At 60.3% G+C, this 115,343-nt stretch carries 98 protein-coding genes (2 of these 98 cut by a window edge); 54 read left to right on the top strand and 44 right to left on the bottom strand.

Annotation, left to right across the window (positions count from 1 at the left end; genetic code table 11):
- Together V6F78_RS12165 and V6F78_RS12160 are read right to left on the bottom strand one after the other, a co-directional pair.
- Window positions 1-1,312, bottom strand: partial view of a PAS domain-containing sensor histidine kinase gene (locus tag V6F78_RS12165; protein WP_169858710.1) — the 5' end (the start) only. Its footprint begins 1,439 nt before the window's first position; the window shows 1,312 of its 2,751 coding nt (coding positions 1-1,312); the start codon lies at window positions 1,310-1,312; the stop codon falls past the left edge of the window.
- Window positions 1,309-1,749, bottom strand: coding sequence for a TadE/TadG family type IV pilus assembly protein (locus tag V6F78_RS12160; RefSeq protein WP_047291928.1), 441 nt, complete (start codon window positions 1,747-1,749; stop codon window positions 1,309-1,311). The genes V6F78_RS12165 and V6F78_RS12160 overlap by 4 nt, the downstream gene beginning before the upstream one ends.
- Window positions 1,750-1,820: 71 nt before the next feature.
- Between V6F78_RS12160 and V6F78_RS12155 the strand changes: the two genes are divergently transcribed.
- Together V6F78_RS12155 and V6F78_RS12150 are read left to right on the top strand one after the other, a co-directional pair.
- Complete coding sequence (locus tag V6F78_RS12155; RefSeq protein ID WP_094990130.1) at window positions 1,821-2,294, top strand: prepilin peptidase; 474 nt, start codon at window positions 1,821-1,823, stop codon at window positions 2,292-2,294.
- 119 nt (window positions 2,295-2,413) lie between these two features.
- Window positions 2,414-3,190, top strand: a complete 777-nt coding sequence (locus V6F78_RS12150; protein ID WP_047291997.1) for a response regulator transcription factor — start codon at window positions 2,414-2,416, stop codon at window positions 3,188-3,190.
- Between the two features lie 54 nt (window positions 3,191-3,244).
- Here V6F78_RS12150 and V6F78_RS12145 read toward each other — a convergent pair whose 3' ends face one another.
- Genes V6F78_RS12145 through cpaB form a run of 8 tightly spaced genes read right to left on the bottom strand, consistent with a single transcriptional unit; the run spans window position 3,245 to window position 10,653 of the window.
- Window positions 3,245-3,514 carry a DUF3613 domain-containing protein gene (locus V6F78_RS12145; RefSeq protein WP_047273238.1) on the bottom strand — a complete coding sequence of 90 codons (270 nt, stop codon included), beginning with the start codon at window positions 3,512-3,514 and terminating at the stop codon, window positions 3,245-3,247.
- Window positions 3,515-3,527: 13 nt separating this feature from the next.
- Window positions 3,528-4,211, bottom strand: a complete 684-nt coding sequence (locus tag V6F78_RS12140; protein WP_047291926.1) for a tetratricopeptide repeat protein — start codon at window positions 4,209-4,211, stop codon at window positions 3,528-3,530.
- A gap of 14 nt (window positions 4,212-4,225) precedes the next feature.
- Complete coding sequence (locus V6F78_RS12135) at window positions 4,226-5,110, bottom strand: type II secretion system F family protein (RefSeq protein WP_047273236.1); 885 nt, start codon at window positions 5,108-5,110, stop codon at window positions 4,226-4,228.
- Window position 5,111: 1 nt separating this feature from the next.
- Window positions 5,112-5,996, bottom strand: coding sequence for a type II secretion system F family protein (locus tag V6F78_RS12130; RefSeq protein WP_047291924.1), 885 nt, complete (start codon window positions 5,994-5,996; stop codon window positions 5,112-5,114).
- Window positions 5,997-6,006: 10 nt separating this feature from the next.
- Entirely contained in the window at window positions 6,007-7,284 is a 1,278-nt protein-coding gene (locus tag V6F78_RS12125; RefSeq protein WP_047291922.1) for a CpaF family protein, read from the bottom strand.
- Complete coding sequence (locus V6F78_RS12120; protein WP_047273233.1) at window positions 7,281-8,471, bottom strand: pilus assembly protein; 1,191 nt, start codon at window positions 8,469-8,471, stop codon at window positions 7,281-7,283. The genes V6F78_RS12125 and V6F78_RS12120 overlap by 4 nt, the downstream gene beginning before the upstream one ends.
- Window positions 8,468-9,694, bottom strand: coding sequence for a type II and III secretion system protein family protein (locus tag V6F78_RS12115; RefSeq protein ID WP_314398826.1), 1,227 nt, complete (start codon window positions 9,692-9,694; stop codon window positions 8,468-8,470). Before V6F78_RS12115 ends, V6F78_RS12120 begins: the two co-directional genes overlap by 4 nt.
- 29 nt (window positions 9,695-9,723) lie before the next feature.
- Complete coding sequence (gene cpaB, locus V6F78_RS12110) at window positions 9,724-10,653, bottom strand: Flp pilus assembly protein CpaB (protein WP_332727328.1); 930 nt, start codon at window positions 10,651-10,653, stop codon at window positions 9,724-9,726.
- Window positions 10,654-10,995: 342 nt separating this feature from the next.
- On the opposite strand from cpaB, the gene V6F78_RS12105 reads away from it, so the two are divergent.
- Window positions 10,996-11,223, top strand: coding sequence for a Flp family type IVb pilin (locus V6F78_RS12105; RefSeq protein WP_047291916.1), 228 nt, complete (start codon window positions 10,996-10,998; stop codon window positions 11,221-11,223).
- 52 nt (window positions 11,224-11,275) lie between these two features.
- Window positions 11,276-11,686, top strand: coding sequence for a response regulator (locus V6F78_RS12100; RefSeq protein ID WP_047273229.1), 411 nt, complete (start codon window positions 11,276-11,278; stop codon window positions 11,684-11,686).
- A 51-nt stretch (window positions 11,687-11,737) separates the two neighbouring features.
- Here V6F78_RS12100 and V6F78_RS12095 read toward each other — a convergent pair whose 3' ends face one another.
- The 3 genes from V6F78_RS12095 to pbpC all read right to left on the bottom strand — a co-directional run bounded on the left by V6F78_RS12095 (window position 11,738) and on the right by pbpC (window position 18,133).
- On the bottom strand, window positions 11,738-13,420 hold the full coding sequence (locus V6F78_RS12095; protein ID WP_314398819.1) for a ShlB/FhaC/HecB family hemolysin secretion/activation protein: 1,683 nt from the start codon (window positions 13,418-13,420) through the stop codon (window positions 11,738-11,740).
- 182 nt (window positions 13,421-13,602) lie between these two features.
- Window positions 13,603-15,477: a collagen-like triple helix repeat-containing protein gene (locus V6F78_RS12090; RefSeq protein ID WP_052959362.1), complete on the bottom strand. Its 1,875-nt coding sequence runs from the start codon at window positions 15,475-15,477 to the stop codon at window positions 13,603-13,605.
- Window positions 15,478-15,796: 319 nt separating this feature from the next.
- Window positions 15,797-18,133, bottom strand: coding sequence for a peptidoglycan glycosyltransferase PbpC (gene pbpC, locus V6F78_RS12085; RefSeq protein WP_169839978.1), 2,337 nt, complete (start codon window positions 18,131-18,133; stop codon window positions 15,797-15,799).
- Window positions 18,134-18,225: 92 nt separating this feature from the next.
- On the opposite strand from pbpC, the gene V6F78_RS12080 reads away from it, so the two are divergent.
- A complete protein-coding gene (locus V6F78_RS12080; RefSeq protein ID WP_047273226.1) occupies window positions 18,226-18,519 on the top strand; it encodes a hypothetical protein in 294 nt (97 codons plus the stop codon).
- Between the two features lie 57 nt (window positions 18,520-18,576).
- On the opposite strand, the gene V6F78_RS12075 is transcribed toward V6F78_RS12080, so the two are convergent.
- Window positions 18,577-23,469 (bottom strand): alpha-2-macroglobulin family protein, encoded by a 4,893-nt coding sequence (locus V6F78_RS12075; RefSeq protein WP_332727324.1) that lies wholly within the window; start codon window positions 23,467-23,469, stop codon window positions 18,577-18,579.
- Window positions 23,470-23,607: 138 nt separating this feature from the next.
- Here V6F78_RS12075 and V6F78_RS12070 point away from each other — a divergent pair, with 138 nt between their 5' ends.
- Complete coding sequence (locus V6F78_RS12070; protein ID WP_332727323.1) at window positions 23,608-24,957, top strand: MATE family efflux transporter; 1,350 nt, start codon at window positions 23,608-23,610, stop codon at window positions 24,955-24,957.
- Window positions 24,958-25,025: 68 nt separating this feature from the next.
- On the opposite strand, the gene speA is transcribed toward V6F78_RS12070, so the two are convergent.
- From speA to V6F78_RS12050, 4 genes are all read right to left on the bottom strand, one after another.
- Window positions 25,026-26,942, bottom strand: coding sequence for an arginine decarboxylase (gene speA, locus V6F78_RS12065; protein ID WP_047291907.1), 1,917 nt, complete (start codon window positions 26,940-26,942; stop codon window positions 25,026-25,028).
- A 217-nt stretch (window positions 26,943-27,159) separates the two neighbouring features.
- Entirely contained in the window at window positions 27,160-27,531 is a 372-nt protein-coding gene (locus tag V6F78_RS12060) for a translation initiation factor Sui1 (RefSeq protein WP_047273222.1), read from the bottom strand.
- A 231-nt stretch (window positions 27,532-27,762) separates the two neighbouring features.
- The gene (locus V6F78_RS12055) at window positions 27,763-28,296 is read right to left on the bottom strand and encodes an NUDIX hydrolase (RefSeq protein WP_047291905.1); all 534 of its coding nucleotides are present in this window, start codon (window positions 28,294-28,296) and stop codon (window positions 27,763-27,765) included.
- A 3-nt stretch (window positions 28,297-28,299) separates the two neighbouring features.
- A complete protein-coding gene (locus tag V6F78_RS12050) occupies window positions 28,300-29,367 on the bottom strand; it encodes a DUF2333 family protein (RefSeq protein ID WP_047273220.1) in 1,068 nt (355 codons plus the stop codon).
- A 285-nt stretch (window positions 29,368-29,652) separates the two neighbouring features.
- Between V6F78_RS12050 and V6F78_RS12045 the strand changes: the two genes are divergently transcribed.
- From V6F78_RS12045 to accC, 6 genes are all read left to right on the top strand, one after another.
- Window positions 29,653-31,323, top strand: a complete 1,671-nt coding sequence (locus tag V6F78_RS12045) for a GGDEF domain-containing response regulator (protein WP_169858760.1) — start codon at window positions 29,653-29,655, stop codon at window positions 31,321-31,323.
- Window positions 31,324-31,376: 53 nt separating this feature from the next.
- Window positions 31,377-33,338: a methyl-accepting chemotaxis protein gene (locus V6F78_RS12040; RefSeq protein ID WP_314398808.1), complete on the top strand. Its 1,962-nt coding sequence runs from the start codon at window positions 31,377-31,379 to the stop codon at window positions 33,336-33,338.
- A gap of 114 nt (window positions 33,339-33,452) precedes the next feature.
- Entirely contained in the window at window positions 33,453-35,225 is a 1,773-nt protein-coding gene (locus V6F78_RS12035) for a protein-disulfide reductase DsbD (protein ID WP_332727318.1), read from the top strand.
- 118 nt (window positions 35,226-35,343) lie between these two features.
- The gene (aroQ, locus tag V6F78_RS12030) at window positions 35,344-35,799 is read left to right on the top strand and encodes a type II 3-dehydroquinate dehydratase (protein ID WP_019408789.1); all 456 of its coding nucleotides are present in this window, start codon (window positions 35,344-35,346) and stop codon (window positions 35,797-35,799) included.
- Window positions 35,800-35,824: 25 nt separating this feature from the next.
- Window positions 35,825-36,286: an acetyl-CoA carboxylase biotin carboxyl carrier protein gene (accB, locus tag V6F78_RS12025; RefSeq protein WP_047273216.1), complete on the top strand. Its 462-nt coding sequence runs from the start codon at window positions 35,825-35,827 to the stop codon at window positions 36,284-36,286.
- Window positions 36,287-36,303: 17 nt separating this feature from the next.
- Window positions 36,304-37,662, top strand: a complete 1,359-nt coding sequence (accC, locus tag V6F78_RS12020) for an acetyl-CoA carboxylase biotin carboxylase subunit (RefSeq protein WP_047273215.1) — start codon at window positions 36,304-36,306, stop codon at window positions 37,660-37,662.
- A 125-nt stretch (window positions 37,663-37,787) separates the two neighbouring features.
- Here the strand turns inward: accC and V6F78_RS12015 are convergent, their stop codons facing one another.
- From V6F78_RS12015 to V6F78_RS12000, 4 genes are read right to left on the bottom strand one after another with little or no spacing between them, the layout of a single operon-like run.
- Window positions 37,788-38,231, bottom strand: coding sequence for a hypothetical protein (locus tag V6F78_RS12015; protein ID WP_094990119.1), 444 nt, complete (start codon window positions 38,229-38,231; stop codon window positions 37,788-37,790).
- On the bottom strand, window positions 38,228-38,671 hold the full coding sequence (locus V6F78_RS12010; RefSeq protein WP_094990142.1) for a hypothetical protein: 444 nt from the start codon (window positions 38,669-38,671) through the stop codon (window positions 38,228-38,230). The genes V6F78_RS12015 and V6F78_RS12010 overlap by 4 nt, the downstream gene beginning before the upstream one ends.
- Window positions 38,668-39,594 carry a DUF6402 family protein gene (locus V6F78_RS12005; RefSeq protein WP_094990118.1) on the bottom strand — a complete coding sequence of 309 codons (927 nt, stop codon included), beginning with the start codon at window positions 39,592-39,594 and terminating at the stop codon, window positions 38,668-38,670. The genes V6F78_RS12010 and V6F78_RS12005 overlap by 4 nt, the downstream gene beginning before the upstream one ends.
- A gap of 5 nt (window positions 39,595-39,599) precedes the next feature.
- Window positions 39,600-40,139, bottom strand: a complete 540-nt coding sequence (locus V6F78_RS12000) for a PAAR domain-containing protein (protein ID WP_094990117.1) — start codon at window positions 40,137-40,139, stop codon at window positions 39,600-39,602.
- A 294-nt stretch (window positions 40,140-40,433) separates the two neighbouring features.
- On the opposite strand from V6F78_RS12000, the gene prmA reads away from it, so the two are divergent.
- The 8 genes from prmA (at window position 40,434) to V6F78_RS11960 (ending at window position 50,841) form a co-directional block, all read left to right on the top strand.
- Window positions 40,434-41,312: a 50S ribosomal protein L11 methyltransferase gene (prmA, locus tag V6F78_RS11995; protein ID WP_047273210.1), complete on the top strand. Its 879-nt coding sequence runs from the start codon at window positions 40,434-40,436 to the stop codon at window positions 41,310-41,312.
- Window positions 41,313-41,342: 30 nt separating this feature from the next.
- Window positions 41,343-42,578 carry a DUF3426 domain-containing protein gene (locus tag V6F78_RS11990; RefSeq protein WP_169839985.1) on the top strand — a complete coding sequence of 412 codons (1,236 nt, stop codon included), beginning with the start codon at window positions 41,343-41,345 and terminating at the stop codon, window positions 42,576-42,578.
- 196 nt (window positions 42,579-42,774) lie between these two features.
- The gene (gene dusB / locus V6F78_RS11985) at window positions 42,775-43,788 is read left to right on the top strand and encodes a tRNA dihydrouridine synthase DusB (protein ID WP_047273208.1); all 1,014 of its coding nucleotides are present in this window, start codon (window positions 42,775-42,777) and stop codon (window positions 43,786-43,788) included.
- Entirely contained in the window at window positions 43,785-44,105 is a 321-nt protein-coding gene (gene fis, locus V6F78_RS11980; protein ID WP_019408796.1) for a DNA-binding transcriptional regulator Fis, read from the top strand. The genes dusB and fis overlap by 4 nt, the downstream gene beginning before the upstream one ends.
- A gap of 81 nt (window positions 44,106-44,186) precedes the next feature.
- A complete protein-coding gene (gene purH, locus V6F78_RS11975; RefSeq protein WP_047273207.1) occupies window positions 44,187-45,794 on the top strand; it encodes a bifunctional phosphoribosylaminoimidazolecarboxamide formyltransferase/IMP cyclohydrolase in 1,608 nt (535 codons plus the stop codon).
- Window positions 45,795-45,983: 189 nt separating this feature from the next.
- Window positions 45,984-47,282: a phosphoribosylamine--glycine ligase gene (gene purD / locus V6F78_RS11970; protein WP_070414938.1), complete on the top strand. Its 1,299-nt coding sequence runs from the start codon at window positions 45,984-45,986 to the stop codon at window positions 47,280-47,282.
- 100 nt (window positions 47,283-47,382) lie between these two features.
- Window positions 47,383-50,172, top strand: a complete 2,790-nt coding sequence (locus V6F78_RS11965; protein WP_047291889.1) for a hybrid sensor histidine kinase/response regulator — start codon at window positions 47,383-47,385, stop codon at window positions 50,170-50,172.
- Between the two features lie 72 nt (window positions 50,173-50,244).
- Entirely contained in the window at window positions 50,245-50,841 is a 597-nt protein-coding gene (locus V6F78_RS11960) for a MarC family protein (protein ID WP_047291888.1), read from the top strand.
- 37 nt (window positions 50,842-50,878) lie between these two features.
- On the opposite strand, the gene V6F78_RS11955 is transcribed toward V6F78_RS11960, so the two are convergent.
- The 8 genes from V6F78_RS11955 to V6F78_RS11920 all read right to left on the bottom strand — a co-directional run bounded on the left by V6F78_RS11955 (window position 50,879) and on the right by V6F78_RS11920 (window position 63,233).
- Entirely contained in the window at window positions 50,879-51,529 is a 651-nt protein-coding gene (locus V6F78_RS11955) for a hypothetical protein (RefSeq protein WP_139048375.1), read from the bottom strand.
- Window positions 51,530-51,683: 154 nt separating this feature from the next.
- The gene (locus V6F78_RS11950; RefSeq protein WP_094990115.1) at window positions 51,684-52,373 is read right to left on the bottom strand and encodes a hypothetical protein; all 690 of its coding nucleotides are present in this window, start codon (window positions 52,371-52,373) and stop codon (window positions 51,684-51,686) included.
- 73 nt (window positions 52,374-52,446) lie between these two features.
- Window positions 52,447-53,226 carry a hypothetical protein gene (locus tag V6F78_RS11945; RefSeq protein ID WP_094990114.1) on the bottom strand — a complete coding sequence of 260 codons (780 nt, stop codon included), beginning with the start codon at window positions 53,224-53,226 and terminating at the stop codon, window positions 52,447-52,449.
- Window positions 53,227-53,496: 270 nt separating this feature from the next.
- Complete coding sequence (cobJ, locus tag V6F78_RS11940; RefSeq protein WP_047291881.1) at window positions 53,497-55,173, bottom strand: precorrin-3B C(17)-methyltransferase; 1,677 nt, start codon at window positions 55,171-55,173, stop codon at window positions 53,497-53,499.
- Window positions 55,170-55,901, bottom strand: a complete 732-nt coding sequence (locus V6F78_RS11935) for a precorrin-2 C(20)-methyltransferase (RefSeq protein WP_047273199.1) — start codon at window positions 55,899-55,901, stop codon at window positions 55,170-55,172. The genes cobJ and V6F78_RS11935 overlap by 4 nt, the downstream gene beginning before the upstream one ends.
- Window positions 55,901-56,527 carry a precorrin-8X methylmutase gene (locus tag V6F78_RS11930; RefSeq protein WP_332727312.1) on the bottom strand — a complete coding sequence of 209 codons (627 nt, stop codon included), beginning with the start codon at window positions 56,525-56,527 and terminating at the stop codon, window positions 55,901-55,903. Before V6F78_RS11930 ends, V6F78_RS11935 begins: the two co-directional genes overlap by 1 nt.
- Window positions 56,520-57,851, bottom strand: a complete 1,332-nt coding sequence (gene cobG, locus V6F78_RS11925) for a precorrin-3B synthase (RefSeq protein WP_332727311.1) — start codon at window positions 57,849-57,851, stop codon at window positions 56,520-56,522. The genes V6F78_RS11930 and cobG overlap by 8 nt, the downstream gene beginning before the upstream one ends.
- 120 nt (window positions 57,852-57,971) lie before the next feature.
- Window positions 57,972-63,233 carry a dermonecrotic toxin domain-containing protein gene (locus V6F78_RS11920; protein ID WP_332727309.1) on the bottom strand — a complete coding sequence of 1,754 codons (5,262 nt, stop codon included), beginning with the start codon at window positions 63,231-63,233 and terminating at the stop codon, window positions 57,972-57,974.
- A 207-nt stretch (window positions 63,234-63,440) separates the two neighbouring features.
- Between V6F78_RS11920 and V6F78_RS11915 the strand changes: the two genes are divergently transcribed.
- From V6F78_RS11915 to V6F78_RS11850, 14 genes are all read left to right on the top strand, one after another.
- Window positions 63,441-64,652: a bifunctional cobalt-precorrin-7 (C(5))-methyltransferase/cobalt-precorrin-6B (C(15))-methyltransferase gene (locus tag V6F78_RS11915; protein WP_047291876.1), complete on the top strand. Its 1,212-nt coding sequence runs from the start codon at window positions 63,441-63,443 to the stop codon at window positions 64,650-64,652.
- Window positions 64,645-65,742, top strand: a complete 1,098-nt coding sequence (locus V6F78_RS11910) for a cobalt-precorrin-5B (C(1))-methyltransferase (RefSeq protein WP_095007754.1) — start codon at window positions 64,645-64,647, stop codon at window positions 65,740-65,742. Before V6F78_RS11915 ends, V6F78_RS11910 begins: the two co-directional genes overlap by 8 nt.
- Complete coding sequence (locus tag V6F78_RS11905; protein WP_332727307.1) at window positions 65,739-66,467, top strand: cobalt-precorrin-6A reductase; 729 nt, start codon at window positions 65,739-65,741, stop codon at window positions 66,465-66,467. Before V6F78_RS11910 ends, V6F78_RS11905 begins: the two co-directional genes overlap by 4 nt.
- Window positions 66,468-66,515: 48 nt before the next feature.
- Window positions 66,516-66,818 carry a type II toxin-antitoxin system RelE/ParE family toxin gene (locus tag V6F78_RS11900; RefSeq protein ID WP_094990110.1) on the top strand — a complete coding sequence of 101 codons (303 nt, stop codon included), beginning with the start codon at window positions 66,516-66,518 and terminating at the stop codon, window positions 66,816-66,818.
- A 3-nt stretch (window positions 66,819-66,821) separates the two neighbouring features.
- Window positions 66,822-67,112 (top strand): addiction module antidote protein, encoded by a 291-nt coding sequence (locus V6F78_RS11895; RefSeq protein WP_047275159.1) that lies wholly within the window; start codon window positions 66,822-66,824, stop codon window positions 67,110-67,112.
- Between the two features lie 107 nt (window positions 67,113-67,219).
- The gene (locus V6F78_RS11890; RefSeq protein WP_047279973.1) at window positions 67,220-67,618 is read left to right on the top strand and encodes a DUF2946 domain-containing protein; all 399 of its coding nucleotides are present in this window, start codon (window positions 67,220-67,222) and stop codon (window positions 67,616-67,618) included.
- A gap of 48 nt (window positions 67,619-67,666) precedes the next feature.
- Complete coding sequence (locus V6F78_RS11885; RefSeq protein ID WP_193076423.1) at window positions 67,667-68,161, top strand: copper chaperone PCu(A)C; 495 nt, start codon at window positions 67,667-67,669, stop codon at window positions 68,159-68,161.
- 48 nt (window positions 68,162-68,209) lie between these two features.
- The gene (locus tag V6F78_RS11880) at window positions 68,210-68,578 is read left to right on the top strand and encodes a DUF2946 domain-containing protein (protein WP_332727305.1); all 369 of its coding nucleotides are present in this window, start codon (window positions 68,210-68,212) and stop codon (window positions 68,576-68,578) included.
- Between the two features lie 93 nt (window positions 68,579-68,671).
- A complete protein-coding gene (locus V6F78_RS11875) occupies window positions 68,672-70,762 on the top strand; it encodes a TonB-dependent copper receptor (protein WP_332727303.1) in 2,091 nt (696 codons plus the stop codon).
- Window positions 70,763-70,853: 91 nt separating this feature from the next.
- Complete coding sequence (locus V6F78_RS11870) at window positions 70,854-72,230, top strand: PepSY-associated TM helix domain-containing protein (protein WP_332727301.1); 1,377 nt, start codon at window positions 70,854-70,856, stop codon at window positions 72,228-72,230.
- 163 nt (window positions 72,231-72,393) lie between these two features.
- On the top strand, window positions 72,394-74,520 hold the full coding sequence (locus V6F78_RS11865; protein ID WP_332727299.1) for a TonB-dependent receptor: 2,127 nt from the start codon (window positions 72,394-72,396) through the stop codon (window positions 74,518-74,520).
- An 18-nt stretch (window positions 74,521-74,538) separates the two neighbouring features.
- Complete coding sequence (locus V6F78_RS11860; RefSeq protein ID WP_047291864.1) at window positions 74,539-75,327, top strand: ABC transporter ATP-binding protein; 789 nt, start codon at window positions 74,539-74,541, stop codon at window positions 75,325-75,327.
- Window positions 75,324-76,274 carry an ABC transporter substrate-binding protein gene (locus V6F78_RS11855; RefSeq protein WP_169840160.1) on the top strand — a complete coding sequence of 317 codons (951 nt, stop codon included), beginning with the start codon at window positions 75,324-75,326 and terminating at the stop codon, window positions 76,272-76,274. The genes V6F78_RS11860 and V6F78_RS11855 overlap by 4 nt, the downstream gene beginning before the upstream one ends.
- On the top strand, window positions 76,271-77,281 hold the full coding sequence (locus tag V6F78_RS11850; protein WP_332727297.1) for a FecCD family ABC transporter permease: 1,011 nt from the start codon (window positions 76,271-76,273) through the stop codon (window positions 77,279-77,281). Before V6F78_RS11855 ends, V6F78_RS11850 begins: the two co-directional genes overlap by 4 nt.
- Here V6F78_RS11850 and V6F78_RS11845 read toward each other — a convergent pair.
- Window positions 77,278-80,655, bottom strand: a complete 3,378-nt coding sequence (locus V6F78_RS11845) for a DUF4329 domain-containing protein (RefSeq protein ID WP_332727368.1) — start codon at window positions 80,653-80,655, stop codon at window positions 77,278-77,280. The genes V6F78_RS11850 and V6F78_RS11845 overlap by 4 nt on opposite strands.
- 464 nt (window positions 80,656-81,119) lie before the next feature.
- Here V6F78_RS11845 and urtA point away from each other — a divergent pair, with 464 nt between their 5' ends.
- From urtA to ureC, 11 genes are all read left to right on the top strand, one after another.
- On the top strand, window positions 81,120-82,385 hold the full coding sequence (gene urtA, locus V6F78_RS11840; RefSeq protein WP_047291858.1) for an urea ABC transporter substrate-binding protein: 1,266 nt from the start codon (window positions 81,120-81,122) through the stop codon (window positions 82,383-82,385).
- A 72-nt stretch (window positions 82,386-82,457) separates the two neighbouring features.
- A complete protein-coding gene (gene urtB, locus V6F78_RS11835) occupies window positions 82,458-83,960 on the top strand; it encodes an urea ABC transporter permease subunit UrtB (protein ID WP_169840158.1) in 1,503 nt (500 codons plus the stop codon).
- Complete coding sequence (urtC, locus tag V6F78_RS11830; RefSeq protein ID WP_332727295.1) at window positions 83,960-85,039, top strand: urea ABC transporter permease subunit UrtC; 1,080 nt, start codon at window positions 83,960-83,962, stop codon at window positions 85,037-85,039. The genes urtB and urtC overlap by 1 nt, the downstream gene beginning before the upstream one ends.
- Window positions 85,036-85,881 (top strand): urea ABC transporter ATP-binding protein UrtD, encoded by an 846-nt coding sequence (gene urtD, locus V6F78_RS11825; protein WP_332727293.1) that lies wholly within the window; start codon window positions 85,036-85,038, stop codon window positions 85,879-85,881. The genes urtC and urtD overlap by 4 nt, the downstream gene beginning before the upstream one ends.
- Before the next feature lie 40 nt (window positions 85,882-85,921).
- The gene (urtE, locus tag V6F78_RS11820; protein ID WP_047279963.1) at window positions 85,922-86,620 is read left to right on the top strand and encodes an urea ABC transporter ATP-binding subunit UrtE; all 699 of its coding nucleotides are present in this window, start codon (window positions 85,922-85,924) and stop codon (window positions 86,618-86,620) included.
- Window positions 86,621-86,652: 32 nt separating this feature from the next.
- A complete protein-coding gene (locus tag V6F78_RS11815) occupies window positions 86,653-87,492 on the top strand; it encodes an urease accessory protein UreD (protein ID WP_314398763.1) in 840 nt (279 codons plus the stop codon).
- A gap of 71 nt (window positions 87,493-87,563) precedes the next feature.
- Entirely contained in the window at window positions 87,564-87,866 is a 303-nt protein-coding gene (locus V6F78_RS11810; protein WP_047273174.1) for an urease subunit gamma, read from the top strand.
- Between the two features lie 9 nt (window positions 87,867-87,875).
- Entirely contained in the window at window positions 87,876-88,409 is a 534-nt protein-coding gene (locus tag V6F78_RS11805) for a GNAT family N-acetyltransferase (protein ID WP_070414958.1), read from the top strand.
- On the top strand, window positions 88,406-88,939 hold the full coding sequence (locus V6F78_RS11800; protein WP_314398759.1) for a GNAT family N-acetyltransferase: 534 nt from the start codon (window positions 88,406-88,408) through the stop codon (window positions 88,937-88,939). The genes V6F78_RS11805 and V6F78_RS11800 overlap by 4 nt, the downstream gene beginning before the upstream one ends.
- Complete coding sequence (locus V6F78_RS11795; protein ID WP_070414959.1) at window positions 88,936-89,244, top strand: urease subunit beta; 309 nt, start codon at window positions 88,936-88,938, stop codon at window positions 89,242-89,244. Before V6F78_RS11800 ends, V6F78_RS11795 begins: the two co-directional genes overlap by 4 nt.
- Before the next feature lie 77 nt (window positions 89,245-89,321).
- Window positions 89,322-91,022 carry an urease subunit alpha gene (gene ureC / locus V6F78_RS11790; protein WP_070414960.1) on the top strand — a complete coding sequence of 567 codons (1,701 nt, stop codon included), beginning with the start codon at window positions 89,322-89,324 and terminating at the stop codon, window positions 91,020-91,022.
- Window positions 91,023-91,066: 44 nt separating this feature from the next.
- Here the strand turns inward: ureC and V6F78_RS11785 are convergent, their stop codons facing one another.
- Window positions 91,067-95,902 carry an NEL-type E3 ubiquitin ligase domain-containing protein gene (locus V6F78_RS11785; RefSeq protein WP_332727290.1) on the bottom strand — a complete coding sequence of 1,612 codons (4,836 nt, stop codon included), beginning with the start codon at window positions 95,900-95,902 and terminating at the stop codon, window positions 91,067-91,069.
- A gap of 346 nt (window positions 95,903-96,248) precedes the next feature.
- On the opposite strand from V6F78_RS11785, the gene V6F78_RS11780 reads away from it, so the two are divergent.
- Window positions 96,249-97,382 (top strand): sensor histidine kinase, encoded by a 1,134-nt coding sequence (locus V6F78_RS11780; RefSeq protein ID WP_169840183.1) that lies wholly within the window; start codon window positions 96,249-96,251, stop codon window positions 97,380-97,382.
- A gap of 80 nt (window positions 97,383-97,462) precedes the next feature.
- Here the strand turns inward: V6F78_RS11780 and V6F78_RS11775 are convergent, their stop codons facing one another.
- Both V6F78_RS11775 and cbpA read right to left on the bottom strand, forming a co-directional pair.
- Complete coding sequence (locus tag V6F78_RS11775) at window positions 97,463-97,780, bottom strand: chaperone modulator CbpM (RefSeq protein ID WP_047282012.1); 318 nt, start codon at window positions 97,778-97,780, stop codon at window positions 97,463-97,465.
- Window positions 97,781-97,782: 2 nt separating this feature from the next.
- Window positions 97,783-98,694 (bottom strand): curved DNA-binding protein, encoded by a 912-nt coding sequence (gene cbpA / locus V6F78_RS11770; protein ID WP_047273166.1) that lies wholly within the window; start codon window positions 98,692-98,694, stop codon window positions 97,783-97,785.
- 301 nt (window positions 98,695-98,995) lie between these two features.
- Between cbpA and V6F78_RS11765 the strand changes: the two genes are divergently transcribed.
- Complete coding sequence (locus V6F78_RS11765) at window positions 98,996-100,261, top strand: Hsp70 family protein (protein ID WP_047291694.1); 1,266 nt, start codon at window positions 98,996-98,998, stop codon at window positions 100,259-100,261.
- Window positions 100,262-100,315: 54 nt separating this feature from the next.
- On the opposite strand, the gene V6F78_RS11760 is transcribed toward V6F78_RS11765, so the two are convergent.
- The 3 genes from V6F78_RS11760 to V6F78_RS11750 all read right to left on the bottom strand — a co-directional run bounded on the left by V6F78_RS11760 (window position 100,316) and on the right by V6F78_RS11750 (window position 102,697).
- Window positions 100,316-101,326 (bottom strand): AI-2E family transporter, encoded by a 1,011-nt coding sequence (locus V6F78_RS11760; protein WP_047273164.1) that lies wholly within the window; start codon window positions 101,324-101,326, stop codon window positions 100,316-100,318.
- A gap of 207 nt (window positions 101,327-101,533) precedes the next feature.
- Window positions 101,534-101,824, bottom strand: coding sequence for a PsiF family protein (locus V6F78_RS11755; protein ID WP_047291692.1), 291 nt, complete (start codon window positions 101,822-101,824; stop codon window positions 101,534-101,536).
- An 84-nt stretch (window positions 101,825-101,908) separates the two neighbouring features.
- On the bottom strand, window positions 101,909-102,697 hold the full coding sequence (locus V6F78_RS11750; protein ID WP_332727286.1) for an AraC family transcriptional regulator: 789 nt from the start codon (window positions 102,695-102,697) through the stop codon (window positions 101,909-101,911).
- Window positions 102,698-102,794: 97 nt separating this feature from the next.
- Here V6F78_RS11750 and V6F78_RS11745 point away from each other — a divergent pair, with 97 nt between their 5' ends.
- Together V6F78_RS11745 and V6F78_RS11740 are read left to right on the top strand one after the other, a co-directional pair.
- Window positions 102,795-103,673: a DMT family transporter gene (locus V6F78_RS11745; RefSeq protein ID WP_047273161.1), complete on the top strand. Its 879-nt coding sequence runs from the start codon at window positions 102,795-102,797 to the stop codon at window positions 103,671-103,673.
- Between the two features lie 86 nt (window positions 103,674-103,759).
- Window positions 103,760-104,290, top strand: coding sequence for a ferritin-like domain-containing protein (locus V6F78_RS11740; protein WP_047273160.1), 531 nt, complete (start codon window positions 103,760-103,762; stop codon window positions 104,288-104,290).
- 131 nt (window positions 104,291-104,421) lie between these two features.
- Here V6F78_RS11740 and V6F78_RS11735 read toward each other — a convergent pair whose 3' ends face one another.
- Window positions 104,422-106,497, bottom strand: coding sequence for an AsmA family protein (locus V6F78_RS11735; protein ID WP_047291689.1), 2,076 nt, complete (start codon window positions 106,495-106,497; stop codon window positions 104,422-104,424).
- Between the two features lie 275 nt (window positions 106,498-106,772).
- Between V6F78_RS11735 and V6F78_RS11730 the strand changes: the two genes are divergently transcribed.
- The 5 genes from V6F78_RS11730 to ureG all read left to right on the top strand — a co-directional run bounded on the left by V6F78_RS11730 (window position 106,773) and on the right by ureG (window position 109,826).
- The gene (locus tag V6F78_RS11730; protein WP_047273158.1) at window positions 106,773-107,051 is read left to right on the top strand and encodes a hypothetical protein; all 279 of its coding nucleotides are present in this window, start codon (window positions 106,773-106,775) and stop codon (window positions 107,049-107,051) included.
- Window positions 107,052-107,224: 173 nt separating this feature from the next.
- A complete protein-coding gene (locus V6F78_RS11725) occupies window positions 107,225-107,857 on the top strand; it encodes a TetR family transcriptional regulator (RefSeq protein ID WP_332727284.1) in 633 nt (210 codons plus the stop codon).
- Window positions 107,858-108,030: 173 nt separating this feature from the next.
- Entirely contained in the window at window positions 108,031-108,531 is a 501-nt protein-coding gene (ureE, locus tag V6F78_RS11720; RefSeq protein WP_047275125.1) for an urease accessory protein UreE, read from the top strand.
- A complete protein-coding gene (locus V6F78_RS11715; RefSeq protein ID WP_047291687.1) occupies window positions 108,528-109,202 on the top strand; it encodes an urease accessory protein UreF in 675 nt (224 codons plus the stop codon). The genes ureE and V6F78_RS11715 overlap by 4 nt, the downstream gene beginning before the upstream one ends.
- 9 nt (window positions 109,203-109,211) lie before the next feature.
- Window positions 109,212-109,826, top strand: a complete 615-nt coding sequence (gene ureG, locus V6F78_RS11710) for an urease accessory protein UreG (protein ID WP_169840185.1) — start codon at window positions 109,212-109,214, stop codon at window positions 109,824-109,826.
- 72 nt (window positions 109,827-109,898) lie between these two features.
- Here ureG and V6F78_RS11705 read toward each other — a convergent pair whose 3' ends face one another.
- From V6F78_RS11705 to V6F78_RS11680, 6 genes are all read right to left on the bottom strand, one after another.
- Window positions 109,899-110,804 carry a cation diffusion facilitator family transporter gene (locus V6F78_RS11705; protein WP_047291682.1) on the bottom strand — a complete coding sequence of 302 codons (906 nt, stop codon included), beginning with the start codon at window positions 110,802-110,804 and terminating at the stop codon, window positions 109,899-109,901.
- A 69-nt stretch (window positions 110,805-110,873) separates the two neighbouring features.
- Complete coding sequence (locus tag V6F78_RS11700) at window positions 110,874-111,641, bottom strand: SDR family oxidoreductase (protein WP_332727281.1); 768 nt, start codon at window positions 111,639-111,641, stop codon at window positions 110,874-110,876.
- 722 nt (window positions 111,642-112,363) lie between these two features.
- Window positions 112,364-113,080: an ABC transporter ATP-binding protein gene (locus tag V6F78_RS11695; protein ID WP_047273151.1), complete on the bottom strand. Its 717-nt coding sequence runs from the start codon at window positions 113,078-113,080 to the stop codon at window positions 112,364-112,366.
- Complete coding sequence (locus tag V6F78_RS11690; protein ID WP_047273274.1) at window positions 113,077-113,952, bottom strand: ABC transporter ATP-binding protein; 876 nt, start codon at window positions 113,950-113,952, stop codon at window positions 113,077-113,079. The genes V6F78_RS11695 and V6F78_RS11690 overlap by 4 nt, the downstream gene beginning before the upstream one ends.
- Before the next feature lie 11 nt (window positions 113,953-113,963).
- Complete coding sequence (gene livM / locus V6F78_RS11685; protein ID WP_169858734.1) at window positions 113,964-115,247, bottom strand: high-affinity branched-chain amino acid ABC transporter permease LivM; 1,284 nt, start codon at window positions 115,245-115,247, stop codon at window positions 113,964-113,966.
- A 2-nt stretch (window positions 115,248-115,249) separates the two neighbouring features.
- Window positions 115,250-115,343, bottom strand: partial view of an ABC transporter permease subunit gene (locus V6F78_RS11680; protein WP_047273149.1) — the 3' end only. The gene runs 821 nt beyond the window's last position; the window shows 94 of its 915 coding nt (coding positions 822-915); its start codon lies beyond the right edge, outside the window — the gene reads right to left on this strand; its stop codon occupies window positions 115,250-115,252.

Here is a 115,343-nt window from a genome sequence, read left to right as displayed (position 1 = left end):
CCGGGGAGCTGGCGATCAGGTTGTCGAGTCGCGCATGGGCCGCCGCCGCTTGCTGTTGCTGATTTTGCATGTCACTGACATCCAGCATGAACCCCACAACACGCGGCCCGCCTTCCCCGCCCAGCACCTGGCCCTGAATGCGGTACCAGATCACCGGCCGCGTACTGTCGGGTTGGTGCAAGCGCACGCACAGCAACAGAGGCGTGTCGTGGGACAGCAGGTCATTGAAGCGGCTGGCAAGCTCTTCGCGGTCCGCCGGGTGAAACAGCCCCAACCACGCCTCACGGGGCACATGCGCAGGCTGACCGGGCAGTAGGCTGGCGGCCAGGGGCGGGGCAAGCAGAAGTTGCCGGGTGCTCGCCGACCACTCCCACCAGCCGCTGCCCAGCAGGCCCTGCAATGCCTCCATGCGCTCCATCTGCTGCACATGTTGCAGCTCACGCAAGCGACTGAGCAGCGGCCCGGCCAATGCCGCGCACACCTGGAGCCAATCCATGTCGCCCATGGCCGGGGCGTGACGACTCGCCGGGTACTGGCCGAACAACAGCCATGCGCTCACCCCTTGATGATCGTTGTACGGCACCAGCAAGCCATCGGTGTTGCCAAACAGCCCGCTCAGCCGGGGCTTGTCGTTGAGGCCATATAGCGCTTCAAACCGCTGGGGCGCGTGGCCATTGAAGCTGTCGAGGGTGCTGCCCAGAGCTTGATCGACCTCCCACAGCGCGGAGGCATCATGCTGGCGGTAAACACTGTAAATGCGCCATTCGGCCTGCGTGGTGTCGGGCAACGCCAGGGCTACACACGGGATATGCCAATGGTGCGCCACCTGCTGCAGCAGATCGGTCACCACCGCGGGCAGCCGCGCATGGCCGCAATGACGCAATTGCTCACCCATGTGGGTGGTGAGCAGGTGGGTGAGCTCCCGGCTGCGCGCCCGCTGTTGACCCATTAACACATCGCTGATGTCCAGCAATTGCAGTAACCAGTCGTCACCGTGCGGCTGGACCCAGCCGCGGGCGTAGACAACAGGGCCGCCGCCGACTTGAAACATGAGGTCCAGGCTTTGCCCCTGCCAATCCCGGGGCGTGCCTTCCAGTGCCAGCGTGCTGCCCGGCACCAGATAATCGATCAACAGGCGCGGCGGACCACTGCCCATCGCCATGGCCAGCCCATGCAGCTCCAACACATGGCCGTGCTGATCGAGCCGCAATTGAATGCCCGCGTGCACACGCAGGGCAGGCGTATCCGCCAACGCAACGGGCTCGTCTGCCCGCCCCAGCAGCCGCCCCAACAAGCGCTCGCCGCTGATCAAAACTGCAGACTCGACTGGGCCGTTAACGTGGCCGGCAAACTGGGCACTGTGATGTCTCCCGGCAGCACCAGCACCGGCATGATGGCGCTTAACGCCGAGGCTGGCAGGCTGACGGTGACCGTCAGCACCCCGCCGCTATAGACCGCCTGCTGATTGAGGCTGCCTTTCAAGGCGCTCGGCACCCACGCGAGTTGGTCACTCAACACACTCAGGGCGCGATTTTGCACATCCTGGGTGTAGGTCGCGGGGGAGACGGTCGGGTCCAGCGCCACGCTGCGGCGCACCGCCTCGGCCGTGGAATGGTTGAACGACTGCATCAGCAAGAGCGGCAGGCTGTAACTCACGACGCCGTAAAACACAGCGAAAAACACCACAAACACCAGCGCAAATTCGATGGCCGCTGCGCCTTTTTCTTTTCTGGGGAGGCCTGGTTTCATGACTGCGTCTACCCTGAAAACCACACGTCATATCAGCATAGAATCATTCGCCAAAAAGGGACGCCGATTACGTGACGCAATTACTCATCCTGTTCCTCTGGTTGGCCGCGTGCGCACTTCAGGATCTGTACCAACGCCAGATCGCCAACACCCTGACCCTCGGCGGCATGGCCCTGGCAGTGCTGTACCTGCTCTGGAGCGGCCACACCTGGCTCGGCGCCCCCCCCAGCGAAGCCCTGGTGGCGCTGCCGATTGCGCTGGTGCTGACCCTGCCCGGTTATGCGCTCAATAAGTTCGGCGCGGGGGATGTCAAGCTGCTGGTAACCCTGGCATTGGCCACCGATCGTCTGACGGTGCTGGGCACCTTTATCGGCGCTGGCCTGTGTGCCGCGCTATGGCTGCTGATCGCGTCAAAAATCCTGCCGCTTGTGTATCAACGGGTTACAACACCTGCACCCGGCGACCCCGGCCCGCTGTCAAAAAAAGTCCCCTTCGCGCCCTTTTTGCTGGCGGGTTTTGCGTTGGCTACGCTGTGCATGCCCTAGTGCAGACGTAGGATTTATTCCATGTACAGCACGTGAAACTGGGTCTACTTTTAAACCAGCCTGCTCACGATGAGTGGCGCAGTTTGCCTTGAACAGGCTTGCCAGGCATGGAGTACCGCGTGAACCAGCTCAGCCCTCTCATAAAAATACTGGTGGTCGACGACCAACCCTTGATCGTCGAAGAACTCTGCGAGTTTCTGGAAAGCAGTGGCTACCGGTGCGTGCCCTGTGAGTCGAGCCGTGAAGCCATTGAGTGCTTCAATGCAGACCCTGAAATCGGTCTGGTGCTGTGTGACTTGCACATGCCGGACATGAATGGCATCGAACTCACCCAACACCTGCAAAAGCACGCCGGTAAACAACGCCTGTTCGAAAGCATCCTGCTGACCGGCCGCGCCGACAAACAGGATGTGATCAAAGCCTTACGCATCGGCATCGCGGATTACTACCAAAAACCGGTCGACCTCAATGAACTGCTTGAAGGCATCCAGCGTCAGGAAGAGCAACTGCGCGAACGGATGAAAAGCGTCCAGCTCGGCCACTTGAACCGCAAGCTTCAGTTTTTGGCGGACTCCATTGACGACCTGTATCAGGACATGGAATCCGTGCGCCAACCGCCATTGACCGCAGGCGTTGACGGCGTTGCTGAAGAGGATCCGCATGCCATGCCGGCCATTTTTCAGCAACTGTCACCGCGCCAGCTCGACGTGGCCCGACTGGTGGGCAAAGGCCAGACCAACTACCAGATCGCCTGCGACCTGGGCATCACGGAAAACACGGTCAAACTCTACGTGTCACAAGTGTTGCGCCTGACCCACATGAACAACCGCACTCAACTGGCCCTGGCGCTGTCACCCAATGCCAGCGCCAAACAGCACCGGCTGACGGCCCACTGAAGCCCGCACGCCTATGCTCGCGGTGTTCAGCGCGCACAGGCGGTAGCGCGCGCGTTAATTGGACGTCCCGCCCCCGCCGCCCGATTCCTGTTTGTAGTACTCCGGGATTTCGTGATCGTAACTTTTCAGCAAACGTTGCAGGCTTTGTTCGCGCTCTTGCGGGGTAAGCGTCTGCGGCACCGTTGAACCCTCTTTGCCGCTGACCTGAACCTGCAACCAGTTTTCGGTTTCCTGCTGGTAGCGGGACGACGGCCCCGGCTCGATGGCCAGCGCGCTCAAGGGCATCCACACCAGTAACACGCCGACACGTACAGTCATCGCCATCGCACACCTCCCATTATTTAAGCACCGCCACCTGATCGCTGGCCGGGGATTTGAGTGCTTGCGCACGGGCCTGGGCATCGGTCACTTGCTCGGGTGTCAGTCCGGCGCGGGTGACCAGTTCTGCCGCTTGCTTCCAGTTGTCCTGATAGATCAACAACGTCACCAGATTCAACGCCGCCAACGTGTCGTCCTCTTTGCTGAGTTCCAGCGCGGTCAAAAACTCAAAGCGTGCGTCGTCCAGGCGCAACAGGTTGAGGTACACCACCCCCAAGTCATTGCGGATCTTGTCATCGGTGGGGGCCAGGCTGGCGGCCTTTTGCAGGTAGGCCAGGGCCTGGGCGTTGTCTCCTCGGGCTGCCGCCAGTTGCCCCAGGCCATGCTCGCCCTCGGCTGCCAGACAGGTGCCCTGCAAACTTCGATACAGAGGCTCGGCCTCGCTGCGGCCCAACTGACGGTAGAGGCGCGCCTTGCGCAACTGCACCTGCCCGTAGCGCTCGGGCAGGCTTTGCAAATTGGCCAGACTGGCGTGCAGCTTGCCTTCTTTGGCCATGTCGTCGGCCAGGTTCATCGACAACTCCTGATCGCCACTCAACTTGGCGCAACTGCTGTTCAGGGCCAGCCACGGCGGGTTACTCGCGCCCCCGCTCGCACAACCGCCCAGCATCAGCAGCCCGCACGCGACGATCACAGCTTTCATGTTCACACTCCCGGTCAAGACCCGAAGGCCCGTGAAATAGCGATAAAACTGGGGCCAGCCAACACAATCAGCAGCGCCGGAAACAGGAACACCATCATCACGACCGACATCTTGGCCGACATTTTCGAGATGTATTCCTGCATGCGCGTCAGGCGCCGGTCATCGAGCAATGCTTTGAGCGCCTGCAACGACTTCATGGCGCCGCCACCCTGCTGGATCAGTTGCTGAAGAATCACACAGGTGTCGTCGAACTCATCCACCGCCAGCAAGCTCGCGGCTTTTTGCAGTTCCTGACCCAGTTCCAGCCCGGAATCGACACGGGCCAGCACCAGTCGCAGCTCGCCAGTCAACACGGGCAACAACTGCCGCGCCTCCTGACTCAGCACCCGCAGTGCTTGCTCCACCGCCATGCCTGACTCAAAGAGAATGCGCAGGAGCGGGATAAATGTAGAAACCTCAATCGCCACCTGTTGCTGACGCCGGGCGGCTGCGTAGGCCAGTAACCGTTTGGGGATCAAGTAACCGATGGCCAGCCCGAACAGCGGCCCCACCCACACATTGCCCGTGTCCGGGTAGAACACGTTATGCCCCACGAACACCAACCCGGCCAGCACCACCGGAGTGCCGATCTGAAACGCGGCAAACAGCGAGCGCTGACTGGCCGTGCGCCACCCCAGCCGGGTCAACAGGGTTTGGGTTTCGTGGTCCAGCGACACCGAGCGCTGGCCGACTTTGCTGCTGCCGACAGCCCGCAGCCAGGTGCCAAGCGTGTGCGTACCGGTTTTCCCGCCCTCAAGGCGCTGCATCACACGTTGTTGGCGCAGCCGCTGCTGGATCACGCTATTGATGACCAGTGCCAGGGCGGCCAACAGCAAGACAACGCTTATCAGCAAGGCCATGTCATACGCTCCGCACCATGCGCCACAGGGTAAAGCAGCCAATGACCTGCATCGCCAGCGCCGTCAGCAACAAGTGCTGCCCGGAGGCGTCGCTCCACATTTTGGGTAGGTAAGCGGGGTTGGTGAGCATGAAATACACCAGCACCAACAGCGGCAAAACGGCCAGCACCATGGCCGTGAAGCGCGTCTCACCGGTCATGGCCTTGAGTTGACGGGCACCTTGTTCGCGCTCGCGAATCAGGGTGATGAGGTTTTCCAGCAGTTCACTGGCGTTGCCGCCGTAGCGCTGGTTGACCTTGAGGCCCAGGGCAAACAGGCGAAACTCTTCGCGTTCGTACAGCTCGGCCACGTCCTGCACCGCTTCCGGCAAGCTGACGCCCAATTGCACATTGCGCGACACCCGGCCCAGCGCGGTCTTGAGCGGGTCACTGGAGGCATCAATCGCATTGAGCACGGCATCCGCCAACGTGCGACCCGCCTTCAAGCTGCGCACCGCGTGATCCAGTAACGGCGGCAGTTGCTCAACCATGCGCCGCACCTGACGGTGGTAGCGCCAACTGAGGTACAGCTTCAGGCACAGCGGTGGCAGCAGCAGGCAAGCAAGCACCGCCATCCAGCCGCCTGCGAGCCCGGCCAGCAGCATCGCCCCGAGCCACAGGCCAAGCCACAGCCGCAAGCGCTCCGACGGCCGGGGCAGCCCGGCCTGCAAAAAGGCGCGGTCCAGCCAGAGCAGTCCTCCCAAGCGAGCGGCCGGTTGCGGTTGCCCTTGCGCTAACCGATTGAGCACCCGGCTGGTGGTCGGATTGCGCAACACACGGAACACAATAAACAGCGCCAGGCACGCCATCAGCAACGCGATCAATAACAGCAGCAGGGCCGGGATCATGGCGGCCCCCTCAACCTTGAAGGTTCACGATTGGCTCGCGACGTAACTTGTCGCCCGCCGGGTTGAGCGCTTCGCGCATGAAGCCGACCCCGGTGCGCCGATCCAGCCGGAACAGGGTGTTGGTGACATACACGTCATCGCGCACGCCCACCACCTCCAGCACTTCGCTGACACAGCGACGCCCGTCGGGCATGCGCGTGAGCTGGATGATGACGTCCAGCGCGGCGCAGATCATTTGGCGCAGGGTTTTCTCCGCCACGGTGCGCCCGGTCAGGCCCACGAGGGTTTCCAGCCGCAACAGCGCATCCTGTGCGGTGTTGGCATGCACGGTGCTCATGGAGCCGTCATGGCCGGTGTTCATGGCGGTCAGTACGTCGAGTACTTCAACGCCGCGGATTTCCCCCAGGATGATGCGGTCGGGGCGCATCCGCAGGGCATTGCGGATCAGGTCGCTGGCTTTGACCTCCCCATGGCCTTCGGCATTGGGCGGGCGGGTTTCCAGACGCACCACGTGCGGGTGGCCGAGCTGTAATTCGGCCACGTCCTCAATGGTAACCAGCCGCTCATAGGGGTTAATCAACTGACTGAGGATATTGAGCAGCGTGGTTTTACCGGTGCCCGTGCCGCCGCTGATGAGGATGTTGCAGCGCTTGCTCACGGCCTCCTGAATGAAGTCATAGATCGCTTGATCGATGGTTTGCATGGCCATCAGGTCCGTGCTTTTGAGCATGTCCTTGCGAAACTTTCGAATCGACAGGCACGGGCCGTCCAGCGCAATCGGCGGGATGATCGCATTGACCCGGCTGCCATCGGGCATGCGCGCGTCGACCATCGGCGAGGACTCATCGAGCCGTCGCCCCAACGGCGCCAGAATGCGCTGCATGACCCGCTCGACGTGGTGGTCGTCGATAAAGCGCAGTTCGCTCTGGTGCAGGATGCCGTCGCGCTCGATAAACACCCGGTACGGGCCATTGACCAGAATTTCGGTGACCGCCGGATCGCGCAGCAGCACTTCCAGCGGGCCAAAGCCGGTGAGCTCGTCAACAATTTCCTCGGCCAGCCGCTCCATTTCATAACGTGAAATCGCCAGGTGCAGGCGCGACACGTATTCAGCCACTTTGTCGGTGACGAAATGAGCCAGCGCGGGGCGCGCGTCTTCCAGCAGGTTTTTGCCGGTTTCTTCAATGGCCTCGATGATGTAGCGGTGCAGCACCCGTTTCAGGCTGTCGTGCTCGGCAGGCCCGTGTGCCCCGTGCAGGCCGGCACCGAACAGTTTTTCACCGTTCATTTAGCCCCCCAGAAGCGGCTCAGCCAATGGGCTGAGGGCCTGGCCAGCCCTTGAGAACGTTGGGCCAGGCGCTCACCCAGGGTTTTCAGGCCTTGGGTCAGCGCCTCACGCGGGCCGAGTTCGAAGAGGGTGGTGGCCTGGTTCTTGGCGTTCATCCGCAGTTCGTCAGCTGGTGGTAGCGTGGCCAACACTTCAAGGCCGAAGGTCTTGGCCAGTGCGTCGGCGTCGGGCGCCACGCCGCGCAGGTAACGGTCCACCAGCATCCGCGCGTGTTCCAGATTCATGCCTTTGGCGCGCCACAGGTTGAGAATCGCCAGATTGCGTCGGCAGTCGAGGACGTTCTGGTCGGTGTACCACAACAATTTGTCGCAATGGCTGACAAAGGTGCGCAGCGCTTCGCTGTCGGGCTGGCCGGTGAGGTTCACCACGATGTGCTGAAAGTGCTGACGCAAGGCGCTGAGCAACATGTACAACTCGGCCGCGCTGGTGTGCTCAAGAGGCTCGTCGCTGTCGCTGTACGCCAGAATGCGCAAGCCACCGGGGGCGACGCTGAAGGCGCTGTCGATCAACGTGCTGTCCAGGCGCCGCAAATGGCGCAAGGCATCACCGAAGTAGAACGCGCTTTGCAGCCCCAACAGCGCGAGACTGTCGCCACGGGGCAGGCCCAAATCCAGCAGCAGGGTTTGCTGGTCGCTCTTTTGCACCACGAGCCCCAGATGGCTGGTCAGCAAGGCGCCATCGGCGTTGCACTGCGCGCTGTACATCACCGTCAGGCCGCCCAATTGTGCATTGGGCGTGACGGCAGGCAGGCGCTTGCTCAGGCGCCGGACCAACCCGGCCACCTCGCTGGAGCGCGAACCATACGCGACAAAATCCCGCGCCCCGGCGCGCATGGCGTTGAGCACCAACTGGTTGTCCATGCCATCGCCCAGGGCCACGATAGCCAGCATCGGCTTGGCTTCCAGCGCGCCTTCAATCAAGGCGCACTGAGCGACCACTTTCTCGCGGTCCAGCCCCACGAACACCAGCCCGGCGAAGGTCACGTCCACCAGCGCCAGCAACTCATCCAGGCTGCCAGTGCTGGCGCCCACCACTTGGCCGATGGGCGCCAGCGCGCCTTGCAGCCATTCAAGATCGGTGTTGTTGCGCGTTAACGCGAGAAATGTCTGGCTCAGTCCCTGGCTCATTTGGATAACCCGCTACGGCGATTGAAATTGCCGTTTTCGAGAAAATACAGGCGATACCAGTTGGGGTCGTAATTGCGCAGCTTTTCTCCGGGCAATGAAGGCAATTGGGCAGTGGCCGCCAGCGGCTGGATCAGGTGCGGGGTGACGATCATCAGCAACTCGCGTTCTTCGCGGCTGATGTTAGAAGAACGGAAAAACGCCCCGAGAATCGGGATATCGCCCAGGCCGGGGAATTTGTCGACCTGTGAGCTATTGCGCGTACTGATCAGGCCACTGATGACAAAGCTCTCACCATCGGCCAGGGAAATACTGGTGTCGGTGCGACGCACCTTAAGGCCGGGGACCAACGTGCCTGCGATGTTCACGGCGTTGGTGTAGTCCAGCTCGCTGACTTCGGGCGCGACTTTGAGCACGATGCGATCACGGCTGACCACCGTGGGGGTCAGGGTGAGGCGGATCCCGAATTCCTTGTACTCGATGGACACGTTGTCGCTGCCACTGCTGGGCACTGGCACCGGCACTTCGCCGCCGGCCAGAAACGTGGCGCTTTGACCGCTCAGCGCCACCAGACTCGGACGCGCCAACGTGTAGGCAAACCCGCTGCCTTCCAACGCATTGATCATGGCCTTGACCCGACCGCCCCCAAAACCGATGTTGAAGTACTTGTTGTCGGCCGGGGGGCCGCCCGTGATGACGTTTTCAGCGGTGGTAATCAGCGACCCCGGCGAGCCGAACAGGAAGTTGCTGCCCATGCCGAAAATCGAGGTGCTGGCCTCCTGAAGCTTGGTGCGACTGACTTCGACAAAGCGAATATCAGTCTGTACCTGGCTGGGCAACGTCGGGTCTTGCGATGGGGACAGTGACGCGCTGGTAAACCCGGCAGCGGCTTTACCTTTGACGAACACCATGCTTTGGCGCGGTTTGTTGGAACAGGCGGTCCAGACCATCAGGCTGGTGGTGCCGGGGGCGACGCCGGTCAGCAAAAAGGCGTTGTCGCCGTTGGCATAGACGTCCGCAATGGCCGGATCGCCCACGGCAATGCGGGTGATGCTGACGGGGGAATCCAGTGCTTGCTGGGTGCCTTGGGCCACTTCCAGCACCGCGGGCAATGGCCCCAATAACGCGCAATGGGCCGACGCAGCCATTGCCATGTCAACACACAAGCCGCCCAGCATCAGCGTCCAGACAACTTGTTTCAACAGCGGCACACAACGTTGACTCATGCGGGGCTTCCTTGCTGATCAGGAATGTTTTAGTGGGCGGGCGCCTGGGTGCCTCGAATGATTTCGATCCCACGGGCCCGAGGCGGACCGGCCGGGGCTGTCAGTGGCGCCTTGTTGGACGGCGTGGCCATCGCCAGTTGATTGAACTGGTAGAGGCTGCGTCTGGCGGCCGCCAGATTGCTCGCCGCGTCTTTTTCACCTGACCAGTATTGGCTCAAGCGTTGTTCTTGCGCGCTGCGCACCGCCAGGCGCAAGGTCCCGGCCTGCGCGGCAAGCATCAGTTGATTGACCAGCGGCTCGGGGATGGCCAGCACCACGGTGCGTGCCGTCACACGGCGCTGGGTTTGCAGTTGCGCCTGCTCGGCGGTCAGCGCCTGACTTACCGGTTGGCCGTCACTGGTCAGGCCCAGTTCATCGCCAATGCTCAACACCCGCACCGCAGGTAGCACCACTTGCGTGGAGGATTCTGGATTGGTGGTGTCCTGACGCAGAAACAGCAGAATGTCGACGTAATCCCCCGGACCAAACTGCCCCGCGGCCCCGGCCACTTCATCAATCGCCACCGCCAGCGCGCGTTCGTCAGGGCGAATCATGCGCGCCAGCGGCCCGCCGATTTCGAAGCTGTGTTCATTGAGCCAGGTGCCGGCGTTCAGCCCTCGCCATGGGGTGCGTCCCACCGCCTGGTCGATAGCGGTGAGGCTCCCGGCGGGCGCCGTGCGCAATTTTTCCAGCGTCAAATCATCGGCAGTCAGGGCCACATGCGGGGCGACATCGCGGGTCAAAACCACCACGCTTTGCTTGGTCTGGTCTTCAAGATGGCTAACCCCTTGCTCCACCACCTGCGCCACCGGAGCAGAAGGAACAGGCTGTTGACGGGCCAGCATCAACCCCCAAAAACCGGCGGCAATGGCCCCCAAAAACAAGATCGCGGCGAGCACCAGACTCCGGCGATTGCTCATACGGCTCTCCCTTTCCCATTGCGTACGGCAGACAAAAAATCATGCGCAATCAGGCAGCTATGAACGATTGGCCAGTTGCAACCATTTCGCTATTTGAAGGTAGCGCAGGTAGGACAAAACGCCATTACTGACCGGGTTATTTCTGACAGGAAATTCGAGGACTTTGATTTGTTTAACGTTTTTGATGGCGGATGACGTGATCCGTTTGGATTACTACTTTCGGATTAATCCTTTCTTACAGTTGTGAGGTCGGGCTTTGTTGGCAATGCTCTGATGGCAAATGGGAAGTATGTAGCACCTACGTTACACAGTGCCCGCTTCGGCGCACTAAGGAGAAGTCAGATGCTTCTGGATACTGTTCTGAAAGTGTATGTGCCGACTCAGGCGTTCTGCGTGTATCAGACCCGTCAATTAATCAACCGCCGGGACGGGGCTTCGGGCATTGAATACGCCCTGATTGCCGCCATGGTGGCGGTGGTGCTTGCACTGTTTGTCACGCCGCTGTCGGGCGTCGTCAAATCCACGTTTAACAACCTGGTCAAAGGTTTGGGCGGAACAGCAGTGACTTAAGCATGTGCATCCTGCGTAAATCCTGCTCTGGCCCCTTTTACAGGAACGCAACATGACCGCCTTTTCGCCACGCCAACAGCTCCTCCTCGTGGATGACGAGGAGGAGGCTCTTTCTGAGCTGGCCGAACTGCTGGAGGGCGAAGGGTTTTGTTGCCACACCGCCACGTCGGTGAAAGCCGCATTGCACCACTTGACCCGGCATCCGGACATTGCCCTGGTCATTACCGACCTGCGCATGCCGGAAGAAAGCGGCATCTCGCTGATAAAGCGCTTGCGTGAACACACCTCGCGTCAACACCTGCCGGTCATCGTCGTGTCCGGGCATGCCGACATGGATGACGTCAGCGATCTGTTGCGGTTGCAGGTGCTGGACCTGTTTCGCAAACCCATCTATCACGAGCGTTTGCTCGATACCCTGAACGCCCTTTTCCCTCAGCCGACGCTCAAGTTGATCGACGGCTAAGGCCGGTCCGCGTGGCGAACACTCGCGAGGTTGCCCTCGCGAGCCCTGCGGCTAGAGCTGATAACTGAAACTCAAGGTGTAGCGCGGGCGGCGGTTGAAGCTGTCCAGCGCCATGTCGGACATCGGCTTGGCCGCTTCAAGGGCAATGTTGTAGTAACGTTTGTCGCTAAAACGCAGCCCGACCGCCGCCGAAGACATGTCCGAGCCTTTGAATGGCAACTCGTTGAACCAGGTTTTGGCCTTGTCCAGCACCGCGTAGGGCTGCAGCAATTTCACCCACGGCCCTTCGCGGTTGAAGCTGTAGTTGACCTCATACGCCACCCCCCACCCCTTGTCGCCGGACGCCTGATCGTCGGGGTAGCCGCGGCCAAAGTTCTGTCCGCCAAACACCGCTCGCTCACTGTCGGGCAAGCTGTCTGCACTCCAGTAGAGGGCGCCGGACATCACGCCCTGCCAATTCTCGAAAAACGTATCGCTCTGCACGCCGGACAAACGCAGGCGCAAGAAATCCAGGTCGTAGTGATTGCCGGTGAGGTTGGTTTCACTCTTGGCGCCCAGGCCTTTCATGCCTTGATACAGACCCGCGCTGACGATGCGCAGTTGTTTGTTATCGGACTTGCGCCAGTCCCCCTCGAACGCCAGGGCGCGTACGTCTGTTTTCTCGCTGAGGCTGACCGGGAAGCCGACCACGTCGTAGTCGGTGCGGTCATTCACGCCGTACAACCGGGCGCCGACGCTGAGCCATTGGTTGGGGGCGGCGATCAGCGGGTGGCTGACGCCGATGGAGAAACGGTCGTTCTCGCGATGCGGCTTGAGTTCAAACCCGTCACGGGTGGCAATGCTGCTCCCCGGATCGCTGCGATACCGCGCGCCATACAGGCTCAACTGCGTGCCCTCAGCGTTCAGGTACTGGCTGTAGTCGATGCGATAGTAATGTTCTTTGTCGTGGCCGGGCGGGAACAACCCGCTGACGCTCAATTGCTCGGCCATCGCTGTTTGCGAGTTGCTGCTGACCCCGAACAGTGCCTGCGTGCTGTCGCGGCTGCCTTCGGTGAGGCTCATGCTGGTGGTGAACGGTTTGCGGCTGGCATTGATGGTCAGGGTCGAGGCGCCATCCGTGGTGCCGGGCGGCGGCACTTGTGCTTGCAAGGTGACGCCCGGCAGGCGCCCCATCAAGGTCGCGTAGCGGTCGAACGTTTTGCGGGTCAGCGGGCGCTCGCCCTTGAGCTTGTCCACCAGTTCATCGATGAAGCCCTTCACCCGACCGACATCACCCTGCACGGTGTAATCACGGATGTAGCCTTCCACCAGGACCACCCGCACCAGCCCCTGATCAAAATTTTGCGGCGGCAAAAACGCGTACGACAACAAGTAACCATCGGTTTGGTAGCGCTGGGTGATGGTGCGCGTGGCATCGATCAATTGCGCCAGGGTGATCTCATGGCCCAGTAACGATTGATAGGCAGCGCCCAGCTCCTTGAGCGGGTACACGGTGCCACCTTCAATCTGCAATTTGCGGATGGTGAGTCTGGTGCCCATCACCAACGGTGGCGGCTCGACCGCGCCGGGCTTGGGCAATTGCAACGCTGGCTTTTGCGGGCGGTAAGCGTCTACTGGCAGGTTGGGGGTGGGCAGGGTCTGCATCATTTCGTTGCTGTTGAGGTAGCGCGGCAAGGGCTCGGCCATGACGCACGGGGTCAGCACAAAAAATACGAGAGGAACGTAAGTACGCATATGACACTCCATGGTCAACAACAGCGACATAACCAGGTGGGCGCGTCATCTCAGGGCGACGCTACCCGGTGCAAGCCCTAGATCCTTGGCTCAAAAAAAGACGAGAGGTTCATCAGAACCTCTCGTCTCAACCAAGCGTAGGCGCTGTAGGTGAGGCCGTCGAACCGGCCAGGTGCAATTCGTTAGTTTTTCTTGCCCAGATTGCCCAGGCCTCCAAGTACTCCACCCAAGCCGCCCACAGCACCGGTTGTCGCGCCGCCTTGCGCGGTGGTGCCACCGTTCAACAGCCCTCCGACCGCACCCACCGTTGCGCCCACGGTATTGACCGTTTGACCGACTGCGCTCACGACCTGGTTGTTGCTGCCCGCATCCACTTTCACACCCACGCTGCTGACCGCCCCGCCCACTTGATTGAGCAAGCCGCTGACCGGCGCCCCGACACCCGTGGCTGCGCCGACGTTTTGCGTCACGCTGGTCACGGCGCTGGTGACCGGATTAAGCGCCGCGCCCACCGTGGTGGTGACCGCTGCCAACGGGGCGCCCGCGGCGTTGTTCGCCACCCCGGTACCGCCCAGCGCACCGCCAATGGAGGCCACGGTATTGCCGATGGCATTGCCATTGGCACCTGCGGCATCCACCACACCGCTGGTGCTGCCACCGGCCAGACCGGTGCTTACCCCATTGACCACGCCACCCACGGTTTCCAGCAACCCGGCGCCCGCAATTCCCGGCAGGCCGCCTGCCCCGCCACCCGTACCACCGCCCGCTGCGGGTGCCGGATTGACATAGCCGCCGGCCTTGTCCGTAGCCCCGGCAACGCCCGTCAACACCCCGCCCACCAGACCGGTCACAGGGTTGCCATTACCGGTGCCGGCCACCTTGTCACCCAACCCGCCAACCACGCCGCCGACTTTGTTCAGCAGGCCATCCACAGGCGCCCCGAGTCCGGTCGCCGTGCCGACTTTGCCCGTGGTGTTTTCCACCAGTGAAATCACAGGCACCACGACTTTGTCATTCAGGCCACCGGTCACTTTGCTCAATGGCCCGGTGGTGGCGGCGCCGGTGAGGGTGTTGCCGATCATGGTGACCGTTGTGCCCACATTGCCCACCAGACCACCCGTTGCATCCGTGACTTTATTGACCACCCCGCCCACCACGGGGATCTGACTGATCGGCGTGTTATCGATCAACGTGCTGACGCCTGTGCCCAATGACGTGACGCCTTTACCGACATCGCTCACGGCGTTGGTGGCGCCTGCCACGGTGATGCCCAGCGAGTCTTTATTAGTCCCCAGCGAACCCAGGCCATTGGTGACACCCCCGGTGACCGAGGTGACGGCGTTGCCGGTATTGGTCACCAGACCACCTGCCACACCGACCACGGGAACCGTGGCCAACGTCGTGCCCAGATCACTGACGGTCGTGCCGACCCCGCCGAGCGCCGTGCCAACCTGGCCGACCACCTGACCGGTGACCAGCGGAGTCGTACCAGCGCCCGTGCCACCGCCAGTTCCACCGCCGGTTCCGCCGCCTGTACCGCCGCCTGTACCGCCGCCTGTACCGCCACCGGTTCCGCCGCCTGTGCCACCGCCTGTACCGCCACCGGTACCGCCGCCAGTTCCGCCATCTGTACCGCCACCGGTTCCACCGCCTGTACCGCCACCGGTTCCGCCGCCAGTTCCGCCATCTGTACCGCCACCGGTTCCACCGCCTGTGCCACCACCGGTTCCACCGCCTGTACCACCACCGGTTCCACCGCCTGTGCCGCCACCAGTTCCACCACCGGTTCCACCACCAGTTCCACCACCGGTTCCACCGCCTGTGCCGCCATCTGTACCGCCGCCTGTACCGCCATCTGTACCGCCACCGGTGCCACCGCCTGTACCACCGCCAGTACTGCCATCTGTACCGCCATCGCCCCCATCCGTGGTGCTGTCGGGGGTGCTGGCGGCTACATGACTTTTGGACCCGCCGCCACCGCTATGGCAGCCACTGAGGCTGACTGTCATAACCAGCAGTAAGGCAGTACTTGTTTTTAACCACAGTTGAGTATTCATGATTGAGTCCCTTGCACCTGCTTGCCTGAGTTCAAACGTTTCCTGATCTGTCGCCAGCAATACGTTTATCCGTTGCAGACATAACAACCCCAAGGGACGCGTCGGACAATTCTCAACTTGGTATTAACCCCTTATATAGCGGGGGCGCGCCTATACGTTGGGGTTAATCCATTAGGAGGGACAAGGGTTTAAAAAGCGTGAATTATCAACACGCTTGAAAGAGGCACTTCGCACCCGACACCAACGTGATAAACACAATTGATACGGTGTTTTTTCGTCGCTCGTCGCGGGCGAGCAGCGCCAAGGCGCACTGAGCCGATCACTCAACCACGCTGAATTCGACACGCGCGGTGTGCCCACCTTCGTCCAGCACGCTGAGTTCGTAGCGCCCGAGTTGTTCGAGCGAGGTGCTGAGCGCGTCCTGGTGGGCGCTGTCGCCCAGCGGCACGCCATTGAGGAACCACCAGCGTCGGCCATCGCCGCCCAGTGCCGTCAGCGTGAGCCGCAACGCTTGCACGCTCGCCGCGGGCCTGCGCAGGCGGTCACCGTCGCGCACGCCAACGATCGACAGCGGCGTGACCGAATGCAGCGCCGGTGGCGGGCACTCGACCGAGGCTGGCGGCATGCGGGCGTCCCGGCGCTCTGCCCGTGGCAACCAGGGTTCCAGCGGCGCGGGCCACAGGGCCACCTCGCGAGGTTGCGCGCCGGGGCATTGCGGCCCGACGCGCTCGCCTTGCGGGTTGACCCATACCTGCTCGCGCAACCCCACACCCAACGGTTGATCGGCCGCCAGCAAGGTCGGCGGCGTGGTGTGATCCAGCGTCCAGGCAAAACGCTGGCGGCGGCAGTTGGGGTCGCCCTTGCTCAGCGGCTGGCCCAACGGCCAACAGATGGCTGCCACGCCAACATTGCCCGGCACGGCCTGCACCGGGGCAACGATGCCGCGCTGGCTGTCGCGATTACTCAGCACATCGTGCACTTGCAGCATCAGCGGGGCTGCCGACGCCAGCCCGAACTGGCCCGGCACCGGCGTGCCGTCCGGGCGTCCGATCCACACGCCAATCAAATAGCGCGGCCCTACGCCAATCGCCAGCGCATCGCGAAAGCCGTAGCTGGTGCCGGTTTTCCACGCCAGCGCGGGGCGTTGCACTAATTCGGCACGCGGGTCACGGTCCGGGCGTGCCTGGCCACTCAGAATGCGCCGGATGACCCATGCCGAGCCCGGCGACAGCAGGCGCCGTTCGTGCAGTGGATCATCGGGCTGCAAGCGCAACGTGGCACTTTTGCCGTCGCGGGCCAACGCGCTGTAACCACTGACCAGGTCTTCGAGTCGGCTGCCCGCCCCGCCCAGAATCAACGCCAGATTGGGTTCCGCCAAAGCGGGCAGCGTCAGCGGCACGCCGCCGTTGCGCAGGTCCGCCGCAAAGCGTTTCGGCCCATAGGCTTCGAGCAACTGCACCGCTGGCAAGTTGAGGGACAGGGCCAGCGCGGCGCTGGCCGAGACCGGGCCGCTGAAGCCCATGGAGAAGTTGCCCGGCCGGTAATCGCCATAGCGCCGGGGCACGTCTTGCAACAGCGACTCGGAATGAATCAGCCCGGCGTCCATCGCCATCCCGTACAAAAACGGCTTGAGCGTTGAACCCGGCGAGCGCATGGCGCTGATCATGTCCACATGGCCGAAACGCCGCGCGTCGTTGATGTCCACCGACCCCAAGTAAGCACGCACGGCCATGCTGTCGGTTTCGACCACCACAATTGCCGCCGAGGTGTGATCCGGCAAACGCGCACGCCAGCCCAGCAACAGGTCTTCCAGACGTCGTTGCAGGTTGGCGTCCAGCGTGGTGCGTATCAGCGGCGGACTGTGGGGGCGATTCAACCGCCGCGCCAGCAAGGGAGCGAGGCTGGGTTCCAGGCGCGGCGCCAGGAGCAGCGGCTCTTGCAGGGCATCGTCCACGGCGGTGCGCGGCCACACATCGTACTCGGCCAACCGCCGCAAGACTTTGTCCCGCGCCACCTGCGCGCGCGCCGGGTGGCGGTCCGGGCGCAAACGGCTGGGGGCTTGCGGCAACACGGCCAACAGCGCGGCCTCCGAATGCGTGAGGTGTTGCGGGGACTTGCCCAAATACGCCCAACTGGCCGCTGCCACCCCTTGCAAGGTACCCCCGAACGGCGCGCGATTGAGGTACAGGTTCAGGATTTGGTCCTTGGACAAATGCCATTCCAGCTGGGCTGTGCGCCACAGCTGACGCAGTTTGCCGGGCAACGTGCGTTCATGGGGATCGAGCAGCCGCGCCACCTGCATCGACAGCGTGCTGCCGCCCGACAACACACGCCCGCCGCTAAGGTTTTGCCAGGCGGCACGCCCCAGCGCCAGCGGGTTCACGCCGGGGTGACGGAAGAACCAGCGGTCTTCGTAGGTCAGCAAGGCGTCGAGGTAATACGGCGACACTTCCTGCGTGCTCACCGGGTAGCGCCACACGCCATTGGCATCGGCAAAGCGCCACAGCGGGGTGCCGTCTTCGGCCAATACGACACGGGCCAGATCATCCTGGGGCAAGGGCAGCGGCCAGATTTTATCGGCCAGCCACAGCGCGGCACACAGCAGCACTGTGGCGGCGAGTATCCCGCGCAGGCATTTTTTAAGCCGCGATCCCATTAACATCCGCCCGTGACGCAACTTTGCGCCCTGACTGGTTGCCCAAGGGGTATCTCTGGCACAGTGGCCGTCTTCTTAATCGGAACATCCCCATGCACGTCGAAAGTTTTGTAGGAAATCTGGGCCTTTGGTTGGGCACGCTGGTTCGCTGGATCGTCGAAAGCCTGAGCGGCCTGTTCAATGCGATTACCCAGGCTGGCAGTCATTTCATTGATGGCATGGCCCGAGCGCTCGGCATGGACACCTCGATTGTCAGCATTGCGGTGCTGGTGATCGGCCTGCTGTTTTTGTACAACGCGGTGCGCGCCTTCATGCGGGCTTCCATCATCGGTGGCGTGATCTGGCTGTTGCTGGGGTTGTGGGTGTTGAGCTGGGTCATCAGCTGACACGCGGCGAGGCGGCGGGGGGGCCGTCGCTGCCCCCCTCCAGCCTCGCTTCGTGCATCAGCGGCCCTTGATCACCATGTCTGCGGGCGTCTCGCCCACGGCTTGCCAGTTCGGGCGGTACATCGACTCCACTTGCGGTGGCGGCACGCGGTAAGTGCCGGGCGTCACGGCCCGCGCCAGATACAACAGGTGCGTGGTGCCGTAGCCTTCCAGATTCAACGCAGCCACGTAACGGTCATCGCGGTATTCCTGATGCTGGACGCCCGCGTTTTGCATGGACTCGCGCCATTGTTTGACCTGGCTACTGGCGTTCTCAAGGCTGGCCGCGCTTTGACCGAGGTTCTGGTTTTCAAGCTCCAGCCCCGCCGGTAGCAGGTCAACCACCAGCGCGTCCGGCACCCGCTGCTTGGCAGTGACAGCCAGGTGCACCAGCACCAGGTCGCCGCTTTGCAGGTTTTTCAGGTTCAGCGGTTCGCCATTCATGCCCAAGTAATCGCGGCGAATACTCATGTTTTCACCACCGGCAGGCGGCGCGTGCTGTGGATAACCCGAAATCGTCAGCTGTTGGTACACCGGCACGCGGCCTTCATTGCGCAGGCTCAAGGGCGACGCCAGTAACGGCCCTTCCAGCTTGAGACCGGATTGAGCCGGGTTCAGCTCACGGGTCTGGCTGCCACTGACCAGTTGCGCGGTCCACGGTTGTTCAGGCTGGCCCAGCAAGTCCCGGCCCGCGAGGAACAACGCGTTGCGCTCCTGAGTCGACAGCCACTGGCTCGCCGCCAACTGATCCGACAGGGCAAATACTCGGGCTTCACGCTGGCCGCTCATCAGGTTGTTTTCTTCGAGCAGGGCCAGAATCAGCGCCTGATCGCGCAGCGGGCTGCCGTAATCACCCAGCCATTGATCGGCTGCGCGGGTCACGGCCAGACCGGCGACCAGGGCTTGATCGGCACGAGGCTGGTCGCCCATTTTCTGCAAGGCAATCGACAGCTGCACCAGCGGCAAACCGGAGCGCGCATCGCTGCGGCGTTCGAACAGGCTGCGCAAGGCACCCAACGGCGCCTGCTGACTGCGGGCCAGCACCATGGCGGCGTAGGCTTGTACGGCAAACCGGGTGTGATCGAGGTTATCGCTGTAGTCCGACTCGACCAGGTTGCGCTCCTGGGTGTAGCGCAGCAGTCGTTCACTGGCTTTCTTCAGCGCATCAGGCGGCACGGCATAACCTTGATCGCGAGCGCGCAGCAAGAAGTCAGTGATATAGACACTCAGCCAGTACTCTTCCTGACCGTCTGCGCCCCACAGGCCAAAGCTGCCGTTGTAGCGCTGCATGCCCAGCAGGCGCTCGATGCCCAGCTCAATTTTGCGCTTGCGGTCGGCATCCGGCTCGCCTTCCAGGCCAAGCCGCTTGAGCAACGCCGCGTCGGCATACAACGCCGGGTACAGACCGCTGGTGGTCTGTTCGGAACACCCGTACGGATACGCCTTGAGCGCACGGATCTGCTCGCCCAGGTTCAACGGCGGACGGCTCGACAGGCTGAGCAAGGCTTCACGCCCCGCCGGTTCGAAGGCCTGCAGCTCGCCCTCTGGCAACGTCCATGGCTGATCGTTGAGCACGGCGCGGTAGTGCTTGAGCAACGCCGGGTAGGCCGGACGTACCCCCAGCGTCCATTCCCGGGTAAAGGGCGCCAGCGTCTCGCCGGGCAGATTCAGGCCTTTGACGGTGACGGTCAGCTTGCCGGTGCCGTAGCCACCCAGCGCTTTGACTGGCACCTGCAAGGTGCTGCGCTGGCCGGGGCTGAGGGTGAGTGTTTGGCTGCTGAGGCCCGACAGGTTCAGTTGGCCTTCGGCGTTCAAGTGGACTTCAAGGGTTTGCGGCGTGGCCGTGAGGTTGGACAGGTCCAGCGCCAGCCGGGTCTCATCGCCCCCCGCCATGAAGCGCGGCGCGGCCAGCTCGGCCACCAGCGGCGCGGCGACCACGGTTTTGGCTTGCGCCATGCCGTAGCGGTCGTCGGTCCAGGCTTGGGCCATCACGCGCAACTCGCCATTGAAGTCGGGGATGTCGAGGCTGACTTCACCCTCGCCCTGTTCGTTGAGGGTCACCGGGGCGCTTTGCAGGGCAACGATGGTGACACTGGTGGCCGGGCGCTTGCCGCCCTTGGCCAGCCCTGCGTCACCGCCAAAGGCCAGGCTGGCCAAACGGCCTTGCCCGGCTTCAATCAGTTGCCCATAAATGTCCAATTGGTCAGCGCCATAAGCCTTGCGACCGAACAGGCTGGCGTAAGGGTCGGGCGTCGGGAAATCGGTGATGTTCAACACCCCAACATCCACGGCCGCCAGCAGGACATGCACGTCCTTGGGCACGCTGCCGTCGGCGTTTTTAGCCTGCACCTTGACCTTCAGCGGCTGCTTGGGGCGCATGGTCTGCGGGGCATCCAGGGTCAGCGCCAGTTTGCGCTGCGTGCGGTCCAGCGGCAGGTGCAGCACACCCACGGCCCGTTTTGGCGTGATGTTGGCTTTGCGCTCGCCGGGACGAATCACCAGCGCGCTGACGTACAGGTCGTGGCGTGCCCAGCGCGGGTCCAGTTTGACGGCAAAGGTCTTGCCCTCGGCCGGGACGTCAATTTCTTCCCACCACAGCGGCCCGTCGCTGCCTTCGACCAGCAAATACCCTTTGCCGGCCGCCGGTGGCGTGACCGTGACGCTGGCTGTTTCGCCCTCGGCGTAGGCCGCTTTATCCAGCGCCAGCTTGACCTGATCGGGACGCACGGCGCCGCCTTCGGCATTGTCCTGCGCCTGATAACCCGCCCAGAAGCGCAGGCTGCTGATCAAACCGGTTTTCGGGTCTTGAACTTCAACCCGATACGGGCCCCACTCCACCGGGAAGCTGACCTTGGCCGTGCCGCCTGCCTTGAGGCTCACGGTTTGTTCGCCGAGGTTCAAAAACTTCTCGTTGTAGTGGTAGCTCCAGCCGTCGTTGTCCGAGTAGTTCCAGTAGTAGTCCCGACGCTCGCGCACCAGCCGCACGTTGACGTTATCAGCCGCCAGCTTGTTGCCTGCGTCATCGGCAATCAGCACCTCGAATTCGGCCGGGCCGTCGCCATCGGTTTGCGTACCGTCGAACAGGCCGCGCAGCCCCGGCAGTCGCTCGGCAGGCCACACCGGTTGCACCAGTCGACGGGTAATCGGCCGACCGCCGGACTCTTGCAGGCTGGCCTGCACAATCAGTTGCAGCGGCGATTTGGCGTCGCTCCATTTGCTCTCCAGATGCAGGGTGTCTTCGCCTTGGGCGTTGAGCACGCTTTCATCCAGTTCAAAGTCCTGGGTCAGTTCTTCTTCGGTCACCGAACCGAACTGATACCCCGGCAATGCGCTCACCGCCTCACGCAAGGGACGCACATACACCTGACCGCTCAAGCGGTTCCCGGCCGCGGGGGCACCATACAAGTAGCGACCGTTCACGTGGATGTCGGCGGTTTGATCGGGACGCAGCGGCGTATCGCTGCCCTTGAGTTCCAGCGCCAGACGCTCGGGCAGGAAGTCTTCCACCAAAAATTCATAGAGCTGTGGCTTGCCGTCCCCCAGGTCGAACACCAGTTGCCAGCGCCCGGTGGGGGCTTCGCCCGCCAGTTGCAGCGGGTATTGATAGAAGCCGGCAGCATCGGGCTCCCACACGAACTTGCGGCTGACCTGCTCGTCCGGGCGACGGACTTCCACGCTGACCGGCTGCGGCTTGACCGGATGGCCATCACGGTCGCGCAGCAAGGCGTTGAGCAACACGGTTTCGCCGGGACGGTACAGATCACGCGGTCCAAATACGAAGAATTGCAACGGATGCGCCTGCGGCCCGCCGATGTCGAACTCGGCCAGGTCCAGCGCCGCGGTATTCAAACGCAACAGGCTGGTCTGATCGCCCTGTCGCGCCAACAGCACCTCGGCCTTGGGCGGCAGGGCCAGTTCGGCATGGCCGTCTTTGTCGGTCGTGCCCTGGGCAAGCATTTTGCCCTTGCCGTCGAGCAGTTCCAGCGCCACGTCGCCCAGCGCATTGCCACCTTCGAGCGCCTGCGTGAACACGTCCAGGCGTTTCTGATAGCGGTGTACCGAAAGGCCAATGTCACTGAGGGTGAACAGCGTGGCCGGGGTTGAATAGTTGTACGTGCCGGAGGCTTTCATGACCGCCAGGTACACGCCCGGCTGCTGCAAGGGCTTGATGCCGGAGGTTGGCAGGATCACCGTTTCACGCGTGTTGCGGGCCGGGTTCAGGTCAAACCGGGCACCGTAGACCAGATCGGCCATGCCCAGCAGGTCTTTGGCTTCATAGCTTTGCAGGCTGCTGTTGCGGCCCCACTGGCTGAGGAATGCAGGCAAGGACTGAGGTTTGACGCGGAAAAACTCCACATCGACTTTATCGACGTTGAGCGCGATAACGGGCAAGCCTTCAGCCAGTCGCGTCGGCAACAGCGTGCCGCGGCTGGCAAACCCGACGGTGGGTTGCAGGTCACGGGTTTCAAGGCGGCTGACGTACTCGGCGGCCAGTTCTGCATCGTTGACCGCGCGCAGGCCGGGGTCGACGGTGAGGATCAGTTTGCGCTGCGGCTCAAGGTGACGCAGGCGCAGCTCCATCAGGTTGTCAGAAAGCTCCCAGGCGCCATCGACCTTGCCGGAGGTGGCATCCACCAGATGCAGTTTTTCGCCAAAGGGCTGATCCGGGTCCAGCGGCACGGAAAAACTCACCGACAAGGTACTGGCGCCGTCCACTTGCACTTCCGAGACATCCACCACACTCAACTCGCGCCCGGCGTAGCGTTCAGCGAGGACTTTGACATCGGTCACAGGCTTGGCCGCTTGCGTGCCAACCACCGTCGACGGCGCAGGGGGGTTGCCGGGAGAGGAAGCATCACACGCACTCAGCAGTGCCAGTGCGCAGGCCAGGAACAGTCCTTTGTTAAGCATGGTGTACTCGTTGGCTAGGCAATGAAGGGCACGACTATATAACAAATCCCCCCGGCCCCTCACCCCGGCCGTCTCAAGGAGCAAAGGGGCTGAAGGAAGGCCGCTTCGGCTACAATGCCGCTCCCTCAAGGAGCCTGCATGTCGTTTTCCCTACTTACTGACTGGCGCGACCGCCTGACCCATCGCCGGGTGTGGGCGCTGGCGGCGCCGATGATTTTGTCCAATATTTCCGTGCCGCTGGTGGCGCTGGTCGACAGCACTGTCATCGGCCACTTGCCTCACGCGCATCAGTTGGGCGCCGTGGCCGTGGGCGCCAGCCTGTATGTGTTTCTGGCCTGGATGATGGGCTTTCTGCGCATGGGCACCACGGGCTTCGCCGCCCAGGCGGCCGGGCGGGGCGATGGCACGGCGCTGCGCCAGATCCTGTTGCAGGGGTTGCTGCTCAGTGTGCTGCTCTCACTGTTTTTAGGGGCCATCGCACTGCCGTTCAGCACCCTGACCCTGACCGTGATGCAGCCCTCTCCCGAGTTGCACCAACTGACGCTGGATTTCTTCTATACCCGCCTGTTTGGCCTGCCCGGCGCGCTGGCCACCTATGCGCTGGTGGGCTGGTTTCTGGGCACGCAAAACGCACGGGCCCCGCTGGGGATTTTGCTCACCACCAACCTGGTGAATATCGCGCTCAATCTCTGGTTTGTCCTGGGGTTGGACTGGGGGGTGGTCGGGTCCGCCCGTGCCTCGGTGATTGCCGAGTGGAGCGGCGCACTGCTCGGGCTGTGGCTGACACGCGGTGCGCTGCGGCGGTTTCCGGGCCGGGTGATGTGGCAGGCGTTACGCGTATGGCAGAACTGGAAGCCGCTGCTGGGGGTCAACCGCGACATTTTTATCCGCAGCCTGATGCTGCAATCGGTGTTTTTCCTCATCACCCTGCAAGGTGCGCGCCTGGGCGACGCCACCGTGGCCGCCAATGCGCTGCTGCTCAACGGGTTGCTGCTGGCGGCCCATGCGCTGGACGGCCTGGCCCATGCCGTGGAGGCCCTGTGCGGTCATGCCATTGGCGCACGGGACCGGACCGCCCTGCGCCGCTCGATGGTGGTGGCCAGTGGCTGGTCGCTGATCGCCAGCGCAGGTTTTGCGGTGTTGTTCCTGTTCGGCGGGCATCTGTTTATCGAGATGCAGACCGACATCCCGAGTGTGCGCGAAACCGCTTTTCACTACGTGCCGTACCTGGCGCTGCTGCCCCTGATTGCCGTCTGGAGTTACCTGTTGGACGGGCTGTTTATCGGCGCCACCCGCGCGCGCGAAATGCGCAACGCCATGGTCATCAGCGTGATCGTCGCCCTGCCTGTCGCCTGGGCCATGCAACGCTTGGGCAACCACGGGCTGTGGATCAGTTTTCTGTTGTTCATGGTGCTGCGCAGCCTGACGCTGGCGGCCTATGCCTGGACGATGCAACGCAAGGACCAGTGGTTCAACCCCAACGCCTGAACTCGGAGTGATTGCGCGCACATAAAAAACGCCGCCCGAGGGCGGCGTTGTGTCTGGCTTCGAACGGCTTACGAAGACAGGTAGGACGAACGGGTCAGGCCCAGACGCAGGGCGTCGAGGTACTGGGTGCGCTCTTTGACGCTGATGTTGGCGCTGGCCACTTTGTCGCGGTAGTGGTTCATCAGCTCTTCAGGCGACAAGTGCACGTAGCGCAGCATGTCTTCGATGGTGTCGTGGGTCTCGATACCGGCGTGGTACACGCTGCCGTCCGCTTTCTGGTAAATGTTCACCGAGTCGGTATCACCGAACAGGTTGTGCATGTCACCCAGAATTTCCTGATAGGCGCCCACCAGGAAGATGCCCAGCAAGTAGTCTTCGCCTTCGTTGAGGCTGTGGACTGGCAGGCTGGTTTCGATGCTCTGCTCGTCGACGTATTGCTTGATCTTGCCGTCGGAGTCGCAGGTCAGGTCTTGCAGCACGGCGCGGCGCAGCGGCTCTTCGTTCAGGCGGTGCAACGGCAGGATCGGCAACACCTGGCCGATGGCCCACGTGTCCGGCAAGCTCTGGAACACCGAGAAGTTGCAGATGTACTTGTCGGCCAGCTTGTCGTTGAGTTCGTCCAGTACCTGACGGTGCGAACGCTGACGCGCCTTGAGCGAGTTGTGCAGGCGACGGCACACGGCGAAGTAGCACTGCTCGGCCAGGGCTTTTTCAGCTAGGCTGATCTTGCCATCGGCGTATTGGGCAGCCACGTCACTCATGTAGTGGGTGGCACGCCAGTAGGTTTCGGTGACCATCTCGATGTCGGTCGGGCCCAGCAGGTCGATCAGCCACTGCACGGTTTCGGGCAGGCTTTCTTTGTTCTCGATCACCGGCACGTCGTCGTTGTGCTTCTCGACGTCGGTCACCTGCACCACCAGCATGGCGTGGTGCGCGGTCAACGAGCGGCCGCTCTCGGAGAAAATATGCGGGTGCGGCAGGCTCTGCGCATCGCAGAACTCTTTGAGCATGCCCACCACCACACCGGCGTAATCGTCCATGTCGTAGTTGATCGAGCTGGCGTTGCGCGAGTGCGTGCCGTCGTAGTCCACGCCCAGACCGCCGCCCACGTCGATGTGGTCAACCGGCAAGCCGAGGTTGCGCAGTTCGCCGTAGTAGCGAATCGCCTCTTTGAAGCCGTGCTGGTAGTCGGCCAGGTTGGCGATCTGCGAACCCATGTGGAAGTGCAGCAGGCGGATGCCTTGATCCAGACCGGCCGCGCGAAAACGCTCGACCACCGACAGCAACTGCGCCGCCGACAGACCGAACTTGGATTTCTCGCCACCGGTGTCTGCCCATTTGCTCGATGCCAGGGACGACAGGCGCACGCGCAGGCCGACCTGCGGCTTGACCTTGAGCGATGCCGCTTCTTCGATGACCAGATCCACTTCGGATTCTTTTTCGATCACGATGAACACGTTATGGCCCAGCTTCTGGCCCATCAGCGCCAGACGAATGAACTCGCGGTCCTTGTAACCGTTGCAGACGATGGTGCCGCCTTTGGGGGCCAGCGCCAGCACGGCCAGCAGCTCAGGCTTGGAACCGGCTTCAAGGCCGATCGACACGTCCTGGGTGGCGATGATGTTCTCAATCACGGCCTCTTGCTGGTTAACCTTGATCGGGTACAGCGCGGTGTACTTGCTCTGGTATTCCAGACGCTCGATGTTGGCATCGAACGCGCCGGTCAGCTGGCGTACACGGTCTTGCAGGATATCGGGAAAGCGCACCAGTAACGGCAAGGACAGACCGCTGCTTTTGCGCAACTCGTCAACTTGCTCGTACAGGTCGATGGGCGAACTGTTCGGGCCGTTCGGACGTACTTCTACGCGACCGGCTTCATTGATCGCGAAATACCCGGCCCCCCAATGGCGGATCCCATAAACGCTGCGGCTGTCCGCAACTGTCCATTGGCTGCCATCGTCTTTGCGTGTGCGTCGTACGGACATCGAAGTCCCCTATATATAAGTCAAATAGCCCAACCTGAAACCAGGCTGGCGCAGTCTAAGGCGTGAAAGTGACGATTCGTCTGTGCAAGGTAGACCCTGGCAACAGCGCGGAGTTTAGAAACCCGTCATAACAGGCTCTGTGAAAACCATGGCCAAGCCCTCACTGTCAGCCCGACAGGGCAACAGGCGCGCTCAACGGTGGTTTTCACAGAGGCTGCTAGCCGCCGGACTTTTTGGCCTTGAACCCCTGCTTGACCAGTTCGGCCAGCAGCAGGTCGACGTGATCGCCCTGGATCTCGATGATGCCGTCTTTCAACGCGCCACCGGTGCCACAGCGTTTTTTCAACGTGGTGGCCAGCTCCTTGAGCGCGTCTTCAGCCAGCGGCACACCGGTGATGGTGGTCACGGTCTTGCCGCCGCGGCCTTTGCTTTCGCGACGCACGCGGGCAATGCCGTCACCTTCGGGGAGGCGGGTCTGTTTGCAGGTACAGGCGTCCACCGGCTGGCGACAGTCCGGACAGTGACGACCTGCGTCGGTGGAAAATACCAGGCCACCAAGGGCGGCGAAGGATGCGGCTTTTTTGGCCACCGGCAATCCTCTAGATGGAGGACAAAAAATTGGCCGGTGCAAGGCGCGGGAGCGCCATGGGATACCGACCGCGAAGCCCCACTCTGGCAGGGGCAGCGCAACTCAGGCGGGAATGCCGCTTGAGCTTGAAAAAGGTCGCGCAGTGTAACGGCAAATTCGCCAGTGCCCAAGAGCCAATCGGCGCAAATGTTGTGTATCGCTCGGGGTCGCTGACGAGGAAGGCGACTGCGTTCAGACGCTGTCGAGATAACGCTTGAGCGCCGCCAGTGAATCCGGGCAATACGGCTGGGTTTGACTCAAACGCAAGGCCTGCGCCACGGGCATGAAGCACGCTTGCTGGACCTCTTCGGGCTGCACGTGCAACGGTCCGTCCCACACCGCCGAGAACACGGCGCACCACAGGTGGTTGTCCGGGCAGTCAAAGTAAAAGCGTTCATGGGCCGTCAACGGGACGTCGCTGACCCCAAGCTCTTCGTACAACTCGCGGGCTGCCGACTCGGCATAGGTTTCATCTACCCCGACCATGCCGCCTGCCGCCACATCCCAGTAACCCGGGTACAGCGCCTTGCTCATCGTGCGCTGATGCACGCACAGCTCGCCGGATGAGTTGAACAACAAAATGAAGGTGCCCCGCCCGATTCCCCCCCGTTCACGCAGCTCGGCACGGGGCAAACTGCCCAGCAGCCGGTCTTCGCGATCGACCCAAGCGACTTGCTCGGCGTCAGAGGCCGCGCGGTGGGCGGCCTCCCGGGGTGAAATGGCCATCACTTAACCTTGTGAAAGCAATTGACGAAGGTCCATGACCGCCGCGTTGGCGCGGGAAATGTAGTTGGCCATGACCAGTGAGTGGTTGGCGAGCATGCCATAGCCGCTGCCATTGAGGATCATCGGGCTCCAGACCGGCTCTTGAGCGGCCTCCAGCTCACGAATGATCTGGCGAACACTGACGGTTGCGTTCTTTTTGGCCAGCACGTCCGCGAAGTCGACTTCGATGGCACGCAACAGATGCGACAAGGCCCAGGCCTGACCGCGCGCTTCATAGAACACGTTGTCAATTTGCATCCACGGGGTTTCGACGACTTCTTCGTCAACCACCGGCACCTGACCCGGTTGCAGGGATTCGGTTTTCAGCGCGCTATTGAGTTTGACCCGGCCCACGCTGGCCGACAGACGCTGCGACAGCGAACCCAGACGCGTACCCACGTCACCCAGCCAGTTGTTCAAGTTGTCGGCACGGGCGTAAAACAGGGCGTTTTTCTGATTAGGGTCAGACAGGCGAGCCTGGTAGCGGCTCAGGGAATTGATGCCTTCCTGATACTCAGACTCGCTGGACGGCAGCATCCAGCTCTTGTTGTCGAAGTTGAAACGCGGCTCGGCCTTGGCCAGATCCGCGTCTTCAGCCGACTGCGACTGGGAGCGGGCAAAGTCTTTGCGCAGGGCACGGGTCAGGTCGCGCACCTGCACCAGAACGCCGTATTCCCAGCTCGGAATGTTGTCGAGCACAAGGCCCGGCGGGAAGCGGTCATTGGACAGGTAACCGCCCGGCTTGTTGAGCAGCGTGCCGGCCACGGTTTTCAGGGTTTCGACGGTGGTGAAGCCCGGCACCATTTGCTTGCCGTCACGCTCGGCAGCCTGCTGGGCATTTTGCTGCACCGGGAACAGATCCGGCTCCTGACTCCAGTACCAGCCGAGCCCCAGGCACACCAGCACATACACACCCACCAGGGTGGCAATGGAGCGGCTCAGCAAGATACTTTTGAAATAGCCACGCGGCTCTGTCCTGGTCTCCTTGACCGACTCGCGGGCACTGCCCTCACGTTTTTTCCAGTCCAGCATGGCTATATCCTTTCGATTACTGAATTCAACGGTTCGACCACAACCCTAACCCATCGTGCCTTATATGCCTGTTTTTAATCGCCTGCCGGTTGATCTGCAACAAGGCGCTGGCAACAGGCGGCGGCCACTATAAACCACGCTCGCGCCCCTCACAGAAGGATCTCAACGCCTAAATGTAACCGGCCAACGTTAATTTCGTGTGAGGGCTCGTGCATTTCCAAAGAGCTGCTAGCATAGAGCCACTAGTCGAACCTCAGCATGCCCCACTCACGAAGCAGTCTGGATATGACCGAGCAAGAAGACCCGAACCGCGAGCGCATCAAGAACCACTTTGCCCAGCGGGTCATCCATCAGGCACGTCAAATTCTTGAGATCTGGCAACGTTTACAGGGCAATGAATGGGCCCCCTCAGACCTCGCGGAACTCAGCGACGCCAACCTGCGCCTGCTGCGGTTTGCCGCACGCTTCGAGCAGCCCGAGCATTCGCAACTGGCCCGCGCCATCAGCCAGGCCTTGCAGCAGGTCGAGGCCAACCGCGGGCGCCTGAGCAGTACGTTGATTACAGAACTCAACCGCCTGATGCAGCGCTTGTCGCGTACCGGTCTGCGCCACGGCGACCAGCTGGATCACACCTTTCTGCCACCGCTGCGCAAGCCGGTGTATATCCTGCTTCAGGACCATGACCGGGCCGAGCGACTGGCCAAGCAACTGGATTTTTTCGGCCTGGGCGCGCAATCGCTGCCCAGCGTGAATGCCTTTCGCAGCGCCATGGCCGAACGCCTGCCCTGCGCGATCGTGATGGACGTGGATTTCAGTGGCACCAGCAATGGCCTGCTGCTGGCCGCCGAAGCGCAGGAGGGGCTGGAGCAAAAATTGCCGCTGCTGTTTTTCAGCCTGCATGAAACCGACACCCCCACCCGACTGGCCGCCGTGCGCGCGGGCGGGCAGGAGTTCCTGACCGGCACCCTCGAAGCCTCCAGCCTGATGGAGAAAATCGAGGTACTGACCTGCGTCGCGCAGTACGAACCGTACAAAGTGCTGATCATTGATGACTCCCGGGCGCAGGCATTGCACACCGAACGGCTGCTCAACAGCGCCGGGATCGTGACCCGCACCCTGATCGAGCCGATTCAGGCCATGGCCGAACTGGCCGACTTCCAGCCCGACCTGATCATCCTCGACATGTACATGCCCGCCTGCACCGGCACCGAGCTGGCCAAGGTGATCCGCCACAATGATCGCTACGTCAGCGTGCCGATCATTTACCTGTCGGCCGAAGATGACCTGGACAAGCAACTGGACGCCATGAGCGAAGGCGGCGACGACTTCCTGACCAAACCAATCAAACCCCGGCACCTGATTACCACCGTGCGCAACCGCGCCGCCCGGGCACGGCACTTAAAGGCGCGGATGGTGCGCGACAGCCTGACCGGCCTGTACAACCACACGCATATTCTGCAACTGCTCGAAGACTGCACCTTCCGCGCCCGCCGCGAAAGTCGCTCGCTGAGCTTTGCCATGATCGACATTGACCATTTCAAGCGGGTCAACGACTCCTACGGCCACCCCATGGGCGACCGGGTGATCAAAAGCCTGGCGCTGTTCCTCAAACAGCGTCTGCGCAAGACCGATTTCATCGGGCGCTATGGCGGCGAAGAGTTTGCCATTGTGATGCCTGACACCGATCAGGAAGCGGCCCACGCGGTGTTGAACACCATCCGCGAGCGCTTCTCGGAGATTCATTACCCGGCCCAGCCCACCGATTTATGCTGCACCTTCAGCGCGGGCGTGGTGGAACTCAAAGAGGGCACAGACGGCCTGATCATGGCGTCTCAGGCAGACGAAGCGCTGTACCGCGCCAAGCACAACGGGCGCAACCGGATCGAGCGCTTCCACCCGACAAGGCAAATTGCCACTATTTCGGTCAAATTGCCGAATCCCGTCACATCGCTGTAATGCACGTGCAATAACTTCAGCCGCTTCTCATTGCGTCGTAGGCAAAATCCCAGATGCGCCTGAAGCTGCTTACCAACCTCAACACCCTGTTGCTGATCGCCGTGTGCCTCGCCCTCGGCGCCACCTTGGCGTGGTCGCAACACGCGCTTGAACGGCCGTTTCAACTGATGGAACGCTACTTGAGCCTGTCCCAGCAGTTCCAGAACCAAGTGGCGCGCAATATTGAAGATTACCTGGCCAGTGGCGACGCCCTGCGCCTGAGCGATGCCACGACCGCGCTCAACACGCTGAAAGCCGAACTGACCCCGCTCCCGGTTGCGCTGACCGAGGCCTTGCGCCCCAGCCTCGAACGCCTGAGCACATACAGTGGCAACGAACTGCTGGCCGCCGGCAAACTGGCCGGTGACCCGCAAGCGTTGCTGTTGCAGGCCGAACGGGAGCTGGGCGCCACGCTGGAGCAACTCAGCCAGTATGCCAATCAAGCCAGCGGCCCCGACGCCCACGCCTATCTGGTGCCGCTGCTCAATGCCTCCCAACACTTGGCAAAACTCTCTTTAAGCCGCGACAAACTGGTCAGTAGCGGGCGCAGTGAGCTGGCGGCGGACGTGGCGCGCGAGCTGGACAACATGCGTGCGCAAGCGCAGACCATCGAGGCGCTGCCTTTGCTGGGGGTCAGCGCCAACAGCGCCTCGGCCAGTGACGATTTCGCGGCACTGATGGGCCTTGAGTCGGAACAGACGGGCGCGACCGAAGACGCTGGCATCCCCCTCAAACGTGAACTCAACAACCTGCTGAGCCGCTACCCCGCCGAGTTGCAACGCACCCGCAGCCAGATCGAACAGCGCGCTCAACTGGCTGACGCCACGCATGAAAAGCTGGGCGCAGTGCAACAAGCCATCGCCGGACTGGAGCCGGCAGTGCGCGCTGAACACGGGCAGATTCAAAGCGAAGTGCGGCTGATTCAGGGCGCGATGATTGGCCTGATTCTGCTGATCGCACTGCTGATCGACACGTTGCAGCGCAGACTGGCCAACGTGTTGACCCGCCTGGTGCCGATGCTGTCGACCTGGGCACAAGGGGATTTCAGCCGCGACATTCAGTTGGGCAAAACCAATCGCGAACTGCACGACATTCAGGCCTCGCTCAATCGCCTGCGCAATTACTTGGTCAATCTTGTGGGCACCTTGCGCGTCAACGCCGAACAGGTGGCCGGCAGCAGTGAGGCGCTGGCCGAGGTGAGCAACGGTTTGCACAGCGGCGCCGAGCGGCAGGCAGGCGATACGGCGCAAATCCGCGACGCCCTGGGCGAATTGGAAGCGACCATTTCGCAAGTGGCAGGCGACGCCAGTCAGGCGGCCGATGCCAGCCGCAGTGCCGGGGTGGCGGTTGCCCAAGGCCAACGAGTCATTGGCCAAAGTTTGACCGGGCTGCATGCACTGGTGGGTGAAGTGCAAGGCAACGCGCAAATGATCGAGCAACTGGCCGAAGAGTCGGCCACCATCGGTGGCGTGCTGACGGTGATTCGCGCCATCGCCGATCAGACCAACTTACTGGCGCTCAACGCCGCCATTGAAGCGGCCCGTGCCGGTGAAATGGGACGCGGGTTTGCAGTGGTCGCCGAAGAGGTGCGCACGCTTGCCCAACGTACAGCAGGGGCGACCGGCGAAATTCAAACCCTGATCGGCGGGCTGCAAACGGCCGCGCGCCAGTCCGTCGAAGGCATGCGCGCCCAAGTTGTACATGCCCGGGACACCGCCCGGCAGGCGCAAGCCGCCGATGGCGCGCTGGATGAAATCGTCGGGGCGATAGCCACCATCTCCGACACCGCCATCCGCATTGCCGACGTCACCGCTCAACAAAGCGGCGCGGTCAGTGAAATACGTGATCACAGTGAACGCATTCATCAGTTGGGTGACGACAATTTGCAACGCATTAGCCAGGGTCGCCAGCAAGGTGAGCGCTTACTGGTGTTGGGGAGCGAGTTGAATGCCGCGGTGCAGGCGTTTCGGGTGTGATGCCGGGCGCGCGGATGGTTGCGATACCGCCGCTCCCCGTGAACGGTCAGCCCCGCTCGGCACAGCGTTTCTCACTCCGCTATCATGCGCGCACGTTTGATTAGCGAGATCACTATGCGCCGCCTGTTTTTGCTTTTGTGTTTACTCGTCGCCGTGCCCGCCATGGGCGCGGGACTGTTGGACAACCGCCCCAGCGCTACGCTGGGCGCCGTGAATAACAGCCGCGATTTTCTGCCGGTCAGCGAGGCGTTCAAGCTCAACCTGATCGAAAGCACGCCCACGAACATCAAGCTGCGTTTTGTGCCGACCGACGGTTACTACCTGTACCAGCACCGCTTTGCGTTCAAAACCGACCCCGCCGATATCACCTTGGGCCCGGTGCAACTGCCGCCCGGCGAACCCAAGCATGATGAGTACTTTGGCGATGTGCAGGTGTATCACGGCATTGTCGACGTGGACGTGCCGCGCCCGGCCGATGCTCAACGCGCCTTCACGCTTGTCGTGACCTATCAGGGCTGCGCCGACAAGGGCTTGTGCTACCCGCCCGAAACCGTGCGCCTGAACATCGAAGGCACGCCCGCCGCGTCAGTTGACACGTCAAGCGCGCCCGCCAGTGCCTGGAGCTGGCGTGAACTGGCGATCTTTTTCCTTGCGGGCCTGGGCCTGACCTTTACCCCGTGCGTACTGCCGATGCTGCCGATTCTGTCGGGCGTGGTGCTGCGCGGCCAAGTGGGCGGCTGGCGCGGTTTCAGCCTGTCGCTGGCTTACGTGTTGCCCATGGCGGCCTGTTTTGCCCTGCTCGGCGCCCTGATGGGCCTGTTCGGTGCGCAGCTCAACCTGCAAGCGCGCCTGCAATCGGCGTGGGTTCTGGTGCCGTTCGCGCTGTTTTTTGCGGTGTTTGCACTGGCGATGTTCGGGGTGTTTGAACTCAAACTGCCACGCGCCATCAGCAATCGCCTGGACCGTGTGGCCAATAACACTCAAGGCGGCTCGCTGTGGGGCGCGGCGGTGCTGGGCGTGGTGTCCAGCTTGCTGGTTTCGCCGTGCGTATCGGCGCCTCTGGCCGGTGCGTTGCTCTACATCAGCGCCAGCGGCGATGCGCTGGGCGGCGGCCTGAAGCTGCTGGTGCTAGGGCTCGGCATGGGCACCCCGCTGGTGCTGGTGGCGACGGGCGGGGCGGCGTGGCTGCCCAAAAGCGGCCCGTGGCTGGTGACCGTGAAAAACACCATCGGCGTGTTGTTGCTGGGGTTGGCGGTGGGCCTGCTCAGCCGGGTGCTGCCGGGCCCGGCCACCCTGCTGTTGATCGGTTTTCTGGCGGCCGGGGTCAGCCTGTTTCTGGGCACGCTGGAGTTTGCTTTTAAATCGCCGCGCCAGCGCCTGGCGCAACTGCTGGGCCTGTTCCTGCTGGTGTATGCGCTCTTTTGCTGGTACGGCGCCTTGAGCGGGCAAGGCGATCCGCTCAAACCTTTGGCGAGCCCCGCGCCTGTCACCCTCGGCGAGCGTGCCGACACCACCACCCGCCAATGGCAGACCGTCAACACCCCGGCCCAACTGGACGCGGCGCTGGCCGAGGCAAAGGCCGCAGGGCAGCCGGTGTTGCTGGATTGGTACGCCGACTGGTGCATCAGCTGCAAAGTCATCGAACATGAGGTGTTGAACAACCCGCGCGTGCTGGATCTGCTCAGCGGTTATCGGCTGGTGCGTTTTGACATCACGGCCAGTAACCCCGAGCAACGTGCCCTGCTCGACCGATATCAATTATTCGGCCCACCGGCGCTGATGTTCTTTGGCAAAAATGGCAGCGAAATCAGTGACCAACGGGTCATCGGCGAGATCAATGCCGCGGACTTCGCCGAACGTGTCGCTAACGCAAATGACCAGATTTAAAGCCTGAGTCACAAACTTTGCGTGAACATCGGGCATCGTGCTGGCTATTGCAGGTAACTGGACAGCGTTTACGCTTTTCGGCATAGTCGCCCCGCACTGACATAACAAGGAAAAGCAGATGGCGACCTTTCTGGTGCTGCACGGCCCCAACCTGAACCTGCTAGGCACCCGCGAGCCGGGCGTCTACGGCGCCACAACGCTGGCGCAGATCAATCAGGATCTCGAACAACGGGCCCGCGAGGCCGGTCACCATTTGCTCTACCTGCAAAGCAATGCCGAGTATGAATTGATCGATCGCATCCATGCCGCACGCGATGAAGGCGTGGATTTTATTTTGATCAACCCGGCTGCTTTTACCCACACCAGCGTGGCATTACGTGACGCGCTGCTGGCGGTGAGCATCCCATTCATCGAAGTGCATTTGTCCAACGTGCACAAACGCGAACCTTTCCGCCATCACTCCTACTTCTCCGACGTTGCGGTAGGTGTGATCTGCGGCCTTGGCGCCAGCGGTTATCGACTGGCCCTGGAGGCCGCCCTGGAACAGCTTGAACTACAAGCTAAACGCCCCTGACCGACCCACTGGGAGTTGACGATTCATGGATATCCGTAAAGTTAAGAAACTGATCGAATTGCTGGAAGAGTCCGGCATCGACGAGCTGGAAATTAAAGAAGGCGAAGAGTCCGTACGCATCAGCCGTCACAGCAAGACTCCTGCTCAGCAGTTCTACGCACCGGCTCCAATGCAAGCGCCGGCTGCCGCTGCTCCTGTTGCCGCGACCCCGGTAGCCACCGTAGTTGACGCACCGGCTGCGCCAACACTGAACGGTTTTGTGGTCAAGTCGCCAATGGTCGGTACGTTCTACCGCACCCCGTCGCCTACTTCGCCAGCATTCGTTGAAGTGGGCCAGACCGTTAAGGTCGGCGACACCATCTGCATCGTGGAAGCGATGAAAATGATGAACCACATCCAGGCTGAAAAAGCCGGTGTTATTGAATCCATCCTGGTAGAAAACGGTCAGCCGGTTGAGTTCGACCAACCGCTGTTCACCATCGTTTGAACCACGGGGAGCCAACGATGTTGAAGCCTCAGAAGCTGGAAAAAGTTCTCATCGCCAACCGCGGCGAGATCGCCTTGCGCATCCTGCGGGCGTGCAAGGAACTGGGCATCAAGACCGTCGCGGTGTACTCCACTGCTGACAAGGAACTGATGCACCTGGGCCTGGCAGACGAAACCGTTTGCATCGGTCCGGCACCAGCCAACCTGTCTTACCTGCACATCCCGGCCATCATCGCGGCAGCCGAAGTGACCGGCGCCACGGCGATCCACCCGGGCTACGGCTTCCTGGCGGAAAACGCCGATTTTGCCGAGCAGGTCGAGAAATCCGGTTTTGCGTTCATCGGCCCGAAAGCTGACACCATCCGCCTGATGGGCGACAAGGTGTCGGCCAAGCACGCCATGATCGCGGCGGGCGTTCCCACGGTGCCAGGCTCCGACGGCCCGCTGCCCGAAGACCCTGAAACCGCCTTGCGCATTGGCCGCGAAGTCGGCTACCCGGTGATCATCAAGGCCGCTGGCGGCGGCGGTGGTCGCGGCATGCGCGTGGTCAACCGTGAAGAAGACCTGATCGAAGCCGCCAAGCAAACCCGTGAAGAAGCGGGCGCCTGGTTCAGCAACCCGATGGTCTACCTCGAAAAATACCTGACCAACCCGCGTCACGTGGAAGTTCAGGTGCTTTCCGACGGCCAGGGCAACGCGATCCACCTGGGCGACCGCGACTGCTCGCTGCAGCGCCGTCACCAGAAAGTCCTGGAAGAAGCACCGGCGCCGGGCATCGACGAAACAGCCCGCCAGGAAGTACTGGCACGCTGCGTTCAAGCCTGTATCGATATCAACTACCGGGGTGCAGGCACGTTCGAGTTCCTGTACGAAAACGGTCGTTTCTACTTCATCGAAATGAACACGCGCGTGCAGGTAGAGCACCCGGTATCCGAAATGGTCACCGGTATCGACATCCTTAAAGAGATGTTGAGCATTGCGGCAGGCAATAAGCTGTCTTTCACCCAGGATGACGTGAACATTCACGGCCACTCCCTGGAGTGCCGGATCAACGCGGAAGACCCTGCGACGTTCATGCCAAGCCCTGGCATGGTCAAGCACTTCCACGCGCCGGGCGGCAACGGCGTTCGCGTCGATTCGCACCTGTACAGCGGCTACAAGGTGCCGTCCAACTACGACTCCCTGATCGGCAAGCTGATCACCTGGGGCTCGACCCGTGACGAAGCCATGGCACGCATGCGCAATGCCCTGGACGAAATCGTGGTCGACGGGATCAAAACCAACATCCCGCTGCACCGCGACCTGGTGAATGACGAAGGCTTCTGCAAAGGCGGCGTCAACATTCACTACCTGGAACACAAACTGGCTAACCAGTAAGTTTGATTCCTGATCAACAAAGCCGCTTTCGAGCGGCTTTGTTGTGTCTGGGGCACCAGGTTTTTGGGTACCCGGCTACACGGTTGATTCAGGCCGTGTAGAAGCGATAGGTGGAGACATGGCTTTCATTGCTTGCGCCTTGTTTCGCCGAGGTGATCGCCGGTGCAATCCGGGAGGTTGGAGGCGATGATGATCAAACCGGCCATAACATAGCCAGAACCCTCCCCCCAACTAAGCCTGCCTCCCGCCGACTCCAGATCATAGATTTTTGTTTCTGAAATCAACTCGCCACTGCGGTTATCGAAAAGACGATAAAAACCTGGATAACCCCACCACGGAAACCACTCAGCCGGCTGATCTTCATTGGGGTCTGAACGCCTATGGAAGGTATCTGGCAAAAGCCAATAGGGCTTGAAACTCTGGATTCGATAACAGCCATCGGGACTGACGCTATCGGTCGCCAGTCGCGTAGCCCATCCTCTTTCCCACCAAATCGAAGCGGTCCATAACCCACCCGCAATGGTGATAAAGGCGACGAAAAAGGCGATGCGTCGCGAGCTGGACTTCATTGTTCGCGCCTCATTTTTTCGGGGACATCACCCGGGCAGTCGGGGAGGTTGAGATCCATGCGGATCATCCCAATCCACACATCGCCTGATCCATTCCCCCAGTCCAGTTGCCCGCCTGCTGACTCCGCATCATAGATTTCAGTTTCTGAGATCAGATCGCCATTTCGATGATCGTAAAGACGCAAAAAAGCTGGATACCCCCACCCGGCAAACCATTTTGGCGGCAGGTCCCCGAATGGATGGGGCATGGGATGCAAAAAATCAGGGAGCACCCAATAGGGTTTGAAACTATCAATTCGGTAACAGCCATTAGGGCTGATACTCGACTCACTGTCCCTGGTTGCCAATCCTCTTTCCCACCCGTTCGAAGCGGTCCATAACCCGCCCGCAATGGTGATATAGGCGACGAAAAAGGCTATCCGTCGTGAGGCTGGCTTCACACCCATCCCCCAAGATCAATGACTTGCCCAGATTTTTTCCAGAGTACATCTGAATAAATGATGAAGTCGCCGCCTTTGCCTGTTTTGTCACGATAGTCCCGAAAATCACCATTGGTGACAGCAGCAAAAGGACCATCCTTTATACGCAATACAACTTGACCAGGAAGGCTCAAGGTAAAAGCGGTCTCTGCCTTGGTCAGCACACGATCCTCTGTCCAAGTGCCCAGATATTGCAGACCATTGAAGTCGTAATGGTCGCGAATATAGAAACCTATCTGCTCTATATGAAAAAGATAACGGACTTGTTTGGTAACTGGATTTAACTCAGTAAATGCCTCTCCTACTACTCCGACTTTCAAAACGGCATTACCTAAGGCTCCGTACATGTCGTCGAGCGAACTCCATACGGCTCCAAATTTAACGAAATTAACTTGGGAAAAAGCATCCATTTGCAGGGCTGACATTGATCTCGAGCCCAACGCCTGAGCACCTTCACCTTCCCAACCAGCGTTCTTTAGCAGTGTCTGGAGTCTTTTAAGTGCATTTGGGGTCGCAAGAATAGACTCTGCCTCGTCAACAGCCTCACGACAGCGCTCATAACCCATGGCCCATTCCATTTTTACAATGCTCTCATCGCACTGCGCCGGTTTCAGACTGAGGGGGGCGGGTTGTGTTTTAAGCACTTTCCACGCCTCCGGCATCGCCCACGCCGGGCTGTCAAACCAGCGCTGCATTAAGGCCGCTGCCGTGTGCCAGCCCATCGCGCGCATGGCGCCGGGCAAGCGGCTCAGGGCAAGGCTCTGGACGACCACTGTTTTGGCCGGTGTATGGGTGGGGCTGTAGGTGCGCGAGCTGGCTTGCGGCAGTTGATACAAGGCTTGCGGGCCTGTGGCGTTGGTACGCTGGAAATCATTCAAGGACATGCTGCTTACTCCATAACCGGTGACGGGGCGTTGATGGCGATGCCCAATGGTTCAGGGCTGACGCTGGCGCAAGAGCAGGTGTGGCCTTGTGCATCGAGTGTGCCGTAGCCCATACAGTGGTCGTTTTGCAGCACGGCATATCCCAGTTGCCTCAGGGGCAGGCCATGTTGATTGAGCCATTGGAAACGCTCGTCGCACGTTGTGCTGAAGGTGGCGGGCATGGGTTGTGGCCCGGCGGTCAAGCCGCTATTAAATGCCGGGGCTGAATCGGTGACATAAGAATGCACAGTCACAGAGGCAATCAGCTCGGCCTGGCAAGGGCAACCGCTGCGGCTGTCCAGCGTGCCAGCCACCCGCCGGCCATGGCTGATAAACCCCTCAACACCGCCGCAAATCGGGTAGGCCTTGCCGTCCTGCCCGCAACTGACCAAGTGGCCTTCGAGGGCGTGCTGCATGCCACTCCACGTAATGCCAGGGTCTGACTCGAGCACCTTTCCACCGCAGGTCGTTTTGTCGTCCAGACCAATAAAATAGCCCAAGGCCATAAGCCTCTCCTATTGCATAGCCCCTAAGGGAGCACGGCTGAGAACCATGAAGCCCAGTCATTGAATGAAAGAACCTCATACACAGTAATCAGGAAGAGAGTGCTCAGATTGGCGATCACGGTATGTAGGACGTGTCCATAAACGCCATCAGCCCAATATCGAATTCCTGCGCGAATGGCCTTGCCCACCCGCCTACAGATGGCCTGCCATAGCAGGGAGGCCTGCGCTCGCGTAAACTGGCGCGCTTCTCGCAGCCCGCTGGCTGCACATTCCTATTTTTCAAAGGTGCCCGCCATGCCTTGGCTGCAAGTACGCCTCGCCATCAGCCCGGAACAAGCCGAAACCTACGAAGACGCGTTCCTCGAAGTCGGTGCTGTTTCGGTCACATTCATGGATGCCGAAGACCAGCCGATCTTCGAACCCGAGCTCAACACCACCCCGCTGTGGTCGCACACCCATTTGCTGGCACTGTTCGAAGGCGGCACTGAAGCCGAACTCGTCCTGTCCCATCTGGAGCTGCTGACCGGCGCACCACTGCCTGAACATCACGCAGAAGTGATCGAAGACCAGGACTGGGAACGCAGCTGGATGGACAACTTCGAGCCGATGCGTTTTGGTCAGCGCCTGTGGATTGTTCCAAGCTGGCACGCCGCGCCGCAACCCGAAGCCGTGAACCTGCTGCTCGATCCGGGCCTGGCATTCGGCACCGGTACTCACCCGACCACCGCGCTGTGCCTTGAATGGCTCGACGGTCAGGACCTGAAAAACTGCGACGTACTGGACTTCGGCTGCGGCTCGGGCATTTTGGCCATCGCCGCGCTGCTCCTTGGCGCCAAACAGGCCGTCGGCACGGACATCGACGTGCAAGCGCTGGAAGCGTCCCGCGATAACGCTGGCCGTAACAACATCGCTGAAGAACTGTTCCCGCTCTACTTGCCAGAAGACCTGCCGCAGGTTCAGGCAGACGTACTGGTGGCCAACATTCTGGCTGGCCCGCTGGTCGCACTGGCGCCGCAACTGTCGAGCCTGGTCAAACCGGGCGGCCGTCTGGCGCTCTCCGGCATCCTGGCCGAACAAGGCGAGGACGTGGCAGCCGCCTATGCGCACGACTTTGATCTGGACCCGATCGCTAACCGCGATGGCTGGGTGCGCATCAGTGGTCGTCGGCGCTAGAATGCACGCCTGTCTAATCCGGGTGGCCGCATGAGCGATAGCTTCGTAACACAGTGCCCACATTGCCAAACCAGCTTCCGCGTCAACCATTCTCAATTGAGCATGGCCCGCGGCGTGGTGCGCTGTGGCGCTTGCCTGCAAGTGTTCAATGCTGCGCAGCAACTGCTTAACAAGAGCGCTGAAAAGGAACAGCAACCCGTCGTTGCTGCACCGGCAGCCGAGCCCCAACCGACCGAGCCACCTGCCGCGCCTGAGCCCATCAGCCAGAAGCAATGGCAGGCTGCCGAGCTGGACCTCGACCATCTGGATCTGGACAAGGAGCTGGCCCGACTCGAGGAGCTGGAGATCCAGCCCAGCAAAAGCTTCGGCCAGCCTTCCGCCACCCGGCAAGACACACTGAGCGCACGCCGCGACAGCGATGACGGCGAAGAACGTCAGTGGTCAGACAGCCTGTTCAGCGATTCGGCCGCCGAGCGTGCCGAGGCTATCGAGGCCGAGCCTGAGCGCCTTGAACCTGCTGACTCGGGCCGCACCGAGCCGTCGCTGTCCCTGGACCTCGACGATCCGGATGACACGCCCCCGCTTCAGCTGTCGCTGGATAAAGAGCCGGAACCGCCACTGATGCATCTGTCCGCCGTGGATGATGGCGATGACGACGAGCCATTGGCGCCGCCCCTCGTCACCAAGGACAAACGCAAACGCCACGAACCGGGTGTGCGCGAAGAAGTGCTGCAAAATCTGGTCGACGACCCGCTGCACCTCGACTGGCAAAAGCGCCGTACCCCCTGGGGCAAGCGCCTGCTGTGGTTCGTGCTGGTGTTAGCGGCCGCTGTCGCGCTGGGCGCCCAATACATTGCCTACCACTTTGAAGAACTGGCTCGCCAGGACCAGTACCGGCCGATTTTCCAGCAACTGTGCCCGACCCTCGGCTGCACGGTGCCCTCCAAGGTCGACATTGATCGGATCAAAAGCAGCAATCTGGTGGTGCGCAGTCACCCCGAGTTTGCCGGAGCCCTGGTGGTCGATGCGATCCTCTACAACCGCGCACCGTTTTCGCAACCGTTCCCTTTGCTGGAACTGCGCTTTGCAGACCTCAACGGAAAAATGATTGCCAGTCGTCGCTTCAAACCCGGCGAGTACCTGAGCGGGGAGATGGCCGGCAAGGCTGAAATGCCGCCTCAAACCCCGATCCACGTTGCACTGGATATTCTGGATCCGGGCCCAAAAGCGGTGAATTACAGCTTGAGTTTCCATTCTCCGGAATGAAAATCCCGGCTTTTTTGCCCGAACGCGTAAGCGGCCACTGAACAGCGACCTGCTTTTGGCGCCTTGACAGGCGGCTCAGGCATTGGCGCGCTGTTCAATTTTTATCCAATTGCGTCTTTATCCGGTCATCGAGAGCGGGTATCATGCCAACCCTTTTTCGAACTCCCAAGATCCGGCCCCACAACAGGGAAGTCCTATGTCGGCGGTACGCATCGGCCCATATACATTGCACAACGGTTTGATCCTCGCCCCGATGGCGGGTGTCACCGACCAGCCCTTTCGTCAGCTTTGCCGGCGCATGGGTGCAGGCCTGGTTGTTTCGGAAATGGTCACCAGCGACATGAGTCTCTGGAACAGCCGTAAATCGCGCTTGCGCATGATTCACGACGGTGATCCCGAGCCTCGCTCGGTACAGATCGCCGGCGGGGATGCGCAGATGCTGGCAGACGCCGCCAGGGCCAACGTGGAGCTGGGCGCACAGATCATTGATATCAACATGGGGTGCCCGGCAAAAAAGGTCTGCAACAAGGCCGCCGGCTCCGCACTACTGAAAGACGAAGCATTGGTGAACGAGATCCTGCAGGCCGTCGTGGCTGCGGTTGATGTGCCGGTCACCTTGAAAATCCGTACCGGCTGGGACCGGGACAACAAAAACGGCCTGACCGTGGCAAAAATCGCCGAACAGGCCGGCATCACAGCACTGGCGGTTCATGGCAGAACCCGTGCCGACCTCTACACCGGTGAAGCCGAGTACGACACCATCGCCGCGATCAAGCAGGCGGTGTCGATTCCGGTCTTTGCCAACGGCGACATCGATTCACCCCACAAGGCCCGTCACGTCCTCGACGCGACCGGCGCAGATGGACTGTTGATAGGCAGGGCGGCTCAAGGGCGGCCCTGGATTTTCCGCGAAGTGGATCATTTTCTGCGTACCGGGCAGCTATTGCCGGCACCGGAGATGAGCGAAGTGGAACGTATTCTGCTAGAGCATCTGGCCGCATTGCATGCCTTCTATGGGGAGGTGTTGGGCGTTCGCATTGCCCGCAAGCATGTCGGCTGGTATCTCGCAACCTTGCCGGGCGCCAAGGAGTTTCGCGCCCACTTCAATCGTTTAGAAGATACGGAAGCACAATGCGCCAACGTTCAGGCGTTTTTCGCCGAACGACACAAGAGCCTGGGGACAGGGGACGAAGGATGGGTGGCCGCATGACGATGATGACCGAGACATTAGTGAGTGGAACAACGCCCGTGAGCGACAACGTCAATTTGAAACAGCACCTCAATACGCCGAGCGAAGAAGGCCAGACCCTTCGCGGGAGTGTCGAAAAGGCGCTGCACAACTATTTCGCCCACCTGGAGGGCGCAGAAGTCACGGACGTGTACAACCTGGTTCTTTCCGAAGTCGAGGCCCCCTTGCTCGAATGCGTCATGAACTACGTCAAGGGCAACCAGACCAAGGCTTCCGAGATGCTGGGGCTCAACCGCGGCACCCTGCGCAAGAAACTCAAACAGTACGATCTGCTGTAAGCATTCAATCAAACCTGAAAGGCGTCCTCGTAAAACGGGCCGCCTTTTTTGCTGACTCCTTTGCTTTTGATGGAAATCGAGATGACCGATCAGACTACCCGCCTGCCGATCCGCCGCGCTCTAATCAGCGTTTCCGACAAAACCGGAATCCTTGATTTCGCCCGTGAACTGGAAGCCCTCGGCGTCGAGATCCTGTCCACTGGCGGTACGTTCAAGCTGCTGCAAGACAACGGCGTGGCCGCGGTTGAAGTCGCCGATTACACCGGCTTCGCGGAAATGATGGACGGCCGGGTAAAAACCCTGCACCCGAAAATCCACGGCGGCATCCTGGGCCGTCGCGGCATTGACGACGACATCATGAACGAGCACGGCATCAAGCCGATCGACTTGGTCGCGGTGAACCTCTACCCATTCGAAGCCACCATCAACAAGCCGGGTTGCGACCTGCCGACCGCCATCGAGAACATCGACATTGGCGGCCCGACCATGGTGCGTTCTGCGGCCAAAAACCACAAAGACGTCGCCATTGTGGTCAATGCCAGCGATTACGCCAATGTGCTGGAAAACCTCAAGGCCGGTGGCCTGACCTACGCCCAGCGTTTCGACCTGATGCTCAAGGCGTTTGAACACACTGCCGCCTACGACGGCATGATCGCCAACTACCTGGGCACCGTGAACCAGGCCGCCGAGACCCTGAGCACCGAAGATCGCGGTCAGTTCCCGCGCACCTTCAACAGCCAGTTCATCAAGGCACAAGAAATGCGCTACGGCGAGAACCCGCACCAGAAAGCGGCGTTCTACGTGGAAGCCAAACCGGCCGAAGTCAGCATCGCCACCGCCACCCAACTGCAGGGCAAGGAGCTGTCGTTCAACAACGTGGCCGATACCGACGCTGCGCTGGAGTGCGTGAAGAGCTTCGTCAAACCGGCTTGCGTGATCGTCAAGCACGCCAACCCGTGCGGCGTTGCGGTCAGCCCGGATGCCGAAGGCGGTATCCGCCAGGCTTACGAACTGGCCTACGCCACGGACACCGAGTCTGCGTTCGGCGGCATCATCGCCTTCAACCGCGAGCTGGACGCCGAAACGGCCAAAGCCATCGTTGAGCGCCAGTTCGTCGAGGTCATCATCGCCCCGTCCGTGAGCGAAGAAGCCCGCGCCATCGTGGCTGCCAAGGCCAACGTACGCCTGCTGGCCTGCGGCCAGTGGAGCGAGAACCGCGCCCCGGCGTGGGACTTCAAGCGTGTAAATGGCGGTCTGCTGGTTCAAAGCCGCGACATCGAGATGATCGGCAGCGAAGACCTGAAAGTCGTGACCCAACGCGCACCGACCGAACAAGAGATCCACGACCTGATCTTTGCCTGGAAAGTGGCCAAGTATGTGAAGTCCAATGCCATCGTCTACGCCAAGGGCCGCCAGACCATCGGCGTGGGCGCAGGCCAGATGAGCCGCGTCAACTCGGCCCGCATTGCCGCCATCAAGGCCGAGCACGCCGGTTTGCAGGTTCAGGGCGCGGTCATGGCCTCTGATGCATTCTTCCCGTTCCGTGACGGTATCGACAATGCAGCCAAGGCAGGCATTACTGCGGTGATCCAGCCAGGCGGCTCGATGCGCGACAACGAAGTGATTGCCGCGGCTGACGAAGCCGGCATTGCCATGGTGTTCACCGGCATGCGCCACTTCCGCCATTAATTAGGCGACGGCCACGCTGAAGCCAGTTTCTGCGGCGTGGGCCCGACCTCGATGATGCGTATTGCCAACCGGCAATGGCGCTCATCGAGCAAGACCCACGCCTGGCATCAACCGGCTTCAGTTCGGTCTCCTGAAGCGTGAAACGTTTTGGGCTCTCAATAGAATTCAGCGTCATCCGAGGTTTTTGAAATGAATGTTTTGATCATTGGCAGCGGTGGCCGCGAACACGCACTGGCCTGGAAAGTCGCTCAGGACCCACGCATTGCGAAAGTGTTCGTGGCGCCGGGCAACGCCGGTACAGCCATTGAAGCCAAGTGCGAAAACGTCGATATCGACGTACTGGCCCTTGAGCAACTGGCCGACTTTGCCGAGAAGAACGTTTCCCTGACCATCGTGGGCCCGGAAGTGCCGCTGGTGGCCGGCGTGGTCGATCTGTTCCGCGCCCGTGGCCTGGACTGCTTCGGCCCAACCGCAGGCGCTGCTCAGCTGGAAGGTTCGAAGGCGTTCACCAAGGATTTCCTGGCGCGTCACAAGATCCCGACCGCCGATTACCAGAACTTCACCGAAATCGAACCGGCGTTGGCCTATCTGCAAGCAGTCGGCGCGCCGATCGTGATCAAGGCTGACGGCCTGGCTGCGGGTAAAGGCGTGATCGTCGCAATGACCCTGGCTGAAGCCGAAGACGCCGTGCGCGACATGCTGGCCGGCAATGCCTTTGGCGAAGCGGGTTCGCGCGTTGTGATCGAAGAGTTCCTCGACGGCGAGGAAGCCAGCTTCATCGTGATGGTCGACGGCAAGAACGTATTGCCAATGGCCACCAGCCAGGACCACAAGCGCGTCGGCGATGCGGACACTGGCCCGAACACCGGCGGCATGGGCGCGTACTCCCCTGCTCCGGTCGTGACGGCCGAGGTTCACCAGCGCGTGATGGATCAGGTGATCTGGCCGACCGTTCGTGGCATGGCCGAAGAAGGCAATGTCTACACCGGTTTCCTGTATGCAGGCCTGATGATCGACACAGCCGGCAACCCTAAGGTCATCGAGTTCAACTGCCGTTTTGGCGACCCTGAAACCCAACCGGTGATGCTGCGTTTGCAGTCAAGCCTGGTGTTGCTGATCGAAGCGGCACTGGCTCAGGCACTGGACAAGGTTGAAGCACAATGGGACCCGCGTCCAAGCCTGGGGATTGTCCTGGCAGCCGGCGGCTACCCGGGCGACTACGCTAAAGGCGCGGTGATTCACGGTCTGGACGCTGCGGCGCAGCTCGAGGGCAAAGTGTTCCACGCCGGTACGGCGTTGAATGCCGCGCAGGAAGTGGTCACGGCCGGTGGTCGTGTATTGTGTGCAACGGCCATGGGCGACACGGTCGAAGCCGCTCAGCAGCACGCTTACGCGCTGGCCAAAGCCATCGAGTGGGATGGCTGCTTCTACCGTAACGACATTGGCTATCGCGCAATTGCACGCGAACGTGGCGACCGTCAGGAATAAGCAATCCAGATGGATAGGCAAGGGCACCCCACCCTTGCCTAACTGTTCCAGCGCCGCGCATAGTTATTCATCAGGCTTTACTCTACGAAGGGATTTCGCCGTGCGCTGGCTCAGGATCGCCATTGGTTTTTTTGTCAGTTTATTGACCGCTCTGCTTGTTTTACTGCCGGCACATGCTGCTCAGGGCAGCAGTTGGTCTGTGCTGTCAGACCCTCAAGGCACGTTGCAAATCAGCGATGTGCATTCATCTCGATTCGCAACTCAATTCAGCCCCATTGAACTCGACCAGCTCAAAGCCGCTGAGCCGGGAGAAGCGCTGTGGCTGCGTTTCCGGCTGGTGCCGGACAAACACGAACAAATCCTGCGGGTGTTTGCGCCCGATGTGTCCCGGCTGGACCTGTACGTGCTCGACGATCAAAAACTGATCGAAGAAGTCACCGCTGGCAATACCCTGACACAGGCCGACAAACCCCTGCCAAGCAGTGACTACATGCTGCCGCTGCCCCAAAGCAGTCGCACGCTGGACGTCTATCTGCGGCTGGTCTCCGACCATCAGTTACGGCCCTACATCACCCTCGACACCGCTGTCATGCTGGCGGCCAATCAGGGCAAACCCTTGCTCTACGGCTTGCTGTTGGGTTGCCTGCTGATGCTGGTTCTGCACAACCTCACCCGTTTCGGATTCACCCGTTCGATCAGCAGCTTGTGGCTGGCGATTTGTGAAGCCCTGCTGCTCACCAGCTCTGCGCTGTTCCTGAACCTGCTGGGCCCGTGGTTGCCCGAATGGCATGGCGCGCAAACACCCGGCGCTTATCTGGCGCTGCTGCTGACAGCCCCCTGCGGGCTGATGTTCGCCTACAGCTTTTTCTCATCGCGCGGCCCGCACCCGATCAACAGGCTGCTGCTGGCTGACATCCTCATCATTGCCCTCGGCGGCCTGCTGTTGCTGTTCATCGACAACCTGCCGCTCAACCTGATGACCTACGCCCTGGTCGCCCTGGCGAGCCTGAGCATCTTGCTGGTCTCGGTCTATCACCTGCAAAAAGGCTATCGCCCGGCCCGGCTGTTCGTTGTGGCCATCGTTATTTTCAATCTCGGCACGCTGGTGATTCTGCCCGCCCTGTTGGGCCTGACCCTGATTGCCCCCCAAGAGTTGGTACTGGCCCTGATGCTGATCGTCTGCATCAGCGGTTTCCTGATGAGCCTGGCGTTGAGTGAGCGCAATCGAAGCATCACAGAAGACGAATTCAGCATCAGCCGCGAATTGGCGGCCAGCAACGCCGAGGTCAATGCCAAGGCCGAATTTCTGGCCAAGATCAGCCATGAGATCCGCACCCCGATGAACGGCGTGCTGGGCATGACGGAGCTGCTGCTCGGCACGCCGCTGTCCGTCAAACAACGGGACTACGTGCAAACCATTCACAGCGCCGGCAACGAGTTGCTGACGCTGATTAACGAAATTCTCGACATCTCCAAGCTGGAGTCCGGGCAAATCGAGCTGGATGACGTGCAGTTTGACCTCAACGCCCTGATCGATGACTGCCTGAGTATTTTCCGCACCAAGGCAGAGCAACAGAACGTCGAACTCATCAGCTTCATTCAACCGCAAGTACCGCGGGTAATCAGCGGTGACCCGACCCGCTTGCGCCAGACGCTGCTGAGCCTGCTCGAAAGCGCGCTGAAGAAGACCGATGAGGGCGAAATCCTGATTGTCGTGGCACTTGAAGAGCGCAGCGACCCGCCACGCCTGCGCATCACGGTTCAGGATTCTGGCCAGCCCATGGATGAGCAGGAGCGCGATGCCCTGCTGCACGCGGAACTGCACAGCAAGAACTTCCTGGCCGCCACGCGGTTGGGCGGGCACCTGGGGCTGGTGATTGCTCGCCAATTGATCATGCTGATGGGTGGTGAGTTCGGCATCAAACCCGGCCAGAACAAAGGCAGCAGCCTGTGGATGACCTTGCCGCTGGACCCTCAGCATCTGGAGCACCAGACCTCCGACTTCGACAGCCCGCTCAAGGGCGCCCGCGTGCTGGTGGTTGACGACAACGACACCTGCCGCAAAGTATTGGTGCAGCAATGCACCGCCTGGGGCTTGAACGTCAATGCGGCTGCCTCCGGCAAAGAAGCCTTGGCACTGCTGCGGACCAAGGCCCACTTGCGTGACTATTTCGATATTGTCCTGCTCGACCAGAACATGCCCGGCATGACGGGCATGCAACTGGCGGCCAAGATCAAGGAAGACCCGAGCCTCAATCACGACATTCTGCTGGTCATGCTGACGGGCATCAGCAATGCGCCGAGCAAAATCATTGCGCGAAACTGCGGGATCAAACGCATCTTGGCCAAACCAGTGGCCGGTTACACCTTGAAAACCACACTGGCCGATGAACTCAGCCAGCGCAATAAAGGTCAGGTCATCAGCAGCAAAGCCACAGCCGGCACCCCGACGTTGCCCACCACTGTGCCAGGGGACTTCCGGATTCTGGTGGCGGAAGACAACAACATCTCCACCAAAGTGATTCGCGGCATGCTCGGCAAACTCAATCTGCAACCCGACACTGCCTGCAATGGCGCCGAAGCCCTGAAAGCCATGAAGGCCGAACGCTATGACCTGGTGCTGATGGATTGCGAAATGCCGGTGCTCGATGGTTTCTCGGCCACTGAGCAATTGCGGGCGTGGGAAGTCAGCAACCAACGGGTACGCACACCCGTGGTGGCATTGACGGCTCACATTTTGACCGAACATAAAGATCGCGCCCGTCAGGCGGGCATGGACGGCCACATGGCCAAACCAGTCGAACTCTCGCAACTGCGCGAACTGGTCGAATATTGGGTTGCCCAACGTGAGCTGCGTCAATCTCAGGAACAATCGCCCTCGTTACATTAATGGCGAGTTTGCCGACAGACCTCCAACCGCCTGATAGACTTTCGGCGCCTTCCTTCGACGTGAGCTCATACCATGCTCCATGTGCTGTTCAGTGTGTATTTGAAGATGCTGGTGCTCTACAGCCCGTTCTTCGTGCTGTCGTGCTTTATCAGCCTGACGCGGGGTTACTCGAACAAGGAACGTCGCCGTCTGGCCTGGAAAGTCGCCCTGGCCACCCTGATTTCGAGCGTGTTGCTGTACCTGTTCGGGCGCACGATATTCAATGTCTTCGGCATCACGGTGGATGCGTTCCGTATCGGCGCGGGCAGTGTGTTGTTCATCTCGGCGTTGGGCATGGCTCAAGGCAAGTCGGCGGTGCAGACAGACAGCGTGCAGCAGGATGTGACCATCGTTCCCCTCACCATCCCGTTGACAGTGGGCCCTGGGACCATCGGTGCTTTATTGGTGATGGGGATTACCCAACCGCACTGGGACGACAAACTGATGGCGATCACCAGCATCGCGCTCGCCAGCCTGACGGTCGGCATCGTGTTGTACCTGTCCAACCGAATTGAACGCATTCTCGGTGAACAAGGCTTACAAATCGTCAGCCGCTTGATGGGGTTATTCGTATGCGCGCTCGCCGCACAGATCATCTTTACCGGGGTAAAGGGGTATCTGGGGCCTTGAGCTCATAGCTAAAGCTCTGCATAAGCGCTCGGGAGGCCTATTGCTTCAGGTTTTTGAAAAAATCGTCACCAATTTCACTCATTTTATGCAGAACAATATCTCGATGAGGGTTGTAGTTTTCGGTCTTCAAATAAAACCCGGAACAGGCTGTTTGCACATCCAAAGCATCGTCCGTCTTGATTTTTTTACCATCGAAAAAAATATTATCGAGATTGACGCGCGATTTAACTTTCATCCCGCTTACGAACATATAGCTCCCCAAGGCCTTGCGATGCTCACAGGGGACAAACTGATAATGGGCCATTGAGCCGTTGCGATTACGGCTCTCAAATATGTCTTGTGACACCTTGTCCAACTTCAACATTTCAATCGAATGCTGGAGCGAAGCACGAAGCGACGCTTGATTTACGTGCTTAAGACCGTCTAAAACGGCCTCTTCCAGGCTATAGAAAATACCTGTTTCTGCCCAGCCGGAACGCATATCTTCATCGACCTCCCACCCCACCGCCATCAGGCTTTCAGTGAACAAATCGAACCAGTCCACAAGCAGCTTGTCGCTCTTCAAAGACTTGTCAGCGCTGTATTGAGCAAGCGCGAGACTGTTCATGATGTCCTGTCGCTCCTGAAGCGAAAAACCATCAACAAATGACAAAAGACTACCGCCGACCATCACTATATTGCCCCTCATTACATGCACTCCCTATGTTATGCGCCGACTTCATTAAACCCCGCTTAATAAAAGTGCAGATCAAAATCTTCAACCTCAGCAATTGCTATTCATACCCCACAAATGCATGAAGGGCAGATAGATCCTGAGTCTACCCTTTGAGCAGTTAACCACTTTAATTAATTGCCAAGTCTATAATTTTATCAACAGCAACAGACTTTACGTACCTGTTAACCTTCTCTCTGACGTTCTCGTATCCCAGCGTGTTGAGTTCACTGCATAACACGGTTAACGCGGGGGTACCTACTATCTCCACCCCCTCTAATGCACGCTCAAATATTTGTATGCCCGGATCCCCGCGAAGCGTCAAATAGAGCTGGACACTTAACAACTGATTCAACGGATTCAACACACTAAATAGAAAACAAAAATTTGAGACATTATTTTCATCTGGCTTCAATTCTGCTGCAGGACGCTTCAATGCGGACTCAAAAAAAACTCTCTGTGCACGCTCATCGTCCGCAAAATTTTTTAGTCCCGCGCTCAAGATACCCACTGTAATCCCAGGTTTATTTGGCTGTGCATGCATAAGCGATCCTGAGACCTCTGAAATAACACTAAAGGATGAATATTCATCCGAATTTACATTAACCGCGTGCGAGAGCGTTGTTATCCATTTCATATTAGACCGCGCCCGACTAAAACATTGATCCCACTTATCAACATCAGAAAATCTGTCGACCTGTGCATCTGCGTAAAGCTGCATAAATAATTGCGAGCATGCAATATCACTTTCAAACGGCACTGACAAATCATCTGGCAAAAATATTAAATGACCCGCTACAACTTTGAGCTTGTATTCCACACCTCATCTCCTTTATCAGGCATTGGCCAACAAGAAAGGGATGGCAGTTTTAAGCGCCACCCCTGACGAATCATTACATTTTTATTTTCGCGAAAAAATCATCCGCCGACTTGTCAATATAGCTGAGTACTTGTTCTTCACGGCGCTTATAGATTTCATAGTTAAGATTCATCTGAGTCGCCGCTTTTTTGATGCTCAAGCTGGAAGCCTTCCACTTCCAAAACCAGGCGCCCCCCTCCATGGAGTTGAAGGTACACTCGAGGCCGGCCAGGACCGTCACTGCAATTCCGCCTTCAGAGTCCATGCACGGCATGATTTGACAGCTTCCAACTTTACTGCCCTTACTGTTGTTATCGAACAGCGTAATGATCGCGTTATCTTTTTTGATGGCTTCAAAGACCTTGCCCAACAAAGGAACAATAGCCGCTGCGTTATGTGATGCGACCGAAGCAATTATTTCCAGCACCAGACTGTCCATGGTGACGTTGGTATTTTTTGTATCATGATCAGCATAAATAAAGTTGGTAAACTGCCAACCGCAAATCTTCATCGCGTAGTGGTACGCCTCATACCAGGCTAACGGCTCGTTCTTGCGATTTGCTTTGCTATCTGCATAAGTTTCCGCGAACTGAGCACTGTTCATCACTGCCGTTCTTTTCTCAGAGGACACGCCATCAGCAAAAGCAATAACAACCGGCTTTTCCTTACCAATAACCGCTGTTTCTTCAGTAGTATCGCCCAGTGGATCTACAGGTTCCGACACCGTTAAAAACTGCATACGCTGTTTAACCGGCAACGTGTTAAAAAACGCATCGGCCTCTTGGTCGGTACATGCCCTATTTTCACCAATCATCTTAGAACCACTCCATAAGTTTTATTTTACGAGTCTTCCAGACCCGTTAAATAAAACCTAGCCTTCTTCTTCTCGCCACGCAAAAAGCACTTCCATACTTAATATTACGGAAACATTTACCCCAACTCATTAGCGCTTAAAAATACAGTCCGTGTTAGAACAAGAAGTGCCTGCATCACTCCTGATCAATAACCTGCAGATATTTTTAGCGTGCTTTAATGAAAATGGCCCTTGCGGGCCATTGTGCGTACAACTTAAACGTCGCTGCTTTTATTCAGGCTTTTGCCCGTACCAACGCGGCGTATAGACCCACTCCCGTCCATCCGCCCGCGGGAACGTGCAGGTGGTCGAGGAGCCAATAATCACCATAGTGCGCATATCGACCTGATCCGGCGTTAATGCTCCCAGCGTGGTGACGCGCAGCGTCTGGCCCGGCCGGCCAATATCGCGCCCCAGTACCACTGGCGTTTGCGCCGTGCGGTGGCGGGCGACAATTTCCAGTGCAACCCCCAACTGCCAAGGGCGTGAACGGGAAATAGGGTTATAGAACGCCAAGGCCAGATCCGCTTCGGCTGCCAGATCGAGGCGTTTTTCGATGATGTTCCAGGGCTTCAGGTTGTCAGACAGCGACATCACGCAGAAATCATGCCCCAACGGTGCACCGGCCTGTGCCGCCGTCGCCAGTGAGGCCGACACGCCCGGCAGGATTTCCAGATCAACGCTGTGCCATCGCGGATCGCTGGACGCGTGCAGCGCCTCTAGGACCGCTGCCGCCATGGCAAACACACCGGGATCGCCAGATGACACCACGACCACCGAGCGGCCTTGGGCTGCGAGTTCGAAGGCATGCCGGGCGCGCTGCATTTCTTCGCGATTGTCGGTGCAGTGCATCACCTGATCGTCACGAAACGGCCCGGCCATGCGCACATAGGTCTCATAGCCCAATACATCATTGGCCCGCGCCAGCTCGGCTTTGACCGCGGGTACCATCAATTCGGCAGCGCCAGGGCCCAAACCGATGACAGCCAGTCGCCCGCGGGCTCGTCCCAGGTGTTCGATGACCACCGGCGCGGGTGCGACGCCCAAGGCGACGGCGCCCTCTGGCTCGCGCCACGTCAGCGAGTGCGGCGCCAGGTCTTCGTCGCTACCGATAAACCGCAGCGGCACGCCCAGTTCTGACGCCACGTCACGCAGTTGCGCATCGGCCATCATCGTCTCGGCCGCCACCACGCAGGCCACCGATTGCCAGGCGAGATTCGCCTCCAGTAGCACCTCACGGATCACCTGAGCCGTAACCGCCGTGGTCAGTTTTACCAGTACATTGCGCGGGTAGATCAACAACGCGTCCGCTGTCGGCGCCCGTGCGTCACTACTCACGCGGATAGCCAGACGCGCATCAGGACGTTCAGGCAGCTGTGCGCAAGCCAGCCAAGGCGCATGGCCTTCAATGCGGACCGGCTCGCCAGCCAACAGGTCAGACACAAAGCGCTTGCCCAGCTCCACATCACCCAGCACATAGCCACAGGGCGGATTCAGCAGGCAGGTGCCAAAACGCAGTTCGCCACTGGTGGTGATGGCGGGTGCAATCCCCAGGCCCGCAGCGATTTCCCGCGCCAGATCGTTGACCCCACTTAAACCACCCAGTAAAGGCACCACGGCGCTGGCGTCTTCAGCAACGGCCAGAACCGGCGGCTCGGCCCCCTTCTCCAGCAATAACGGCGCGAGGGTGCGAATCACAATGCCAGCCGCGCAGAGCGCAATGATGGGCGTGTCCTGCGCATACAACTGACGAAGATTGTCACCAAAGTCGGTGTACACCCGATCCGCACCCGCTACCCGTTCAGCCAGGCCATAAATCAGTGAGGCGGGGTACATCTGCTGGATACGCCGGGCGGTGGCCAGGCTGCCAGTGCCGAGGATGACAATGGCGGCAGCGGGACGGCTCATCCTTGCCACCGTTCGCCGGGCACGATGATCAGCGAAAAATACGGCGACGACAGGGGGTCGACGTCATTAAAAGGCACAATTTTCTGATTGCTCATGGTGGCACGCTCCACGTACAGCGCCCGCTCGGCCAGGCCCAGCTCGCTCAGGACTTCGCGCACTTTATGGAAGTTACGCCCCAGTTTCATGATGACGGCGGCATCGGCGTCCGCCAGACGGCGCTTGAGCTCTTCGTGCGGCAACACGCCGGACAACACCGACAAGCTCTGATTGCGATACACCAGCGGCACGCCCAGCACCGACGCACCGCCCAGCATCGAGCAAACACCCGGCACCACTTGGGCTTCAAATTGCTGCGCGAGGCGATCATGCAGGTACATGTAAGACCCGTAAAAGAACGGGTCGCCCTCGCAGATCACCGCCACATCGCGTCCGGCTTGCAGATGCTGCGCCACGTCGACTGCGGCTTGATCGTAAAAATCGCTGATGATTTGTTCGTACGACAACGGCGCTGGCAAGGCTTCGGTGGTCACCGGGTACACCAAAGGCATCAGGGTTTGTGCGCCTTGCAGGTGCGCTTCGATGATGCCGAACGCGTTGCCTTTTTTACCTTTGGCGACGAAGTACGCCACCACGGGCGACTCGCGCAGCAGGCGTAACGCTTTAACCGTGATCAGTTCAGGATCGCCGGGACCAACACCCAAACCGATCAAACGTCCTGGTTGCACCATCACTCAATCTCCGTGGCCAAGGCGTTAACCGCAGCCGCCGCCATGGCGCTGCCGCCACGACGGCCCTGCATGATCACAAACGGCACGCCGCGACTGTCAGCGGCGAGCATGGCCTTGGATTCGGCCGCCCCGACAAACCCCACCGGAAAGCCCAGAATCAGTGCCGGTTTTGGCGCACCGGCATCGATCATTTCCAGCAAATAAAAGAGCGCAGTCGGCGCGTTGCCGATCACCACGACACTGCCTTCCAGATACGGACGCCACAACTCAAGGGCAACAGCCGAACGGGTATTGCCCTTCTCCAGCGCCATCTGGGCAACGCCGTCGTCCTTGAGGGTGCAAATGACCTTGTTGTTGGCAGGCAAGCGCGTGCGGGTCACCCCTTCGAGCACCATGCGTGCATCACACAAAATCGGTGCGCCAGCGGCCAACGCATCTCGCCCGGCTTTGCCCGCGCCCGGCGAGAAGCGCAGGTCTTCGATGGCATCGACCATGCCGCACGCATGGATCACCCGCACGGCCAGTTTTTCAAGATCCGCCGGGATGCTGTCGAGGTTGGCCTCGGCACGAATAATGGCGAACGAGTTGCGATAGATCTCTTGACCGTCGCGGATGTAATCAATCATGGGTGTTGCTCCGTTGGCGGGCTTCAAGCCAGGCGCCCGCCGCTTCAATAGTAAGATTGCGTTCGCGCAGCACACCGAATCCGGTGTGCTGCGGGTCACGTAAATAGAGGTCGTAATGACCGGGCGCTACAGCCAGCAACGTGACCGGCGCGACATAGGCGGCCGCGCATGAACGCAGGCAACCCGTCAGGTGAATGGGCTGCGGCTGCGAGATCAGGCTCGTGAGCCGGCGCGCGTCCTGCTTGGTATCGGCCAGCCCTTTGATGCAGGCGCTGGAACCGGTACACGCGACCATTTGCGTCAGCGGGTGTTGCGCATCACACAACAGGCCCAAGGCGTGCAGCGCTTGAGTGACACACGCAGCCTGTTCGGCGCGCACATGCGGAACCAGCACGCCTTGCCAAGGGGTAAAGCGCAAAGTGCCATTTCCATAGCGTGTGGCGATCTTCGCCAGTGCGCTGAGCTGGGCGGCATCGAGTCGCCCCAACGCCAGGGTCGCGCCTACGTACACCTGACCTGTTTCACGCTGTGGATAAGTCCCGATGGGCGATTGCCTGCTGTGGGTCGCACGCGGCCACGCGGCCGCAGGGCCGATCGCCACGCTGAGGCGCTGCGCCAGTTGCGCGACAAAATCGGTGATCGCCCGCTCTTTGAACAGGTGGCGCATTCGGGTGTGCTCGGGGCGCGCCAATTCCAGAAACAGCGTGAGTACGGTCATCACCAGTTCATGCCCGTGCTCGACCGGCACACTACCGAGTGCCGCATCCTGCGCAGGGCAACCCGCAAGGCCGAAGGCCAGGAGTGGCTGGCCATTGCATTCAAAAGCGCACAACCACAGATCGTGATGATGTTCCCGCATCGCCAGCGCTTCGCCGCCGTCCAGCTGCACCGCGAATTTGGCCGACAACTCGGCAAAACGCGGCGTGCTCTCCAGGCTGCCGAGGATCTGGCGTGCCAGCGGCCATGTATCGATCACCTGTTGCGGATCGATGCCCGCTGTGGGGCTGAGCATCAGGTTGCGCACGTCGTCACTGGCGGCATTCGCTGGCCCAAGGCCCACGGCCAGCAACGGCTCGATCAACGCCTGATGCGCCGTGCCGACGCCACGAATCTGCAGGTTGCTGCGGTTGGTGGCCTCAATCACGCCGCTGGCATAACGGTGCGCCACGTCCGCCACCGCCTCAGTCTGTTGCGCAGTGATCAGGCCACCTGCCAGCTTGACGCGACAAATACCGCCGTCCATCGCCTGGACGATGCGCAGTAAGCCGGGGCAGCCCGAAGGGCGCACGGGCGTCGTGGCAGGTAAATCAGGTGGCAAGGTCAAGGATCAATCCAGAGCAGGCAATGCGCTATCGCGGGTCGCGCATTATGCCTGCTTTGGAGCACAGCATGAAAAGCCTGCCGGACGGAATGCCCACGCCTTTCCTTTGCCTGGTGGCCTGCTCTAAGCAAATACCGGGTACACGCGCCCCAAATGAACGATCAACAGCACCAGCGTATCGGCATTGACCAGCATCAGCTCGACACGTTTGATGGCATCGTTTCTGAAGACCAGACGGGCCTGATCCAACGTGCTCACGCCCGCAATTTGCTTGATGCGCGTTTTGGCCGGGCCTGAAGGGATGTCGTGCCACTGTAGGGTTTGGGCGTTGAATACTTTAAACAAATGCTCCGTGGACGCTTGTGGGGAGTGATTTCTCTGAATTTCTTGCGTGAAGGTTTTCAGGTAGTGCCCGAAGGGCAAATCCGCGTCGAGCAAGTCGAGGTAGGGAAAGCCCGCGTTCAAGTAATGAATGTCCTCGGTATTGAGCACATCATGGGTGACTTCGTGCAGCAGAAACGACGCTCGCAAATGATGACTGGCCTGAAAAGGCGGGGACGCGGCCTTCAAATAAGGGTGGTTCAACGCATAAGAGCGCTCAAACAAGGTATTGAAGAAAACCTCCGTCAAATAGATACGCCTGGCGCTGTCGGCGCGATTGACAAACGCTGAGGCCTGCGAGTTGAAACGAGAGCGGCACACCACGTATTTACGCGAAGTCAAAGGCGACAGTTCAGGGTGCAGGAACCGAGCGAGCAACGCGTCGATGCGTGTTGTGACGTGCTCAAGATGAACGGGGTCCAGCGATTCGAGATCAAAAAAAGTTTTCAGGAACTCTCGGTGTTTTCTATTGGTACCGCCCGGCGCATCCAGGGCCTTAAGGACCTGCGTCGCGCGTTTCAAATAAAGTGTGGCCAATTCATGGGCCCGGCGGATGTTCAACGCCTTGTCCGGGAAGCGCCGCCCGATACTGTCCATGCCGATGGCCTGAATTTCATAGGTCAGGGCATTGGTCGCCAACGTTCCGAATGCGCTTATCCGGGACGCGGCAGGCCCACCGCCCGGCAACGGCTCAGCCAGGTCCACTTCCCACTGTTGTTGCGCGTTGAGTTTGATCAGCGGCCCTTCCCGGGTTTCATCCAGATAAATGCGCCAGCGATTTCGCCACGCCTGCACCCTGAAGACTTGCCCGCCCAACGGTACGTAGTGGAGCCCTTGACGCGGGTCGGTGTAAATCTGCGTCAGGGGATCGCGGGTCAAATCGACCAGTGCGACATCGTTGGCCCTAAATGGCATCAGCGCTTGCGCGGGCTCCTGAAAAAGCACATCGCCAGCAGACATGATTGGCGGGACAGCTGACTCCGTTTCTGCCGGGCGAGTCAGGGAGTGCCAGGCATGCCGTGTGCTGGCCAGCACCACCAGTGAAAGGGCGAAGTCCACTACTGCCTCGGCCCATTTGCCTTGCTTGCCCGCGCTCAGGCCTTCGCGAAACAACCCCAGCGCCTGCCAGACCACAATCGGAATACTCAGTTTTCCGGGCACAAACATAACGGCCGTGTTGACCACCAACGTCATTAAATACGTGAAGGACTCCCAATCGGCCTGCGCCGTGGTCTTTGACTGCAAGCCCGCCATTTCCAATAACAGCCGGTAGTTGTCCTGGTACAAGGTGCAGAACAGATTGCCCAGGATGGGTCGATTGGCCAACGCCACGGGCGCCGGGGTCTGCCATCCGTTGAGCAATTGCGAATCTGAATAGTGCGGCAAGTGCGGTTCGACAAATCCGCCATTGGCGTATGTTTTCCGCTCAAAGGCGGGCAAGCGTTGCAACACTACGTTCTGCAAAGATTCACGGCTGTACAAATCCGCCAGCAACTGCCCTTCGCTGGCGTATTCCTGGAGCGAGAAATGTTCGCTGTACATCACCCACAGTAACTGTGGCCCCACCTCGCCAGTCGGTGGGCCCACGATATAGAGGCCTGTGACCAAGTCCGGGTCGCGGCCCGGGTCGGCGATCAGTTCCAGCGGGCGGATGATGAGCGAAACACCGTTCAGCGGGTCGCGGGCAATGCCATCAGGGCGTTCGATGACGTGTTTCAAATAGGCATACGCCGTGGCGGACAATGAACCACTGAGTTTTTCTCGCAGCCCCTGTTCAAGCACTTGCAGCAACAACTGGTCGCCGAACTGCCGTTGCCGTTGTGCGGCGCCTTCGCTTTCAGGAGCCAGGGTACTTTTGAGCAAGGCTTGATAGTGCCGACCAATATCGAGCTTTCGCGCCAGACGCGTGGCATAGCGTGCGTCGAGCGCCAGCGGCAAGGCGCTGCCATTCACGGGCCGCAAAAACATCGATCCGCCCTCTAGCCGGTTGAAGCCGTTGAGCGCGAACCGGGTTAACGGCTGGATATCACGGGACGTGGCGGCGGCCAGAAACGACGGGGTGCTGCCCACCGCAACCGGCGCGGCCACGTAAGTGTCGAGCACAACTTCAATGGCGTCCGGGTCCAGGGCACGATCTGGAAAATCGAGCGCCAGCTGGGCCTTGAGCTCCGTGCGGGCGTAGTCCTCAATGTCGGGAATGCCCTGCAAGTAATTGCCATTTTCCTGCACGGCCAACGGGTAGCGTTGCAGCAGGTTGGCGTACGCCAATTGCTCGGCGCGGGAGGCGTTTTTTAACCACAGCGGCAGTGCATGTTCTAACTGCTGCGTCTCGGCCATTTCGCGATGACGCTCAAGGTTGAGCCCGGCAAAGCCCTCGTTCAACAGGCTGCGGGCGAGGTTTTCAAAGCTGAGCGCGGTCAAGGGAGTATCCCGGGCCTGACGACACACGTAATCGGCATCCAGCAACACTTTGTTAATGGCCGCTTCCTGACTCTGATACACGAAGTCTTCTTCGAAGCGCTCGAAGTTGACCCACTGATTCTCCCCCTCCACCGCCCAATCGCTGCGACTGTCGAGGTGTTCGCTAATCAGCGATTGCTCATCCCTGCGAACCTGGTCCAACAGGTCGCTACGCAGGCGGGTGTCAAGTAACAGCGCCTCCAGGTGCGCTTTGCACTGATCCACCGACGCAAAACCCTCAAAGCCTGAAACCGGCGTCCAGAGGATCGCCCGACCTGCACTTTCAGACGCCTGTCCGCCCCGCTCAGTGATCAGCAGGCAGTGGGTGAGGCCGACACCACTGAACGGCGCGCCGAGATTCAGAAACACGCTGAATACGTCCGGCACAAACTGATTGAGCGCCGGACGCTGAGCACTCACCGGGTAGGTCAAGACTGTCGAAATGATGTGTTTGTCCTGGGTTTCAAGGTGATTACCCCTCACCATCAATCGCAGATCAGCGCGCAACATCACGTGCCTGAGTGTGGCCAGATGCCTGACCAAGGCATCCGGCGCCAGTGGGGTGGAGGCCGTATAGAAGAAGGTCGAGAGTTGCTGCTTGAAGGCTTGATCGAACGCTTTTGCCAGCGTGTCCAGCAGTGTCAGCAATTTGGTGCCGCTCACGTGCTTGAGGGGCTTGATCTGCTCATCGGTCGACGACCGGACCCCGCCCTCTATGAACGCCGGATTCTGCGGCAAGGGGTAACGACCGGTGACACGCTCAAGCAAGGCATCAATGAGTGTCAGCGTGCGCAGCGGCACACGGCCAACTGAAGACTCATCCGCGTCAAACACCTGCACCCACACCTCAGAGACATCGATGAAGCGTTGCCCCTCTTGATTCAACACCGCCACCCATAAGTGGCGGGCGCACATCCGTGGTGTCGGCCACTGCCTGAGTAACGCATCCCTCTGGGCCAGGGTCTTGGGCAGTTTGAGACTCAGCACGTCGGACAAACCGTTCTCGTTGACGGCCAGCGGCAAGCCATTGCTGTCGGGCAAAAACCGACTGTCCCAGCGCCCCCGGCTATTGAGCGCCAACAGACCGGGATCGATCAGCGCGCGCACATCAAGTGCGTGGTCCACCGCCGCCAACGCCAGTCGACGGTCCTGATACTGGCCCGTCAGGTAAACGAAGTCGCGGATCTGCCTGGCCCGTACGGCATGAATGCAATCTTCAAAGACCGCACCGGCAATGTTTTCGACACGCAGCGTGGGCGAGACCATGCCAGCCAGCAAGGGATGCTGATCCTGAGGCGCATGGCGAGCAATGGTGTCGAACGTGGCAGGGCTGCGCAGCTTGCTCAGCACATAGCTGGAAAGCCGTGCACGGGGCGATATGCTCACCAGCCCGGTCGAGGCACTGAACACGTACACGCCATTGTTTTGCCCCGGAAAATAAAGGCATAACAACCCCGCCAGCTCGACCTCAGCGCCATTGCCCTGCGACACCAACAGGCGGGCCGCGCCGATGCGTGCGGGGCCATGCTGTGGGGCAAGCAATTGTTGCAGGGCCTGAAACGTCTGCGGGGAGATTTCGCCCGCCTGATGCGCCTGCACCAGGTGCTGAAAATACACATCACCCAGCCGAGCGACGCAGTAAGCATGCGGGCTCGGTTGGGTGCCCGCAGGCAGGTCCCAATAAACAGACATCGCTTCGCTCAGGCGGGTCATGAGTTGCTCGGTTGCCGCCGTGAGCACGCGGGTAAATCGCCGATCCAGGTCGGCGTCATTTTCTGCCGAACTTCGGGTAAAAGGGCCGATCCAGAAGTGAGCGCGGTCCGTTGGTAACTGGCCGTTGACAAAGAACTCCAGCGCGACGCTGCTCAGGCTGGGGCCGGGTTCGTCAGGTGTCTGACCCTGCGGCGTAGTGGCCCGGTGAATGTTTTGAGCCGTCACGGGCTGCCCGGCAAAGTGCAGCTCCAGCTGGATCTGTAACTGTTGATCCACCAAGGCCCTCAGAGTGGGTGTGGCCAGCAGTCGCTCCAGCGTATCGGCCTGACTGGCGGTCAGAAAATCATTCAGCGTCTGGCTGAGGTACGTCAGGACCGGCGCGGGCACGTCACGGGTTCGCAGGGTCAGCTCGCCCGTCAGGCTCAGGAACGGTCGCACGTCCACCGGGCAAAAACGCAGCACCGGTTCACGCTGCAAGGGATCATCCAGCAGCCGTTCCAACGCAGCGCTCAGCGCCTCGATGTCATTGAATTTCTCCAATGCCCCCAGCGGGGTCAGCAGAAATACCGGGGACTGCGTGGCGGCTGTGTGCGTGAGCAGCAATGCACCCGCCCACTGCGCCGTACGGGACTGATGCCGACTCAAAAACACGCTGCTGACGTGAGCGGAGATCGCATCGCCGGTTTCATCGGGCACGGCAGTCAGCGCCTGGCTCAGCCAGTCATGTTCAAACGTGCCGATAACCCCGGCAGTTTGCGCAGCGTCAAGACCGCGCAGGTAAAGGGCATGCAAGGCCTGCTCGGTCAACGCCGCGTGTGCAATAAGGTTCATGGAAACTCCTGACGGTTGCCGGGACCGCCTGTCGGGCCCCAGAGGTGTTCCCAAACGCTACCGTGGCCCTTCCCGCCCCTGGCGCTACATAGTTAAGGCGTACTCCTGACACGCGTGCGCAACCGACAGGCACAAGGCGCGCTATCATGCGCACCGCCTTGCTCAGGCGGGTAAACGATGACTTCGGCGTTTAACAAGAGGATTGGCATGTCGCCCTGGCTAACAGTTGTGGGAATTGGTGAAGACGGCTTCAGCGGTCTGGGCAAAACGGCCCGGCGCGCGCTGTTGAGCGCTGCGCGGGTGTTCGGCGGGCAGCGCCAGCTGGACTTGCTGCCGGCCTGCATCGGCGCTGAACGCCTGACGTGGCCCAGCCCCTTTTCGCTGGCGCCGATAGTGGCACTGCGCGGCGAACCGGTCTGCGTGCTGGCCAGCGGCGATCCGATGCTGTTCGGCGTGGGCGCCAGTCTGGCGCGCGTGGTCCCCGGCGACGAAATGCATGTGCTGCCCTCAGCGTCGTCTTTCTCGCTGGCGGCGGCGCGTTTGGGGTGGGCGCTGCAGGACGTTGTGACGCTCTCGGTGGTGGCGCGGCCCGTGGCTGCGCTCAATGCCCACCTGCACAGTGGGGTGCGCCTGATGGTGCTGAGCAATGACGCCAGTAGCCCGACTGCCGTCGTCGAGCTGTTGCGCGAGCGCGGCTTTGGCCCGAGCCGGGTGCATGTGCTGGAACACCTTGGTGGCCCGACCGAGCGGCGCATCGAGGCGAGCGCCGACGCCTGGAACGCCTGCGACATGGCCGACTTGAACCTGATTGCCATCGAATGCATCGCCTCTCACGACGCGCACCCGCTGTCGCGTATCGGCGGGCTGCCCGACAGCGCGTTCAAGCATGACGGCCAGTTGACCAAACGTGACGTGCGCGCCATGACCCTGGCGCGTCTCGCGCCCCTGCCCGGCCAACTGTTGTGGGACGTAGGCGCGGGCAGTGGCTCGATTGGCATTGAGTGGATGCGCAGCTACCCGAGCTGCCGCGCGCTGGCGATCGAAGCTGACGAGGGCCGTCAGCAGTTAATCGAACACAATCGTGACGCGCTGGGCGTACCCGGCCTGCGTTTGATCCGCGGCAAGGCCCCGCATGCGCTGGCCGGGCTCGAACGCCCCGACGCGATTTTCATTGGTGGCGGCGTGACCCGCGAAGGCGTTCTCGACACGTGCTGGCAGCAACTCAAGCCCGGTGGCCGCTTGGTGGCCAATGCCGTCACCCTGCAAAGCGAACTGCACCTGATGAACTGGCGCGCGCTGCATGGCGGAGAACTGACCCGTCTGCACGTCGCTCACGCCCGGCCGCTGGGGGAGTTCGACACCTGGCGCCAAGCACTGCCGATCACCCTGTTAGATGTGACCAAACCCCACGATGCGTGACGAAACCGCTGAACAACCCGCGCCGCTGCGCAGCGGCCTGACCACGGGCAGTTGCGCGACGGCCACCAGCCTGGCTGCCGCACGCCTGTTGCTAAGTGGCGTGAGCCATGACGCCGTTGAAATCACCTTGCCCAAGGGCAAAGTGGTGACAATGCGCCTGGAGTTTTGTCGCCTGCTGGCCGGGGGCGCCGAAGCGGGCACCCTGAAAGACGCGGGCGACGACCCGGACGTGACCCATGGCGCGCTGCTGTACTCGCAAGTGCGTCTGATCCCCGCCGCGGGCGTCATCTTCGTGGCTGGCCAGGGCGTAGGCACCGTCACCCGGCCCGGTCTGGTACTGGCCGTGGGAGAACCGGCGATCAACCCGGTGCCGCGCAAAATGATCACCGATCACCTGCTGCAACTGGCACGTGATTGCGATTACGCCGGGGGGTTTGAAGTAACCGTCAACGTCCGCGACGGCGAAGCGCTGGCACTGAAAACCATGAATCCTCGACTGGGAATTCTGGGCGGCCTGTCGATTCTGGGCACCAGCGGCATCGTGCGCCCGTTCTCGTGCGCCGCGTACATTGCTTCGATCCATCAGGGCATCGACGTGGCCAAGACCAACGGCTACCTGCACATCGCCGCCTGCACCGGCAATGCCAGCGAAGACACCATGCGCCGGGTGTACAACCTGCCGGAGATCGCGCTGATCGAAATGGGCGACTTCGTGGGCGCGGTGCTCAAGCATCTGCGCAAAGTCCCTGTGGATAAATTGAGCCTGTGCGGCGGCTTCGGCAAGATCAGCAAACTGGCTGCCGGGCACATGGATTTACACAGTCGCCACTCCAGTATCGACCTGCCACAACTGGCTGACTGGGCCGCTGCCATTGGGGCTGACGCCGAGCTGCAAACCGCCATTCGCCAGGCCAATACCAGCCAGCAAGCACTGGCAATGGCCAGTGCCGCCGGTATCGCATTGGGCGACGCGGTGTGTCAGCACGCGCTGAACTTCGCCCGCAGCGTGGTGCCAACCCAGGTACAGGTTGAAGTCTTCGCCATCGACCGCCAGGGCGCGATTGTGGGCCATGCGGGAGCCTTTGAATGAAACGGATTTTACTGCTGGGCGGCGTCACCGAAGCGCTGGCCATTGCCCGCACCTTGGGGCCACAGCACGTGTACAGCCTCGCCGGGGTGGGCCGTGTGCCGACCGACCTGACCTGTGAAGTACGGGTCGGTGGCTACGGCGGTGCCGAGGGTTTGGCCCGCTATGTGCGCGAGCAGCACATCGATGTGCTGCTGGATGCGACACACCCGTATGCCGCGCAAATCAGCAGCAATGCAGCCTGGGCCGCCCGCGCCTGCGGTATTGAATGCTGGGCGTTGCGGCGTCCGGTCTGGCAGCCGCAACCCGGCGACGATTGGCGTGAGGTGGCGGACTGGGACGAACTGGTCACGGCGCTCACGCCTTTCAAACGCCCGCTGTTCACGCTGGGCAAAGAACCGCTGGCGCATTTGCACGAAATTCCCGCCGATCAATTCTGGATCTTGCGCGCGCTGGACCCGTATCCCGGCAACGAACGCTGCAAGGTCATCGGCGCCCGCGGCCCGTTCAGGATCGACGACGAACGGCGCCTGTTTGAGCAGCAACACATCGATGTACTGATCAGTAAAAACAGCGGCAGCAGCGCCACCGAGCCCAAACTGGAGGTTGCCCGCGAACGCGGCGTGCCCGTGTTGATCCTCAAACGCCCCGAATTGGCGGAGGTAGATCGGGTGTTTTGGGGGGTTGGGGAGGTGCTTCAGGTATTGAAGCAAGAAAAATATTTGTGAATGTGTATTCAATAGCGATGTTGTATCCTGCGAGATACGATTCGTTCCATGATCACCCTCGAACAAACCCATGAATTCGCAACATGGCTAAGCTCATTAAAAGACAAAATCGGGCAAGCACGTATTCTGGCCCGCATTAGAGCCGCAGGATTAGGGCATTTTGCGGACTGCGAACCTGTGGGGGATCGTGTTTACGAAATGCGCATTCAGTGCGGGCCCGGCTATCGCGTTTACTACGCACGCAAGGGAGAAGTCATTTACCTGTTGCTCATGGGCGGCGATAAAACAACACAGGTGCGGGACATAAAACGCGCAAAACATATAGCAAAAACATTGAGTTGTGAGGACTGAACAATGACCGAACAATTTACCCGTTTCGATACTGCTGACTATTTGAAAACCCCTTCAGAAATGGCTGCATACCTCGATGCCTGTTTCGAGGAAGATCCGGGTGATGGCAGCCTGATTCGTGCCGCGCTTAACGATATAGCGCGCGCCCAAGGCATGAGCCAGATCTCTCGGGACACCGGGTTAGGCCGCGAGAGCCTCTACAAAGCCCTCGGCAGCAGCGGCAATCCAGAGTTCGCAACGATCATTAAAGTCATGAAAGCGCTCGGACTTAAACTCCACGCAAGCGCGGCCTGAGGTTAGCCTGCAATACCGGGCGACACTTCGCCGCACCCGGCCTTTTTACTTACGCCGATCATTCAGGCTAAATAGCGCCCTTGATCGCTCCACTCACGGAATTCGTCATGTCCCGACAACGCTTTGCATTTGCCTGGATCGCCTGCTTCGCAGTGCTGTTCAACATGCTCGCCATGTCGACGGCAGGGGCGATGAGCGGCGCCCGTCAGGCGTCCACCGAGCAGTTCATGTGGAGCAGCTTTTGCACCTCGACCGGCACCAAAATGGTGGCCGTGTCGCTGGGCAAGGTTGACGCTGGCGACAGCCAGAACGACGATCACTCCACCATGCAACATTGCTGGTGCTGCTCGGGCTCGGCGCCACTGGTGGCCTTGCCGTCCCATGTCCCGACGCTGTATTTCGCGGCCATCGAGCACGGCCATAGCCAAGTGCCGGATCACCTGAAACGCCCGACCCCGCGCCAGCAATGGCCAAGCCTCAACCCCCGCGCCTCTCCTCTGGTGTGATTCATCCTCGCAACCCCTTTGCGCTTTGAATCGTTCCGGAGAATTACCATGTTGAATCTGTCACTGGTCAAGCACGCCCTGATGGCGGCGGCTTTGATGTTGCCTGCCTGTTTCGCCAACGCTCATCAATACACCGTTGGTGCGCTGGAGATCGCTCACCCCTGGTCCCAGGAGCTGCCGCCCAATGCGCCAACCGTCGCGGCGTATTTCATCATCAAGAACACCGGCGACACCGCCGACCGCTTGTTGAGCGCAGACACCTCGATTGCCGAAAAAGCCGAGATCCACGAGCACGTCATGCAGGGCGACCTGATGAAAATGCAGCGTGTGCCCACGGTGGATGTCCCGGCAGGTGGCACTGTCACGTTTGCCCCCATGGCGTACCACGTGATGCTGTTCAACCTCAAAGACCGCAGCCTGCTGCAAGACGGCAAGCGCTTCCCCCTGACCCTGCACTTTGAAAAGGCAGGCGCTGTGCAAGTCGACGTAAACGTGCAGAAACAGGCACCGGGCGCCAGTAAGGAAACCTCGCACGCCCACTAACCGCCAAGGTCTTTGAGCCCCGTGAGCGCCCGACGCGCCAGGCCATCCATGTCGCAGATCCGCGGCAGTTGGTTGAGCCTGTTTGCCATGTTGATGATTTTCATCGGCCCGCTGATTTCCCAAGCGATGCCGATGGATCATCACGCCTCCATGCCCATGCCGATGGACATGCGGGTGTCGGCGCACAGCGAACACGCCGAGCCTCAACAACCGTCCGCTGATCACCACGCCATGTGGGAAAAATGCGGGTACTGCACGCTGCTGTTCAGTTGCCCCGCGCTCCCCGGCACGGTTGACCTGGCCCTGTTCAATACCCCTGAGCCCGAAAGTTATCTGGCGTCCAACCCCCGGCTGGGCCACGCCCGGCAACCGGTCTTCCCCGGCGCCCGATCTCGCGCGCCGCCCGCCTTCCTTTAAACACCGACACAACAACTTCACCCTGGCCCGTCTTATGCCTTGCCCCAGGCAGGCGCGTGGCCGTGTTGTATTCGATTGAATATTGGAATGTTTATGTCCCGTTTTACTGCTGCCTCCCGTTTGCCTCACCCCCAGACGGTGTTCCCCTTCGCCCTGAGCGCGCTGTGCTGCGCGTTGTTCGCCCCGCTGGCTCTGGCCGCCGATCCCGTGGATGAGCACGCCGGACACGTGCGTGAACTCAGCCCGACGGTGGTGACTGCCGTGGCGCCCAGTTCCCCGCTGACCATCGTCACCAACCCGAAAGACCCGCGTCAGCCCGTGCCCGCCAGCGACGGCGGCGACTACCTGAAAACCATCCCCGGCTTTGCCCTGATCCGCAACGGCGGTACCAACGGCGATCCGGTCTTGCGCGGCATGTTCGGATCACGCCTGAACATCCTCACCAACGGCGGCATGATGCTCGGCGCCTGCCCTGGCCGCATGGACGCCCCGACGTCCTACATTTCGCCGGAAACCTACGATCAACTCACCGTGATCAAAGGCCCGCAGACCGTGCTCTGGGGGCCGGGCGCCTCGGCGGGCACCATCCTGTTTGATCGCGCGCCGGAGCACTTCGGTGAGCTGGGCACGCGGGTAAACGCCAGTGTGCTGGCGGGTTCCAATGGCCGTTTCGACAAAACCATCGACGCCGCTGCCGGGGGCCCGCTGGGTTATGTGCGGGTGATCGGCAACACCGCGCATTCCGACGATTACAAAGACGGCAATGGCGACACGGTGCCGTCACGTTATGACAAATGGAACGGCGACATCGCCCTCGGATGGACCCCGGATGCCGATACGCTGCTGGAGCTCACTGCGGGCAAGGGCGACGGCGAAGCCCGTTCGGCCGGGCGCGGGATGGACGGCAGCCAGTACAAGCGCGAAAGCCTGGGCCTGCGCTTTGAAAAGTCCAACATCGGTGAGGTACTCGACAAGGTCGAAGCGCAGGTTTACTACAACTACGCCGACCACGTGATGGACAACTACACCCTGCGCACCCCGTCCGGCACCGGCATGATGGCCGGGCCCATGGCCTCCAATGTCGATCGCCGCACCCTGGGCGCACGCATTAAGGCCACCTGGCGCTGGGCCGACTATCAATTGATCAGCGGCATCGACGCTCAGACCAACGAACACCGCAAACGCATGGGAATGGGCATCGACACCTACAAGGACCAGAACTGGAGCAAGGATGCCGACTTCCACAACTACGGGGCCTTTGGCGAACTGACCTGGTACGCCGCTGAGCGCGACCGCGTCATAACCGGTGCCCGCCTTGACCGTGCGTCCGCCAAGGACTTCCGCGCGCGGCTCGGCTCGGGAATGATGAGCAAACCCAACCCGACACTCGATAAAACCCGCGCCGACACACTGCCCAGCGGCTTTGTGCGCTATGAACACGACCTCGCTGACAGCCCGACCACCGTCTACGCCGGTCTGGGCCACGCCCAGCGATTCCCGGATTACTGGGAACTGTTTTCACCGTCATCCGGCCCCGCAGGCTCGGTGAATGCATTCGACGCGATCAAACCCGAGAAGACCACCCAGCTCGACATGGGCCTGCAATACAAAACCGAACGCCTCGAAGCCTGGGCCTCGGTCTACGCCGGTGAGATTCGCGACTACATCCTGTTCGATTACGCCAAAGGGTCGTCCCAAGCACAGAACGTCAACGCCCGGGTCATGGGCGGCGAACTGGGGGCTGCGTATCAGTTGACCGCCCGCTGGAAAGCCGACGCCACCCTGGCGTATGCCTGGGGCAAAAACACCACGGATGGCAAGGCCCTGCCGCAAATGCCGCCGCTCGATACCCGCCTCGGCCTGACCTACAGCGAAGACGACTGGAGCGCCGGTGCCTTGTGGCGCGTGGTGGCCCGGCAGGACCGCATCGATCGCAATGCCGGTAACGTGGTGGGCAAGGATTACGACAAAAGCGCAGGCTTTGGCGTGTTCTCGCTCAACGGCGCCTACCGCCTCAGCAAAAACCTGAAAGTCAGCGCCGGGGTCGACAACCTGCTGGATAAAAACTACAGCGAACACCTGAACATGGCCGGCAACGCAGGTTACGGCTACCCGGCAAGCGACCCGACGCCGATCAACGAGCCCGGCCGCACGCTGTGGACAAAAATTGACGTGAGCTTCTAAGCACCACGTTGCTCCTCACTCCGGTCCTGTGCTGCAGGCAAGGGCCGGGGTGATGCCTGAAAACAATTGCTGACCTTGCGGAGCCGCTCACATGAGCCAACCAACCCCCTCTTTTTACAACCTGGCCTGGCGGTGGCATTTCTACGCCGGGCTGTTTGTTGCCCCGTTCATGATCCTGCTGGCCCTGACCGGCATCATTTACCTGTTCAAGCCCCAGCTCGATCCGTTGCTCTACGACCACCTGATCAACGTCAGCCCCGGTCATCACAGCCTCAGCGCCGACGAACAACTCACCCGCGTCCAGGCCACTTATCCACAGGGGCATATCAGCCAGTACCTGCCCCCGATCAACCCGCAGCGCAGCAGTCAGTTCATCATCCATAACGGCGGGCGCGAGCTGAACGTATTTATCAACCCCTACAACGGCGAGGTGCTGGGCGAGCAGGATGCCAAGCTCAACCTGCAAGCCGTGGCGCGAGCGCTGCATGGCGAGTTGATGATCGGCACGCTGGGCGATCGCCTGGTCGAACTGGCCGCGGGCTGGGGCGTGGTGCTGGTGATTTCCGGGCTTTACCTGTGGTGGCCGCGCGGGCAATCGGCGGCAGGCGTGCTGTGGCCACGCTTGACCCGTCGCGGACGTGTGCTGTGGCGCGATCTGCACGCCGTCACCGGTTTCTGGGGCGCTGCATTGCTGCTGTTTATGTTGATCAGCGGCATGACCTGGACCGGTTTCTGGGGCAAGCAATACGCCGACTTGTGGAATCAGTTCCCGGCGGCCATGTGGAACAACGTCCCCAAATCCGACCTGGAAGCGCGCAGCCTCAACACCGCAGCCCGTCAAACCGTGCCCTGGGCAATGGAGAACACCCCGATGCCCGTCTCGGGCGCCCATGCCGAACACATGGGCCACGGCGCCCAGGCAAGTGGCCCGGCCGCGCCGACCATCACCCTGCAACAGGTGGTCGACACCGCCACCCGGCGCAACGTCGAACCCGGTTACAGCATCACCTTGCCGACCACCGCCGAAGGCGTCTTTACCGTCGCCATCTTCGCTGACGATCCGCGTAACGATGCCACCCTGCATGTCGATCAATACACCGGCCAAGTGCTGGCCGACGTGCGCTGGCAGCATTACAGCAACGTCGCCCGCGCCACTGAAATGGGCGTGATGCTGCACGAAGGAAAACTCTTCGGCTCACTGAACCAGATCGCCATCCTGCTGGTGTGCCTGATGATTCTGCTCAGTTCGGTGAGCGGCCTGGTGATCTGGTGGAAACGTCGCCCACAAGGCCGCCTGGGCGTACCGCCGCTGCGCCATGCGCTGCCAACCTGGAAAACCGGCGTGCTGATCATGCTGGGGCTGGCGGTGCTGTTCCCGCTGGTGGGCGTGTCTTTGATTGCCGTCTGGGTGCTTGACCGGTTGTTATTGCTGATGCGCGCTAAACCACAACGTGAGCAGCACTCATGACCAACGTGAATAGTTCGAGAGCCGCGCACTAGAGACTCGGGGATAATGGCGCGCTGACACCAGCACCCACTAAGGCGGTTATGTGTAACCGCTTTAGTGACGCTTCATCACCCGCCGCCAGGAGGCAGCGGGTATACCTTTAAAAAAGCGACTCACTGCCCCGATGAATAAGTACCTGTTCTCCAGCCTTTGCCTGCTGGCCGTCCCCCCTGCGCAAGCGGACGACACTGCACCGTCCTTGATGCTGCCTGCCGCGACCATCACGGCCCCTGAAGCCGATGACTCCCACATCGACCTCAAGACCGCCACGTCTACCGGTTCGCGCCTAAACCTCAACAGTCTGCAAACTCCGGCCAGTGTCGAAAACCTGACCGGCGCGCAGATCCGGGCGCGTGGCGATCGCAGCGTTCAGGACGCCGTGACCCGCACCACCGGCATCAGCAACACCGGCACACCGGGTAACGGCGGCTCTGCGTACTCGGCCCGCGGTTTCGTCGGCGAAGGCTCGGTCATGCAGCTGTATGACGGCGTGCGCCTGTACAGCGGCGCAGGCACCGTGACCTTCCCGGTTGACGATTGGTCGGTGGAACGCATCGACGTCCTGCGCGGCCCGGCGTCCGTGCTGTATGGCGAAGGCGCGACAGGCGCGGTGATCAACGTGACCCCGAAAAAACCGTTCAATGGCGACATCGAAAACCACGTGCGCATCGGCTACGGGTCCTATGACACCCGACAACAAGCGCTGGACAGCGGCGGCTCACTGACCGACACCCTGAGCTACCGGTTGAACATCAACCACACCCAAAGCAACGGCTGGATCGACCATGGCGATTCAGAAAACACCTTCATCAGCGCCGCCCTGCGCTGGCAGGCCACGGATGACCTGGCCTTCACGCTGAGCCACGACTACGGCGACCAGCAACCGCAAAACGACTTTGGCGTGCCGTTGATCAACGGCCGTTACCACAAGGGTCTGCGCGACAAAAACTACAACGTGCGCGACGCCAAACTGCACTACAACGATCAGTGGACGCGCCTGAACACCGAATGGCAGATCAGCGACACCCTGAGCGCCAGCAACGAACTGTATTACTTGAAAGCCCAGCGGCGCTGGCAGAACGCCGAAAACCATGCGTGGGACCAGGCCAGCCAAAGCCTGTTGCGTAGCGGGTTTTTCAGCATCAAGCACGATCAGGAACAACTCGGTGACCGTCAGACCTTCACCCTCAATCACGACCTGTTCGGCCTCAACAGCAAAACCCTGGTGGGCATGGACTACAACCGCATCCACTTCAGCCTGCACAGCAATGCGCCGTATGACGATGTCGCCCCCAACGGCCAACCTGTCGATCTGTACCACCCGAACCGTGGCCAGTTCGAGAGTGCTTCGCCGTACCGCGATCAATTCACCAGCACAACGCAGCAGGTTTCACTGTTCGCCGAAAACCGCACTGAGCTGACCGACCAACTGTCGCTGGTCACCGGCGTGCGCCGCGACATCGTGCACCTGGATCGCGATGATTTCGCCGAAAACGGCGACACCACCCGCAGCGACCGTGGCCTGTCCGCCAATAGCTGGAAAGTCGGCCTGGTCTATGAACTGACCCCGGACATGTCGCTCTACGCCCAGCAGGCCACCAGCGTGGATGGCGTCGGCGGGTTGATCAGCCTGAGCCAGAGCCAGCAAGACTACGGTCTGGCCCGTGCGCGTCAGATCGAGGTCGGTTTCAAGCAGATGTTCTGGGACCAGCGGGGCGAATGGACGCTGGCGGCGTATCACATTGTCAAAAAGGATTTGCTGACCACTGACCCCACGAACGTCACTCGCACCCTGCAAGTGGGCGAGCAATCGTCAAATGGTCTGGAAGCCAGCCTCGACCTGCAACTGCCGAATCGCTGGGCGCTGCAAGCCAACGCCTCGATCGTGCGGGCGCAATACGACACGTTCAACGAAGACGGCGTGTCGCGCAAAGGCAACCGCCCCACCGACGTCCCCCGTCGCACCGCCAACCTGTGGGTGAGCAAAGTCATCACCGACGACGTGAACGCAGGCGCCGGAGTGCGCTATGTCGATGCGCGTTACGCCGACACAGCCAACAGCGTCGAACTGCCGAGCTACACCGTGGTAGACGCCACGGTGAGCTGGCACGCCCTGCCGAAGACCACCCTGGGCGTGCGGTTGAACAATTTGTTTAATCGCCAGTACGCCGTAACCCAATACAATGGCGGCCAGCAATGGATCATGGGCGAGCCGCGCTCGTTCTTTGTGACGGCCGATTACGCCTTTTAACGTTTGACCTGGACCCTTATGCCGCGCCTCACCCTCACGCAACTCGCCTGGTCCCCCCTGGGGCACGGTCATTGTCATCACCAGTTCCACCTGCGTGACGCCAACCTGCACGTGGCCGCCGGTGAGTTCGTGGGGTTGATCGGGCCCAATGGCAGCGGCAAAACCAGCCTGCTGCGGTGCGCCTACCGCTTCAGCAAGCCCGAGGCCGGCACCGTTCACCTTGGGCAACACAACCTCTGGCAACAATCGCCCCGCTGGAGCGCGCAACGCATCGCCGTGGTGTTGCAAGAATTCCCCGATGCCTTTGGCCTGACTGTCGATGAAGTGGTCGCCATGGGCCGCACCCCGCACAAAGGGTTGTTTGACGGCGACACTGTCAGCGACCGCCAGTTGGCGCAAAACGCCCTCGCGTCCGTGGGCTTGCAGGGCTTTGAAGACCACGCGTTTGCCACCCTGTCGGGCGGTGAAAAACAGCGCGTGATTCTGGCCCGCGCCCTGACCCAGCAACCGGACCTGCTGATCCTCGACGAGCCGACTAATCACCTCGACCCGCGCTATCAACTGCAACTGCTGCAATTGGTTAAACGCCTGAACATCGGCACCCTCGCCAGCATCCATGACCTGAACCTCGCCGCCGCTTTTTGCGACCGCCTGTATGTGATCGACCACGGCAAAATCGTTGCCAGCGGCACGCCTCGCGAGGTGCTGACCGTCACCCTGCTGCGCGAGGTGTTTGGCGTCGACGCCCTGATCGATGAACATCCGCTGGCCGGCTACCCGCGCATCACCTGGATAACCCAACCATGAACCTGATCCGCCTCGTTCTCTGCGTTTACGCTGCGTTCGGCACCCAACTGGCCCAGGCCGACGCCACCCGCTACCCGCTGACAATCCAAAGCTGCAACCGTGACGTGACCTTCAATGAAGCCCCCAAGCATGCCGTCAGTCATGACATCAACATGACGCACATGATGCTGGCCCTCGGCCTGAAGCCGCACATGACTGGTTACAGCGGCATCAGCGGCTGGAAGGCCGTCACCCCGCAAATGAAGGTGATCCTCGACGGCCTGCCCGAACTGGCGAGCAAGTACCCGTCCGTGGAAACCTTGCTCAATGCCAATGTGGATTTCTTCTTCGCGGGCTGGGACTACGGCATGCGTGTGGGCGGCGACCTGACTCCCCAGACCCTGACACCGCTGGGCATCAATGTGTACGAGCTGACCGAGTCTTGCGCGTTTGTCATGAAGCGCCCTCCCGCCAGCATGGAAGACACCTACAACGACCTGCGCAACCTCGGCAAAATCTTCGACGTGCAGGACCGTGCCAACGCGCTGATCGCCCACATGCAGCAAGAAATTTCTGAGGTTCAAAAGGCCCTTCCCGCCTCAAAACCGCGGGTATTCCTGTATGACAGCGGTGAAGACCGCGCCATGACCAGCGGCCGTCTGGGCATCCCGCACGCGCTGATTGAAGCGGCAGGCGGTAACGACATCCTCAGCGACATCGACGCCAGCTGGACGCGCATCAACTGGGAAACCGTGGTCGAGCGTAATCCCGAGGTGATCGTGATCGTCGACTACAGCGAAGTGACGGCCGAACAGAAACAGCGCTTCCTGGAAACCCACCCCGCGCTGCAATCGGTGGACGCAATCCGTCACAAACGCTTCATCGTCATCCCCTACGTGCAGGCCACGCCGGGTATAGACAACGTGCTGGCCATCCAGACCCTGGCCAAAGGCTTTCATCCGCAATGATGGCGCGTCGCTACGCGCTATTGCTGTTGGGGCTGGGTGCTGTGCTGCTGGTTTCGTGCGTCGTCTCGCTCGGGTTCGGCCCGGCGCGGGTGCCCGTGGACGTGGTGTGGCACATCGTGCTGCACAAGCTGTTCGGGATTGGCGGGGTGAACTGGAGCGCCGGGCAGGAACACATCGTGTGGCTGATACGTGTGCCACGCATGCTGCTCGGTGCGCTGGTCGGGGCCGGGCTGGCCTTGATCGGCGCGGTGCTGCAAGCCGTGACCCGCAACCCGCTGGCGGACCCGCACCTGCTGGGCGTCACCAGCGGCGCCACCTTGGGCGCCGTGATCGTGGTGCTGCACGTGGGCGAGATCATCGGTTTACTGACCCTGCCCATCGCGGCCTTTATTGGCGCGTTGCTGAGCATGCTGCTGGTATTGGTCATCGCCAGCCGTCAGGGCCGACTGGACAGTGACCGCCTGCTGTTATGCGGCGTGGCGGTGTCGTTTGTGATGATGGCCGTGGCCAACACCTTGCTGTTTTTGGGCGACCACCGCGCCAGTTCCGCCGTGCTGTTCTGGATGCTCGGCGGCCTGGGGCTGGCCCGCTGGGAACTGCTGGCCATCCCCAGCGCCAGCGTGTTGCTGGGACTGATATTGCTGCTGGGCATGGCCCGCCCGTTGAATGCCTTGATGGCCGGCGAACAAACCGCTGTCACCCTCGGCCTGAATGCACGCAACGTACGGTTGCGGGTGTTTCTGATCGCCTCGTTGATGACCGGCGTGCTGGTGGCCATCAGCGGTTCGATTGGTTTTGTCGGTTTGATGATCCCGCACATTGCCCGCCGTCTGGTGGGCGCTGAACACCGCCGTTTGCTGCCTGTTTCGGCATTGCTGGGCAGTGTATTTCTGGTGTGGGTCGACGTGGCGGCACGCACCTTGATCGCCCCCGAAGACTTGCCCATCGGGGTAGCCACGGCGGCGATTGGCGGGTTGTTTTTTATGGGTCTGATGCGCAAACGCTAAAGCTCATCATGCCAGGGCGCTGACGGCTTATCCTCACCGTTCATGGGCACCAGTTGCACCTTGCGTGGATCGTCCCATTCAAGCTGCGTTTGAACGGGGGGGCTTACGATCGTATAGGTATTCACTACGGCGCCCTTATAAGGCCAGGTCTGACTGGCCACCACCACGCTCAGTTCTCCGGTATTGAGCACGTTGGTCAGTAACGCGTCAGGTTTGAGCATGGCAGGAGGCTGTCCGTTGTAACGCCGGGTGGTGCGATCAGGTTGATAGTTTTCGACAAAATAGCCTTCATACGTGAGGTTGGCCCCACTGATAGGCTGGCAAAGCCGCTGTGTGGCCACGGTGGTTCCCCGCTTGTATTTCAGCAGGGCGCCATCATTGGTCGAATGGTAGATCTCCTCAAAACTGTTATCACTGTCGTATGTTTTCAACAGGCTGGTGGCGTAGCAAATATCCACCGGCCAGAACATGTTGTTCAGCAAATTGTTTTCAAGCGTGTTGTAGTCCCCCTTTAACGAGTAAACACGGGAAAACACCAAGTACTTGCGTGAGTACCCGGCAGGGAAAACCGGTACCGGGTGCAACTGGCCGGCCACATGTTTGTGCGTGAGCAACAGGGTTTCTGGTGCATTGGCCACCTCCCCGCCCGAGTGGGGTTCTACGGCGACATACGTGCTGTATTCGGACTTACCCAAAATGGCAGCGACCACGTTTAACTGATTGGGGTGCGGGATGTGCGCATGCACATAACGGGCGGCATCATCGGGATGAGTGAAAACAGGGCTTAAGGGGAATCGTCGCGTGTGTGCGGCAGGCGTGGCAGGTGCTGTTTTGGAAGGCACCCAACTGGCTGTGACGAGTCCCGGTGTCCACCGCGCGTTGTTGATCAGCACCTCAAGCTGACCCTCCATGGCGACCTGACGCACGTATTCAGTTGCATGTAACTGGCCGTTGAGCAACTGCACCATTAATGGATTGCCCTGTTTAAATAAACCCGATGCCAGCTGTGCCCCCAGATTGGCCGACACATAGCTGAGCAAAGCTCCTTCATTGGTCGATACGTACAACGGCACATCACCGATGAACGCATCAGGAAGTTGCTTGACGCTATTGACCAGTGCCAGAGCATCGGCCAGATCAGCAGGCGTCACAAAATCCAATAGCGTGTTGAGGTTGCGTACCTTTTCCACTAACCAGGGTGACGAGAAAAATGTTGCGGGAGCCCCCAAGTAGGCCGCATAAAATTTGAAGTCAGCAGGCAGCGTAATGTCGAGTCCGGAAGGATCACGGGGGAACACCCGTTGAATCACAAGGCTTTCACCTTCCACCGGCAACGTCGCCACAAACTCGTTACTGTGAGTGCATTTCAAAATAAAGCCGTACTGGCGCTTATGGCGCGCGCCCATGTTCTGATGGGCATAGCGCGCCGCATCTTGCGCCTGCGAGAACACAGGACTCAAGGCAGGCAGCAGGGTTTTTAGTTGAACCTGCGTCGGCGCGGCCTCGGGCTTCCAGTCTGTCGTGACCTTGCCGGGGCTACCCCACAAAGGACTGCCTTGCACAACAAACAGATCACCCGTTCGTACGATTTGCGCCACATAGTCGCTTGGTTTGAGCGCGTTGCTGCGTATCTTGAGCTGCAACGTGTTGTGACGCACGTGCTGCGGGTGCGCAACCGGTGGCGCCACCCGAGCAATGAATTTCTTTTCACGCTCGGAACCACTGGGCACGTATTTGATCAACGCGCCATCGGGCGTAGACAGGAAGCGCACCGCGGCCCAATCCCGGTCCTTGATGGCGGTATACACCTCATGGGGCTCAAACATATTGGCATACAGCTGCTGCTCGACACCCGGCGGGGACAACATCGACGCTTGCGCCCGATGGGACTGGTAGGTCGCGACAACACTGCCACCCGTTGGGGTCAGGTCCAGACGCTCACCGGGTATGACGCCGTCAGGATCAAAGGTTTCATTGCGACCCGCCAGTGGCTCGGTCGCCACAAAGCGCTTATCGAGGCGTTGAAAAATAAGGCCACCAAAGATGCGATCAACTTTCGGCGATTGTTTAATTTTGCCGTGAACATAACGGGCCGCATCGTCAAGGGTCACAAAAGAAGGGCTCAGGGCTCTACGTTGTAAACGCGCGTAGGGCGTCCAGTGTGCTTTGACCTCACCCGGCAGCCCCCACAGATCGCTGTGGTACAACACCTTCAACGTGCCCATTTGAGCCAGTCCACGGATATACGCCGTCGGGGTCACATGCTCCTCAAGCACATCACGTGTGATTTCCAGGCCGCCGCCATCTGCCATGCTCAGTACACGCGTATAAGGCACTTCGGCCAGGTTGCTGGAAGGTTGATACTCCAGCAACGCACCGTCACGCACGGTGATGTAGAGGGGAAAAGGCGGTACGGCCCGGTCAAAACGCAACACCAGAGACATTCGAATGGCCTGAGCCATCGCATCGGGATCGATGAAGTGCTTGTACACCTGGCGCTGCTCCGCCGGCACCTGATCAGGGTCGTGATACAGGCTGTCGCAGCCGTACAACGCCACAACATCCAGATCATTCGGGATCACAATGGCGCCTGCGGCATTGACCTTGAACACACCGCCGGGGGCAAACGGGGTGTCACTGCCCAACACCGGTTCGCTCGCAATGTAGTGCTCTTTGTTGCGATATTTCAGGATGAAGCCATATTGCTGGTCCGGCTGCTGGTACTGGCGCAGTCGGGTGAATTTCACGGCGTCCAGCAAGGTTGAAAAGGCCGGACTGAAGGCAGGTTGCTGCACCCGCTTGCCCGACGCCTGGACCATTGCCGTTGAATCATAGAGCTTGAAATCAGCGCCGATCCTTCCGACTTTCCACCCCCAGATCTCATTGGTTTGAATAACGCTGAGTTCGCCAACCGCTGCCAGCTCAAGCACGTAACTGAGCAACTGTTTGGTTCTGACAACCCCCTTCTGGTAGCTCTGCACCAAAACCGCCTCTTGCTCAGAGCCGCTGGGCACATATTTGATCAGCGAGCCATTGAGCCCTGATAAATAGCCAACGCTCGCAAACCCGCGCATGCCCACCGTGAACACCACATCGGGCGGTGACCAAAAATTCATCGAGGTCTGCACAGACTCTTTTGACCAGGACGGAAAGTACCGTTTTATCTCATCGAAACTGTTCGGATGGGAATGATAAAAGGCATGACAGATGTAACCGGGAGGGTGCAAAAAGTTATTCTCCGCATCTGTCGACAATACAAGCTCATGCTCGAACATCCGGCTCTGGCCCTTGACCGGCAAGGTTGCCAAAAACTGCCCGTCGGGCCGCTGCAAGATGACCCCTCCATACTCACCCTCACGTCGATCTCCAATCATTTCATGGGCGTACCGGGCAGCATCATCGGCGTAGGCAAACGCCGGACTTAAGGCGGGCAGCGGAACCGTTCTTGCGAACGTTTCCCGCTCCACACGCTCGTGGATAAATTGGCTCACTTTCACTCTCCTGATTCAAATAATGAAGCGCAACCCAGTCGCGCCTTACCATCATCGAGAGTGGTGTGTGTGCAGGGTCATATTTAATTACTTAAACACCGCGCCCCTTCAATCGAGCCGTTGTGCACAGACCGGCACACCGCTCATGGGTGTTCACGCCAAGCACCAAGGCGGCGCATTCGCGTGCACGCAGCGCCTGCACAAGCGCTTTGGTGGTGCATTAAATCGCGCACACAGTCTGCAACCTCCTGATTCAGAGCCTTTGCCCAATCCGGCACAGCCCTTGCTAAAGCCCTTGGCAGTGCAGGTATTGGCTCGCCAACCATCAGAATTTTGGAGATCGCACCATGCAGCGTCGCAGCCTGATCAAAGCTTTCACCCTCACAGCCTCCATCGTGGCCATGGGCATGACCTGGACGGTGCAGGCAGCCGAGACCATCAAGGTCGGCATTCTGCACTCGCTGTCCGGCACCATGGCGATCTCCGAAACGTCGCTCAAAGACATGGCGCTGATGACCATTGATGAGATCAATGCCAAGGGCGGCGTGAACGGCAAGCAGCTTGAAGCCGTCGTGGTCGACCCCGCCTCGAACTGGCCGCTGTTTGCCGAGAAGGGGCGCCAGTTGCTGACCCAAGACAAGGTCGCCGTGGTGTTCGGCTGCTGGACCTCGGTGTCGCGCAAATCGGTATTGCCCGTGTTTGAAGAACTCAACGGTTTGCTGTTCTACCCGGTGCAATACGAAGGCGAAGAAATGTCGCCCAACGTGTTCTACACCGGCGCCGCGCCTAACCAGCAAGCCATCCCGGCCGTCGAGTACCTGATGAGCGAAGACGGCGGCAGCGCCAAACGCTTCGTACTGCTGGGCACCGACTACGTGTACCCGCGCACCACCAACAAAATCTTGCGTGCCTTCCTGCACACCAAAGGCGTGGCGGATAAAGACATCGACGAGGTCTACACCCCGTTCGGCCACAGCGACTACCAGACCATCGTGTCCAACATCAAAAAGTTCTCGGCCGGGGGCAAGACGGCGGTGATTTCAACCGTCAACGGTGACTCCAACGTGCCGTTCTATAAAGAGCTGGCCAACCAGGGCATTAAAGCCACCGACGTGCCGGTAATTGCGTTTTCGGTAGGCGAAGAAGAACTGCGCGGCATCGACACCAAACCGCTGGTAGGCAACCTGGCAGCGTGGAACTACTTCCAGTCGGTGGAAAACCCGGCCAACCAGACATTCGTGGCCGACTGGAAGGCTTACGCCAAACAACACAATCTGCCGGGCGCCGACAAAGCCGTGACCAACGACCCGATGGAGGCCACCTACGTCGGTATCCACTTGTGGGCGCAGGCCGCGGAAAAAGCCAAGTCCACCGACGTGGACAAGGTCCGCGAAGCGCTGGCCGGGCAAACCTTTGCCGCGCCTTCGGGTTACACCCTGACCATGGACGCCACCAACCATCACCTGCACAAGCCGGTGATGATCGGTGAAATCCAGCCGGACGGGCAGTTCAGCGTGGTGTGGCAAACCGACGGCCCGATCCGTGCCCAGCCGTGGAGCCCGTATATCCCGGGCAACGACAAAAAACCGGATCACCCGGTGAAAGGTCAATAACACCGTCAAAGGCCCCTCTTCCCCTCGACCTTCGGGGAGGGAGAGGACGCCGCGCTTACAGGGACGCACACGATGCCCACTGCCTTTTACCGCTTTATCGTTGCCTGCCTGCTGCTCGTGCCGTTGGGTGCGCAGGCCGATGACGCCAGCGACTTTGCCGCCGCCAGCCTGCCCACACAGGTCGCGTTGCTGGAGGGCTGGGCCGCCCAACCCGAGCCTGCGCGAACCACACTGCTCAGCGGGTTACAGAACGGCCAGTTGATCGTCGATGGCCAGCCCAAAACCGTGCGCTTGAACAACCGCCTACGCAGCTTGATCGAGACCGCACTGGCCAGCCATCAACTGCTGGCGGCGGATCCCGCACAGCGCCTGAGCGCCGCGCAACAGTTGCAAAAAACGGCCCGCCCCGCCCAGCTCGCGCTGCTCAATCGTCGCCTGACCCTCGAAACCGATGAGGGTGTACGCGTCGCCCTGAGCCTTGCATTGGCCAACCTGCAACTGGTGGACGCCGACCCCGCTGTGCGGCTGGCGGCGGTGCGCCTGCTGGGCGAAACCGGCGAACCGTTGGCTCGTACCCGGCTTGAAACCTTGCTGCTACCGGACGTCGAAACCGATGCCGGGGTACGCACCGCCGCCGAAACCAGCCTGGCGCAAGTCAAGCGCAAGCTGCTGATCGGCGAACTGCTGGGCCAGGCGTTCAGCGGCCTGTCACTGGGCTCGATCCTGCTGCTGGCGGCCCTCGGTCTGGCGATCACGTTCGGTCTGTTGGGCGTGATCAACATGGCCCACGGCGAAATGCTGATGCTCGGCGCTTACGCCACGTACTGCGTGCAGGTGCTGGTCCAGCGGTTTGCACCCGCCGCCATCGAGTTCTACCCACTGCTGGCGCTGCCCGTGGCGTTTTTCGTCACGGCCGGGGTGGGCATGGTGCTGGAGCGCACGATCATTCGTCACCTCTACGGGCGACCGCTGGAAACCCTGCTCGCGACTTGGGGCATCAGCCTGATCCTGATTCAACTGGTGCGTCTGCTGTTTGGCGCGCAGAACGTCGAAGTGGCCAACCCGGCGTGGCTGTCGGGCGGCGTTCAGGTATTGCCCAACCTGGTGCTGCCGTACAACCGGCTGGTCATCATCGTCTTCGCGCTGGCGGTGGTGTGGCTCACCTGGCTGTTGCTGAACAAAACCCGTCTGGGTCTCAACGTCCGCGCCGTCACCCAAAACCGCACCATGGCCGCCTGCTGTGGCGTGCCCACCGGGCGCGTGGACATGCTCGCCTTCGGCCTCGGCTCGGGCATTGCCGGGCTGGGCGGCGTGGCCCTGAGCCAGATCGGCAATGTCGGCCCCGATCTGGGCCAGGGCTACATCATCGATTCGTTTCTGGTGGTGGTGCTGGGCGGTGTCGGGCAATTGGCGGGCACGGTGTACGCGGCATTGGGACTGGGCATCGCGAACAAAATCCTGGAACCGCAGATCGGTGCGGTGCTCGGCAAAATCCTTATCCTGGGGCTGATCATTCTGTTCATTCAGAAACGCCCGCAAGGCCTTTTCGCGCTTAAAGGACGGGTGATCGACTGATGAACCAGCCATTACTAATCACCGCAACACAAAAAGCCGGACCGACTGCTACGGCGCTGCTCGGCGCGGTCGCACTAGTGGTCCTGCTGGCGTTGCCGGCGCTGTCGTTGCTGCCTGCCGAAAGCCCGCTGCACGTGTCGGCGTATACCTTGACGCTGGTCGGCAAAATCCTGTGTTACGCCATCGTCGCCCTGGCACTGGATCTGGTGTGGGGCTACGCGGGCATGCTGTCTTTGGGCCACGGCCTGTTCTTCGCGCTCGGCGGCTACGCCATGGGCATGTACCTGATGCGTCAGGCGTCGGGCGATGAGCTGCCGGCTTTCATGACCTTCCTGTCATGGACCGAGCTGCCGTGGTACTGGGTGGGCACCGAACACTTCTGGTGGGCCATGTGCCTGGTGGTGCTGGCGCCGGGCTTGCTGGCGCTGGTGTTCGGGTTCTTTGCTTTCCGCTCACGGATCAAGGGCGTGTACTTCTCGATCATGACCCAAGCCCTGACCTTCGCCGGGATGCTGCTGTTTTTTCGCAACGAGACCGGCTTTGGCGGCAACAACGGCTTCACTCACTTTCGAACAATCATGGGCTTCGGCATCACCGAGCCCGCGACCCGCGCAGCGTTGTTTTTCGCCACCGTGGTGCTGTTGGTCAGCAGCCTGTTCCTCGGCTGGCGCCTGGCACGCAGCAAGTTCGGGCGCGTGCTGACCGCCGTGCGCGATGCCGAAAACCGCCTGATGTTCTGCGGCTACGACCCGCGCGGTTTCAAGCTGTTCGTATGGGTGTTGAGCGCGGTGCTGTGTGGCCTGGCTGGCGCGCTGTATGTACCGCAAGTGGGGATCATCAACCCCGGCGAAATGTCGCCCACCAACTCCATTGAAGCGGCGGTGTGGGTGGCGCTGGGCGGGCGCGGCACGCTGATTGGCCCGCTGCTGGGCGCGGGCGTGGTCAACGGCATGAAAAGCTGGTTCACCGTGGCCTTCCCCGAATACTGGCTGTTTTTCCTCGGCGCGCTGTTTATCGTCGTCACGCTGTACCTGCCCAAGGGCGTCATCGGGCTGTGGCACAAAAGGGGTGATCAATGAGAAATGTGTTGCTCGAACCCATGCTCGAACCCAACAAGGATCAGGGCAGCAGCCGCGATGCCATCGGTCTGGGGCAGGCCGCTGGCTCGGGGCTCAATACCCGCCACGGCACAATCCTGACACTGGAAGGCATCAGCGTCAGCTTTGATGGCTTCAAGGCCCTTAACAACCTGAACCTGTACATCGGCGTCGGTGAGTTGCGCTGCATCATCGGCCCTAACGGCGCAGGCAAGACCACGATGATGGACGTCATTACCGGCAAGACGCGCCCCACGGAAGGTCAGGCCTGGTTTGGTGAAACCCTCGACCTGCGGCAGATGAGCGAAGTGCAGATCGCCCAGTCGGGAATTGGCCGCAAGTTCCAGAAACCCACGGTTTTCGAGGCGCTGAGCGTGTTCGAGAACCTGGAGCTGGCGCAAAAAACCGACAAGTCGGTGTGGGCCAGCTTGCGCGCCACACTGACGGGCGAACAAAAAGATCGCATCGACGAGGTCCTGCACACCCTGCGCCTCGCCCACGCGCCGCATCGCCCGGCCGGGCTGCTGTCCCACGGGCAAAAGCAGTTTCTGGAAATCGGCATGTTGCTGGTGCAAGACCCGGCGTTATTGCTACTGGACGAGCCGGTGGCCGGCATGACCGACGCTGAAACCGAGTTCACCGCCGAGCTGTTCAAAAGCCTGGCGGGCAAGCATTCGCTGATGGTCGTGGAACACGACATGGGCTTCGTGGGCTCGATTGCCGACCACGTCACCGTGTTGCATCAGGGCAGCGTGCTGGCCGAGGGGTCGCTGGAACACGTGCAAGCCGATGAACGCGTGATTGAGGTGTATCTGGGTCGTTGAGTCATCGGGCCCGCAGCGGCGCCGTCAAAAGGGGACACACATGTTGAAGGTTGAAAAACTGCATCAGTTCTACGGCGGCAGCCACATCCTGCGCGGGCTGTCGTTTGCCGTCAGCGTCGGTGAGGTCACGTGCCTGCTGGGCCGAAACGGCGTCGGCAAAACCACCCTGCTCAAGTGCCTGATGGGCTTGCTGCCCGTCAAGGAAGGCGACGTGCAATGGGAAGGCCAGACCATCACCTCGCTCAAACCTCACCAACGGGTGCATGCCGGGATTGCCTACGTGCCTCAGGGCCGGGAGATCTTCGGGCGCCTGACGGTGGAAGAAAACCTGTTGATGGGCCTGTCGCGTTTCCCCGGCGCCGAGGCCAAAGCCGTACCGGCGTTCATTTACGAACTGTTTCCAGTGCTACTGGAGATGAAGCATCGACGCGGCGGCGACTTGTCCGGGGGCCAGCAACAACAGCTGGCGATTGGCCGCGCACTGGCCAGCCGCCCACGGTTGTTGATCCTCGACGAACCCACCGAAGGCATCCAGCCCTCGGTCATCAAGGAAATCGGCGCGGTCATCAAGCAACTGGCCGCACGCGGGGATATGGCGATTTTGCTGGTGGAACAGTTTTACGATTTTGCCGAAGAACTGGCCGATCAATACCTGGTGATGTCACGGGGCGAAATCATTCAGCAAGGCCGCGGTGAAAATATGCAAACAGACGGTGTGCGTGGCCTCGTGACGATTTAATCTGTAACTCTTTGCTACCTGGCTGAGCCCCCATGAATCTACCCGCCAATACCGCCCTGTTCACCCCCCACTGGCTCGCCGAGCTGGAGCTGGGCTATGGGCGTTTTGGCGACAGCACGCGCCCCACCCTGCGCCGTCACTGCGGCCCCTTGCGCGTGCAAAAACACCTGTACGCCGAAGGGCCGCAGGTGTGCCAACACATCATCGTGCACCCGCCCGGCGGCATTGCCGGTGGCGATCAGCTCGACATTCGCGCCAGCGTCGGCCCAGATGCCTGGGCGCAACTGACCAGCCCCGGCGCGGCCAAGTGGTATCGCGCGGCAGGCCCGGCCTATCAACGCATTGAGTTAACGGTCGCAGCGGGGGCCACGCTGGAATGGTTGCCCCAGGAAACCATCATCTTCAGCTCGGCCCAGGCCGAACTGAGCACCCGCATCGAGCTGCAAGGCGATGCGCGGCTGTTTTACTGGGACATGATTGCGCTGGGCAGGCAGGCCAGCGGCGAACGGTTCGAGCGCGGGCACTTCCAGTCGCACCTGGATATTCGCCGCGATGGCCAGTTGCTCTGGCATGAGCGCCAGCGCATTGTAGGCGGCGACGGTCTGCTGGACTCGCCCATCGGGCTGGACGGCAACCCGGTGTTTGCGACGCTGCTGGTGACCGGAGACGTCAGCCCCGAATTGCTCGACGCCTGTCGCTCATTGCCTCACCCGGTACGCGGCGACCTGACCCAACTGCCGGGCCTGCTGGTAGCCCGCTGCCTGGCGGGCGAAGCCTTCCAGGCACGCGGCTGGCTGATTGATCTGTGGCGACTGCTGCGTCCCGCGTTGCTGGGCCGTGAAGCCCTTGCGCCGAGAATCTGGAGTACCTGATGCACCGTTACAGTTGTTACGGACAGAGCAAACGCTCCGCTACTTTTTAACTGCCGAACACGGACCCTGACATGGACCTGACCCCCCGCGAAAAAGACAAGATGATGATCTTCACCGCTGGCCTGCTGGCTGAACGAAGGTTGGCGCGCGGCGTGAAACTCAATTACCCGGAAACCATCGCCTTCATCTCGGCCGCCTTGCTGGAAGGCGCACGCGACGGCAAAACGGTGGCCCAGCTGATGCATGAAGGCACCACCCTGCTGACACGCGAACAGGTCATGGAAGGCATCCCGGAAATGATCCCCGACATTCAGGTCGAAGCGACCTTCCCGGACGGCACCAAGCTGGTCACTGTCCATCAACCCATCGCCTGAGGCCGCGTCATGTCTTACGTTATTCGTGATGCCGTCCCGGCTGACTTGCCGGCGATTCGCGATATTTACAACGATGCCGTGCTGAATACCCTCGCCATCTGGAACGAGCAGACCGTCGACCTGCCCAACCGCGAACAATGGTTCAAAGCCCGGCAACAGCAGGGTTATCCCGTTCTGGTGATTGTGGACGACGCCAACGTGCCCTTGGGCTACGCCTCGTTTGGCGACTGGCGCCCGTTTGAAGGGTTTCGCCATACGGTCGAGCACTCGGTGTACGTACACCCCGATCAGCGCGGTAAACGCCTGGGCCCGCAATTGCTCGCCGCCCTGATCGAACGCGCCCGCGGCTGCGGCAAACACGTGATGGTCGCCGCCATTGAAAGCGCCAACGCCGCGTCGATTCACGTGCACAAACAACTCGGTTTCGTGACCAGCGGCCGCCTGCCGCAAGTGGGGATCAAATTCGGCCGCTGGCTGGACCTGACCTTCATGCAGCTAATGATCAACCCCGGCGCCCTTCCCCCGCAGGAGCACGGCCAATGAGCCACGAGCAGGTGTTACAAGTCACCCCGCACACCTTCAATGACTACCGTGAAGGGCTGATCGCCCTGTTGGTCGATGCCGTGCACCACGGCGCATCGGTCGGGTTCATGGACGATCTGGACGTGCCGCAGGCCAGCGCTTACTTCTGCGAGGTGCTGAGCCAACTGGAACACGGCAGCCTGTTGCTGTGGGTCTTGGTCGAAGATCAACGGGTGCTGGCCAGCGTGCAGTTGGCGCTGTGCCAGAAGGCCAATGGCCTGAACCGCGCCGAAGTGCAGAAGCTGCTGGTACTCAACGAAGCGCGCCGCCGTGGGCTGGGCCAGGTGCTGATTCAGGCACTGGAGCACGGCGCGCGTCAGCACAAACGCGGCTTGCTGCACCTCGACACCGAGGCCGGATCGCCCGCCGAAAACTTCTACAGCGCCCTGGGCTATACCCGTGTCGGTGAATTGCCCAACTACTGCCGCAGCCCCGACGGCCACTACAGCCCGACCGCCATCTACTTCAAAACCTTGAGTGAACCGCAATGATTCCGGGCCAATATTGCATTGAGGCGGGCGAGATCGAGCTGAACGCGGGGCGGCGCACGCACACCCTGAGCGTGTCCAATCGGGGTGACCGGCCCATTCAAGTCGGTTCGCACTACCACTTTTTTGAAACCAACGACGCGCTGATGTTCGAGCGCGGCGAAAGCCGTGGCATGCGCCTGAACATCCCGGCGGGCACCGCCGTACGTTTTGAGCCGGGCCAGACCCGCGACGTGGAACTGGTCGAGCTGGCGGGCCTGCGCCGGGTGTTTGGCTTTGCCGGTCGCGTCATGGGCGATCTGGACTGACAGCGACATGTTCACGTGAACGCTCTGTCGCAGCCTCGGGCAGCGACGGGTTTTGACTTAACGCTCAGGAAACCACCATGAAAATATCCCGCCACGCCTATGCCGACATGTTCGGCCCGACTGTGGGTGACAAGGTTCGTCTGGCCGACACCGAGCTGTGGATTGAGGTCGAGCAGGATTTCACCACCTACGGGGAAGAAGTGAAGTTCGGCGGCGGCAAGGTGATCCGCGACGGCATGGGTCAAAGCCAGTTGCTGGCGGCCGAAGTGGCGGACACCGTGATCACCAACGCGCTGATCATCGACCACTGGGGCATCGTCAAAGCCGACGTGGGCCTGAAGAACGGCCGGATCCACGCCATCGGCAAGGCGGGCAACCCGGACGTGCAGCCCGATGTCACCATCGCCATTGGCGCCAGCACCGAAGTGATTGCTGGCGAGGGCATGATCCTCACCGCAGGCGGCATCGACACCCACATTCACTTCATCTGCCCGCAGCAGATCGAAGAAGCGCTCAACAGCGGCGTGACCACCCTGATCGGCGGCGGCACCGGCCCGGCCACCGGCAGCAACGCCACCACCTGCACCCCGGGCCCGTGGCACATGGCGCGCATGCTGCAAGCGGCTGACGCGTTCCCGATGAATATGGGGTTTACCGGCAAGGGCAACGCGAGTTTGCCGCAACCGCTGATCGAGCAAGTCGAAGCGGGCGCCATCGGCCTCAAGCTGCATGAAGACTGGGGCACCACCCCTGCGTCCATCGATAACTGCCTGAATGTGGCCGACCAATACGATGTGCAAGTGGCGATCCACAGCGACACCTTGAACGAGTCCGGCTTTGTCGAAACCACCCTCGCCGCCTTCAAGGGCCGCACCATTCACACCTATCACACCGAAGGCGCGGGCGGCGGGCACGCACCGGACATCATCAAGGCCTGCGGCCTGACCCATGTACTGCCCAGCTCCACCAACCCGACCCGGCCTTTCACCCGCAACACCATCGACGAACACCTCGACATGCTGATGGTCTGCCATCACCTGGACCCGAGCATCGCCGAGGACGTGGCCTTCGCGGAAAGCCGCATCCGCCGCGAGACCATTGCCGCCGAAGACATCTTGCATGACCTCGGGGCATTCTCGATGATCAGTTCCGACAGTCAGGCCATGGGCCGCGTGGGCGAGGTCATCACCCGCACCTGGCAGACCGCCGACAAGATGAAGCAACAACGCGGCCCGTTGCCGGAAGACGCGATTGGCAACGACAACTTTCGCGCCAAACGCTACATCGCCAAATACACCATCAACCCGGCTATTACGCACGGCATCAGCCATGAAGTGGGATCAATAGAAGTCGGTAAATGGGCCGACCTGGTGTTGTGGCGCCCGGCGTTTTTCGGGGTCAAGCCGACGCTGATTCTCAAAGGCGGCGCGATTGCGTCGAGCCTGATGGGCGACGCCAATGCTTCTATTCCGACGCCACAGCCGGTTCACTATCGGCCCATGTTCGCCAGCTACGGCGGCTCGCGCCATGCCACCTGCCTGACCTTTATCAGCCAGGCCGCCGCCGACGCGGGCGTGCCTGAGGCCCTGGGCTTGAAAAAGCACATTGCTGTGGTCAAAGGTTGCCGCGACGTGCAAAAAACCGACCTGATCCACAACGGCTACCTGCCCAACATTGAAGTCGACCCGCAGACTTATCAGGTCAAGGCGGACGGCGTGTTGCTGTGGTGCGAACCGGCCGACGTGTTGCCGATGGCTCAGCGCTACTTTCTGTTTTGACCGGTACGCCCTCACACAAGCACACGCTGGCGTGAGGGTCGTGGTTAAAACGGATGCACCGTCATTTCCCAGTGGGTCAATCGCTGAACCCATGCCTTACAGGCGGCTTTGTAATCTTCACTGATCTTCTCCAGCGATTGTTTATAAGTCTCGTCCGAGGAGGCATGCGCCCCGACTTCAACCTCGTGGGTGAGGGCCATATGCTTTTCCAGGATGGCCGCGAACTGGTGCGCATATTTTTTCTTCAAGAAATCCACCCAAAATTCCCGCTCACAAATTGAGTCGAACAAATTGTGGGTGGAGCGTTCATTGGCCAGCACCCGATACCGCACCCCCTCAATCACCATTTGCGACACATCCGCCAAGTGCTCGTATTCCATCGCCTGCGGTTGAGCCGGCAGCTCCAGCGGCCCCGCCAACGCGATACGAAACGCCAGCCGGAACTCCACTTCGTCCAGTTCATTGAGCTCGCCAAGTTGCTCATCGCGCCCACGGGCATATCGCTCTTGCATCAAATGCCGTGCGATCACTTCAACTTGATCCAGACGATACAAGCTGCGCGCCAAACGCAGCAATTTAAGCTCGCACTCTTCCTCTCCCACCGGCTCCTTGGCCTTTGCCACCAGGGTGAGCACTTCCAGGTCACTGAAAATCAACGCCAGCCCATCCCCGCATGTCGAACCATGACCGGCCCTGAGCATGAGGCTTTCTCGCAGCTCGGTGTCGTCACCCAAGGCCAGTAGCATTGTGCCAACCCGTTCGATCAATGAGTCACGCGTGCTTTCATTGGCGTAGGCCGGGGTGGCTGTCAGGCCCATGAGCACCCGTCGTAAGTCTTGGGTCTGCGGGTCCTGCTCCAGGTTTTGCCAGATCTCCAGTTTTTTGGCCGCCAACGCCTCGGGCCCACCCAAAAACCAGCTATAGCTGCTCGGGTCGGTCAGAAAGCTGTGCCCCCGCGCGGAGACGTAGCCCATGTTAATCCCGGTCCGCTCTGCGTATGAATCCAGCCGTTGCTCACTGACCGGTGTGAGCGGGTTGTCATGCACATAGGTCACCGCATTCAGGCGCTCCTGGGCATTGAAAACCGCATCGGGAATTTGAGTGATGTTGTTTTCACGCAAGTCCAGATAAGCGACGTCATTCAATGTCTCAACGCCTGATGGCCAATGGGTAGTTCCGGTATGCCGCAAGTCAATATGGCGTAAACGCTGCATGCCAGTGACCTCCAGCGTTTGGCCCAAAGGGTTGTTGCCCAGATTCAACTCTCTGAGGGCCGTCAGCCCCGCCAGCGTGCCGACAGTTTCAGGAGTCAGGGCTATTTCATTGTGAGCAAGATTGAGCTTCAACAAACCTTTCATCTGCGTCAGCGCCCGCGGCAACGTGGTGAGGCGGTTGTTTTCCATCGACAACCACCGCAGGTCAGGGAAACATTCCAGAAAACCCTCAGGCACTTCGTTCAACGCCATGTCATCCATGATCAGCACCGATATATGGCGAAAACTGCCCGGCAGCGTCGGCAAGTCACCGACGGGCATGCCGCTGAGGTCCAGCACATAGCGCCGTGCATCAGGCAGATCCTGCGCAGACAGGTCTGCATCCTCCACGTACTCATGCAGGTTGCCGACGTCATCTTCCAGCCGGGTCTCGCGCCGCCACGCCCGACCGATAACGTGACTCGCTGCCCGCTTGATGGTGAGCGGCGAGACGTCTCGGCGGGCAGCCATGGAATACTCCGGCAGCGGCTGGGCAAGCCAACTGCGCAGAGCATCCTGCAGCGCTTCGTACTCCAGTTCCCGGCGTACAAGCTCAGCCTCAGGATTGGCCTTGAGTTTTTCCAGTGCGCGAATGAATGCCTCGCACTGGGTGTGCGTGTATTGCGGGTAGAGGCTTTTTACGCGACGGATCTGAAACGCACTGCGCCCGGCTTGCGAGCCTCTGCCACTCAAGGGATACCCCACGCGCCCACGCGCCAGTTGCATGGGCGATTTGAACCAGGGCTTGATGGGCTGCAACCCCAGTGCAAGGCGGGTTTCGTCAAGGTGGCCATGGGCATAGGCAACCAATTGATCACGCAGCAACGGATCACTTTTCACAAGCGCCAGAGCGCGCAGGGTTTGCGCGCTGTTCAAAAGCGTCCCGTCTTGGGCGCTGCGCAGCAAAGGTTCTTGCTCTGCACTCACATACTGTTTGCCCTGAGCCGTTTTCAAAAAAAACGCACCGATCAATCGAAGGCTTGGGGCGGGGTCTTCAACATCGAGATAACACCCTTCCAGCGCACGCGTGACTTTCAAGGCATGGCTATAGAGCCGCAACTCTTGGGCCAGTCGCAACGGAACCTTCTTGAGGCTGTTCAACGAGCGGACCTCACTGACGCTGGCGTGTCGCAGCACTTCGCTCACAACACTGGCAGGCAGCGCAGGGTTGTGCCTATGAAGGGTTTGCATAGGGCCGTCGGTAAACACTTCGCTTGCCGTGTACGCCTCGCTGAACAGGGTCTTTTTTTGGGTCATCGCGAACGCAGCGACCTTGTTGACCAACGCGTCTGCACGCTGTTGGGGGGTGATTGCGTCAGCCCCAAGAAATGACGCAGCCAAGGCATCGTCCATGGCCGCCGTCAACGCGGTCAGTAAACCCCGCTGCTGCACGTCGGTCATGTTCACGCGCACGGGCGTGCGCCATTCTCCTGCCAGCGCCACATCCAAAATAATGTGCCCGTCAGCCCCCACAATCTGGACCCAGGTGCCTTCTGGCCATCCGGGCATTCGCTCCAGCAAACGCACAAGGTGGCGATTGTCGCTCCATCGCACCGACTCAGACGCCTGCAACCGGTCAACCAGACGCTCAACGTCATCGACCAGCTTCCAGCGTTTGAGGGTATCGAGCACCAGCGCCGGGGGCGGCTCACGATTGGCATGGCTCCAGCGCAGGGCGTCCTCTTGCGCACCCACGATATTCAGCACGCGCTCCACCTCTGACTCACTCAATGCCGACTTATGAGGGGATGCCCGGTGCAACGACTCCACCTTGTCCCATTCACCGGCACGCTCGACGCCCAGAAACCAGCTCCCATGGGCATTGTGTTCAACAACCGGAGCGTAGGCGCCCTGACGCTTGGGATGCTGCACGCGCCAGTGCTGACTGGCCTCGTCATGTTTAATCTCGTACGGCTGGCCTTTGATGTGGACGAACGCGCGGTCTTGGGTGTGGTAAATCCCGTCGTTGTCCGGCTGAAGATGCTCGGGCAACTGAACGTCGCTGATAAACGGCGCGAGATCGACTTTCATCAAACGTGTTTCATCTGCCGCGGTATTCACCCGGCGAAGGGTTTCGATCAACGAGGGGTAGGCAATTTCAGGGTTGAAGGAAGACCACGCGATGGTCGCACGGGCCCCTACGAGCAAGACGATCAGGTTTTGCGCCACAGACTCAAAGTGCGCGAACGCCTGCTTCACCTCGCCATGGGACCAATCCTCGACCCCGACATAAATCTGTGACAGTAACTGCACGCCGGTGGAAAACAGCAAAAGCTCACCAACGAGGGGCACAAAAAAAGCCGCCAGATTCAAAAAAGGCAGGGCGGCTTCAAACAAGGCAGTCAACGGGGTGAGGAGGGAGGTGTCCTGTTCTTGGGTTGGCACCATCACAAAGCGCGCATTGCTCAAAACAGAGTCAATAAATTGTGTATAGAGCGTCACAAACGGCGTGTGACCCGAGTCCGACAACTGAATCTGTAAATCAGGACGAGGCCGCCAAGACTCTACTGATACCAGCGACGTCGTTTTACCTTTGACGCGCAGTGCATGATCAAGTTGTTTGGTAAATTCCGTTTGATAACGCTGTTTCACGGTTTTTATCAATGCCGCTTTAGCCCCCTCTTCACGTAAGCGCACGGCGTAAAGGTCATTGAAACGTTGCAGCGACGCGTATTCATACAAGGGGCGTTCCTGATCGTGCGGGGTATACACAAGGCAAGGCAGTGGATTGTCCGCGTTCTCGGGCGTGGCCATGAACACCAGGACCCCGTGTAACGGGCACCCGGCTTGCCCCACCCCGTCATGTTTAACGCTGAGCATCTTCATGTGAGACACCCGCACCGTGCGCCTGCCCCAACGCGGCTGCGGCTCCCCCCTGACCCACTGCAAGAGCATCTGGTAGGCCGTTACGCCAATCGCATGCGTCAAACAGGCCTGATGACTGAGTAATTCAAGTTGGTTTTTTGCATGGGTTATAAAGTCCGAATAAATACCGTATCCGGAAAGGTCCGTTTGAAAACGGTCGATGCGTTCATAAGGATAAAAAAGAGTTTTCAAGTACGTTTGATACTGGCCGCCCACATTTAATGTTCGGCATAACTGAGCAAAGTGCTGTGGATTTAACCCTGTGCGCTTGGCACTCCCACTGTGTTCCAGAATAAAGGCTACGCCGTTAAAGTCCTGCTCAACTTCTTCCCGTGAGAAGTTCTGCATGGCCGCTTCCAATAACGTCAAATGCGTCATGGAGGTAATCGGTCGCCATTTTGTGGGCAAGACAATATCCAGCGGCTCTCTGATCGCATCTCCCAACGGGTTAAAGGAAAAGCGCTGCACATTGACAAATATATTGCGCTCGCTGTCCACCTCTCGCCCCCATCTGGCTGAAAGCGCCGGGTTCAGCAAGCGCTTGGCAAAGTCGGTAGGGGCAACCACGTGAGAAAGATGCGCGGCGAGTTGCTGTTCGAGGGCATGCGTCGTGATGAACGCCTGAATGACTTTTTGTCGGGTATCGTCATCAGCCTGTAACAGCCAGAGCGGCATGTTTTGTTTGACGGCTTCGGAAGTTTCATCCATGTGCAGCAAGGCCTGAGGATGAAAGGTGTCAGGCGCGGAAGGCTCTTTATTCATATAAAACTCTTTTCTCTGTGTCAGTCCTCCCACATCTAAACCCGATTGCCGTCCTTTAAATAACGCAAAACGTTGCGTTAAATCGAACCTGAACGAGCGAGCTTTTGTATAAAGAGCAGCGATATATAGCCCCTGCCGATTGTTCTTTTCATCTACCCCGCAGGCCCATCCGCCCACTAGGCACGGCCGGTGGCCGCAAGCACGCACTGACCTGCAGCTTATCGGCGAGATTCGCGATCTTGGGGGATTACGATGTACGGCATATTGAGTTGAGGGCGATACTCGCGCATGCGCTAATATGCGTCACCTTTTTTGACTACCGCTCTTACAGCAAGGGTATTTGGGCATGCGCCTATCCGAATTCATCGTGCAAAACGCTGATCGCATCGTCGATGAGTGGGAGCGCTTTGCAGAAACCATTACGCCTGCGGCCGAACACATGGACAGCGTGGCCCTGCGCGACCATGCCAAGGCCATTTTGCTGGCGGCCTCGCGTGACATGACCACCGCCCAGACGGCCAGCGAGCAACAGGCCAAGGCTGAAGGCGAAGGCCCGGATAAAACCCCAAGCCTGGACGAGGCCGCCGCCAGCCATGGCGAGCTGCGCCATACGGTCGGTTTCGATCTGGTCCAGATGACGTCCGAATTCCGGCACCTGCGCGCGTGTGTCATCCGCCTGTGGGTCGACAGCCTGCCATTCCCGGAGCACGGGCACTTTCAGGACATGATCCGCTTCAATGAAGCCATAGATGAAGCGCTGGCCGAATCCACCGCGGCCTACGCCGATCAGGTGAATCGCTCGCGCGACATCTTTCTGGCCATTCTGGGGCACGACCTGCGCGCGCCCCTGCAAGCGGTGAGCATGTCCACCGAGATGCTGGAGCGTAAAGCCAAGCTCGACGCCGATGCCCTGAACTATGTGAACGCCATCAAGAACGGTGCGCGGCACATGGGTTCGATGGTCAGCGATCTGCTGGCATTTGTGCGCAGCCGTCTGGGCAGCCAGTTGCCGATCGAACCGGTGTCCCTGGACCTGGGCGAAGCCTGCCGCGCGGCATTGGCCGAAGCCTGCGCCGGGCAACCGGACTGCGAGCCGGTGTTAACCATTGATGGCCCTGTGCAAGGTGAGTGGGATCGCGGCCTGATCAATCAGTTGCTGCAAAACCTGATTGGCAATGCGCTGCAACATGGCAGCCACAGCCGCGTGGTGACCGTGACACTGACCGGTGGCGCCGAGCAGGTTCTGCTTTCGGTACACAACCGTGGCACGCCCATTGATGAAGGCTCGCTGGCAACCCTGTTTGACCCGCTGGTGCGCAGCCCGAGTGAAGACGTCAGCCTGCCGGGCACATCCACCAGCCTCGGTCTTGGCCTGTACATCGTCAAAGAGTCGGTCAATGCCCACGGCGGCACGATTGAAGTCACTTCAACCGCCGCCGAAGGCACCACCTTTACCGTGGTGTTACCGAAAAAAGCCTGATACCGCGCGCCAGCGACCGCACGTCAGGGCATTAACCCTGTGCAGTCGTTGTCAAGGTACAAGGCTGCCCCTTAAGCCGGTCAGGCGTTGGGGTTGCTGCCCACAAACCGCCCCAGTTGCTGCTTCAGGCGGCGGTTTTCAGACCGCAGGTGCTGCACCTCTTCGAGCAAGTCCAGCGCCAGGGCGACGCCTTCCCATTCCAGCTCCAGGTCTTGATGCAGCTTGGCTGCACGCTTTGCGATGACCAGTTCATAGTCTTCAAAACGCCACGCCTCCGGTGCGTGGCCCTGAGGTTCGATAATTCCGTGTTCGACGATCTCTATCACGTAAGTGGCCGGTAAATTGGCCTCCTCGCAGAACCTTTCCATGTCCAGCTGAACGATCAGGGTGCTGCTCATGATCAATTACTCCATTGGGCTCTCGGATCAAAGGCTGCTTTGTCAGCCAGCTCTTGCCACAAGGTTTTGCTCGCCTCGTCAGTGTGTTTGGGCATGACCACTTTCAATTGGGCATACAAATCGCCGCGCTGACCTTTCTTGTCCATCAAACCATGGCCCTTGATGCGCAAACGCTGGCCGCTCTGGCTGTCCGGACGAATGGTCAGGTTGATCTTGCTGGTCAGCGTCGGCACGGCGACCTTGGTCCCCAATGCGGCTTCCCACGGCGCCAAAGGCACCGTAATCACCAAATCGTGGCCTTCCACGTCGAACTTCGGATGCGGTGCAAACCGAATGATCAGGTATAGATCACCATTGGCCCCGCCGCCCATGCCCGGGCCACCCTGGCCTTTGAGGCGAATGCGTTCGCCGTCGGTCACACCGGCCGGGATCTTCACGTTCAGGGTCTTGCTGGTGCCGCCCACCTGAAAGCTGATCTGCTTGGACTCGCCCGACAGGGTTTCTTCCAGAAAAATCGGTAATTCCATTTCAACATCCTGCCCGCGACGACCCGCGCTGCGGCTTGATTGACCACCAAAGCCATTACCGCGCGAACCGAAGATCGAGCTGAAAAAGTCCGAAAAATCGCCTGCATCTTCGAAGCCGCCACTGGAACGGCCTTGCCAGCCCGGTGGCCCCTGGAACGGCTGGCCGTGCTGACCGTACTTGCGAATTTCATCGTACTCGGCGCGTTTATCGGCGCTTTTCAGCGCTTCATACGCTTCGTTCACGTCCTTGAATTTGCTCTCGGCGTCCTTTTCTTTGCTGACATCCGGGTGATATTTGCGCGCCAGCTTGCGATAAGCGGTCTTGATCGCCTTATCGTCAGCCGTGGGTTCTACACCCAGAATCTTGTAATAGTCTTTGAAGTCCATGTAAGGATCACCATCCGTTATCAATATCGCGCCACTCAGACCACCCACAATGCTTGGGTTAGCCAGTCTGTCGATTGACCGATCTCAATCTTCCGACGCTACGGCGCTGCAAAAGTTTATCGGCAGCCTACGGGCTTCACTCAATTGCCTTACAACCACCAAGCCAATGTCTGGAAGTTTGGGGGTGAAGGATAGTCTTTCAAGGGGATTAAAACCTGCGAATTAACGAATAGTCGTACTTCGATTCTGTGAGCGTCTGACATACACTGCGCGGCCGTTTTTTAACCGGAACACGACAGACATGAAAAACGCCTCTCCGGCACGTGCCTGCGGCATCGACTTCGGCACGTCAAACTCCACCGTCGGCTGGCTGCGTCCAGGCGTGGAAACCCTCATTGCGCTGGAGGACGACAAAATCACCCTGCCCTCGGTGGTGTTCTTCAATATTGAAGAACGCCGCCCGGTGTATGGCCGTCTGGCGCTGCATGAGTACCTGGAAGGCTATGAAGGCCGCCTGATGCGCTCGCTCAAAAGTCTGCTGGGTTCCAAGCTGATCAAGCACGACACCAGTGTTCTGGGCACGGCCATGCCGTTCAAAGACCTGCTGGGGCTGTTTATCGGCCAACTGAAAAAACGCGCTGAAGCCACCGCCGGTCGTGAATTTGAAGAAGTGGTACTCGGCCGCCCGGTGTACTTCGTCGATGACGACCCGCTGGCCGACCAGGAAGCCGAAAACACCCTGACCGACGTGGCCCGTGCCATTGGCTTCAAGGACGTGTCCTTCCAGTACGAACCCATCGCCGCCGCTTTCGACTACGAGTCGACCATCGAGCGCGAAGAGCTGGTGCTGATTGTCGACATCGGCGGCGGTACCTCCGACTTCTCGCTGGTGCGCCTGTCACCCGAGCGGCGCGGCATGGACAACCGCCAGGACGACATTCTGGCCACCGGCGGTGTGCACGTGGGCGGGACCGACTTCGACAAACAATTGAGCCTGCAAGGCGTGATGCCGCTGTTCGGCTACGGCAGCCGCATGAAGAGCGGTGCGTACATGCCCACCAGCCACCACATGAACCTGGCGACCTGGCACACCATCAACTCGGTGTACTCGCAAAAATCCCAACTGGCGTTGGGCAGCATGCGCTACGACATCGAAGACACCGGCGGCATCGACCGCCTGTTCAAGTTGATCGAACAGCGCGCCGGGCACTGGCTGGCAATGGAAATCGAAGAAACCAAAATCGAACTGACCCGCAACGACAGTCGCCACGTGCCGCTGGACCGTATCGAAGCCGGGCTCAACGTTGACCTGAGCCGCGCGCTGTTCGAAGCCTCGATCGACAACCAGCTCGAACGCATCCGCAACAGCGTGACCCAACTGCTGGGCAATGCCGGCGTGGCTGTGGAGCAGGTGGACACGGTGTTCTTCACGGGCGGTTCGAGCGGTATTCCGGCATTGCGCCAGAGCGTTTCGGCCATGCTGCCCAATGCGCGTCATGTTGAAGGCAACATCTTCGGCAGCATCGGCAGCGGTCTGGCGATTGAAGCCAAAAAGCGTTACGGCTGATAGCCCCTCACCCCACCCTCTCCCGCAAGGAGAGGGCTGGGTGAAGACCGGCGATCAGACCAACTCCACCTGCTTCAACTCACTCTTCAAATACGCGTAATAAATCGGCCCGGCCACCACCCCCGGCAGGCCGAACGCGGCTTCGAACACCAGCATCGCCAGCAGCAATTCCCACGACTTGGCACTGATCTGCCCGCCCACAATCTTGGCGTTCAAAAAGTATTCCAGCTTGTGGATAACGATCAGGTAGGCCAAGGCCCCCACCGCCACCCAAATCGACAGCGACAGGCCAACAATGGTGATCAGCGTGTTGGAGATCAGGTTGCCAATCACTGGCAACAGGCCCAGCAGGAAGGTCAGCACGATCAGGGTTTTGGTCAGCGGCAAGTGAACGCCGAACAACGGCAGCACCACGGCCAGGAAGACCCCGGTAAACACGGTATTGAGCAATGCGATTTTGATCTGCGCGAAGACGATGTTGCGAAACGCTTGAACCAGCAGGTGCAGGCGCTCGAACAGCGCGGCAGACAAGGGTTTGCGGCGGCTCACATCAGGGATGCGCTGCAAGGCGATGATGGCGCCCAGTACCATGCCGATCAGCAAGGTCACGAACATGTGCGCTGCGTCTTTGCCCACCAGTTGCAGGTCGCTCAAGTGCTTGTTCATCCACGCCCCGATGGCGACGCGAAACTCCGCCGCACTGGCGGGCAGGTAGCTGTCTAAAAACGGCGGCAACTGGCCACGGGCCTTGTCGACCACGGCCATGAATTTGTTCAAAGAGGCGCCGGGGTTCTCGGCCTCGTGCAGCAAAAAGCTGATGGCACCGGCAAAAATCAGCGCCAGCACACTGACCACCAACGTGCCCAGTAACATCACCGCCAACCAACGCGCACGGCGCCCGGCGATCAGGCGTTGCAGTTGCGGGGTAAGCATGTTGACCAGCTCGTACACCAGCAAACCCGCCAACAGGCTGGGCAACAAGCGCAAAGGAAATACCAGCAACAAGCCGCCCGCAATAATGATGTAGCTGGCCAGCAAGATGTGACGCTGAGAAAACGATGGCATACAGCCTCAAAACAAGCAGGGTAAAAGGACGGGCAGTCTGCCAGCCTTCGACGGGGATCACTACATAATGTGACTGACGGAGGACGGGGCAGGCCCTCTGATCAGCCCTGGCCAAGGCTGCGAACGGTTAGCGCCGCGCTCGAATGAACGCGGTGTCTCGCAACGCTTCGCAGCCTGGGGCAGTGAGAACGCGGGGGCGACAAGTGACTACTTTTTCTTCAGGCAATCGCTCATGAACGCTTTACGCTCATCACCCTTGAGTGCCTGGGTGGTGGCCGTGGCATTGCAGGTTTTCATTTTTTCTTGCTGAGTCATCGCACCGGCAGGCTTGGCTTTGAGGCAACTGCTCATAAAGGCTTTACGCGCGTCGCCTTTGAGGGTTTTGGTACTGGCCTCGGCGTTGCACGCGGTCATTTTGTTTTGTTGGGCCGTGGCCGCAAACCCTTGCGAGCACACCAACACACCCATCAGCAGCAGAGGAACACGCAGCATCTTCATGGAGTTTTCTCCTTGTGGCCGCAGCGGACGCGGCGGACTTCATCGCAGTGTAGACAAACTCTGTTACAGCTTCCTCATGAGCGCTTAAACATGCCGCGCCTTGCGCCGATACTGCTCGGGCGTGCAACAGGCCAGACGCTGAAACATCGCAATAAACGCCGACGCCGTGCTGTAACCCATGTCGAAACCAATGTCTTGCACGCTGCGCGACGACGACTCCAGCGCTTCGATGGCTGCCAGAAAACGCAAGCGCTGGCGCCACTCCCCAAAGCTCATGCCCAGCTCACGCGCGAACAACCGCGCCAACGTACGTTCGCTGACATGCGCCTGCTCGGCCCACTGCCCCAACGGGCGGTTGTCCCCCGGCTGTCGCTGCAAGGCGGCCAGCACCCCTTGCAAACCGGGGTGATTGGCGTAGGGCAAAAAGCATCGATGCACGGCCGCCTGACTCAGTTGGTCGACCAGCACCTGGGCCAGACGCTGGTCGGCTTCGCCTTCGGGAATGTTGACATCGCGGCGGGCGAAGTCGCTAAGGATGGCTTTCAGGATGTCGCTGATCGCCAACGTGACCGGCCGGGGCGGCAGGTGCTGGCAATGCGCTGCGTCCAGATACACCGAACGGTAAACAATGGCCTGGGCATTGTAGGCACTATGCTCGGTATTGGGCGGGATCCATAACGCGTACTGCGGCGGCGACATAAACCGCTGCCCGTCGACCTCAAAACGCATCACGCCATGGGCCACGTAGTCCAGCGACCCCCAGGCATGCCAGTGGGGGCACGCGTGGCTGTGCGCGTCGATTTCGGCGTAACGAAAGTAGACCGGAGCCGGTAATTGATCAAACTCGGGAACGCTGATCAGGTTCTTGCGCATGCTGTCTGGATTCACGAAGAGGTTGGCTGGATCGAAGTATAGGCCTGCGGACAGACAAGCGGATAATCGCGGCTCATTAATCCTGTGGTTGTTCCTGATGCAATACGCTTACCCGCTACTGGCCATTTTTATCTGGGCCGGCAATACCGTGATCAACAAACTCGCCGTGGGGGCGATCTTCCCCTCGGAGATCGGCTTTTATCGTTGGCTGCTGGCCGGGCTGCTGTTTACCCCGTTCATGATCAAACCGGTGCTGGCCAACTGGCCTGTCATCCGCCCCAACCTGGGCAAGATCTTTATCCTCGGCGTGTTGGGCATGGCGGTGTATCAAAGCCTTGCCTACTACGCGGCGGCCCGCACCTCGGCCACCAACATGGGCATCATTTTGTCGCTGATGCCGTTGATGGTGCTCACCCTGTCCATCATCAGCCTCGGCCAGCGCCTGACCGCAGGGGCGCTGGTGGGCGCCGTGCTGTCGTTTTTCGGGGTGCTGGTGGTGGTCTCCAGTGGCAGCCTCGGCACCTTGCTCGATCAAGGCTTGAACCTGGGAGACGCGATGATGCTCGTCGCCACCCTCGCCTACGCGATTTACAGCACCCTGCTCAAGAAGTGGCAACTGCGCCTGCCGCCGTTGCAGATGCTCTACCTGCAAGTGCTGGTGGCGATTGTGGTGCTGCTGCCGTTGTACCTGATCTCGCCCAAGGTCGGCCCGACCGTGCACAACATCGGCCTGGTGCTGTACGCCTGCGTGCTGGCGTCGATGATTGCGCCGTTGGCCTGGATGAAGGCTGTTGCATTGCTGGGGCCGAGCCGCACCACCCTGTTCTTCAACTTGCTGCCCTTGATTACCGCATTGATTGCCGCCGTGGTGCTTAAAGAGCAATTGCACCTGTTCCATCTGGTGGGTGGCGCATTGACGCTGGGCGGGGTGATTCTGTCGGAACGCTGGACCACGCCGGTGCGCAACATCCGATAAAACTTTCTCGGTGCGCTGAACTCACACCCTATGAACCGACTTCGCCAGCAGAGCGAGGCGGCAACCGGATTAGTGAGGAGATTGAAATGACCGAGATAACGTTATCCGACAAGCAAACCCTTCGCGAACGCGCTCGCAAGAACGTCGAAGAAGGTGCCGTAACCGAAGGCTACAGCGCAGACCGCGAAGAAATTCTGCGGTTGCTCAATGAGTCGCTGGCCACCGAACTGGTCTGTGTTCTGCGCTACAAGCGTCATTACTTCATGGCCAGTGGCCTGAAGGCCAGCGTCGCGGCGGATGAGTTCCTGGAGCACGCCAATCAGGAGATGGAACACGCCGACAAACTGGCCGAGCGTATCGTTCAGTTGGGCGGCGAGCCGGAGTTCAACCCTGACCTGCTGTCCAAGAACGCCCACGCCCAATACGTGGCCGGTACGACCTTGAAGGAAATGGTGTACGAGGACCTGGTCGCTGAGCGGATTGCTGTCGACAGCTACCGTGAAATCATTCAGTACATTGGCGACAAAGACCCGACCACCCGCCGGATCTTCGAAGACATCCTCGCGCAAGAGGAAGAGCACGCCGACGACATGGCCGACATTCTGCAAGACCTGTAAGCCTCATCAGGCCTGACAGCGCCCGCCCCCCGTCACGTGGGGGCGGGCTTTTTTGCGGGTTTTTTTGCGTGCTTGAGCCCTCGCCCCCACCCTCTCCCGCGCAGGGAAAAGGTGGGAGTGAGGGCAAGCCTTTACTTCACGGTCTTGGGCACTTTGCCTTGCTGCATCTGTTGCAGCAGCGGTGCGCACTGGTTGGGCTCGTCGCCGCTCGGTGCCACCAACGCCAGCAGTCCGGCTGCCGGGCCAGCAATCACACCCAGAGCGACCATGCCCGCACCGCGCAGCATCAACGGCACGGCTTGCACGCCCGCCGACGGGTTACCAAACGTTCCGCGCACGTACAACGGCGAACGCAGCGAGAACAACCGCAGCCCTTTGGACTCCGGGGTGATTTTCAGGTCCAGTTGCTCGGTGGCGAAGTTAGCCGTGCCGTCGATGTAGATGATCGCGTTCTCGGTGTCGAACACGAACAGCCGCGACGTCGCCAGGCCGTCTTTGATCCCGAAGTCCGCCGCCGCACAGTTGATCTTCACGTCTTCGTCACCAAAGATTTTGCCCACGATGTAGTTGCCCACATTGAGCCCGGCAATTTCCATCAGGCCACGGCTGATGGCGCCGTCGTTGACGATCATTTTCAAGCCGCCATTCGAGGTGGCCAACAACTTGGCCACCGAATTGCCACGCCCGGAGATTTGCGCATCGCCATTGAGCTCACCGAAGCTGGTTTTCATAGGCTCGAAGGTGGGGAACAGTTGCTTGAGTTTGAAATTGCGCGCGGTCAGTTTGGCCCGCCCTTCCAGCGGTGTGCTGCGGCCGTTGAGGCGAATCTGCGCGTCCAGCTTGCCGCCCGCCACGCCGAAACGCAGCGGTTCCAGGCTTAATTGGCCATCGTTCAACACCAGGTGCGTGTAGAGATCGGTAAACGGCAGCTCGGCGCTTTGCACGATGCGTTTGCCGGTGAATTCCACGTCGGCGTCCATATCGCGCCAGCGTTCGGTACGGAACTCTTCCACCGGCAGCACCTTACCCGCCGGTTGCTTGCTCGCGCCACCGCTGGCTTTCGGGGCGTTAGCGGATTTGCTGTTGTCCACGCCGATCAACGGCCCAAGGTCAGCCATCAACAGTTGATTGGACACCAACTTGCCCGACAACGTGGGGCGCGGCTGGCTGGCGGCGTATTTCAGGTCGCCGTGGATGTCACTGTTGCCAATCTTGCCGTTGAAGTTTTCATAGGTGAACACGGCACCGCCCGGCTCATGCAGCTTGGCAATCAAGTGGCCATCTGTGGAATAAGGCGGCGAATCCGGCAATGTCACGCCCGTCAGCGGATAGAGGTTGCTCAAGCTGCTGCCAGCCAGTTTCAGGCGCAGATCAAGCGCCCCCAGGTTGAGCGGGTCCGTGAGGGTGCCGGCCAACGCGACCTTGGTGTCAGCGATGCTGACTTGAGCCTGCAACGGGAAGGGCTGGTTCGCGTCCTGAAGCGCTAACAAGCCACCGATCTTGCCTGTGCCGTCGAGGTTCTGACCGTGGTACTGGCCTTTGACCTTCAACGCGAAGGCGTAGTCCTGCGGAGCAGCGCCCTTTTCTTGCGACTTTTTCGCCTCTTTCTCACCCACGATTTCACTGAACGGAATCGGCTTGCCCAGCGGATCAATCACGACATCCAGCCGGGTTTTCAGGGTCTGGTCATTGAGGGTCACATGGCCCTTGTCGAATTTGATGGCACCGATGTCCACCGTCCAGTTGGAGGGTTCGGCGTCGGGGTCCTTGGGATCGAAAGTGAAGGTCCAGTTCGCTCGACCATCCGCCAAACGCACCAGGTCAGCGCTCGGCTGTACCAAATCAATACGCGGAATGGCAACGGTCTGGGTCAGCAAAGCCAACGGCGACAAACGCGCCTCAACCTTGTTCAAACTGGCCATCTGAGGCGTCTTCGACCACTCGGGGTTGCCCAGCGTCAGGTCTTCAGCGATCACGTGCGGCCACGGCACCCAGGCGCGCCAGCCACCTTCATCGGGCTCACGCTGCCACTGCACAGCCAGATTGCCGTTGATGGCAAACGGGCGATGCAAAATTTCAGAAACCTTAGTGTTGATGGTTGGCTTGAGGCGGTTCCAGTCGAAGGTGGCGATCAGCACCACCAGCACGGCAACCAACAGGGCAAACAGGCCCACAACCCAGGCAAGCACTTTACGGGTGCGCGTCATGACACGGCTCCTTATTACGTCTGAACGTCCAGATTGCGACGCGTATAAAAGTACGACCGGCAAAGGCGGTCCAAGGTTTAACCCGTGTGCCGCTTTGCCTCAAAAAAGCCTCGCGTTCTCTTTTACCCGCCCGCAAAGCAGCGGGCTAGAGGCCTTTGGTTGAACAATCAATTGTGTCGATTATCACCATTGGCCGTATGAACTTTGTTATCGAAAATCCAAGCGTAGCATTGCCCCCGTACCCACTGACTGCCTTGCTACGGAGCACCCGCATCATGAAACGCCCAGCCATGTTTGGTTTGACCCTGTCACTGTTTGCCTTTAACGCCTTCGCCCTGCCCGCTGAAGATCAGTCGGCGCCCTTGGCACAACCCGCCTCCAGCACCTTGAGCGAGCCTTTGAACCCGGTCGCTGAAGACGGCGCACAACGCACGCTGGATCAACACAACCGTGTGGCCGAAGACGGTTACGACCGCACCCAGAAGCAGCAACAAAACCGCCTGGCCGAAGGTGGCGCAGAGCGTCTGGCCGAAAGGAATCAACGTGCCAGCTAAGCGCAGCGCAGTCGTCGCTGACGAGCAGCGCGAAACGATCGCAAGCCCGACCCGCGTTATTCGTCACTAACGACTGCGTCACGTTCACCCGCCTGAGCCTTTAACTGCGTTCGACGTCATCAAAGCTGATTTGCTAGAGTGCGCCGCTGCACTTGTCAGGAAGACCCGCCCAGATGCTCCCCCGCGCCGAACAGAAACAACAAACCCGCCTTGCGCTGATGGACGCCGCCCGCCACTTGATGGAATCGGGGCGCGGCTTTGGTAGCCTCAGCTTGCGTGAAGTCGCAAAAACCGCTGGCATCGTGCCCACCGGCTTTTATAGGCACTTCAGCGACATGGACCAATTGGGCCTGGCGTTGGTCAGCGAGGTCGGCCAGACCTTTCGCGAAACCATCCGCCTGGTACGCCATAACGAATTGTTCATGGGCGGCGTGATTAACGCATCGGTGCGGATTTTCCTCGATGTAGTCGAGGCCAATCGCTCGCAGTTTCTGTTCCTCGCGCGGGAGCAATACGGCGGCTCGCAACCGGTTCGGCAGGCCATCGCGGCATTGCGCGAAGACATCACCTCCGACCTGGCCGCCGACCTCGGCTCCAAGCCCAAACTGCACCATCTCAACCCGGCGGCGCTGACCGTGATTGCCGACCTGGTGGTCAAAAGCGTATTTGCGGCGTTGCCCGATGTGATTGATCCGCCCCCCGAACCGCTGCCGGACTACCTGCAACCGCAGGCCAAAATCAGCCAGCAACTGCGCTTCATCTTCATTGGCCTCAAACACTGGCAAGGGTTGGGCAGCACCGAGTAAGCGACTTCGCACCTCATTGGTGCAACACAGCCCAGTGCGCGCACTTGTTTAGATCAAGTTTCATCTTCCTGCTCTGTTTTTGAGCCTACGATTCGCGACATCAGCGATGCCCGGCCAGGTTGGCAAGCCCCTTGCTGTGAGCATGCCTATCGTTAATCGCAGGAAGCCTACCGATGCTGGTCATTCACCGAAGAGTCGACGCCCACCCCGTGTGGAGCGCCGAGCTGCATCTCAACTTCGAAGCCCGAAGCAAAAGCCGTCTGCGCTGTTTCAGCAGCGACGGTGAAGAGGTCGGGCTGTTTCTGGACCGCGGGCAGACGCCCCTGCACGACGGCGAATTCCTTCAGGCGCAGGACGGGCGCATCGTGCGCGTCTGCGCCAGCCCTGAACACCTGCTGCACGTCACGTGCGACAACGCGTTCGAACTGACCCGCGCCGCTTATCACTTAGGCAATCGCCACGTGGCGCTGCAAGTGGGTGACGGCTGGCTGCGACTGCTGGATGACTACGTGCTCAAGGCGATGCTCGAACAATTGGGCGCCTGCACCGACGCCATCGAAGCCCCGTTCCAGCCTGAACATGGCGCCTACGGCGGTGGTCATCACCACTCCCGGGCGGGCGAAGAAGACTTCAACTACGCGCCCAAACTTCACCAGTTTGGTGTGCGTTTGTGAGCCCGGCCTGGGCGCTGCTGCGTCTGGCCAGCCCGCAATTGCCCATTGGCGGCTACAGCTATTCCCAAGGGCTGGAAATGGCGGTAGAGCAAGGCCGGGTGCGCGATCCGGCCAGCGCCGCGCGCTGGATCAACGACCAGTTGCTGCTCAACCTCGCCCGCTTCGAAGCCCCGCTATTGCTCGCTCACTGCCAGGCTGCCGCCCAAGCAGACTGGCCCGCCCTGCAACGGTTTTGTGACGAACACCGCGCCAGCCGGGAAACCCGCGAACTGCATCAGGAAAGCCGGCAAATGGGCTATTCCCTGCAACAGTTGCTGAGCGGCTTACCTGAACTGGATGAGCCCGCGCGGCAGTTCCTCTTACAGCAAGGCGAGCCGCATCTGGCGCTTGGCTGGGCACTCGCCGCACGTGCGTGGGACATCAACCCGCAGGACGCGTTGGCGGCATGGCTCTGGAGCTGGCTAGAGAACCAGTTGGCCGTGTTGATGAAAACGCTGCCGTTAGGCCAGCAAGCGGCACAACGCATGACCAGCGAGTTATCCCCAAGCCTGCAACTGGCGCAACTGAACGCCAGTCATCTGGATGTTTCCCACATGGGCAGCGCCGCTTTTGGCCTGTCATTAGCGAGCATGGCCCACGAGCGCCAGTACAGCCGCCTGTTTCGGTCCTAGGAGTTTTGAATGAATACACAACCTCTGCGTGTCGGCATTGGTGGGCCGGTCGGCTCAGGTAAAACCGCGCTGACCTTGGCGTTGTGCCTGGCGTTGCGGGAGCGCTACCACCTGGCGGTCGTGACCAACGATATTTATACCCGCGAAGATGCCGACTTTTTGGTACGCAACCAGGCATTGGCACCCGAACGCATCATTGGCGTGGAAACCGGTGGCTGTCCCCATACTGCCATCCGCGAAGATGCCTCGATCAACCTCGAAGCGGTGGATCAATTGAACCGCCGCTTTCCGGGCCTGGACGTGATTCTGGTGGAATCGGGTGGGGATAACTTGTCGGCCACGTTCAGCCCCGAACTCTCCGACCTGACGATCTACGTGATCGACGTGTCGGCGGGTGACAAGTTACCGCGCAAAGGTGGGCCGGGGATCTGCAAGTCGGACTTGCTGGTGATCAACAAAATCGACCTGGCACCGCTGGTGGGCGCCTCGCTGGAGCTGATGGACAGCGATACGCGGCGCATGCGCGGCGACAAACCGTTTGTGTTCAGTAACCAGAAAACCGGCCATGGACTCGATGCGATCGTGGCGTTTATTGAGCACCAGGGGTTGTTGATAACGCAATGACGAGGGGATGTCAGGAGGAAAGTCGCGTCTGAGCGCAGCCGTCTGCGGCTGCGATCAGTCATGACGCGCTGATTAGGCGATCCACCTGCGGTCACCGGTGAAGCTGATGGTCAGCCAGCGAGCGCTGTCAGCCTTGCCCAGTAACTCGGCTATTTCTTCCCGAAGGGCGTCGAGGGTTTTCACACTGGTCAGCGGATACCCCGAAGGCAACACGATGTGAATTTCAATGAAACGCGCCCGGCCATGCTTCTGCACGTAGGTTTTGTAACCTTCAAAGCCATGCCGCGCCGAGGCGATTTCCAGTGCCTCGCGCACCTTGTCGTCCAGTGCGTCGGGGGCGATCCCCAGCACGTCGCGCAATGCCGGCTTGAGGATTTTGAACGCAGGCGCAAGCATGCTCAGGGCCAGCACAATCAGGATTGCCGGGTCCACGTAAGCCGCCCACTGTGCATAACCCTGATGCGTCAGGGCCAGCGCCGTGAGGAAACTGATCAACAGGCCCACCGACAACATGGCATCCACCAGCCAACTGATGTTGTCGAACTGAATCAGCGTCGATTTCAACGTTCGATTTTTGCGCCGAACCCAGAAGTAGTAGCCAAATTCGATCACGGTAAACACCGCTGCATAGAGGATGACCAGCCCCAGTTCAATCTCGCGCCCGCCATTGATGATGCCGAATACACCATTCAAAAAGGCATAGATCGCAATCAATAAGAGGAAGCTGCCTTCGATCAACAACACCATGGGTTCAAGGTGCCAGAAGCCGAACTGGAAGCGCTGGTTGCTCTCCTTGGCGATGAGTTGCGCCGTTATGAGCATCAACACCTTGATAAACGTTGCGATCAACGAGAAAAAACCATCGAACAAGATGGATTGCGACCCCGAAATAAAACCCGTCACGATGCCCGCAATGGCCACCGCAAACATTAGAACAGTCGATTGTTTGAGCAGAATCTGCTCGCCACGGTTACTCACAAAAACTCCTTTCAGCCCGATGGAATGCGACCCCCTCAGGAGGTCGCGGGTGGGCTGCCAGGGGCGAGTTTACTCCTTGGCGTGCCTTTCGATGGCAAAACCGCTCCAGGACTGCGTCACGGGCATCAGCTCAAGGCGATTGATGTTGATGTGTGCCGGGGTGTTGAGCACCCAGAAAATGGTCTCCGCAATGTCTTCGGGCTGAATCGGATCAGCGCCCTGATAGGTCGCGTCGTAGCGCGCCTGATCGCCCCCGAAGCGCACCATGGAGAATTCGCTTTCGCACAAACCCGGCTCAATGTTGCTGACGCGCACGCCTGTGCCTTGCAGATCACAGCGCAGGTTCAGGGAGAATTGCTTCACAAAGGCTTTGGTGCCGCCATACACGTGGCTGCCGGGGTACGGGTAATTACCCGCGATAGAACCCAGGTTGACGATCCCGGCACCGCGCCCGCAGGCAATCAGGCGCGGCAGCAGCAGGTTGGTGGTGTACAGCAGCCCTTTGATATTGGTGTCGACCATGGTTTCCCAGTCGTCGAGCTTGCACTGCGGGGCCGGGTCAGTGCCGACCGCCAGCCCGGCGTTGTTGATCAGTCCGCGCAGCTTGCTGAACGAGGGCGGCAAGTTGGCAATCGCCGTTTCCATCGCCCCACGGTCACGCACATCGACCACCAGGCCATGCACTTCTGTGTGCTTGGACAATTCTTCACACAGGGCGTCCAGACGCTCTTTCCGGCGGCCGGTCAGCACCAGTTTCCAGCCTGCTTGCGCAAACTTGCGTGCACACGCCTCACCAAATCCAGAAGTCGCGCCGGTAATAAACAGGGTGGAAGTCATCGTGTTCTCCTTGGCTGGCGGGCAGGGTCCGCCGGGGTAATGGGACGGCCAGCAGAATGCCCCGAGTGCGTTTGAGCGGCAAGCAGGTTGCGTGGGCAACCGTGTGCTGTGCAAAAAACAACCAACCGTCTCCAGACCACATCGCACAAGGGGTAGCGCCATGTGCGCTCACCTTATCCACAGGCCCGTCCACAGTCTTTGGGGGCAACTCGAAACGCGCAAAGCCCCGCCATGCAAGGGTTGCAGGCGTTTATCCAAGGTTTTTTGCTTGACCTGAATACGCACTCCATGCACACGCCCTAAAAAGGTGCGTGAAGTTGAAAGTGCAAGGATAGCCAGAGGCCAGTAATTACGCCGCTCAGGGCATTCTTTCCAGAGTTTAACCACAGACTTATCCACAGGACGCCGCAGTTTTTTCAAGGCCGTATTTTTATCAACAAAGCTGTTGACAAATCACCCGAGAGGTCGCGGAAAAGACAGCGATCAAAAAACAACCACACCGCTACAGCCCTTATGAATAAAGGGCTACAGCCAACTACTCCCACGTTACCCACAGCCACCTCCACAGCAAACGGGGACAAGTCAAAACGATGACAAAACAACGAATTACAGCGTCTTTATGTCGCGCTTTCGCAGGGTTGCAATTTTGTTTTCCACAATTTCAGGCGGGGTCAGAACGGCTCGCCCCAAGGGGGCGAGCAGGGTGATGCGGACGGCGGGGTTTAATGGCCGCCCAGATAGGCGTTACGCACGTCTTCGTTGCTTAACAACTCTTTGCCCGTGCCGGTCAGGCGGATTTCTCCGTTCACCATCACGTAGGCGCGGTCCGACAACCGTAGCGCATGGTTGGCATTTTGCTCGACCAAAAAGATGGTCATGCCGGTTTGCGCCAGCTCCCGCAGGGTGGCAAAGATCTGTTTCACCACAATGGGCGCCAGCCCCAGGCTCGGTTCGTCCAGCAGCAGCAACTTCGGACGGCTCATCAACGCACGGGCAATGGCGAGCATCTGCTGTTCACCACCGGACATAGTCATGGCCCGCTGATTACGGCGCTCTTTGAGCCGCGGAAACAGGTCAAACATGCGCTGCATGTCTTCTTTGGCGTGTTGGTCACCGATGGGGATGGTGCCCATCAGCAGGTTTTCCTCCACCGTCATGTCCGGAAACACACGACGCCCCTCCGGCGATTGGGCAATCCCGTTGGAAGCGATGTAGTGCGAAGACTTTTGCGTGATATCCACACCCTGGTAAAGAATCTGACCGCCACTGGCGCGGGGCTGCCCAAAAATCGACATCAACAAGGTGGATTTTCCGGCACCGTTAGAGCCAATCAAGCTGACGGTTTCGCCCTCTTCGATGTGCATCGAGACCTTTTTCAACGCCTGAATCGGCCCGTAATGAACATCCAGTTCCTTGAGTTCGAGGATCGTGCTCGTCATATCAGCTCCTCTTCGTCTGCACCCAGATACGCGGCGATGACTTTCGGGTCGTTGCGAATGGCGTCGGGCCCGCCCTCAGCGATCACGTTGCCGTGGTCGAGGACCACGATGTGGTCGGAAATGCTCATGACCATGCCCATGTCGTGCTCGATCAGCACCACGGTCAGGTCGTGCTCGTCTCGCAACAATCGAATCATGCCGCTCAGGGCTTCGGTTTCCTGCGGGTTGAGGCCCGCCGCCGGTTCGTCAAGACAGATAATTTGCGGTCGCGTACACATGGCCCGCGCAATCTCCAGTCGCCGTTGCTGGCCGTAAGACAACTCGCCCGCCAGACGGTTGGCGCAGTCCACCAGATCCACCACCTCCAGCCAGTAGAAAGCGTGGTCCAGCGCGTCGCTTTCAGCCTTGCGGTAGCCCTTGGTATTGAGAATCCCCGCCAGCAGGCTGCGATTGACCCACATGTGCTGGGCCACCAGCAGGTTCTCCAGCACGGACATTTCCTTGAACAGGCGAATGTTCTGGAAGGTTCGCGCCAGACCGGCGCGGTTGACCAGGTGAGTGCCGCCGAACATTTTGTAATACAGCCGGCTGCCGAACGCTTTGGGCGAGACAAAATCCGTCACCCGAAACGGCTCGCCGAGCAGTTTGATCACATTGGTGCGGGTGCCCCGCGCGTTGAGTTCGATCCTGCCGCCGGTGGCTTTATAAAAGCCGGTCAGGCAGTTGAACACGGTGGTTTTCCCGGCCCCGTTAGGGCCGATCAGAGCGAAGATCGAATTGCGTTTGACCTTGAGGCTGACATCGCTCAGGGCCTTGATCCCGCCAAAGTGCATCATCAGCTTGTCCACCGAGAGCACGACGTCTTTATCCATGGAACGCTCGCTCATGGCGCGACTCCCTTGCGTGGTGTGACCCCGACACGGCTGATGCGGATCAGGCCCCGTGGCCGCCAGATCATCATCAAGACCATCAGCACGCCGAACAGCAGCACGCGGTATTCGGCAAAGCTGCGCAACAGCTCCGGCGCGACCGTCAGTACAAACGCGGCAATCACCACGCCGACAGTCGACCCCATGCCCCCGAGTACCACAATCGCGAGGATCAGCGCCGATTCAAAGAAGGTGAACGACGACGGGTTTACAAAGCCCTGATAACTGGCAAAGAACACACCCGCCAGGCCCGCCGTGGACGCTCCCAGGGTGAACGCCGACAGTTTGACCAGAACGTGATTGAGCCCCATGGCGCGACAGGCAATTTCATCTTCGCGCAGGGCTTCCCAGGCGCGACCGATGGGCATGCGGGTCAGGCGATGCTTGATGTACAGCACCAGCAGCACGACCAGAAACAGCACGATGTAAATGAACAGGAACTTGATGTTGGGGTTGTAGGCCAGCCCGAAAAACTCGTGAAACGGCACTCCGCCGTCTTTGGCACGGCGCCCGAATTCAAGGCCCAGAAAGGTCGGCGATGGCACCGGCATGCCGTTAGGCCCGCCCGTGAAAGACAACCAGTTGTTGAGCACCAGACGAATGATTTCGCCAAACCCCAGCGTCACGATGGCCAGGTAATCGCCGTGCATTCGCAACACCGGGAACCCGAGAATGCACCCGGCCATGGCTGCCGCAATCGCCGCCAATGGCAGCACCGACCAGAACCCCAGCCCCAGATACTGATAGCCAAGGGCCAGACCGTATGCGCCGATGGCGTAGAACGCCACATAGCCAAGATCGAGCAACCCCGCCAGCCCCACGACGATGTTCAGCCCAAGGCCGAGCAACACATAGATCAGGCCCAGAATCACCACGGTCAGCAGGTACTTGTTGGCAAAGAAGGGAAACACAATCGCAATGACGATCAGCAGTGGCACGATCCAGCGCAGCCGCGTCTTGTAGTCCGGCGGCAACACGTGCACGCCCGAGCTCGTGGATTCAAAACCCTGGAGCACTTTGAGACCCCGGGGTGTTTGCAAAAACAGGCTCAGGACAAAGCGCCCGACCATCACAATCGCCACCAGCCAGCCGACCCGGGCGGGTTGCAAATTGAAGCTGTAGCCGTCGAGCACCACCCCCACAATCGGGCCGAACACAATCAGTGAGATCAACCCGGCCAGGATCGAATCCACGACACTTTTTTTCACATCAATCGGTTTATTAATGGCTGCAGACATACTTACACCTTCGCCACAAGTGGACGACCCAGCAGGCCTTGAGGACGGAAAATCAGGATCAGCACCAGCAGCGAGAAACTGAACACGTCTTTGTAG

The organism is Pseudomonas sp. ESBL9 (genome assembly GCF_036668715.1).
GTDB classification, from domain to species: domain Bacteria; phylum Pseudomonadota; class Gammaproteobacteria; order Pseudomonadales; family Pseudomonadaceae; genus Aquipseudomonas; species Aquipseudomonas lundensis.
The sequence above is the reverse complement of the archived record's forward strand: the minus strand, read 5'-3'. Positions and strand labels throughout refer to the sequence as shown.

Excerpts from the sequence above, each read along its gene's own strand:
- V6F78_RS12160 (WP_047291928.1), bottom strand. The coding sequence starts at position 1,749 with ATGAAACCAGGCCTCCCCAGAAAAGAAAAAGGCGCAGCGGCCATCGAA.
- V6F78_RS12145 (WP_047273238.1), bottom strand. The coding sequence starts at position 3,514 with ATGGCGATGACTGTACGTGTCGGCGTGTTACTGGTGTGGATGCCCTTG.
- V6F78_RS12140 (WP_047291926.1), bottom strand. The coding sequence starts at position 4,211 with ATGAAAGCTGTGATCGTCGCGTGCGGGCTGCTGATGCTGGGCGGTTGT.
- V6F78_RS12135 (WP_047273236.1), bottom strand. The coding sequence starts at position 5,110 with ATGGCCTTGCTGATAAGCGTTGTCTTGCTGTTGGCCGCCCTGGCACTG.
- V6F78_RS12130 (WP_047291924.1), bottom strand. The coding sequence starts at position 5,996 with ATGATCCCGGCCCTGCTGCTGTTATTGATCGCGTTGCTGATGGCGTGC.
- V6F78_RS12125 (WP_047291922.1), bottom strand. The coding sequence starts at position 7,284 with ATGAACGGTGAAAAACTGTTCGGTGCCGGCCTGCACGGGGCACACGGG.
- V6F78_RS12120 (WP_047273233.1), bottom strand. The coding sequence starts at position 8,471 with ATGAGCCAGGGACTGAGCCAGACATTTCTCGCGTTAACGCGCAACAAC.
- V6F78_RS12115 (WP_314398826.1), bottom strand. The coding sequence starts at position 9,694 with ATGAGTCAACGTTGTGTGCCGCTGTTGAAACAAGTTGTCTGGACGCTG.
- cpaB (WP_332727328.1), bottom strand. The coding sequence starts at position 10,653 with ATGAGCAATCGCCGGAGTCTGGTGCTCGCCGCGATCTTGTTTTTGGGG.
- V6F78_RS12105 (WP_047291916.1), top strand. The coding sequence starts at position 10,996 with ATGCTTCTGGATACTGTTCTGAAAGTGTATGTGCCGACTCAGGCGTTC.
- V6F78_RS12100 (WP_047273229.1), top strand. The coding sequence starts at position 11,276 with ATGACCGCCTTTTCGCCACGCCAACAGCTCCTCCTCGTGGATGACGAG.
- V6F78_RS12095 (WP_314398819.1), bottom strand. The coding sequence starts at position 13,420 with ATGCGTACTTACGTTCCTCTCGTATTTTTTGTGCTGACCCCGTGCGTC.
- V6F78_RS12090 (WP_052959362.1), bottom strand. The coding sequence starts at position 15,477 with ATGAATACTCAACTGTGGTTAAAAACAAGTACTGCCTTACTGCTGGTT.
- pbpC (WP_169839978.1), bottom strand. The coding sequence starts at position 18,133 with ATGGGATCGCGGCTTAAAAAATGCCTGCGCGGGATACTCGCCGCCACA.
- V6F78_RS12080 (WP_047273226.1), top strand. The coding sequence starts at position 18,226 with ATGCACGTCGAAAGTTTTGTAGGAAATCTGGGCCTTTGGTTGGGCACG.
- V6F78_RS12075 (WP_332727324.1), bottom strand. The coding sequence starts at position 23,469 with ATGCTTAACAAAGGACTGTTCCTGGCCTGCGCACTGGCACTGCTGAGT.
- V6F78_RS12070 (WP_332727323.1), top strand. The coding sequence starts at position 23,608 with ATGTCGTTTTCCCTACTTACTGACTGGCGCGACCGCCTGACCCATCGC.
- speA (WP_047291907.1), bottom strand. The coding sequence starts at position 26,942 with ATGTCCGTACGACGCACACGCAAAGACGATGGCAGCCAATGGACAGTT.
- V6F78_RS12055 (WP_047291905.1), bottom strand. The coding sequence starts at position 28,296 with ATGGCCATTTCACCCCGGGAGGCCGCCCACCGCGCGGCCTCTGACGCC.
- V6F78_RS12050 (WP_047273220.1), bottom strand. The coding sequence starts at position 29,367 with ATGCTGGACTGGAAAAAACGTGAGGGCAGTGCCCGCGAGTCGGTCAAG.
- V6F78_RS12045 (WP_169858760.1), top strand. The coding sequence starts at position 29,653 with ATGACCGAGCAAGAAGACCCGAACCGCGAGCGCATCAAGAACCACTTT.
- V6F78_RS12040 (WP_314398808.1), top strand. The coding sequence starts at position 31,377 with ATGCGCCTGAAGCTGCTTACCAACCTCAACACCCTGTTGCTGATCGCC.
- V6F78_RS12035 (WP_332727318.1), top strand. The coding sequence starts at position 33,453 with ATGCGCCGCCTGTTTTTGCTTTTGTGTTTACTCGTCGCCGTGCCCGCC.
- aroQ (WP_019408789.1), top strand. The coding sequence starts at position 35,344 with ATGGCGACCTTTCTGGTGCTGCACGGCCCCAACCTGAACCTGCTAGGC.
- accB (WP_047273216.1), top strand. The coding sequence starts at position 35,825 with ATGGATATCCGTAAAGTTAAGAAACTGATCGAATTGCTGGAAGAGTCC.
- accC (WP_047273215.1), top strand. The coding sequence starts at position 36,304 with ATGTTGAAGCCTCAGAAGCTGGAAAAAGTTCTCATCGCCAACCGCGGC.
- V6F78_RS12015 (WP_094990119.1), bottom strand. The coding sequence starts at position 38,231 with ATGAAGTCCAGCTCGCGACGCATCGCCTTTTTCGTCGCCTTTATCACC.
- V6F78_RS12005 (WP_094990118.1), bottom strand. The coding sequence starts at position 39,594 with ATGTCCTTGAATGATTTCCAGCGTACCAACGCCACAGGCCCGCAAGCC.
- V6F78_RS12000 (WP_094990117.1), bottom strand. The coding sequence starts at position 40,139 with ATGGCCTTGGGCTATTTTATTGGTCTGGACGACAAAACGACCTGCGGT.
- prmA (WP_047273210.1), top strand. The coding sequence starts at position 40,434 with ATGCCTTGGCTGCAAGTACGCCTCGCCATCAGCCCGGAACAAGCCGAA.
- V6F78_RS11990 (WP_169839985.1), top strand. The coding sequence starts at position 41,343 with ATGAGCGATAGCTTCGTAACACAGTGCCCACATTGCCAAACCAGCTTC.
- dusB (WP_047273208.1), top strand. The coding sequence starts at position 42,775 with ATGTCGGCGGTACGCATCGGCCCATATACATTGCACAACGGTTTGATC.
- fis (WP_019408796.1), top strand. The coding sequence starts at position 43,785 with ATGACGATGATGACCGAGACATTAGTGAGTGGAACAACGCCCGTGAGC.
- purH (WP_047273207.1), top strand. The coding sequence starts at position 44,187 with ATGACCGATCAGACTACCCGCCTGCCGATCCGCCGCGCTCTAATCAGC.
- purD (WP_070414938.1), top strand. The coding sequence starts at position 45,984 with ATGAATGTTTTGATCATTGGCAGCGGTGGCCGCGAACACGCACTGGCC.
- V6F78_RS11960 (WP_047291888.1), top strand. The coding sequence starts at position 50,245 with ATGCTCCATGTGCTGTTCAGTGTGTATTTGAAGATGCTGGTGCTCTAC.
- V6F78_RS11955 (WP_139048375.1), bottom strand. The coding sequence starts at position 51,529 with ATGAGGGGCAATATAGTGATGGTCGGCGGTAGTCTTTTGTCATTTGTT.
- V6F78_RS11945 (WP_094990114.1), bottom strand. The coding sequence starts at position 53,226 with ATGATTGGTGAAAATAGGGCATGTACCGACCAAGAGGCCGATGCGTTT.
- cobJ (WP_047291881.1), bottom strand. The coding sequence starts at position 55,173 with ATGAGCCGTCCCGCTGCCGCCATTGTCATCCTCGGCACTGGCAGCCTG.
- V6F78_RS11935 (WP_047273199.1), bottom strand. The coding sequence starts at position 55,901 with ATGGTGCAACCAGGACGTTTGATCGGTTTGGGTGTTGGTCCCGGCGAT.
- V6F78_RS11930 (WP_332727312.1), bottom strand. The coding sequence starts at position 56,527 with ATGATTGATTACATCCGCGACGGTCAAGAGATCTATCGCAACTCGTTC.
- V6F78_RS11920 (WP_332727309.1), bottom strand. The coding sequence starts at position 63,233 with ATGAACCTTATTGCACACGCGGCGTTGACCGAGCAGGCCTTGCATGCC.
- V6F78_RS11915 (WP_047291876.1), top strand. The coding sequence starts at position 63,441 with ATGTCGCCCTGGCTAACAGTTGTGGGAATTGGTGAAGACGGCTTCAGC.
- V6F78_RS11910 (WP_095007754.1), top strand. The coding sequence starts at position 64,645 with ATGCGTGACGAAACCGCTGAACAACCCGCGCCGCTGCGCAGCGGCCTG.
- V6F78_RS11905 (WP_332727307.1), top strand. The coding sequence starts at position 65,739 with ATGAAACGGATTTTACTGCTGGGCGGCGTCACCGAAGCGCTGGCCATT.
- V6F78_RS11900 (WP_094990110.1), top strand. The coding sequence starts at position 66,516 with ATGATCACCCTCGAACAAACCCATGAATTCGCAACATGGCTAAGCTCA.
- V6F78_RS11895 (WP_047275159.1), top strand. The coding sequence starts at position 66,822 with ATGACCGAACAATTTACCCGTTTCGATACTGCTGACTATTTGAAAACC.
- V6F78_RS11890 (WP_047279973.1), top strand. The coding sequence starts at position 67,220 with ATGTCCCGACAACGCTTTGCATTTGCCTGGATCGCCTGCTTCGCAGTG.
- V6F78_RS11885 (WP_193076423.1), top strand. The coding sequence starts at position 67,667 with ATGTTGAATCTGTCACTGGTCAAGCACGCCCTGATGGCGGCGGCTTTG.
- V6F78_RS11880 (WP_332727305.1), top strand. The coding sequence starts at position 68,210 with ATGTCGCAGATCCGCGGCAGTTGGTTGAGCCTGTTTGCCATGTTGATG.
- V6F78_RS11875 (WP_332727303.1), top strand. The coding sequence starts at position 68,672 with ATGTCCCGTTTTACTGCTGCCTCCCGTTTGCCTCACCCCCAGACGGTG.
- V6F78_RS11870 (WP_332727301.1), top strand. The coding sequence starts at position 70,854 with ATGAGCCAACCAACCCCCTCTTTTTACAACCTGGCCTGGCGGTGGCAT.
- V6F78_RS11865 (WP_332727299.1), top strand. The coding sequence starts at position 72,394 with ATGAATAAGTACCTGTTCTCCAGCCTTTGCCTGCTGGCCGTCCCCCCT.
- V6F78_RS11860 (WP_047291864.1), top strand. The coding sequence starts at position 74,539 with ATGCCGCGCCTCACCCTCACGCAACTCGCCTGGTCCCCCCTGGGGCAC.
- V6F78_RS11855 (WP_169840160.1), top strand. The coding sequence starts at position 75,324 with ATGAACCTGATCCGCCTCGTTCTCTGCGTTTACGCTGCGTTCGGCACC.
- V6F78_RS11850 (WP_332727297.1), top strand. The coding sequence starts at position 76,271 with ATGATGGCGCGTCGCTACGCGCTATTGCTGTTGGGGCTGGGTGCTGTG.
- V6F78_RS11845 (WP_332727368.1), bottom strand. The coding sequence starts at position 80,655 with ATGATTGGAGATCGACGTGAGGGTGAGTATGGAGGGGTCATCTTGCAG.
- urtA (WP_047291858.1), top strand. The coding sequence starts at position 81,120 with ATGCAGCGTCGCAGCCTGATCAAAGCTTTCACCCTCACAGCCTCCATC.
- urtB (WP_169840158.1), top strand. The coding sequence starts at position 82,458 with ATGCCCACTGCCTTTTACCGCTTTATCGTTGCCTGCCTGCTGCTCGTG.
- urtC (WP_332727295.1), top strand. The coding sequence starts at position 83,960 with ATGAACCAGCCATTACTAATCACCGCAACACAAAAAGCCGGACCGACT.
- urtD (WP_332727293.1), top strand. The coding sequence starts at position 85,036 with ATGAGAAATGTGTTGCTCGAACCCATGCTCGAACCCAACAAGGATCAG.
- urtE (WP_047279963.1), top strand. The coding sequence starts at position 85,922 with ATGTTGAAGGTTGAAAAACTGCATCAGTTCTACGGCGGCAGCCACATC.
- V6F78_RS11815 (WP_314398763.1), top strand. The coding sequence starts at position 86,653 with ATGAATCTACCCGCCAATACCGCCCTGTTCACCCCCCACTGGCTCGCC.
- V6F78_RS11810 (WP_047273174.1), top strand. The coding sequence starts at position 87,564 with ATGGACCTGACCCCCCGCGAAAAAGACAAGATGATGATCTTCACCGCT.
- V6F78_RS11805 (WP_070414958.1), top strand. The coding sequence starts at position 87,876 with ATGTCTTACGTTATTCGTGATGCCGTCCCGGCTGACTTGCCGGCGATT.
- V6F78_RS11800 (WP_314398759.1), top strand. The coding sequence starts at position 88,406 with ATGAGCCACGAGCAGGTGTTACAAGTCACCCCGCACACCTTCAATGAC.
- V6F78_RS11795 (WP_070414959.1), top strand. The coding sequence starts at position 88,936 with ATGATTCCGGGCCAATATTGCATTGAGGCGGGCGAGATCGAGCTGAAC.
- ureC (WP_070414960.1), top strand. The coding sequence starts at position 89,322 with ATGAAAATATCCCGCCACGCCTATGCCGACATGTTCGGCCCGACTGTG.
- V6F78_RS11785 (WP_332727290.1), bottom strand. The coding sequence starts at position 95,902 with ATGAATAAAGAGCCTTCCGCGCCTGACACCTTTCATCCTCAGGCCTTG.
- V6F78_RS11780 (WP_169840183.1), top strand. The coding sequence starts at position 96,249 with ATGCGCCTATCCGAATTCATCGTGCAAAACGCTGATCGCATCGTCGAT.
- V6F78_RS11775 (WP_047282012.1), bottom strand. The coding sequence starts at position 97,780 with ATGAGCAGCACCCTGATCGTTCAGCTGGACATGGAAAGGTTCTGCGAG.
- cbpA (WP_047273166.1), bottom strand. The coding sequence starts at position 98,694 with ATGGACTTCAAAGACTATTACAAGATTCTGGGTGTAGAACCCACGGCT.
- V6F78_RS11765 (WP_047291694.1), top strand. The coding sequence starts at position 98,996 with ATGAAAAACGCCTCTCCGGCACGTGCCTGCGGCATCGACTTCGGCACG.
- V6F78_RS11760 (WP_047273164.1), bottom strand. The coding sequence starts at position 101,326 with ATGCCATCGTTTTCTCAGCGTCACATCTTGCTGGCCAGCTACATCATT.
- V6F78_RS11755 (WP_047291692.1), bottom strand. The coding sequence starts at position 101,824 with ATGAAGATGCTGCGTGTTCCTCTGCTGCTGATGGGTGTGTTGGTGTGC.
- V6F78_RS11750 (WP_332727286.1), bottom strand. The coding sequence starts at position 102,697 with ATGCGCAAGAACCTGATCAGCGTTCCCGAGTTTGATCAATTACCGGCT.
- V6F78_RS11745 (WP_047273161.1), top strand. The coding sequence starts at position 102,795 with ATGCAATACGCTTACCCGCTACTGGCCATTTTTATCTGGGCCGGCAAT.
- V6F78_RS11740 (WP_047273160.1), top strand. The coding sequence starts at position 103,760 with ATGACCGAGATAACGTTATCCGACAAGCAAACCCTTCGCGAACGCGCT.
- V6F78_RS11735 (WP_047291689.1), bottom strand. The coding sequence starts at position 106,497 with ATGACGCGCACCCGTAAAGTGCTTGCCTGGGTTGTGGGCCTGTTTGCC.
- V6F78_RS11730 (WP_047273158.1), top strand. The coding sequence starts at position 106,773 with ATGAAACGCCCAGCCATGTTTGGTTTGACCCTGTCACTGTTTGCCTTT.
- V6F78_RS11725 (WP_332727284.1), top strand. The coding sequence starts at position 107,225 with ATGCTCCCCCGCGCCGAACAGAAACAACAAACCCGCCTTGCGCTGATG.
- ureE (WP_047275125.1), top strand. The coding sequence starts at position 108,031 with ATGCTGGTCATTCACCGAAGAGTCGACGCCCACCCCGTGTGGAGCGCC.
- ureG (WP_169840185.1), top strand. The coding sequence starts at position 109,212 with ATGAATACACAACCTCTGCGTGTCGGCATTGGTGGGCCGGTCGGCTCA.
- V6F78_RS11700 (WP_332727281.1), bottom strand. The coding sequence starts at position 111,641 with ATGACTTCCACCCTGTTTATTACCGGCGCGACTTCTGGATTTGGTGAG.
- V6F78_RS11695 (WP_047273151.1), bottom strand. The coding sequence starts at position 113,080 with ATGACGAGCACGATCCTCGAACTCAAGGAACTGGATGTTCATTACGGG.
- V6F78_RS11690 (WP_047273274.1), bottom strand. The coding sequence starts at position 113,952 with ATGGATAAAGACGTCGTGCTCTCGGTGGACAAGCTGATGATGCACTTT.
- livM (WP_169858734.1), bottom strand. The coding sequence starts at position 115,247 with ATGTCTGCAGCCATTAATAAACCGATTGATGTGAAAAAAAGTGTCGTG.